The following is a 104,323-nucleotide window of genomic DNA, read 5'->3' on the forward strand; positions in this document are numbered from 1 at the left end:
GGCGGCGTGCGCGCGGCGGCCGAGATCCTCAACTTCATGTCCGGCGAGCAGGAAGGCTCGGTCATGGACAACATCAAGAACTACGACAACGACATGGCCCAGAAGATCATGGACGAAATGTTCGTGTTCGACAACCTGATCGATATCGACGACCGCGGCATCCAGCTGCTGTTGCGCGAGGTGCAGTCCGAAATGCTGATCATCGCCTTGAAGGGCGCGTCGCAGGAGCTGCGCGACAAGATCTTCAAGAACATGTCGGCCCGTGCGTCGGAAATGATGCGCGAAGACCTGGAATCGAAGGGTCCCGTGCGCCTGTCCGAAGTGGAAACCCAGCAGAAGCAGATTCTGCAGATCGTCCGCCGCCTGGCCGACGAAGGCCAGATCGTGCTTGGCGGTAAAGGTGAGGATTCCTTCGTCTAATGTCTCTGTTACCTAAAGAACAGCAGTCGGCGTTCCAGCGCTGGGAGATGACCTCGTTCGGCGACGAGCGCCCCAGCGTGATGGCGCTGCGCGAAGCCGAGCAGCGCGAGCGCGACGCCGAACAGGCGCGCCTGGACGCCGAGCAGCGCGTGCAGGAAGCGTTGATGGAGCAGCAGGAGGCGCTGGAAATGGGCCCGCCGCTGCCGCCGCCGATGGAATACCCCACCGTCGAGGAGCTCGAAGCGATCCGCGAGGAAGCCCGCAAGGACGGCTACGACGAAGGCCACGCGGCCGGCCACGCCGACGCCCTCGCGGCCGGCAAGCTGGTCACGGACCAGGAGCTGGAGCACGTGCGCGCCATCGCCGCCAACTTCAGCAACTCCCTGCACGATGCCGACCAGCTGATCGCCAACGACGTGCTGGAACTGGCGCTGCAGCTGGCCAAGGGCATGCTGAAGAACGCCTTCCAGGTCAAGCCCGAGCTGATCCTGCCCATCGTGCGCGAAGCCATCGAATACCTGCCGGTGCTGCAACAGCCGGCGCTGCTGGTGCTGCATCCCGACGACGCCGCCGTGGTGCGCGCCGGCATCGGCGAAGAGCTCGACAAGGGCGGCTGGCGCGTGGTCGAGGACCCGCAGGTCGGCCGCGGCGGCTGCAAGGTCGATACCGCCAGCAACCAGATCGACGCCACCGCCGCCGCGCGCTGGCAGCGCCTGAGCCACGCGCTCGGCAAAGAAGTGGACTGGCTGGCCTGACATGGACGCCGACGCTCCCATCGCTCCACCCGCCCCCGCCAGCCCGCACGCCGGCCGCTGGAAATCCTATCTGCACGACTGCGCCGCGCTGGTCGGCTTCGTCGAGCCGATGCAGGTGTCGGGCCGCGTCACCCGCGTGGCCGGACTGGTGATGGAGGCGGTCGGCCTGCGCCTGGCCGTGGGCGCCGCCTGCACCGTGCCGCTGCCGTCCGGCGGCAAGATCGAGGCCGAAGTGGTCGGCTTCGAGGGCGAAAAACTGTTCCTGATGCCGCAAAGCGATGTCGAGGGCGTGGTGCCCGGCACCCGCGTGTTCCCGGTCGAGCCGGCCATTCCCCGGCCCGGCACCGTCAACCATCCGCGCCGCCGCCCCAGCGACCGCGCGCGCCACCTGCCGGTCGGCCCCGAACTGCTGGGCCGTGTGCTGGACGGCGCCGGCCGCCCGCTCGACAACCTGGGCCCGCTGCACGCCAGCGACAGCGCCCCCATCAACACCCGCCCCGCCAACCCGCTGGGCCGCGCGCCGATCACCGAGACGCTGGACGTGGGCGTGCGCTCGATCAACGCCATGCTGACCGTCGGCCGTGGCCAGCGCATGGGCCTGTTCGCCGGCTCCGGCGTCGGCAAGTCGGTGCTGCTGGGGATGATGGCGCGCTACACCGAGGCCGACATCATCGTGGTCGGCCTGATCGGCGAGCGGGGCCGCGAGGTCAAGGAATTCATCGAGCAGATCCTGGGCGAGGAAGGCCTGGCCCGCTCCGTGGTCGTGGCGGCCCCGGCCGACACGCCGCCGCTGATGCGCCTGCAAGGCGCGGCCTACGCCACCGCGATCGCCGAGCACTTCCGCGACAAAGGCCAGAACGTGCTGCTGATCATGGATTCGCTGACCCGCTACGCGATGGCGCAACGCGAGATCGCGCTGGCCATCGGCGAGCCGCCGGCCACCAAGGGCTATCCGCCGTCGGTGTTCGCCAAGCTGCCGATCCTGGTCGAACGGGCCGGCAACGGCGAGATGGGCGGCGGCTCGATCACCGCCTTCTACACCGTGCTGACCGAGGGCGACGACCAGCAGGATCCGATCGCCGACTCCGCGCGCGCCATTCTCGACGGCCACATCGTGCTCAACCGCCGCCTGGCCGAGGCCGGCCACTACCCCGCCATCGACATCGAACAGTCGATCAGCCGGGCCATGCACTCGATCACCTCGCCCGAGCACCAGACCCGCTCGCGCCACCTGAAGCAGCTGTTCTCGCGCTATGAGCGCAGCCGCGACCTGATCAGCGTCGGCGCCTACGCGCCCGGCAGCGATCCGGTGCTCGACCAGGCCATCCAATTGCACGACCGGATAGAGAATTTCCTCCAGCAGCAAATCACCGAACGGGTGACCATGGGCGAGAGCTTGGCCCAACTTACCTCTCTATTCGACTGATTGACGCCGGCAACCGCCACCTATAATTGACGCATCATGGCTTCCAAAGCGCAACTTGAAACACTGATGGACCTGGCGCGCCGGGAAACCGACGACGCCGCCAAGCGGCTGGGCGCTTCGCTCAAGGCCGTGGACGAGGCCAAGCAAAAGCACCAGATGCTGGTCGGCTATCGCGAGGAGTATGCGAAACGCTTCGAGGCGGCGCAGCAGGCCGGCATCACGCCCATGGCCTACCGCAATTTCCAGGCTTTCATGGAGAAGCTGGACGTGGCGGTCAAGGGCCAGCAGGACATGATCAAGCATGCCGAGTACCGCAGCGAGCAGGAAAAGGCCGCCTGGCAGGCCAGCGAACGCAAGCGCATGTCCTACTCCACCCTGAACGACCGGGCGGACGCCGAGGCGCTCAAGCTGGAAAACAAGCGCGACCAGAAGCAGATGGACGAACACGCAGCACGGCAGGCGTATTACAAACGCTGACATTCAGACGCAACCAACCGATACGGCGCGATCATGCAAACCCAGAATCTCCAAATTCCCACTCTGAACGCCAATGCGGTGGCGGCGCCCAAGGTCAACCTGAATCTGAACGCCGGCGGCGGCGACAATTCCTTCCAGCGCGCCCTGTCGCGCGAGATGGACCAGCGCCAGGCCGGCAACGCCAGCAACGGCCCCGCCATCGTCGCCAAGGCGCCCGAGCGCCCCGCCGCCTCGCGCCCGTCCGCGTCCAAGCCGGCCGAGCAGGCCAAGCCCGCCCAATCCCAGAATCAGCAGGCCGACGCGGCAGACAACCAGGCCGTCGCCAAAAGTGACAGCCAGCCGGCCCCCGCCGCGCCCGCCACGGCCAAGAACAACAGCAAGGACAGCAACGCCAGCGCGGACGAGTCCGCAGCCAGCGCGGCCAGCGATGCGCAAGCCGCCGCCCAGGCCGATCCGGTGGCCGACATGCTGGCCCCTGGTGGCCGCCTTCAATCAACCGGCGGCGCCGGCCGCCGCACCGGTCGCCAGCGCCGCCGACGCCTTCGGCAGGCAGTGCGGCCGGCGCCGTGAGCGCCGCCGCCCTGGCCCGCCGAAGCCGCCGCTGCGGCAGCCGCGACAGCCGCCTCCGCAGCAGCAGCCGGCGCCGACGACACGGGCCACCACCGCCGTGGACACCAACGCCACCGCCGCCCTGCCCGCCGCCGCCACGCTGGATGCCGACACGCTGAAAACCGCCCAGGCCGGCGCGGATGCCAATGCCGCCACCGATTTCAAGGCCGCCCTGACAAAAGCCGGCTCGGCCGCGCAAACAGCCGCCGACGCGGCCGCAGCAGCAGCCAAGGCCGCAGCCAGCACCACGGCAGGCGCCACCGTCGCCGCTGCGGCCACTGCGGTCAAGTCCGCCGTCACCGACAACAAGCCGGTCAGCGCGGTGCCGGACGGCCCGATCGTCGACACCCTGTCCGACACCACAGACGCCGCGCCCGCCACGCCGGCCGAACCGGCCGCCCCGATCAAGGTCGGCCCCGGCATGGAAAAACCGGCCGACGTGGCCCACGCCACGCCGCGCCAGTCCGATCCGCTGCAGCCCGTGTTCAACGGCAAGAGCACCCAGCCGACCGAGGCGGCGCCGGTGCTGAAGGAAGCCGCCCCGGCAATCACCATCGCGCCGAGCGCGCAATCGGCGCTGGAGGCGGCCAAGGCGGCCGTCACCGCCGTGCCGACGGACAAGCTCAGCAGCCGCGTCGGCACCCAGGCCTGGGACCAGCAACTGGGTCAAAAAATCATCTTCATGGCGGCCGGCGGCGAGCAGAGCGCCACCATGGAATTGAATCCGCCCGACCTTGGCCCGCTGCAGGTCGTGCTGAGCGTGAACAAGGACCAGGCCACCGCCGCCTTCAGCTCGGCCACGCCGGAAGTGCGCCAGGCGCTCGAAGCGGCCATGCCCAAGCTGCGCGAGATGATGAGCGAGGCCGGCATCCAGCTGGGCAACGCCACCGTCTCGGCCGGCATGTCTGACCAAAACAACGGCTTCAACCAGCAGGCCGGCTCGGCGCAGCACAGCGGCGGCCACGGCGGCGGCGGCCGTTCCGGCGCCAGCTTCGGCGGCGACAGCGGCGGCAGCGTGGACGTGCCGCGCAGCGCCCCGCCGGCGCGCCGCGTGCCGGCCGGCGCGGTCGACACCTTCGCCTGATCCCCTGCGGCCGCGACAAAAACCGGGACCGGCCACCCAGCCTTCCCGGTTTTGTTGTTTGTTTCACTACGGAAACGTCAAGCAGCACCCGGATCGCCCCTCTTTTCGACGTATGCGATGCCGCAGTCCCGACCGATAATGACATAATGGCGTCATGTTCCACTTCCGCATCATGCAAGGGCAATTTTGAAAGCGAACCCAAAAATGAAAGCCGATCAGAAAGTTGAAGCAGCGCCCAGCGGCGGCGGCAGCAAAAAACTGATCATCATCATCCTGGCGGTGGTCCTGGTGTTGGGCGCGGCCGGCGGTGGTGCGGCCTGGTTCTTCCTGCATGACAAGGGCGACGCGGCCGAGGAAGAGGCGCCGGCCAAGAACAAGCACAAGAACGCCAAGAAGGCCAAGGCCGGTCCGCCGGAATATGTGCCGGTCGAGCCGTTCACGGTCAACCTGCAGCCGGGCGACAACGGCGCCGACCAGTACCTGCAGATCGCCTTCACGCTGGAAGTGGGCGGGCTGGAAGAGAAGGAAAACGTCAAGAACAACATGGCCAAGGTGCGCAGCCGCATGCTGTTGCTGCTGTCGAGCAAGCGCGCCGTGGACATCAACACGCCGGATGGCAAAGTCCAGCTGGCCAAGGAAATCATCGCCCAGCTCAAGGAACCCTTCGAGGACCGCGGCGCGCCGCAGGAAATCGAGGATGTGCTGTTCACCTCGTTTATCATTCAGTAAGTAGAAAGTCATGGCTGATAATTTTCTCTCCCAGGAAGAAGTCGATGCCCTTCTGAAGGGCGTCAACGGCGACCAGGACGACGTCCAGGCGCAGGAAGACGTCGCGGGAGTACGAACGTATAACCTGGCCACCCAGGAACGTATCGTCCGTGGGCGCATGCCGACGCTGGAGATTATCAACGAGCGCTTCGCCCGCCTGTTGCGGGTCGGCCTGTTCAACTTCCTGCGCCGCAGCGCCGAGGTGTCGGTGGGCTCGGTGCGGGTCTCCAAGTATTCCGAGTTCATCCGCAACCTGGTGGTGCCGACCAACCTCAACCTGGTGCACATGAAGCCGCTGCGCGGCACCGCGCTGATGGTGTTCGATCCGGGCCTGGTGTTCCTGCTGGTGGACAACCTGTTCGGCGGCGACGGCCGCTTCCACACCCGCGTCGAGGGCCGCGACTTCACCCAGACCGAGCAGCGCATCATCCTGCGCATCCTGGACATCGTGTTCGAGGCCTACACCAAGTCGTGGGAGCCGGTCTATCCGGTCGAGTTCGAGTACATCCGCTCGGAGATGAACACGCAGTTCGCCAACATCGCCACGCCGAACGAGGTGGTGGTGGCGTCGACCTTCACAGTGGAGCTGGGATCGGTGTCCGGCCAGATCCACTTCTGCATGCCCTACTCGATGATCGAGCCGATCCGCGATTCGCTGACCTCCAGCCTGCAGGGCGAGGCGCTGGAGGTGGACAAGCGCTGGATCCGCCTGATGACGCAGCAGATCCAGATCGCCGAGGTCGAGATCGTCGCCTCGCTGGGCACGGCCAAGGTCAATTTCGACGAGATCCTCAACATGCGCGTGGGCGACATCATCCCGCTGCACATCCCGGAAATGATCTCGGCCACGGTCGACGGCGTGCCGGTCATGGATTGCAGCTACGGCGTGATGAACGGACAATACGCGCTGAAGGTGGAGAAATTGCTCGCCAATGCCGATAACATCAAATAATGCCGGCGCAACCGCCGCCGGTGACCGCAATACAGGAGAGAAGCATGTCGGATAATCAAGACGATACGATGGACGACGACCCATGGGGCGCGGCCATCGCCGAGCAGGCGCAGGCCGAGGCGGCCGCGCTGGAGAAGCAGCAGGCCCAGACGGCCAGCGCCGCCGTGTTCACGGACTTTTCCAGCACGCCGAGCAAGACCGAGACCCACAACGATATCGACTTCATCCTCGATATCCCGGTGCAGCTCACGGTCGAGCTGGGCCGCACCAAGATCGCCATCAAGAACCTGCTGCAACTGGCGCAGGGCTCGGTGGTGGAGCTGGACGGCCTGGCCGGCGAGCCGATGGACGTGCTGGTCAACGGCTGCCTGATCGCCCAGGGCGAGGTGGTGGTGGTCAACGACAAGTTCGGTATCCGCCTGACCGACATCATCACGCCGTCCGAACGTATCCGAAAACTGAATAAATGAAGCACGGACTGACCTCAACCCTGATCCTCGCGGCGGCCCTGGCCGCCGCGCCCGCAATGGCCCAGCGCAGCGTGTCGGGCACCATCGGCGGCCAGCACGCGGCCAGCGCACCGGCCGTGGCCGCGCCGCCGGCCGTCGCCGCAGCCGCGCCCGCCGCCACCGCCGCCCCTACTCCTGCCGCTGCTCCCGCCGACGCGCCCGCCGTGGCGGTTGTCGCCGCCACGGCAGCCGGTGCGGCGTCCGCGCCGGCCCAAGGCGCCCCGGCCGATGCGCCCGCCTCCGCTGGAGCCGCATCCGCGCCTGGCCCAACGGCCACAACGGCCCCCACCGGCCCGCTGTCGATGACCATCCCCACGCCGCAGGCGGCGCCCGCCTCCCCCGGCGGCGGCCTGCTGCAAACCACTTTCGCGCTGATGTTCGTGCTGGCCTTGATGATCGGCGCGGCCTGGTTCCTGAAGCGCTTCGGCCCCAAGAACTTCGGCGGCGGCAACAGCAACGTCAAGCTGGTCGGCGCGCTCAGCGTGGGCGCGCGCGAGCGCATCCTGGTGGTGGAAGTGGGCGAACAATGGATCGTGGTCGGTGCCTCGCCCGGCCGCATGAACGCGCTGGCCACCATGCCGCGCCAGGAAAGCAGCGAACCGGCCGCCACGGCCGCGCTGCCGACCGCCAACTTCGCCGAATGGTTCAAACAAACGATCGAAAAGCGCAATGGCAAATAAGCAGGCCGGCATCCCCCTGGCTACGGCCGTCAAATCCCTGTTGATGCTGGCCGCGCTGGCCCTGCCGATCGCGGCCGGCGCCGATTCGAGCATCGGCATCCCGGCCTTCAACGCCACCCCGGCGCCGGGCGGCGGCACCAGCTACACGCTGCCGATCCAGACCATGCTGCTGATGACGGCGCTGACCTTCATCCCGGCCGCGCTGCTGTTGATGACCAGCTTCACCCGCATCATCATCGTGCTGTCGCTGCTGCGCCAGGCGCTGGGCACGCAGTCGGCCCCGCCCAACCAGGTGATGGTCGGGCTGGCGCTGTTCCTGACGCTGTTCGTCATGGGCCCCACCTTCGACAAGATCTACACCGAGGCCTATCTGCCGCTGCAGGAAAACAAGATCAACATGAGCGTGGCCATGGACAAGGGCGCGGCGCCGTTAAAAACTTTCATGATGAAGCAAACCCGGCAGGCCGACCTGGCCTTGTTCGTGAAACTGTCGCGCAGTCCCGCGCTGCAGGGGCCGGAAGACGTGCCGCTGCGCATCCTGGTGCCGGCCTTCGTCACCAGCGAACTCAAAACCGCGTTCCAGATCGGCTTCGCCATCTTCATTCCATTTCTGATTATCGACATGGTGGTCGCCTCTGTACTTATGTCGATGGGGATGATGATGATGTCGCCGGCCGTGATCTCGCTGCCGTTCAAGCTGATGCTGTTCGTGCTGGTGGACGGCTGGCAACTGCTGCTGGGCTCGCTGGCCCAGAGCTTTTACTAGGAGCGCGCCATGACACCCGAAAGCGTGATGACGATGGGCCGCCACGCCATGGAGGTGACCCTGATGATCGCCGCCCCCATGCTGCTGGTGGCGCTGATCATCGGCCTGGTGGTCAGCATCTTCCAGGCCGCCACCCAGATCAACGAGGCGACCTTGTCCTTCATCCCCAAGCTGGTCGGCATCTTCGTGGCGCTGGTGGTGGCCGGCCCGTGGATGCTGGCGGTCATGCTCGACTACATGCGCGAGATCTTCGGCGGCATCCCCGGCCTGGTCGGCTAGACATTTTGCCAATATGTAACAATTTACGATTCAACAAGAAGTTGATTTAAAATAAGAAGGTAGATGCTCGGTGGAAATAAATAGGGAAAACGCCTCATGATTTCGTTCTCCACTGCCGATATCAACCTGTGGATCGCTGGATTGCTGTGGCCGCTGACCCGCATCCTGGGCTTGCTGGCGGCGTCCCCGCTGTTCGGCAACTCCAGCGTGCCGGCCAGCGTCAAGATCAGCCTGGGCGTGTTGCTGGCCATGGTGGTGGCGCCGGCCGTGCCGCCGCTGCCGGCCGCCGACCCGACCTCGCTGGCCGGCCTGCTGATCGTGCTGCAGGAAATGCTGGTCGGGCTGGCGATGGGCTTCAGCATCCGCATCGTGTTCGCTGCGGTGGAGATGGCGGGAGAAATCTCCAGTTTGACCATGGGCCTAGGGTTCGCGACGTTTTTCGACCCCAACACCCAGGGCCGCTCGTCGGCGATCAGCCAGTTCCTGGCGCTGGTGGCGACCATGATGTTTTTGGCGGTCAACGCCCACCTGGTGCTGCTGTCGGCGCTGGTGGAGAGCTTTTACACGCTGCCGGTGTCGGCCTCGCCGGTGTACGGCGGCGGCTTCAAGCAGCTGGCCGACTGGGGCGGCAGGATTTTCAGCACCGGTGTGCAGCTGTCGCTGCCCATCGTGGCCGCTTTACTGATTACCAACGTCGCGCTGGGCATCCTGACACGCGCGGCGCCGCAACTGAATTTGTTTGGGATCGGATTTCCGATCACCTTAGGTGTAGGTTTGCTGGTCATCGCCACGACACTCCCGTACTTGGCGACGCCCGTGCAAAACCTGTTTTTGGATGGCATAGAACGCGCGCGGCTGATGCCGCGGACGTGGTCGCAGCGCCCCCCGACGGCTCCGCCGGCAAGCTTGCCGGTTAGACCTCCCGGGCCGCGGCCATAGCGAAATTCAATAGCCAGCCAGTGATTTTTGGTTTCCATGAGGCAATTATGCGCGTATCATGGAGGCTCCCCGGGAGAACAACGCAATGACTTCGATCGTTACCAGTTTCACAACCGACCAGATCATCAGTCTCACGACTGCGCAGATCGGCCTGTTCACGACCGAAGACATGCAGGCGCTCAGTTCCGACCAGGTCGGCGTGATGAGCTCGGCCCAGGTGCGCGCCATCAGCACGCTGCAACTGAACTTCCTGAGCACCGACGGCCTGGTCGGCCTGTCCACCGACAACGTCCCCACCCTGACCCAGCAGCAGGTCGGCGCGCTCAACAGCGACCTGATCGCCGCCCTCAGCACCAGCCAGATGGTGGCGCTCAGCACCCGCGAGATGCAGGCGCTGAACAGCCGTCAGCTCAACCTGCTGAACTCCGACCAGGTCGCCGCGCTGGAAACGGTGGACCTGCGCGCGCTGTCGACCCTCCAGCTGGGCGCGCTCGGCTCGGACCAGGTCGCCAGCCTGACCACCGCCCAGCTCGGTTCGCTGGCCACCCAGCAGCTGCGCGCCCTCAGCACCAGCGCCGTGCAGGCGATCGGCACCGACCAGGTGCTGTCGCTGGCCACCGCCCTGCTGGGGCAGCTGACCACCAGCCAGCTCAACGCCCTGACGCAAGGCCAGCTGGCCGCCATCACCACCGACCAGATCGCCGGCCTGAGCTCGCTGCAGGTGAGCCTGCTGGCGACCGCCTCGCTGGCCAGCCTCGGCAGCGACCAGGTGGGCGCGCTGGAGACCCGCGACTTGATCGGCCTGAGCAGCGGCCAGGTGGCCGCCCTGGGCGCGCTGCAACTGGCCGGCCTGAACAGCGACCAGCTGCACGCGCTGCGCAGCAACGAGATCGCCGCCCTCACCACCGACCAGCTGCCGCTGCTGGGCACGGCCCAGCTCAATGCGCTGAGCTCGCTGGCACCGCTCAATTCCGCCCAGGTCGGCGCGCTCACCACCGAACAGGTCAACGCGCTGACCACCCGCACCATCGCCGCGCTCGGCAGCGCCCAGCTGGCCGCGCTCAACGCCGGCCAGGTGCAGGCGCTGGGCAGCGACCAGCTCATCGCGCTGTCGACCGCCCAGGTGGCGGCCCTGAGCAGCGCCGTGCTGGCCGCGCTGACCACCGACCAGATGCCGTTCATCGAAACGCGCGACATCGGCGCGCTGACCCCGGCGCAGATCCGCGCCCTCGGCAGCGACCAGCTGGCGGCGCTCACCACCGACCAGGTCGCCGCGCTGAGCACGGCCGCCGAGGCCGCCCTGCTGCCCGAGCAGCTGGCCGCGCTGGGCACCGGCCAGCTCAACGCGCTGCGCAGCGTGGCCCCGCTGAGCACGCTGCAAATCCAGGCGCTCGGCACCGACCAGATCGCCGGCCTGGACAGCAAGGCCATCGTCAACCTCAGCAGCGTGCAACTGGCCGCGCTGACCGCCGCCCAGGTGCAGGCGCTGGGCAGCGACCAGATCATCGAGATGACGGCGCTCCAGTACAGCAACCTGAGCAGCAACATGCTCAACGCCCTCACCAGCATCCAGATCGGCCTGATCGAGACGCGCGACATCGCCGCGCTGCGCGCCGCGCAGATCGCCCACCTGGCGACCGACCAGCTGGTGGTGCTGCTGAGCGACCAGTTCGTCGCGCTCAGCAGCAGCGCCATCGGCGCCCTCAGCACCGACCAGATCAGCGTGCTGACCACCGAGCAGCTGAACGCGCTGTCGACGCTGGCCGGCCTGTCGGGCAACCAGATCGCCTCCTTCACCACCGCGCAGCTGAGCTCGCTGTCGCTGCACAACCTGGGCACGCTGGCCAGCGGCCAGCTGCGGGTGCTGACCTCGGACCAGATCCAGTCGCTGACCACCGACCAGATCATCGCGCTGAGCGCGGCCCAGTTCCGCGGCCTGAGCACGGCCGCCATCGCGGCGCTGAGCACCGAGCAGGTGGCCGCCATCGAGACCGCCGACCTGGCCGGCCTCAACACCCAGCAGGTCAACAAGCTGGGCACGGCCCAGATCGCCGCGCTGAGCACCGACCAGATGTTCGCGCTGACCTCGGCCGAGACGGCCGCGCTGGGCACCGACCAGGTGCGGGCCCTGGACAGCGCCCAGATCGACGCGCTGCGCTTCCTGACCGCGCTGACCACGCGCCAGATCCGCGCGCTCACCACCGACCAGATCGGCAACATCACCACCATCGACCTGGCCAGCCTGACCACCCGCCAGTTCACCGGCTTCACCAGCGACCAGCTGCAGGCCTTGACCAGCGACCAGATCGTCGCGCTGAACTCGGCCCAGCTGGTGGCGCTGAGCACCGGCGCCATGGCCGTGCTGTCGACCGCCGCCATCGCCGCCATCGAGACGCGCGACATCCGCGCGCTGCGCACCGCCCAGATCGCCCAGCTGAGCACCGACCAGATCATGGCGCTGACCACCGGCCAACTGGCCGCGTTCACCACCGGCGAGATCCGCGCGCTGACGTCCGACCAGCTGTCCGTGCTCACCAGCGACCAGATCGTCGCGCTGTCGACGCTGGGCCCGCTGGTCACCAAGCAGATCGCCGGCCTGACCAGCGACCAGATCATGCAGCTGACCACGGACGACTTCGCGGCGCTGCAGACCAACCAGCTGGCCGCCTTCAACACCGACCAGGCCGCCGCGATCAGCAGCGACCAGGTGGTGGCGATGTCGACCGCGCAGGTGCGCTCGCTCAGCGCGGCCGCCATCGCCGCGCTCGGCACCGACCGCATCGCCGCGCTGCGCAACGCCGACCTGGTCGCGCTGAGCACGCGCCAGGTGGCCGCGCTCACCCCCGCCCAACTGGCCGCGCTGAGCACGCAGCAGCTGCGGGTGCTCACCACCGCCGAGATCGCCGCGCTGACGCTGGGCCAGATCGCCGGCCTGAGCAACGGCCAGATCGACGCCCTGGCCACGCTGGCCGCGCTGACCACCGCGCAACTGGCCGGCTTCAGCACCAACCAGCTGGCCGCGCTGAACCTGCCCGACCTGCGCTCGCTGAGCTCGAAACAAATCCACGCCCTCGGCACCGACCAGCTGGTGGCGCTGACGGTCGGCCAGATCGCCGGCATGACCACGGCCCAGCTGCGCGGCATCGCCGCCGGCGACATCGGCGCGCTCACCACCGGCCAGATCGCCGCGCTGACCAACACCGAGCTGGCCTCGCTGAGCACCAAGCAGCTGGCCGGCCTGGGCACCGACCAGATCGTCGTGCTCAGCACGCTCCAGATCGCCGCGCTGACCACCCAGGAGATCGCCGCCCTCAGCACCGACCAGAAGGCCGTGCTGAGCAGCGACCAGATCGCCGCGCTGAGCTCGCTGGCCAGCTTCACGCCGGCCGCCATCGCCGCCCTCACGACCACCCAGATCGCCTCGCTGCCGCCGGCCGTCCTGGCCGGCCTGACCACGCGCCAGATCACCGCGCTGACCTCCGACCAGATCGCCGTGCTGACCACCGACGAACTGGCGGCGCTGTCGACCGCCCAGTTCCGCGCCCTCACCACCGACCAGATCGCCGCGCTGACGACCGGCCAGGTGCCGGCCATTCCGCTGGCCGACGTGCGCGCGCTGTCGACCCGCCAGGTGGCGGCGCTGACCACCGACCAGCTGAGCATGCTGACGCCGTCGCAGTTCGGCGCCCTGAGCACCGTCGACATCGCCAACCTCAGCACGCAGCAGATCGCCGCGCTGTCGCTGGCCCAGGTGGCCAGCTTCGCCTCGCTGGCGCCGCTGACCAGCAAGCAGATCGCCGCCCTCACGACCACCCAGATCGCCAGCCTGGCGCTGGCCAAGATCGCCACGCTCAAGACCAGCCAGATCGCCGGCCTGACCAGCGTCCAGGTGGGCGCGCTCACCACCGACGAGATCGTCGCGCTGAGCACCGCCCAGGTGCGCAGCCTGAACGCCGCCACCCTGGCCGCGCTGTCGCCGGCGCAGGTGGCCGCGATCGAGGTGGTGGACATCGCCGCGCTGGGCACCAACCAGGTCACCGCGCTGTCGAGCGACCAGATGGCCGCGCTGACCGCCGGCCAGTTCGCCGCGCTCAGCACCCGCACCCTGGCCAGCCTGACCACCGACCAGGTGGCCGGCCTGCTGCTGGCCCAGATCGACAGCCTGGCCTCGCTGGCGCCGCTGACCACCAACCAGGTCGGCGCGCTCACCACCGACCAGATCGTCAGCCTCGGCCTGGCCCAGATCGCCACGCTGGGCAGCCGCCAGCTCAACGCGCTGGCCAGCGCCCAGCTGCAGGCGCTCACCGCCGCCCAGATCGTCGCGCTGGAGACCGCGCAAATCCGCGGCCTGAGCGCGGCCACGCTGAACACGCTCTCCACCGACCAGATCGTCGCGATCGAACTGGTCGACATCGCCGCGCTGCGCACCGCCCAGGTGGCCGGGCTGAACACCACCCAGGTGGCCGCGCTCACGCTGGCCCAGCTCGGCGCCTTCACCTCGCAGGAGATCGCCGCGCTGACCACCGTCCAGCTGGGCGCGCTCACCACCGACCAGTTCGCCGCGCTGGGCAGCCTCGCCGGCCTCAACACGCGCCAGATCAGCGGCCTGTCGAGCGACCAGATCATCGCGCTGACGCCGGCCCAGGTGGCCGCGCTCAAGACCTCGCAGATCGCCGCCCTCAGCAGCACCCAGATCCGCTACCTCACCAGCGACCAGATCCCCGTGCTCAGCACGGCCCAGGTGCGGGCGCTGTCGGCCGCCGTCATCGCCGCGCTGACCACCGACCAGATCATGGACCTGAGCGGGCCCGACCTGGCCGCGCTCAAGACCAGCCAGCTGATGGCGCTGACCAGCGACCAGCTGGGCGCGCTGTCGCTGACCCAGTACGGCGCCCTGATCAGCAGCGAGGTGGCCGCGCTGACCACCAGCCAGCTGAGCGTCCTGACCAGCGACCAGATCGCCGCGCTGGCCAACCTGGCGGTGCTGACCACCAACCAGATCGGCAGCCTGACCACCGCCCAGCTGGCCACGCTGTCGGTGCCGCGCTTCGTCTCGCTGACCACGCGCCAGCTGGGCGCGCTGGGCAGCCGCCAGGTGGGCGGCATCAACACCGACCAGATCATGGCGCTGTCGACCGCGCAGATCCGCGCCCTCAACACCAGCCTGCTGACCGCTCTCAGCAGCGACCAGCTGGAGGCCATCCAGGCGCCGGACTTCGGCGCCCTGACCACCAGCCAGCTGCGCGCGCTGACCACGGCGCAGATGCAGGCGCTGCTGACCGACCAGCTGCACGCGCTGAGCTCGGCCGGCATCGCCGCCTTCACCCAGTCCCAGCTGGCCGCGCTCAGCAACGCCCAGGCCGCCGCGCTGGGCAACCTGGCCGACTACTCGACGCTGCAGATCGCCGCCATGTCGACCAGCCGCATCGCCGGCCTGTCGCTGCTGGACATCGACCTGCTGAGCACGCGCCAGATCGGCGCCCTGTCGTCGACCCAGGTGTCGGTGCTGAGCAGCGACCAGATCATCGAACTGAGCGGCGCCCAGGTGGGCGCGCTCAGCGCCGCCGCGCTGGCCGGCCTGAGCACCGATCAGATCACCTACATCGAGGCGGGCGACATCGCCGCGCTCAAGTCGGCCCAGCTGCAGGCGCTCTCCAGCGCCCAGCTGCAGGCGCTCACCAGCGACCAGATCGGCGCGCTGACCACGCGCGAGGTGGCCGCGCTCAAGGCCAGCCAGATCCCCCTGCTGACCGCCAGCCAGCTGGCCAACCTGGCCGGCATCGCCGGCCTGACCTCGGCGCAGATCCGCGCGCTGGGCTCCGAGCAGATCGCCGCGCTGCTGCCGGACCAGATCGCCGCGCTGCGCACCGCCCAGATCGCCGCGCTGAGCAACACCCAGATCGTCAACCTGAACAGCGACCAGATCATCGCGCTGACCACCGCCGACATGCTGGCGCTGAACACGCGCAGCCTGGCCGCGCTGACCCCGGCCCAGATCGTCGCGATCGAGCTGGCCGACGTCGCCGCGCTGCGCTCGGCCCAGCTGTCGTCGCTGACCACCGACCAGCTGGCCGCGCTGACCACCGACCAGGTCGCCGTGCTGGGCAGCAACGCCATCAACGGCCTGACCGTCAACCAGGTGCGCGCGCTGACCACCGACCAGATCGTCAACCTGACGGCCGGGCAGGTGGCCGCCCTGTCGACCCGGGCCATCGCCACGCTCAATTCCGACCAGTTCGCCGCGATCGAAGTGGGCGACCTGGCCGCGCTGCGCACCCAGCAGATCCGCGCGCTGACCTCCAGCGAACTGATCAACATGACCACCAACCAGCTGACCGCGCTCAGCACCGCGCAGATCGCCGCGCTGAGCACCGCCCAGCTGAACTACCTGACGCCGGACCAGTTCCTGCTGCTCGGCTCGCTCGGCTCGCTCAACACCAACCAGGTGTCGACGCTGACCACCGACCGCATCCAGGCCCTGACCGACGACCAGCTCGGCGCGCTGAGCACCGCCCAGCTGACCGCGCTGACCAGCCGCCAGCTGCAAGCGTTCAACACCCACCAGATCCAGCAACTGACGGTGGCGCAGTGGCGCGCGCTGAGCACCTCGGCGCTGCGCGGCCTGTACAGCGACCAGATCACCGCGATCGAGGTGGAGGACCTGTCGGGCCTGAAGACCAGCCAGATCGCCTCGCTGAGCACGCTGCAAATCTCGCAGCTCACCCTCGACCAGTTCGGCGCGCTCACCACGGCCGAGGTGGCCTCGCTGACCGCGGCCCAGGCCAAGGCCCTGACCACCGACCAGCTCAACGGCCTGGCCACGCTGGCCGGCCTGACCACGCTGCAGGTCGGCGCGTTGACCACCGACCAGCTGGTCGCCCTCAACGGCGACCACATGGCGACGCTGCGCACCGCGCAGATCGCCGCGCTGACCAAGAACCAGCTGCAAGCCTTCACCACCGACCAGGTGGTCAACCTGAGCACCGCGCAGGTGCGCGCGCTGAGCGTGGCCGCGCTGGCCGGCCTGAGCACCGACCAGATCCAGCTCATCTCGCTCGACGACATCCCGGCGCTCAGCAGCATGCAGTTGAACGCGCTGACCAAGGCCCAGTTCACGGCCCTGACGCTGGGCCAGATCGCCAGCCTGGCGACGCTGCAGATCGCCTCGCTGAGCCCGGCCGACATCACCGCCCTGAGCACCCAGCAGATCAACACGCTGAGCACGCTGGGCGTGCTCAACGCCGGCCAGGTGGCGGCGCTGACCTCCGACCAGCTGGGCGGCATCGACGTCGACCACTTCGCCACCTTGCGCTCGGCGCAGATCGCCGCGTTCACGCTGCGGCAGATGGCGCTGCTGACCACCGACCAGCTGGGCGCGCTGAGCACCCAGCAGGCGCGCGGCCTGAACATGACCATCCTGGGCACCGACCAGATCGCCGCGCTGAACGTCGACGCGGTGGCCGCGCTGACCACGGCGCAGCTGCAAACGCTCAAGACCAGCCAGATCGGCGCCCTCACCGGCCCCCAGTTCGCCGCGCTGTCGACCCGTTCGCTGGCCTCGCTGGCGGTCACGCAGATCCGCGGCCTGAGCACCGACCAGCTGACCGCGCTCGGTTCGCTGAGCGCCTTCACCGCCAACCAGATCACCGGCTTCAGCTCCGACCAGATCGTCGGCCTGTCGGCCGACATGATCAACAGCCTGCGCACCGCGCAGATCGCCGCGTTCGGCTCGACCCAGTCGCTGGGCCTGACCACCACGCAGATCTCCTCGCTCGCCCCGACGCTGGTGGCATCGCTGTCGGTGGCGGCGATCAACGCGCTGAGCGCCGACCAGATCCACGCGCTCGACGGCAACGACATCGTGGCGCTGAAGACCGCGCAGCTGTCGGGCCTGAGCTCGACCACCATCACCAACTTCTCGCTCGACCAGGTGGCCGCGTTCTCGACCGCGCAGATCCGTTCGCTCAAGGGCACCCAGATCAAGGCCTTCACGCTGGAGCAGATCGCCGCGCTGACGGTGGGCGAGATTTCCGCGCTGGCCTCGACCCAGGTGTGCGCGCTGACCGCCGAGCAGCGCGCCGCGCTGACCGCCGATCAGCTGGCGGTGCTGCCGGCCGGCAGCCCGGTGATCCTCGACCTGAACGGCGACGGCATCGCCACGCTGGGCATCGAAGCCGGCGTCAAGTTCGACCTGTACGCCGACGGCGAGCGCATCAACACAGGCTGGGTCGGCCGCGGCGACGGCCTGCTCGCGCTGGACCGCAACCACGACGGCCTGATCAACGACGGCAGCGAGCTGTTCGGCACCGCCACCAATCTGGCCGCCGGCGGCAAGGCCAGCGACGGCTTCGCCGCGCTGGGCGACCTGGACAGCAACCACGACGGCGTGGTCGACAGCAAGGACGCGCAGTTCGGCGACCTGCGGGTGTGGATCGACGCCAACGCGGACGGCGTCAGCCAGGAAGGCGAGCTCAAGACATTGAACGCGCTGGGCATCGCCAGCCTGACGGTCCAGGCCGACAAGGTAAGCGAGCTCGACAACAACAACTGGATCGGCCGGCGCTCCAGCTACACCGGCACCGACGGCGTGGCGCACCAGGCGGCCGACGTCTGGTTCCTGGCCAGCCGGGCCGCGCAGACCAGCGCGCTGACGCAGGCGATCGCCGGCTACGGCCAGCAAGCCGTCGCGGGCGACAGCGGCGGAGGTGGACAGCTGACGCAACCGGCCGCGCCCGGCCTGGCCGGCAATGTCGCCGCGCTCACGGAGCAGCTCAAGCAATACGACGCCACCACCGGCCTGAGCGGCAGCGCCACGGCCGGCGAGCAAGACTGGTTCCGCAAGCCCACCACCGCCACCGGCCTGCTCGCCGCCAAATAAAATGGGGGCAAGTCCGACATTCGGACACTAAAATTGGGGTCAAGTCTGACATTCGGACACGAACTCAGCTGTAGCACGGCGCTACTGCTGAGTTCGTGTCAACAATCGACAACAAACGGTTGGGGCGCAATGCTACGGTAAAGCTCGTGTCCGAATGTCAGACTTGACCCCAAAGTTGCTTCCTGGATTGGCCACAAAAAAGCCCCGAGCGCGCAAGCGTCGGGGCTTTTTTCATGGCGGCGCCGTAGGCGCCGGGATCAGGTGATGTAGTTGAACAGCGATAGCCCAGCCAGGCTCTTGAACGATTTCTGCGCCGCGTCCAGCGTGGTCTGCTGCTGCGTGAACAGCGAGATCGCCTTCACCGTGTCGACGTCCTGCAAGTCCGACAGCGTGGTGGCGTACTGCAGATTCAAATCGTCGCCGGAACTGTCCAGGTAGTCCAGCTCCTTCAGCCGCGATCCCACCTCCGACTGGATCGACAGCAGATTGTCGGTGGCGTTGTCGATGTTCATGTGCGCCTGGTTCAGCTTGTTGTTCAGGCTGGCCTGCCCCGCCGCGCCGTCGCCCGGCGCGCGCAAGGCGGCGATCAGGTCGGTCACCGTGGTGAAGATCGATTGCTTGGTGCTCGGCTGCACCGTGAAGTTGTCGAGGTCGGCCGGGTCGCCCTTGACGTCGAACTGCACGCCGTCGAAGGTGATGTTCTGCCCGCTGACGTAGGGCTGCGGCACGGCCGGCACCGGCGCCGGCGGCACCGGCTGGTTCAGCGTCAGGTCGGTGACGGTGTAGGTGGTCACCTTGGGCGTGCCCGGCGTGGCCGGCACCACCTGGAAATCCACCTGGTACTTGTGGCCGGTCAGCTGGGTCGCGTCCTTGACCGAGCCGGCGCTGATGATGCCCGAACCGCCGCGCGTGAAGTTGGCCGGATCGGCGCCGGTGACGAAGGTGCCGTTGCCGGTCGCGTTGTTCTCGAACACCGACTCGCCGGAATCGCTGATCGGCAGCTTGCGGGTCGAGCCCACCTGCAGCTCGCGCTGCCCCTGGTCGCCCTGGTAGGCGGCGCCGGTGGCGGTCTGCGTGAACGGCAGGGTGGTCGACTTGTAGCCGGAGAACACATAGCCGCCCGTGCCGTCGGCGGTGTTGGCCTGGCCCAGCAGGTCGGCCAGACGCCCCTCCAGTTCGGTCGCCAGCGACTCGCGGTCCTTCTGCGTCATGCCGCCGTTGCCGGCGTTGACGGTCAGCGTCTTGATGTCCTGCAGGATCGAGGTCGAGCTGGCCAGCGCCACCGTCTCCAGCGACAGCGTGCCCTTGGCGTTGGAACGGTTGGTCACCAGCTGAGTGTTGATCGACTGCGACTGCGTCACTTCCAGCGCGCGCGCGGTGGCGATCGGATCGTCGGCCGCGGTCAGGTTCTTGCGGTTGGTCGCCAGTTGCTGCTGGGTGCGGGCCAGCGCGGTCTGCAGCGTGCCGATCTGGCCGACACCGACGTCGTAGATCGTCTTGGAACTGATACGCATGGTCATGATAATTACCTAATGTTGAGCAGGACATCAAACAACGTGCTGGCGACCTGCATCACTTTGCCGCTGGCCTGGTACGCCTGTTGATAGCGTAACAGATTTGCCGCCTCCTCATCCAGGTTCACACCGGAGACGCTCTGCTGCTGCGTGGTGGCCTGGGCCACGGCGGCGTCGGCGGCCGAGCCGCTGATCTGCGCCTCGCGCGCCTTGTTGCCGACGAAGTTGACCATCTGCGCGTAGGTGGTCTGGTAGGTGGCGTTGCCGTTGTCGAGGATGTTCTTGGTCTGCAGCCCGGCCAGCAGGGCGCCGTTGCGGCTGTCGCCCACGCCGCTGACGTTGGGCCCGACGGTGAACGTGTCGAGGTCGGCCGGCGTGCCGCTGATGTTGAAGTTGACCCCGCCGAAGCTGATCGCCGCACCCGGGGTGTAGGGCACGCTCGGCGTGCCGGCCGGGTACACGGTGGCCACGCCGTTGACCGTCACCGTCACGTCCTGCGCCGGCGGGAAACCCGACAGCGAACCGCTGGCCTTGTCGTAGGTCAGCGTGACCGGCGCCGCCAGCGCGTTGCCCGGCGTCAGGTAAGCGGGATCGACCGTGCCGGCGCTGATCTTGGCGTTGCCGGCGTTGGTGGTCGGCGCGGCGGTGGCGATCGGCGCCGCCAGCGCGATCTTGGTGCGGTCGGTGATGGCGACCTTGAAGTCGTTCGCCGCGTTGTAGGTCGGCCGCACCAGGAAATTGTCCTTGGCCTGCGGCGCCCCGGTGATCGTGTAGTCGACGCCGTCGATGGTTTGCGGCACCGTCTGCGGGAAGGGGTTGATCTGCGTGATCTGGCCGTCGCTGAGGCGGGTGACGTTGAAATTGGTGCCGTCGAAATCCACGCTGTAGTCGCTGGCGGTGAGCTTGCTGGCGTCGGTGACCACCGCGCTGACGCTGGCCGTGCTGGCCTGCGAGTTGTGGCTGTTGACGCCGACATAGGCGTTGATCGGCCCGAAGAACGGCGTGCCCAGCGCGCCGTTCTGGTCCTGCCCCAGCACGTGCTGGGCGTTGAAGCTGACCGCCAGCCCGGCCGCGATCTGGCCCAGCGAGTTTTGCGCGCGGTCCATGGTGCCGTCGCGGAACGTGATCAGGCCGCCCAGCTGGCCACCGGTCAACACGCTGTCCGGCAAGGCGCTGAAGGCGCCGCTGGGCGACTGGTAGCCCACCGTCACGCGGCTGGCGTCGGTCGGCGAGGTCGAGGTCGCCAGCTGGAAGGCGGTGTTGCCCACCACCAGCGGCTGGCCGGTGCCGAACTCCACCGTCAGCGTGTTGTTGTCGCCGGGGATGACGGTGGTCTTGACCAGCTTGTTGAGCTCGGTCAGCATCTGGTCGCGGTGGTCCAGCAGGTCGTTGGGCGCCTTGCCGTCCACGCTCAGGCCGGCGATGGTGTTGTTCAGGGCGGCGATCTCCTTGGCGAAGGAGTTGATCTCGCCGACGTTGGACGTGATCTGGCCGTTGACGCCGGAGGCGATCTCGGTCAGCCGCGCGCTCAAGCCCTGGAAGCGCCCGGCCAGCGAACTGGCGCTCGACAGCATCGCCTGGCGCGACGCGGCCGAGGCTGGATTCGACGTGGCGTCCTGCACGCCGTTGAAGAAGTCCTGCAGCGCCGGCGACAGGCCGGCGGTGGGATCGGCCAGCAGGTTGTCGACCTGGCTGATCTGCTTGGTGTAGGCGTCCAGCGAGGCCTGGCTGGACTCGGCGTTGCGCAGCTGCACCGCGAGGAAGTTGTCGTAGTAGCGGCGCACGGCCGACACCTCGGTGCCGCTGCCGACGAAGCCGAAGCCCTGGTCCTGGGTCGCGGTGTCGGACTGGATGGCGGCCTGGCGGCTGTATCCCGCAACACCAGCGTTGGTGATGTTGTTGCCGGTGGTCGACAGACCTACCTGGGCCGCCAACAAACCGCTTTTGCCGATGCTGAGAAGTGACATGATGTTTTTACTCTATCTGTAAGGTGGTAACGGCAGGCCGCCGCCAAACTTGACTAGCCGGCCAGCGAGCGCTTGATGATGCTGGTCAGCTTGTTCGCGTAATTCGGGTCGGTGGCGTAGCCCGCCTTCTGCAAGCCGTGCGCGAAGCTGCTGGCGTCGCCCGCGCTGGCCAGCACCTTCTCGTAGCGCGGATTGCTGGCCAACAGCTTGGCGTAGTCCTTGAAGCTGTCGCTGTAGCTGTCGTAGGCGCGGAAGCGCTCGACCTTGGTCTGCGCCTTGCCGTTGACATATTCGGTGGTGGTGGCCTCGACCACCTTGCCCTTCCAGTCGCCGCCGGCCTTGATGCCGAACAGGTTGTGGCTGTTGCTGCCGTCGCGGCCCTTGATCTCGCGCTTGCCCCAGCCGCTCTCCAGCGCCGCCTGGCCCAGCATGAACTTGGCCGGGATGCCGGTGGCGCGGCTGGCCTCCTCGGCGTCCGCCCCGAGCTTTTGCTGGAAGCTGCGCACGTGCGCCGCCTGGCTGCCCTTGACCGTGGCCGGCACCGCGCTGTTGTCGTCCACCGAGCCGGCCGCCCCCACCGCGCCGGCGCCGCCGGCCGCCGCGATGGCGCGCTGCAGCTTGGCGTCCATCAGGCTGGCCAGGCCGCCGAAGCTGCCGCCGTTGGCGCCGCTGCCGGTGTCGCCGGCCTCGTTGCCGATCGCCAGCGCCTGCTTGTCGGCGGTCTTGGACAATTGACGGATCAGCATGTCCGACAGGCCGATGCCCTTCTTGGCGATGTTCTGGCTGGTCTGCTGGTCCAGCATGGTGGTGAACATCTTGGTCTGCTGGCTGTCCATCATGCCGTCCTGCGGCGTGGCCTCGCGCATGCTCTTCATCATCATGTTGACGAACATGGCTTCGAACTGCGTGGCGGCCGTCTTCAACGCCTCCGGGCTGCCGGCCTTGGCCGACTGCCGCAGGCTGCCCATGTCTTTGACGTCGAGGGCGAACTTGCTGCTGAGGTCGTTGGAGGTGTTTGGACTGGTCATGATGCGCCCCGCTTAAATGATTTCCAGCTCGGCGCGCAGCGATCCGGCCGCTTTCATCGCCTGCAAAATGGCCAGCAGATCCTGCGGCGTGGCGCCGATGGCGTTGAGCGCCTTGACCACGTCGGCCAGCGAAGCGCCGCCCTTGACCAGCATGACCTTGCCGCTGTCGGCCTTGATGCCCACCTGCTGGTTGGGCGCGACCACGGTGCGCCCGCCCGACAGCGGATTGGGCTGGCTGATCTGCGGATCGGCCGTCACCGAGATCGACAGGTTGCCGTGCGAGATGGCGCAGGTGTCGAGCGTGACGGCGCGGTTCATCACCACCGAGCCGGTGCGCGCGTTCATGATCACCTTGGCCGGCTGCTCGGCCGGGTTGACCTGCATGTCCTGCAGGGTGCCGATGAAGCTCACGCGCTGGTCGCTGCTGCTGGGCGACTGCACGCGGATCACGCGGCTGTCCAGCGCGTACGCGATGCCGGGACCGTATTTGTCGTTGATCACCTCGACCACGCGGCTGGCGGTGGCGAAGTCGGCGGTGTTCAACTCCAGCTTGATGAAGTTGCCCTCGCCCAGGCTGGAGGCCACCGCGCGCTCGACCGTGGCGCCGCCGGAGATCTTGCCCACGCTCAGGTGGTTGACGGTCAGCGAGCTGCCGCCCGCGCCGCCGGCCGCCACGCCCACGCCGCCCACCAGCACATTGCCCTGGGCCATGCCGTAGACCTGGCCGTCGGCGCCCTTGAGCGGCGTCATCAAGAGCGTGCCGCCGCGCAGGCTCTTGGCGTTGCCCATCGACGAGACGGTGATGTCGAGCGTCTGGCCCGGCTGCGCGAACGGTGGCAGCGAGGCCGTCACCATCACGGCGGCGACGTTCTTCAATTGCAGCGAGGTGCCCTGCGGCAGGTTCACGCCCAGCTGCTGCAGCATGGAGACCACGCTCTGCACGGTGAACGGGGTCTGCGTGGTCTGGTCGCCGCTGCCGTCGAGGCCGACGACCAGGCCGTAACCGATCAGCTGATTCTGCCGCACGCCGGCGATGCTGGCCAGGTCGCGCAGACGCTCGGCCTGTGCCGGCTGCGCCAGCAACGAGACCGCCACCAGCGACAGCGCCGCCAGCCTGCGCGCGCCCTGCATGATTGATTGAGTGCTGTCCATGGTCGCCATCAGAAAGGTAACAGGCTTTGGAAGAAGCGCGACGCCATCGACGCCATCTCGGCGCGGTCGATCTGGCTGTTGGTGCGGTACTCGACCTTGGCGTCGGCCACGGCGGTCGACTGCACCGTGTTGCCGGTGGCGATATTGTCGGGATTGATCATGCCGGAGAAGCGGATGAACTCCACGCCCTTGTTCATCGCCACCTGCTTCTCGCCTGCCACGATGAGGTTGCCGTTGGCCAGCACCTCGACCACGGTCACGCCCATGGTGCCGGTGAAGGTGTTGCTGGCCGACTGGTTGTCGCCGTCGGCGTACTTGCTGGCGTTGTTGGCGCTGAGCGTGGCGCCGAAGGTCGATTGCAGCGGATGCGGCACGCTGGCGCTGACGCTGCCGGACTTGTTGCCCGAGCTGGCGCCGGCTTTCACGGCCGAGGTTTTCTCGGTGATGACCAACGTCAGCACATCGCCCACGTGGCGCGCGCGGCGGTCCTCGAAGATGGGACGGAAGGCGGCGTTCTGGTAGATCGCGCCGTTGGAGGGCGCCGTCTGCAGCTGCTCGCTGGTCAGCGGACGCGCCGTCATCGGCATCTGCACGATGGAGGTCGGGGTGGTCATGCAGCCGCTCAGGCCGATGGCGGCGGCGACGATGGTGATGGCGTATTTCATGCTCTGCTCCTTACATCTGCGACAGCTTGGCCAGCATCTGGTCGGAGGTCGTGATGGCCTTCGAATTGATCTCGTAGGCGCGCTGGGTCTGGATCATATTGACCATCTCCTCGACCACGTTGACGTTCGAGGTTTCCACATAGCCCTGCATGATGACGCCGGTGCCGTTGGTGCCCGGGGTGTTGGTCTGCGGATTGCCGGAGGCGCCGGTCTCGACGTACAGGTTCTCGCCCTTCGATTCCAGCCCGGTCGGGTTGATGAAGGTCGACAGCTGGATGCTGCCGATCTGCTGCGGCGCCACCTGGCCCGGCAGCGTGACCGAGACGGTGCCGTCGCGGCCCACGGTGATCGATTGCGCGGTGATCGGGATGGTGATGGCCGGCTGCAGCACGAAGCCGCTGGAGGTGACCATCTGGCCGTTGTTGTCGCGCTGGAAGGAGCCGTCGCGGGTGTAGGCGGTGGTGCCGTCCGGCAGCAGCACGTTGAAAAAGCCGTTGCCGTTGACCATCAGGTCCTTGTCGTTGCCGGTCGACTGGGGATTGCCCTGGGTGTGGACCCGTTCGATCGCCACCGGCCGCACGCCGGTACCCAGCTGCATGCCCGACGGCAGATTGGTCTGCTGCGACGACTGCCCGCCCGGCTGGCGGATGTTCTGGTACAGCAGATCCTCGAACACCGCGCGCGACTTCTTGAAGCCGTTGGTGCTGACGTTGGCCAGGTTGTTGGACGTGACATCGAGCGCGGTCTGTTGCGCTTCCATGCCGGTCTTGGCGATCCACAGTGAACGTATCATGATGCTTCTCCCGTTGCTCGGACGGGAGCCGTCAAAAGCGACAGCTACTCATCCCACGCAACCATTATGCGGGAGAGGGCATCAACTCAAAGCGAGGATCTGGGTGGCTTTTGCGGCGTTATTCTCGGCGTTCTTCATCAGGCTCATTTGCATTTCAAACTGCCTTGCCAGGCTGATCATGTTGACCATGGAATCGACCGGATTGACGTTGCTGCCCTCGAGCGCGCCGTCGACCACGCGCACCGCCGGGTCGTTCTCGGCCGGCGTGCCGCTGACCTGCCGGAATAGGCCGTCGTCGCCGCGCACCAGGCCCTTGGGATCCGGGTTGACCAGCTTGATCCGCCCCAGCACATTGGCCGGGCCGGGCTTGAAATCGGTCGAGATGGTGCTGACCGTGCCGTCGCCGGCCACCGACACCGTGGTGTCGGGCGGGATGGCGATCGGGCCGCCGTCGCCCACCAGCGTCTGGCCGCTGGTCGTTTGCAGCAGGCCGTTCTCGCTGACCTTCAGGCTGCCGTTGCGGGTGTAGGCTTCCGAACCATCGGCCGACTGCACCGCGATCCAGCCCTGGTCGCGCACCGCGATGTCCAGCGCGCGCCCGGTGGTCTGGATCGGGCCGGCGCGCATGTCGGCGCCCACCGTGGAATCGACCACGAAGGCGCGCGTCTGCAAGCCCTCCGACACCACCGGCACGGCCCGGAACGTGTCGAGCTGGGCGCGGAAGCCGGTGGTGGTGGCGTTGGACAGGTTGTTGGCGACGGTGGCCTGCTGCTCCATCACGTGCCGCGCCCCTGTCATCGCGGTATAAACCAGGCGGTCCATGGCTTACCCGATTACCGGAGGTTGACCAGGGTTTGCAGCACCGAATCCTCGGTCTTGATGGTCTGCGCATTGGCCTGGTAGACGCGCTGCGCGGTGATCATGTTGACCAGTTCGGCCGTCAGGTCGACGTTCGACACTTCGACCGAGCTGGCGCGCAGCGAACCCATCGAGCCGGCGTTCGGCACCCCGACCTGCGGCGTGCCCGAGGCCGAGCTTTCCGCCCAGGCGTTGTTGCCCAGCGGGGTCAGGCCGTCGACGCTGGCGAAGTTGGCCATGGCGATCTGCCCCATCGGACGCGACTTGCCGTTGCTGTACTGGCCCAGGATCACGCCGTTGGCGTCGATGGCGTAACGCTGCCACGAGCCGGCCGAGTAGCCGTTCTGCACCGAGCCCAGGTCGTTGGTGACGCTGCCGTACTGGGTGGTCTTGTCGAACGTGGTGGCGACCACCATCGGCTGCTGGGAGCCGGTATCGGGGAAGATCGGCAGGCTGATGTTGAACGGCAGCGTTTGCGGCGTCGGTTGCATCAAGGCCATCGCCTCGGGGTCCAGCACGCCGGTCTTGGTGAACAGCAGCGTACCGGCCTTGACGGCGGGCACCGTGATGGCGGCGGCCAGCTTGGCGTTGATCTGGTCCGGCGTCATGCCGGTGATCGAATTGCTGCCGGTCGGATCAAGCGCGGTCATGGCGGCATCCAGCGCGTCCAGCTGCGCCTGGGACGCGGCGGCTGGCGGCACCTGGGCCGCCGTCTTCATCGAATCATGAGCCGCTTGCGCATAGGTGAACGCGGCGGCGGCGATCGCGGCCGGGTCCGGCGGGGTCGCGCGCACCGCGTCGTTGTACGCGCTGCGGGCGGCCTTCACGGTGGCATCAAGATTGATCGCCGCGGCCACGCCGCCGGAAACGATTTCCTTGTTGTCGGCCGCCGCGTACACGTCCCAGGTGTTGGCGTCGGTCTTGACGTAGTAGGTCGTCATGATGTGCGAAGTGCCCAGGCTGTCGAACACGTTCAGCACGGTCTGCTTGTTGTAGCTGGTCGGATCACCGGCGTCGAACGGGATCGTGGCCGGCACCTTCTCCGCCGAGCTCAGGTTCAGCTGGAAGTTGGCGGTGGTGGTTTGCACCGGCGTCAGGTCGGACTTGTCCAGCGTCAGCGGGGTCGGCGCGCCCAGCTGGATCACACCGGCCGCGTTCGACAGGTAGCCGGTCAGCACCGCGCCCTGCGCGTTGACCAGCGTGTGGGTGTTATCTTCATGGAACTGGCCGTTGCGCGAGTACTGCACCGCGCCGTTCACCACTTCGCGGAAGAAGCCGCCGCCGTTGATCGAGATGTCCAGCGGATTGTTGCTGGTCTCGATATTCCCCTGCGTGAATTGCTGGGCCAGCTTGGCGGTCGTCACACCGATGCCCGGGTTGTTGCCCGACACGCCGTTCAGCGAGTTGGCGTACAGGTCGGCGAACTGCGCCTGCGAGCCCTTGAAGCCAACGGTGCTGGCGTTGGCGATGTTGTTGCCGATGACGTCCAGCGATTTGGATGCTGCGTTCAGGCCGCTAAGTCCTTGTTGGAACATGGTATTCCCCTATGCTAGGTGTGACGTGTGAACTGCGTTACAAAACTTCTTTGATATCGGACATCGCGAACTGTCCGAGCGAGGTATTCAATTTGACGCCGCCGCTGCCGGTCGACACGCTGGCCACCGCCGCCAGCTGCAGCGGCGTGGCGTCGGTCAGGGTCTTGCCGGCGCTGACCGCCTTCACCGTGAAGGTGTAGCTGCCGGCCGGCGCGGTGGTCTTGGCGTCGGTGGTGCCGTCCCAGGTGATCGGGTAGGTGCCGACGTCGGTGCTCTTCATGCTCATGGTACGCACCACGGCGCCGCTCTTGTCCTGGATCGAGATCGTCACGCTCTCGGCCGGCGAGGCCAGGTCGATGCCGAACACGCTGGTGCTGGTGGTCGTGCCGGCGCTGTCGGTGCTGGTCGTCAGGTCGACGCCCTTGCCCGCCACCAGCACGCCCTTGCCGATCAGGTTGGTCGCGGTCAGCGATTGCGAGGCGGCCTGGTCGGTGCGCAGCGATTCCAGCGTGGCGTTGACCTTGTTGATGCCGGTCACCGTCGACAGCTGGGCCAGCTGGCTGGTCATGGCCGCGTTGTCCATCGGGTTCAGCGGGTCCTGGTTCTTCAGCTGCGTCACCAGCAGCTTCATGAACTTGTCCTGGTCCGCGCCGACGTCGTCGGTGGACTTGGTGGTGCTGCCGGTGTTGGTGGTGTTGATCGGCGCCGCTACGGGCGTGTCGATCACTGCGCTGATGGTCATGATGTCCTCTTATGAATTACTGGCCGATGGTCAGGGTTTTAAGCAGCAGCGTCTTGGCCGCGTTCATCGTCTCGACGTTGGTCTGGTAGGAGCGCGAGGCCGACAGCATGTTGACCATCTCGTCGACCACGTTCACGTTGGGCATGGTCACATAGCCCTTGTCGTCGGCCATCGGATGCTTGGGGTCGTACATCTGCTTCATCGGCGACTGGTCTTCCACCACCTGCTTGACCCGCACCCCGGTCGAGGCCCCGCCGTCGGTCGGCGTGGTGGCCTCGAACACCACCTGGCGCGCGCGGTAGGCCTCGCCGCTGGCGCTGGTGGCGCTGTCGGCGTTGGCCAGGTTGGACGCCACCACGTTGAGCCGTTGCGCCTGGGCGCTCATGGCCGAACCTGAAACATTGAAAATATTAAACAGCGACATGATCAGCTACCTCCCTGTATCGCCGCCATCATGGTTTTGATCTGGGCGTTGATTGCGGTGATGCCAGCCTCGTAGCGGATGGCGTTGTCGGCGAACTGGTTGCGTTCCACATCCATGTCGACCGTGTTGCCGTCGACCGCGCCCTGCACCACGCCGCGGTACAGCAGCGGCGTGCCGTCCGCCATCGTCGTACCGTCTTGCAGGGGGTTGGGGTAATGCTTGCTGGCGGTGGTCTTCAAGGTGGCGTTGGCGCTGGGGCTGGCCTTGTCCAGCGCGGCCTGCATGGCGCTGGAAAAATCGATGTCGCGGGCCTTGTAGTTGGGCGTGTCGCCGTTGGCGATGTTCGAGGCGAGCACGCTCTGCCGCTGAGAGCGCAGGCTCAGCGCGGCTTCGTTAAAGCGCAGGTAATCGTCGAGTTTCCCAACCATGGCAGCTCCCAATGGACGCACTTGTTATGACAGGATCGATGATACGGAGTTGCCGGCGGTAACGATCCGGCGATAAGCCACTGCTTTTCGGTCCTATTCAAGGCTTCAAGTCCAGGCTGCCAGACTATGATGGCAATATTGAAGGGGACTCACACGCCATGAAACGACTGCTCATCACCGCCGCCCTGCTGGCCCTGTTGCCGGCGGCCCACGCCCAGCAAGCGCCGCTGCGCCAGGACGCCGCCGCGCTCAAGCGCAGCGTCGAACAATTCCTGCAGGTGCAAAGCGGCGGCCTGCCCGGCCAGGTGACGGTCGCCGTGGGCGCCATCGACCCGCGCATGAACCTGGCCGCCTGCCCCGATCCGCAGGCCTTCTTCATGCCCGGCGCGCGCGCCTGGGGCAAGACCACGGTCGGCGTGCGCTGTGCGACACCAACGGCCTGGACGGTATATATTCAAGCCACGGTCACCGTGGTCGGCGAGTACATCGCCAGCGCCGCCCCGCTGGCCCAGGGCCAGGCCATCGAGGCCAGCCAGCTGGTGACCTTGAAGGGCGACCTGACCGCGCTGCCGGCCGGCATCGCCACCGACATGGGCCAGGTGATCGGCCGCAGCACCAATATTTCACTGCCGCCGGGCACCCCGCTGCGCCTCGATACGCTGCGCAGCAAGCCGGTGGTGCAATCCGGGCAACTGGTGCGGCTGGTTTCCAGCGGCAACGGCTTCAGCGTCTCGGCCGAAGCCCGCGCCATGAGCACGGCCGGCGACGGCCAGGTGGTCCAGGTAAAAACTTCCGGTGGGCAGCAAATCACCGGGATCGCCAAGGCGGGCGGACTGGTGGAGGTGGCGTTTTGACGGAACGCCGGGGATCTTGCGGTAAAGCAACGCTAAAGTTTTGCGCGCGGCCGCCGTTATAGAGTCAGATCCCGGAGTTTCGTACTCCTACCAGAGAAGGATAATGCTGTGAAAATCAACGATACATTGAAGAGCACGACCGGCTTGCCGTCGTCGACCCCGGCTTCCACCTCGACCGCGCGCGGCGCGGACAAGGCGGCCGCCCCGGCGACACCCGCAACGTCCGACAACGTGCGCCTGTCGCCGCAAGGCCAGGCATTGGCGGCCAGTGCGGCCGGCGGCGCCAACGCTGTGTTCGATACCAAAAAGGTCGAGCGCATCAAGCTGGCGATTGCCGACGGTCAGTTCCAGGTCAACTCGGAAAAAGTGGCGGATGGCTTGCTGGATACAGTCAAGGATCTGCTGCACTCTCGCAAACGATAGGTCTTACCATGTCAACCGCTACCCCGCTGAACAGCCTGCGCGAAGAAGAACAGATCATGACGACCCTGCTGGGCGTCCTGAAGCAGGAACAGCAACACCTGGTGGCGGCGGAAATCGACGGCCTGACGGCGGTCACCACGAAGAAATCGGCACTGGTCACGCAGATGACCCTGTTGTCGGCCCAGCGCCACCGCGCCCTGGGCAAGGCCGGCTACCCGGCCGAGGAAGCCGGCATGGATGCCTGGGTCGCCGCCAGCGGCGCCGACGCCGCCGAAGCCACCGCCCTGTGGCAGGCGCTGCAGCACCACGCGCGCGAAGCCAAGGAACTGAACCGCATCAACGGCATGCTGATCAACAAGCAGATGGGCCACACGCAAGGCGCGCTGCAGGCGCTGCGTCCGCAATCGGCCGGCGCCAACAATTTCTACGGCCCTGGCGGCCTGTCCACCACCCTGCCCCGCAGCCGCGGATTCCTGGCCGGCTGATCCAATTTTATCTATTGCTGGGCCGGCGCCTGCGTCGGCACTTCCGTCACCGTATCCGGAATACCGGACAAGATCGTGACCGCCACGCGGCGATTGCGCGCGCGGCCGATCGGATTGTCGTTCGACGCCACCGGCACGTTCGAGCTGAAGCCCACCGCCGTCAACCGTCCCGGCGCCACGCCGGCGTCGATGAACAGCCGCACCACGCTGCTGGCGCGCACCGCCGACAGCTCCCAGTTGGACGGGAACAGCGCGTTGCGGATCGGCTGGTTGTCGGTGTGGCCCTCCACCTGCACATTGTGGTCGTCGTTCTTGAGCAGGCCGGCCACGGCGCGCAGCGCCTCGGTCGATTCGCTGGTCAGGCGCGCGTCTCCCGGATCGAACAGCACCGAGGCGTTGATCTCGACGCTGACGCCGCGGCTGTTCTGCGTGACGCGCACCTTGCCCTCCTTGACCAGCGGCGCCAGCGTGGACAACAAGTCCTGCGCCAGCTTGGTCATCTGGGTTTTTTCCTTGCGCAGCAGTTCGGCGTGGCGGCGCAGGTTGGGATTGGGGATGGGCAGGTTGGGCACCTCGGTGGTGACCGGCTTGGCCGAGCCGGCGCCGCCGAAGGCGTCCCCCAGCGCGACCGACAGCACCTTGTAGCGGCCGATGTTGACCACCGAGATCGCGTACATGACGACGAAGAAGGCGAACAGCAGCGTGATGAAGTCGGCGTAGGAAATCAGCCAGCGCTCGTGGTTCTCCGGCTCGTCGTCGAACTTCCTGCGCGCGCGGCGGTTCTGCATGTCAGTGTTCCCGCATCAGCGTGGCGATGCGCTCGTCGATGACGCGCGTGTGGTCGCCGGTGGCGATGTCGTAGAACACGGCGGCGGCGATCTCCTGCTGGTGCACCGCCTGCGTGACGATGGCCTTGAGCTTGTTGGCGATCGGGTAGAAGAACAGGTTGGCCAGGCCGACCCCGTAGATGGTCGACACGAAGGCCACCGCGATGCCCGAGCCCAGCTTGCTCGGATCGGTGAGGTTCTCCATCACGTGGATCAGGCCCAGCACCGCGCCCAGGATGCCGATGGTGGGCGAATAGCCGGCCGCCGATTCCCAGATCCGCACCGCCTGGCGCTCCTCGGTCTCGTAGGCGGTGATCTCGGTGTCGAGGATCTGGCGCAGCTTGTCGGGATTGATGCCGTCGACGATCAGGCGCAGGCCCTTGGTGTTGAACTGGTCCTTGGACGAGAGCATGTAGCGCTCCAGCGACAGCAGGCCGTCGCGGCGCGCCGCCAGGTTCCAGGCGTTGATGTCGCGCGCCAGCACGGCGCGGGTGTCGGCCGGCGGCGCGAACACCAGCCGCAGCATGCGCACGCCGCGCAGGAAGGTCTTGAAGCGGGTCTGCAGCATCACCGCGCCGAAGGTGCCGATGACCACGATCGCGAACGCGGCCGGCTGCAGCAGCGAGCCGAGCTTGCCGCCCTCGAGCGACTGGCCGACGACGATGCCGGCCAGCGCCAGCAGCACCCCGGCTACGCTGGCCCAGTCCAAGACCGCTCCCGGAGTGAGGCGCGCAAGCGCGCCACGGCCTGCGTATGCAGCTGCGATACGCGCGATTCCGATACGCCCATCACGGCGCCGATTTCTTTCAAGTTGAGCTCCTCTTCGTAGTACAGCCCCATCAGGATCTTCTCGCGCGGCGGCAGCGCGTCGATGGCGTCGATCACTGCCTGGCGGAAGTCGCCGTCCAGCAGCGAGCGCAACGGATCGCTCTCCTCATCCGAGCAGTAGCGGTCGAGGAAGCTGTCGTTGCCGTCGTCGTCGTGAAAATCCTCGTAGTACACCAGCTGGTGGCCGCCGCCGTCGGACAGCATTTCCTGATAATCGGCCAGCGACAGCTTGAGCATCTTGGCCACCTCCGACTCGGTCGGCGGATGGCCGAGGCGCTGCTGCAGCGTGCTCATCGCGGTCTCGATCTTGCGCATGTTCTGGCGCATCGAGCGCGGCAGCCAGTCGCTGTTGCGCAGCTCGTCGAGCATGGCGCCGCGGATGCGCAGCACGGCGTAGGTTTCGAACTGGGCGCCATGCGTGTCTTCGTAACGGCTGATGGCGTCGAGCAGGCCGATCATCCCGGCTTGCACCAGATCGTCGACTTCGACGCTGGGCGGCAGTTTCGCCTTCATGTGATGGGCCAGGCGTTTGACCAACGGCATATGCTCCGTCAGCAAAGAATCCTTGTCCACTTTCCCTTTGACCGTGTACATAGCCTGTTTATTATTGATTAAGCGCTAAAATTGTCATGCTCCCTTAACGGAAAGATGGCGAGCCGGCCAGCGCGAAGCGGCCCGCCAGTTGACGGAACGCGACCGAAGCCCCGGCCAGCGGAAACGCATCGACCACCGCACGCCCCAAGCGTGCGGCGCGCTGCAGATATTCGTCCGCCGGCACCGATCCCATCGAAACGAGGTTCACCGCGAGGTATCGGCTGGCCGCCTGTGCCATGTTATCGTATACCACCTTTGCTTCCGATTCGGAAGCCCCGGTGACCACAATTCCGAACGGCCGCCGTCCCAGCTCCTGGTTCAGGCGCTTGATCATACTGTACGCGGCCTTGATCGAGGTAGCGCTATTCGACACCTGCACCACGATTTCCGAGCTGGCCATGACCGGCACCGGGAAGGCCACGCCGTCGAACTCGCCGTCGACGATGACGATGCCGGTCTGCTTGGCCAGCACGTCGAAGGCCTTGGCCAGGCGGCGCGTCTCGTCCGGACCGCTGCGCGGCACGCCGCGTGTCATCGACGCCACAGAGAACCCTTGCGGCACCTGGTGGATCACCTGGTTGAGCGCGCACTCCTGGCGCGCCACGTTGAGCAGGCTGGCGCCGCCGTCCACGCCCAGGCGCGAAGCCACGCCGTGGGCGCTGGCGCAGGCGTCCACCAGCAGCACGTCGTTGCCGGCGCGCGCCAGCGAGGCGCCCAGGTTGACCAGCATGGCGCCCTTGTCGTCCTGCGGCGTGGCCGACAGGAAGGTGACGATGCGGGGCTGCGGCCCCGCCAGCATGCGGCGCAGGCCCTCCGCCTGGTCGAAATCGAAATTAGCCAAGGTGCACCTCGCGCAGCGCTTGCTCGTTCTGGCCGTTGCTCATCAGCAGAGGCAGTTCGGCGTCCAGGTACTGGGTGTTGACGACGTCGCGTTTCAACTTGAAAGCGCGGTCGATCAGGTAGGCCGGATCGGCCAGGTGCAGGTCTTCCGGCACGCGCTGGCCGTTCGACACGTAGAACAGATTGAGCTTCTGGCGGATCACCACGTCGAGCACGTTGCCGATGGCGGCCGCCTCGTCGAGCTTGGTCATGATGCAGCCGGCCAGGCCGCTGCCTTGATAGGCACGCACCACTTCGTTCAGCGTTTCCTGGGTGGCCGTCGCGTTCAGGCACAGCAGGCGCTTGACGTCGGAGCCGGCGCCTTGCAGCATCGATACCTGCTCGGTCACCATCTGGTCGCGCTGGCTGACGCCGACCGTGTCGATCAGTACCGTGTGCTTGTTCTTCAGTTCCTTCAGGGCGATGCGCAGGTCGGCCTCGTCCTTCACCGAGTGCACCATCACGCCGAGGATCTTGCCGTAGATGCGCAGCTGCTCGTGGGCGCCGATACGATAGGCGTCGGTGGTGATCAGGGCCAGCTTGTCCGGGCCGTGGCGCATCACGCAGCGCGCGGCCAGCTTGGCGGTGCTGGTGGTCTTGCCGACGCCGGTCGGGCCGACCAGCGCGAACACGCCGCCCTGCTCGATCAGCGCGTCTTCGTTGGCCATGGTTTGCAGGTTGCGGGTCAGGACATTCTTGATCCAGCGCAGGCTGTCGGCGGCGTCGCGGTTGGCCGGCAGTTTTTCGATCAGGTAGCGCGCCAGGCTGGCCGAGAAACCGGCCGCCAGCATCTCGCGCAGCACGGCGGCCTTCTGCGGCTCGCGCGCCTGGGTGGTGCCCCAGGAGATCTCGGCCAGCTGGGTTTCCATCATGCCGCGCATGGCGCGGATTTCGCTCATCATGCCCTGCATCTCGGCGGCGGCGTTCTGCTTGGCGCTGGCGACGGCGGCGCTCACCAAGGCGGCGATCTGCTCGGCGTCGATCGTGGCCCTGGCCGGCGCCGGTGCCGGCACTGCGGCTGCGGCTGCGGCCTTGGTGGCGCTGGCGAACGACGAAGCGGAAGCCACCACGCGGCGCACCGGTTGCGCTGGCAGGGCGGCTGGCGCCGGGGTTACGGTAGGCGATTCGAAACGCGGCTCCATGCGCTGTTCCAGGCGCGGCTCCTGGCGCTGGTCGGCGCGGCCATACGGCACGGCGGTGGTCAGGTCGAGCGACGGCGCCGGATCGGCCATCGGCGAGTGCGGCGCCGGCATGGCCAGCGAGGCGGCATCGTCGTTGGCCAGCGCGAGGATTTCAACGCCGCCATCGGCCTGGCGATTGGACAGGATCACGGCATCGGGGCCGAGCGATTCGCGGACTTTGCGCAGCGCCTCGCGGGAAGTCGGTGCAGTAAATTTTTTGACGTTCATGGCCGGCTCTCAGGAGTCTAAGTCGAGCAGTGCGTCTTCCGGATGAGACGCCTTTACTCTGACAGTGCCATTATTGACGATGCACTCTGGAAACGATCCGAGGAACAGGGGGGCAAATGGGCCGCATTTCGCCATTGCGGCCGAGGCGGCTTAACTGCTGCGGAAAACCTCGTCCAGCGAGGTGGCGTCGACAAAGTTGCGCGCCCAGGCGGACAGCTGCGGCACATCCGCCTCGGCGATGCGCAACCGCACCTGCGCATCCAGCGGGCCGAAGCGTTGAGTCAGCAGCTCGGTGAGCACCTCGACCCAGCCTTCTTGCCTGCCCTCTTGCCTGCCTTCTTTCCTGCCAATTTCCATTCCGATACGTTCGATAGAAGACAAATAAGTCATGGCCTTCCTCCTTTCAATCTGCAACATCCCGGATCGCAAGCGCGCCTCCAGTCCCTCGGGCAGGCGCATGATCCAGTCGATCACCCGGTACAAATTGATGATACGCTGCTTGTCCCAATCACGCTGATACAGAAGTTTGGTAAGCCGCCATTTGGCGATACGCCGCCGATGCGCGTTCCCCTTGGTTTGCCGCGCCTGAAGGTGCGCCATCGTCACCAGCGCAAAGGGATTCAGATGCGCCCGCAATTCGTCCATGCGGCCGGCGAAATCCCGCAGCTTCACGACCGGAAATTCGATCCGCATCTCGCAACCCAGCAGCCGATAGCCAAACGATCCGGGCCGCCAGCGCGCACCGCCGTCGGTCAGCAGCGCCAGGCTGGCTACCGGCCGCTGGTAGCGATCGTAGACCCGATAATTGTAGACAAACATACGCTCGGCAAACCGCGCATCGCGCCAGCCCTGCACCTCCAGATGCACCAGCACCCACTGCTCGCTGCCGTCATGCAGATACACGCTGACCAGCTTGTCGAGCAGGCGTTTGCCCAGCTCGGCATCGCGCGTCAACGTGCCGAATTCCTGGTCCAGAAAAATATGCGGCCGCGACCAGTCGATCGCGGCATGCGCAAAGGGAAAGTAGAACGCCATGAACTCCGGAAAGTGGTGCATGACCACTTCCTTCCACGGCGTATCGAAATCGTCGGCATCCATGCGAGCAGTCTAGGCCGCCCGCACGGACGCATCCGCGATCCGCTCAAACTTACGCCGGCTGCTGGCCCACCAGCGCGGTCACGCGGATCGTCTTGCTCTCCGGGATCTCCGCATGCGACAGCACCTTCAACTGCGGCAACGCGCGGCGCAGGAAGCGCGACAGCAAGGCCCGCAGCGGCCCCGGCACCAACAACACCGGCGTCAAGCCCAGCGCCTCCTGCTGCTGCGCCGCCTGCTGCGCCTGCTGCGCGATGGTGTCGGCCAGGCCAGGCTCGATGCCCGCGCCGTCCGGCCCGCTGGCCGCCAGCGCCTGCATCAGCAAGCGTTCCAGGCGGTTATCCAGCGTCATCACCGACAACTCGCTGGCGCCGGGGAACAGCTGCTGCACAATGGCGCGGCCCAGCGAGATCCGCACCAGCGCGGTCAGGTCGTTCGGATCCTGCGTGTGCACGGCATGCTCTGCCAGCGTCTCGATGATGGAGCGCATGTCGCGAATGTGCACGCCTTCCGCCAGCAGATTCTGCAGCACCTTCTGCAAGGTCGACAGCGACACCATCTTCGGCACCAGGTCCTCCACCAGCTTGGGCGCATCCTTGCCCAGATGGTCCAGCAGCGACTGCACCTCGGCGCGGCCCAGCAGCTCGGACGCATGCGTCGTGATCAGGTGATTCAAATGCGTCGCCACCACCGTGCCGGCGTCGACCACCGTGTAGCCCATGCCCTGCGCCTGGTCGCGCAGATTGGCGTCGATCCAGGTGGCAGGCAGGCCGAAAGCCGGATCGGTGGTCACCAGCCCCGGCAAGGTGCCGCTGGCCATGCCCGGATTGATCGCCAGGAACTGGCCGTTGAAGGCCTCGCCCGTGCCCACCTCCACGCCCTTGAGCGTGATGCGGTAGGCCGAGGGCTTGAGCTCCAGGTTGTCGCGGATGTGCACCGGCGGCGCCAGGAAACCCACCTCCTGCGCGAACTTCTTGCGGATGCCCTTGATGCGCTTGAGCAGCTCGCCGCCCTGCGTCTTGTCCACCAGCGGGATCAGGCGGTAGCCCACCTCCAGGCCCAGCGTATCGACCGGCATGATGTCCTGCCAGCTGGCCTCCTCCTGCTCCGGCGCCGCGGCCGGCGACGCCGCCGCCGCTTCCGCCGCCGCCACCTCGGCGGTCTTGCCGGCCTCGACCTTGCGCGTCATCAGGTAGGCCGAACCGGCCAGCACGCCGGCCAGCAACAGGAACACCAGGTTGGGCATGCCGGGAATCAGCCCCATGCCGCCGATGATGGCGGCGGTGATGTACAGCACCTGCGGCTTGGCGAACAACTGCCCCACCACCTGGGTGCCGATGTCCTGCTCGCTGGCCACGCGCGACACCACGATACCGGCCGCGGTGGAAATCACCAGCGAAGGAATCTGCGCCACCAGGCCGTCACCGATGGCCAGCAAGGTGTAGTTCTTCAGCGCGTCGGCGAAGCTCAGGTCGTGCTGCAGCAGGCCGACCAGCAGGCCGCCGACCACGTTAATCACCGTCACCAGGATACCGGCCACGGCATCGCCGCGCACGTACTTGCTGGCACCGTCCATGGCGCCGTAGAACTCCGCTTCCTGCGCCACTTCGCTGCGGCGCTTGCGGGCGTCGGCCTCGCCGATCAGACCGGCGTTGAGGTCGGCGTCGATCGCCATCTGCTTGCCCGGCATCGCATCCAGGGCGAAACGCGCGCCCACCTCGGCGATACGGCCCGCACCCTTGGTCACCACGGTGAAGTTAATGATCGTCAAAATAATGAACACCACGATACCGACCGTGTAGTTACCTCCGATCAGGAAGTGACCGAACGCTTCGATCACCTTGCCGGCCGCGTCGGCGCCGGTGTGGCCCTCGGTCAGCACCACGCGGGTCGACGCCACGTTCAGCGACAGGCGCAGCATGGTCGACACCAGCAGGATGGTCGGGAAAGCCATGAAGTCCAGCGGCTTGACCGTGTACAGGCTGGTCAGCAACACGATCACCGCCAGCGCGATATTGAAACTGAAGAAAATGTCGAGCACGAAGGCCGGCAACGGCAGCACCATCATCGCCAGCAGCATGATGATCAGGATAGGCGCGGCCAGGCTGCTCTTGTTGCGGCTGTTGGCCAGGCCTTGCAGCCAGGGCGGCAGTTTCAGGTTGCTCAGGGCGTTCATGCGGGTGCTCCGTTATTCAAGTCGGGTTTCTTCTTTTGCGATGCGGGGTTGAGCGGGTCGAGCTCAGGCGGCACATCGAGTGTCTTCGGTATATCCGGCCGGTTGCCGCCGCCCTTGCTGAACAGGCGCAGCTGGAACACATAGGCCAGCACCTCGGCCACCGCCGAGTACAGCGCTTCCGGAATCTCGTCGCCGATCTCGGTGTGCTTGTGCAGCGCGCGCGCCAGCGCCGGCGCTTCCAGCATCGTCACCTTGTTCTCCCTGGCGATCTCGCGGATCTTGGCCGCCACTTCGTCGGTGCCCTTGGCCACCACCTTCGGCGCGCCGCGCATGCCGTCGCTGTACTTGAGCGCGACCGCGTAGTGGGTCGGGTTGGTCACCACCACGTCGGCGGTCGGCACGTCGGCCATCATGCGGCGCTTGGCCATCTCGCGCTGCAGCTGGCGGATCTTGGCCTTGATCTGAGGATTGCCGTCCGACTCCTTGGATTCCTGGATCAGCTCCTGGCGGGTCATCTTCAGCTTGTTCGCGTAATGCCACATCTGGTACGGGCCGTCGATGGCGGCGATCAGGCCCAGCGCGCCGACGATGAACAGGAAGCTGCTGCCCAGCATGTTCAGCAGATGCACCGTGCCCAGCTTGAGCGGCTCGACCGCCAGTCCGATCACGGCGTCCTTCTGCTTCATCACCACCAGCCAGGCCACCAGGCCCACCACCAGCGCCTTGGCCACGGCCTTGAACAGCTCGACCAGCGAGTTGGACGAGAACATATTGCCCAGACCGTTGGCGGGATTGAGTTTGTTGAAGTTGGGCGCGACCGCCTTACCGCTGAACAGCCAGCCGCCCACCAGCAGCGGCGACGCCAGCGCCACCAGCATCACCGCGATGCCCAGCGGCAGGCAGGCGAGCATCACCCGCACCACGTCCACGCCTATGCGGTTGAGCAGGATATCGGCGTCGAAGATCTGCTCCTGGTTCAGCGTCAGGCCGGACACCAGGGCGGAATGCAGCTGGCCGACCAGGCCGTCGCCGGTCATCCACAGGCCGGCGCCCGCCGCCATCAGCACGGTAAACGTCGCCACTTCCCGCGATCGGGGAACATCGCCTTCCTCACGCGCCTGCTCGAGGCGCTTCGGTGACGCGGGTTCGGTCTTTTCTGCGTCGCTGTCTTCTGCCATGGAAATCTGCCTGCTGCGGGGTTTATCTCGACCGTGCCATTATCGGCCGCGGCGGGACCAGCCCATCGCTGGAATACGGCGGTATTTCCGGGCCTGCTCGTAGATTCCTTACGGCAATTTCGCCGCACCCGCCTGCTGCACGCGCTGCTCGATGGCGCCGAACACGGATTTGCCGTCGGCGCCCAGCATTTCGATGCGGATGGTGTCGCCGAAGGCCATGAATGGCGTGACCGGTGCGCCGCCGGCGATCGTCTCCAGGCAGCGCTGCTCGGCGATGCAGGAATAGCCACGCTTGGCATCCTTGTTGGACACCGTGCCCGAGCCGATGATGCTGCCGGCCCGCACATTGCGCGACTTGGCCAGGTGGGCGATCAGCTGCGGGAAGTTGAACACCATGTCCACGCCCGCCTGCGGCTTGCCGACCAGCTTGCCGTTCCAGGTCGACAGCAGCGGCAGGTGGACCTTGCCGCCCTTCCAGGCGTCGTCCAGCTCGTCCGGCGTGACCGCCACCGGCGAAAAGCTGGTGGCCGGCTTGGACTGGACGAAGCCGAAGCCCTTGGCCAGCTCGTCCGGGATCAGGTTGCGCAGCGACACATCGTTGACCAGCATCAGCAGGCGGATGCGCTGGTGAGCCTGGTCGGGCGTGGCGCCCATGGGCACATCGTCGGTGATCACGGCCACTTCGGCTTCGAAATCGATGCCCCACTCCTCGCGGAACAATTCGATGTCGTCGGTCGGGCCAAGGAAATCGTCGCTGCCGCCCTGGTACATCAGCGGATCCTCCCAGAACGACGGCGGCAGCTCGGCGCCGCGCGCCTTGCGCACCAGCTCGACGTGGTTGACGTAGGCCGAACCGTCGGCCCACTGGAAGGCGCGCGGCAGCGGCGCCATGCAGTTTGCCGGCTCGAAATCGAAGCTGCGGCGGGCGCGTCCCTGGTTCAGATCCTGGTAGATCGCCTCCAGTTGCGGCGCGATGAAGGTCCAATCGTCCAAGGCGCGCTGCAGGGTGCGGGCCACGCCGTCGGCCAGCTGCGCCGTCTTCAGGTCGCGCGACACCACCATCAGCTGGCCGTCGCGGGTGCCGTCCCCCAGCGTCGCCAGTTTCATGCGGACGGCGCCAGCAAGGCCAATTGCTCCGGCGTCAGATAGCACCATTCGCCTTCGGCGATGCCCAGCGACTCCAGCGTCAGCGTGCCGATGGCGGAGCGATGCAGCGCGCTGCAATGGTTGCCGGCGGCCGCCAGCATGCGCTTGACCTGGTGATACTTGCCCTGCTCCAGCACGATTTCCAGCTGATGCTCGCCGCGCTTGATGCAGGTCTGCGCCGCCAGCGGCGCCGGCTCGTCGTGCAACTGCACGCCCGACAGCAATTGCGCCACCAGTTCGTCGGTGACCGGCTCCTGCGTGGTGGCCTGGTAAATCTTCGGCACGTGCCGCTTCGGCGACGATTGTGCATGGATAAACGGGCCATCGTCCGACATCAGCAGCATGCCGGTGGTGTCATGGTCGAGCCGGCCGACGGGCTGCACTTCGCGCCAGCTGAACTGCTCCGGCAGCAAGGTCAATACGCCCGGATGGTGGCTGGGCTTGCGCGAGCATTCGAAATTGGCCGGCTTGTTGAGCGCGATGTACAGGTGTTCGCGGTACACCCACTCCTCATCGAAAATGGTCAGCACCAGGCCATCGGTCTCGATGCTGGCTTTGTAATTGTCGTGCACGACGCCGCCGATGCTCACTTCACCGTCTTCGATCAGGGATCGGCAATACTTACGGGTGCCGTAACCCTGCGATTGCAGGATGCGGTCTAGGGATAATTTACTCATGGCCGGATTTTACAGGATGCCGATGTCAGCGGGAAGGCGCCGCCTGCTGCGCCGCAGCAAATGTCCTGGACAGCCATTCCTTGATGCATATCAAGTCCTATAGTGATTCCATTGATAGACTGAAAACCACGTTAGGAATCCGCCTAATGCATTAGGAATGCTCAGCAGGACCCACCATGACTACCCTACTCACCGTGACGACAGCGGCACAAGAACAGGCCGCCATGCATAGAACCGAGCTGTTGCTGGCGCGCTGCCGCAGCCACATCTCCATCGACGAGGCGCCTTGCTGCCCGCGCGACCAGTGGCATGCCAACCGGCAGGCCCACTTCCTCGCCTGGCTGGACGCCGGCGGTTTCGCACAAAACGAGGCCACAATTGAAAACAGCGGCATTGCGCCGCTGTTTTCAGTCCCATCACAGGACTCATTACGAGGAATCGAAATTCTCTCTACTCCGCATCCATGATGCAGCTGAGTAGTTCCATCAAAACTGAACAAGATCGTGCTGACAACAAGATAAACTGTTTATATCGGCCCCCCTTGGAAAGAACTACAACACCACTATAGTCCACCAAGTCAGATATGCAAGCAGGAATAAGGCTGGATTGTTAATGTTAATCGCTAGTCCAGTGATGCTATCACTGCGGCTAACGGCCAGCCCGCCCGCCTGACCGCCGCCTGCCCGACTAACGCAGGCTGGGCTTGACGTTGTCCACCGCGGATTTCACCGCGCCCGCGCCCATCGCCGCGCCGAATTTCTTCAGCACCCGCTCCGGCAAGCCTTCATGCTGGGTGTAGTCGATGATGTCTTCGGCCTTGACCACGTCGCGCGCGACGCTGTCGACCGTACCGAAGGCGTCTGCCAGGCCCATGTCGATGGACTTGGCGCCGGTCCAGAACAGACCGGAGAACATGTCCGGCGTTTCCTTCAGGCGCTTGCCGCGGCCGTTGCGCACCACCTGGATGAACTGCTGGTGGATCTCGTTGAGCATGGTTTGCGCGTGCTGCTTGTGCTTTTCCGTCAGCGGGCTGAACGGGTCCATGAAACCCTTGTTCTCGCCGGCGGTCAGCAGGCGGCGCTCGACGCCCACCTTTTCCATGATGCCGGTGAAGCCGAAGCCGTCCATCAGCACGCCGATCGAGCCGATGATGCTGGCCTTGTTGACATAGATGCGGTCGGCGCCGGCGGCGATGTAGTAGCAGCCGGAGGCGCAGATCTCGTCCACCACCACGTACAGCGGCTTGGTCGGATAACCCTTGCGCAGGCGCACCATCTCGTCGACGATCATGCCGGCTTGCACCGGGCTGCCGCCGGGACTATTGATATGCATCACGACCGCCACCGAGCCGCTGTCGGAAAACGCCTTGTTCAGGGCCGGGATCACCACCGAGGCCGCGCCGCTGCCTTCGGACTCGATCGCGCCGTCGATCTCGATCAATGCCGTGTGGCGGCCCAGGGTTTCCTCGGTGCCGGTCCAGCTGATGTCCAGGTAGGCGCTCAACCCGACCACGACGACCAGCAGCGTCACGGCCTTGAAGAAGATGCCCCAGCGGCGCGCCGCCTTTTGCTCCTTCAGCGTGGCGAACACCAGCTTTTCCAGCACTTCGCGTTCCCAGCTGGAAGCCGCGACCGTGGCCTTAGGAGGCACAGGAGATACCGGTTTTTCGGCGCCGTTGCCGCCATTTTCGCTAGTGTTATCGCTCATAGTTCTCGTCTTGTTACAGGTCAGGCGCGCGCGGGGCGCACGTAGTCATCCGGTTGCCAGAAAATCTGTTGATCGCGCTCCACCACGCTGATCGGGCGCAAGCGTCCGCCCTTGCAGGGTCCGCCGGCGCAAAAGCCGCTTTCCGGCGCGTAAATCGCACCGTGGGTCGAACACATCAGGTACAGGCCGCTGGACTCGAAAAACTCGCCTTCGGCCCAGTCCAGTTCGATCGGCACGTGGGCGCAGCGGTTCAGGTAACCGTACACCTTGCCGCCGTAACGCACCACGAAGCCGGTGCCGTCGTCGCCGCCGGCGGTCACCAGGAAGCGCACACCCTTGCCGCCTTCCAGCACCGCGTCGGCGGCGCAGACCAGGATATCCTCGTCGGCCATTATGCGTTCTCGCTCAGCCATTGGTGCAGCTCGGCCACGGTAGCTGCCGAGTACAACGGATTGCAGGCGGCCAATTGGTCGGCCGGATGCGCGCCGTACTGGACCGCGATGGCGGACGCGCCGGCATTGTTCGCCATCAGCAGATCGTGCGAAGTATCGCCGATCATCACCGTACGGCGCATATCTTGGCCCAACTCCCGCGTCAGCTCCTGCAGCATGGCGGGATGCGGCTTGGAGAAGGTTTCGTCTGCGCAACGGGTGGCATCAAACATGGACAACAGTTTGACGTCGTTCATGGCGCGGTTCAGGCCGACCCGGCTCTTGCCGGTGGCCACCGCCAGGAAATAGCCGTTCTGCGACAACTCCGTCAGCATGTCGTGCACGCCCGGGAACAGCGTCAGCTCGTGGTCGCGCGACAGGAAATGATAGCGGTAACGCTCCACCATGCGTGGATAGTAGGATGGATCGATCTCCGGCAACACCGCCTGCATGGCTTCATGCAGGCCGAGGCCGATCACGTGGGCGGCCACGTCGTCGCGCGGGATCGGCAGGGACAGGTCCCTGGCCGACGCCTGGATGCACTTGACGATCGTTGACGTTGAATCCATCAACGTTCCATCCCAATCGAAGACGATTAAGTCGAATTGCTTTCTTGCCATGTCTTCCGGTCTGCAACCGCAGGCCGGCTCCTTCAATAAATATTTACGATTAGTTAAGAGGTTTCCCCAAGCTTAGCAAGAATCGCTCACATTCGGTGGCTAAAGGCGCGTTCAGCGTCATGATTTTGCCGGAATCCGGATGGGTAAACGTGATCTGATGCGCGTGCAAGAACATGCGCTTGAGCGCGCCGCGCGTGGCGTCGGCTTTGAGCAAGGCGCGGTTCAGGGCAAAATCGCCGTATTTATCATCACCTACGATGGCAAAGCCGGAAGATGACAGGTGCACGCGGATCTGGTGGGTACGGCCGGTCTTCAGTTCGGCCTCCAGCAGGGCGAAGTCCTTGAATTTCTTCAATAGCGTGAACACGGTATGCGACGGCATGCCGTCGGCCTGCACGGCCACGCGGCGTTCGCCGTCGGCGGTGGTGTACTTGTGCAGCGGCAGCTTGACATGCTGGCGCGCGTTTTTCCAGTCGCCCGCCACCATCGTCAGGTAGCGTTTGTCGGTGTGGCCGTCGCGCATCTGCTCGTGCAGGCTGGTCAGCGCCGAGCGCTTCTTCGCCAGCAACAGCAAACCCGAGGTGTCGCGGTCCAGCCGGTGCACCAGCTCCAGGAACTTGGCGTCCGGACGGGACGCGCGCAACTGCTCGATCACGCCGAACGATACGCCTGAACCGCCGTGCACGGCCACGCCGGCCGGCTTGTCGATCACCAGCAGGTGGGCATCCTCGAAAATCACCTTGAATTCGGCAGCCGGCACGTGGGTGGTGTCGGCCTTCTCCGCGATGCGGACCGGTGGAATACGGACGATATCACCTTGTACCAGACGGTACATCTGGTCGATACGCCCCTTGTTGACCCGCACCTCGCCCGAGCGCAGGATACGATAGACGTGACTTTTCGGCACGCCTTTGCAAACGCGCAACAGGTAGTTATCGATGCGCTGACCGGCTTCTTCTTCAGTAATTGTGACGAATTGTGCTTGCAGCGGAACGGGGGTTGAAGGGGGAACAACATCATTTTGCATCTTCATTTGCTCTGTCTTCCCAGAAATCTCTCTAAGTCCTTCATTTTGAATATATAATTGTTTCGCTGCGGTTCAATCTGCGGCAAGTGTAAGAATAAAAGCACATTTTACACAGGGGCGTCTCCACTGGCCTCGCCAAATTGCAAATTCAGAGGAAAAAATGTATACGCACCATCCCTGACGGAATCAAGGTTGCACCGTTGTTGTAATCGGATGCCGGCAAGGATGCTGAATTAATATGGTTGGATTGTAAGGATAAAGTCCGGCCAGCTTGGTCTAGAGTCGAGCTGGCCGGTTGATGAAGTTGATAACGCTTGCCGTTTTCGCCGGACCCCATGCTTTGCTGCAAGCTCGACGGAAGGCTGAAACAAGCCTGGTTACCGAAGTTGCAATACTTGTAGTACGTAAGCCTGGATAGGATTTGGCTCTCAACGACGTTGCTCACCGCCTGCATTTCTCTGCCGTCCGTCAGGGGCCGCATGGATGAATTGCAGGTGATGCGAGCACTCGGCATGTCGATCGACCTCATGCGCCCAGTTGCGGCCGCGACGCGGACGGTTTCGTTCGCGTCTCTGCGCCGCACAGGATGGGCATACCCACCGCAATCACATTAATTCTCGCGTATATCCCTGTACCTCGCCGCCTCGGTCGTAAGAAACCGAGCGGCACAGAGATGACCTACGGGTCGCGGAGTTTATAAAAATGAAACGCATGTTGTTTAATGCTACGCAGCAAGAAGAACTGCGCGTAGCGATCGTCGACGGTCAGAAACTGATCGATATCGACATCGAAACCGCCGGCCGCGAACAGCGCAAATCCAACATCTACAAAGGCGTGATCACCCGCATCGAGCCGTCGCTGGAAGCTTGCTTCGTCAGCTACGGCGAAGATCGCCACGGTTTCCTGCCATTCAAGGAAGTAGCACGCACTTACTTCCGCGAAGGCGTGGATGTACGCAACGCCTCCGTCAAGGAAGCGCTGCGCGAAGGCCAGGAAATCATGGTCCAGGTGGAAAAGGAAGAGCGCGGCAACAAGGGCGCCGCCCTGACCTCCTTCGTCTCGCTGGCCGGCCGCTACCTGGTGCTGATGCCGAACAACCCGCGCGGTGGTGGTGTTTCCCGCCGTGTCGAAGGTGAGGAGCGCCAGGAACTGCGCGAAACCATGGACAAGCTGGACCTGCCGCCAGGCATGTCGGTGATTGCCCGCACCGCCGGCATCGGCCGCAACGTCGACGAGCTGCAGTGGGACTTGAACTACCTGATGCAACTGTGGCGCGCGATCGAAGGCGCCGGCAAGTCGGCCTCGGGCGCGTTCCTGATCTACCAGGAATCGTCGCTGGTCATCCGCGCCATCCGCGACTACTTCCAGCCGGACATCGGCGAAATCCTGATCGACACCGACGACATCTACGAGCAGGCTCATCAGTTCATGAGCCACGTGATGCCGGACATGGTCCACCGCGTCAAGCGCTACAGCGACGACGTGCCGCTGTTCTCCCGCTTCCAGATCGAACACCAGATCGAAACCGCCTACAGCCGCACCGTGCCGCTGCCATCGGGCGGCGCCATCGTGATCGACCACACCGAAGCGCTGGTCTCGGTCGACGTCAACTCGGCCCGCGCCACCCGCGGCTCGGACATCGAAACCACCGCCTTCAACACCAACTGCGAAGCGGCCGAGGAAGTGGCCCGCCAGCTGCGCCTGCGCGACCTGGGCGGCCTGATCGTGATCGACTTCATCGACATGGAAGTGGCCAAGAACCAGCGCGAAGTCGAACAGCGCCTGAAGGACGCGCTGCACCACGACCGCGCCCGCGTCCAGATGGGCAAGATCTCCCGCTTCGGCCTGATGGAACTGTCGCGCCAGCGCCTGCGTCCGTCGCTGTCCGAAGGTTCGCACGTGACCTGCCCGCGCTGCTCCGGCACCGGCCACATCCGCGACACCGAATCGTCGGCCCTGCAAGTCCTGCGCATCATCCAGGAAGAGGCGATGAAGGAAAACTCGGCCACCATCCACGTGCAGGTTCCCGTGGACGTGGCGGCCTTCCTGCTGAACGAAAAGCGCGGCGAAGTGCTCAAGATCGAGACCCGCCACCGCATCAGCATCATCCTGGTGCCGAACAAGCACCTGGAAACCCCGCACTACAAGCTCGAGCGCATCAAGCACGACGATCCGCGTCTGGAAGACAGCCAGGCGAGCTACTCGCTGGCCGAGCAAGCCGAAACCGACATGGCCTACAGCAAGCGCCAGAAGGAAGAAGCCAAGCCGCGCCAGGAAGCCATGGTCAAGACCATCACCCCGGACCAGCCCGCACCGCTGGTCGAGCGCAAGCCGACCGAAACCGTCATCAAGCCAGCGCCGGCCCCGGTGCCAGCGCCAGCCGAGCAAGGTTTCTTCGCCAAGCTGTTCAGCTTCCTGAGCCCGAAACCGGCGCCGACGGCCCTGCCGCAGCAGCCGACCATCGTGGTCAAGGCGCCGTCCGGCGACCGTGGCGAGCGCAACCCACGTGGCCCACGCGGCCGCAACCGTAACGGCAAGGGCCCGGGCCGCGGCGAGCGCGAAGAGCGCGAACCAGGCGCAGCCCGTCCGGCGGCGGACGAAGCGAAGGCAGCGGACGCCAACGGCCGTCCGGCACGCCCACCGCGTCCACCGCGCGAGCCACGCGAGCCGCGTGAAAACCAGGCAGCGGAAGGCCAGGCGCCACGCGAACGCGCGGAACGTCCGGAACGCGCCGAGCGCACTCCGCGTCCTCCACGCGAACCACGCGCAGACAAAGCGCCAGTCGAAGCCAAGGTTGAGGAATTGGCGCTGAACGTCGGCGTGCCGTCGACCGGCCCGGTGACCGAAGCGGCCACCAGCATCCTGAAAACCGCGCCGAGCACCGGCCCGGAAGGCGAGGAAAACGACGCAGCGGTGGACGGTGAAGAGCCGCGTCGTCGTCGTCGTCGTGGCGGCCGCAACCGCAATCGCCGCGACCGTGACGGCGCCGAAGGTGTCGAAGGCGCGGAAGGCCAGGAATCGGCGGCGGGTGAAGCCGGCGAGCAAGGCGAGCAGATCGCCCTGAGCTTCAGCGCACCAGCAACCGCAGCAACCGAGGCCGCAGTCACCCCGGCCGCAGTGGAAGCAGCCATCGCAGTGGCAGCACCGGCAGTGGAAGCGCCAGTCGCCGCCGCGCCGGTAGCCGCCGAAGCACCGGCCGCCGAGCCAGTCGTCGCAGCCGTGGTGGCGCCGGAACCGGCCCCAGTGGTCGAAGCGCCAGCCGTAGTCGCAGCGCCTGTGGTGGAAGTCGCACCGGTCGTCGTCGAGCCAGTAGCCACCGTGGTGGAAGCACCCGCAGCACCGGTCGAAGCGTCGGTCGTGGTGGAAGCCCCGGCCGTGGTGGCTGAAGTTGCCGCCCCTGTCGTGGTGGAAGCCGCGCCAGTCGCACCAACGCCAGCCCCGGCGCCAGTCGTCGCAGCGCCAGTGGCAGCCGAACCGGTGGCCGCAGCGCCAGCACCAACGCCAGCGCCTGCACCGGTAGCGCCATCGGCCCCGATCGACCTGCAAGCTGTGCTCGGCTCCGCCGGCCTGACGCTGGCAGCCACCGATCCAGCCAAGCTGCGCGCCGCCCAGGAAGCAGCCGCGAAAGCAGTCGCACCGGTGCGCGTTCCCCGCGAACGCAAGCCGCTGCCGCCGCAAAATGACGAGCCGCTGGTCCAGGTGGACACCCGCCGCTAATCGCAGCGGACAGCAACACCAAAAAGCCCCGCCGGCACCGGACGCGCTCTTGAGCGCGTTCAGGCCGGCGGGGCTTTTTTAATGGAGCCCCGCCCCACCGAGTTGGCGGCGGCGTGCTATCGTAGCTTCTTGTAGTTGTCCAACTGTTGCCCCGCATTTCAAAAACAACAAGATTGTAGAGCCATGGCAGAGAAAATAATCATGATGGCCAGCCAGCGCCCCGCGCCGCCCGCCATCCCCGCGATCCTGGAAGCGCCGACCGGCCTGCTGAGCGACCAGCTCGCGCGCCCGCTGCACGACCTGCGCATCTCCGTCACCGACCGCTGCAACTTCCGCTGCGTCTACTGCATGCCCAAGGCGGTGTTCGACAACGACTACCAATACCTGCCGCACACCTCGCTGCTGACGTTCGAGGAAATCACCCGCCTGGCGAAAACCTTCATCGCCCACGGCGTCGAAAAAATCCGCCTGACCGGCGGCGAACCGCTGCTGCGCAAAAACCTCGAACGGCTGGTCGCCATGCTGGCCGAACTCAAGACCATCCACGGCAAGCCGCTCGACCTGACGCTGACCACCAACGCCTCGCTGCTGGCGCGCAAAGCCCAATCGCTCAAGGACGCCGGCCTGCAGCGCATCACCGTCTCGCTCGACGCGCTCGACAACGCCACCTTCCAGCGCATGAACGACGTCGACTTCTCGGTCGACGATGTGCTGCGCGGGATCGATGCGGCACATCAAGTGGGACTGGGCCCGATCAAGATCAACATGGTGGTCAAGGCCGGCATGAACGACCAGGAAATCCTGCCGATGGCCCGCCATTTCAGGCACACGCCCTACATCCTGCGCTTCATCGAGTACATGGACGTGGGCGCCTCCAATGGCTGGAAGATGGACGAGGTGATACCATCGTCCGAAGTCGTGCGCCGCATCCACGCCGAGATGCCGCTGGCGCCGCTGGACGCCAACTACACCGGCGAAACCGCCGCGCGCTGGCGCTACGCCGACGGCGGCGGCGAGATCGGCCTGATCTCCAGCGTCACCCAGGCCTTCTGCAGCGACTGCAGCCGCGCACGCCTGTCGACCGAGGGCAAGCTGTACACCTGCCTGTTCGCCAGCAGCGGCCACGATCTGCGCGCCCTGCTGCGCGACGGCCGCAGCGACGAGGAAATCAGCACCGTGCTGGCGCACCTGTGGCGCGCGCGCGGCGACCGCTACTCGGAACTGCGCACCAACAATACCGACGGCCTGCAACGCAGCGCCAACAAGGTGGAAATGTCTTACATCGGAGGGTAGTTTGTCTTTGAAGAGCAAAGTCACAGGGCTGATCCTGGCGGGCGGACGCGGCACGCGCATGGGCCGCGTCGACAAGGGCCTGCAGCCGTTCCGCGGCACGACGCTGGTCGAACACGTGATGCGCCGCCTGGCGCCGCAGGCCGCTGGCATCGTCATCAACGCCAACCGCAACCTGCCGCAGTACCAGGCGGTGGCGGGCGAGGCGCCGGTGCTGCCGGACTACCTGGACGGCTTCGAAGGCCCGCTGGCCGGCCTGCAGATCGGCCTGCAGTACTGCCCCACCGAACTGCTGCTGACAGCTCCCTGCGATTCCCCCTTCCTGCCGGCCGACCTGGCCGAACGCCTGCACACCGCCATGCTGGCGCAGGATGCCGACGTCGCCCTGGCAGTGACCATGGAATCCGAAGACGGCGGCGAGCCGCAGCGGCAACTGCATCCGGTGTTCGCGCTGCTCAAGGCCAGCCTGCTGCCGCAACTGGACGCCTACCTGGCCACCGGCGCGCGCCGCATGGAGAGCTGGTACAAATCGCTGCGCGTGGCCGAAGTGATGTTCGACGACGCCGACGCCTTCCGCAACATCAACACGCTGGCCGAGCTGCAGCAGCACGAGCGCGCACCCGCGCCGGCCGCCGCTACCACCACCGCCGCCCCGGCCGGCGAGCCCGATGCCATGCCGGTCGCCGAAGCGCAGCGCATCATCTGCGAGCGCATGACGCCCATCGCCGCCACCGAAACGCTGCCCCTGCGCGCCGCCCTCGACCGCGTGCTGGCCGAGGACATCGTCTCGCCGATCAACGTGCCGGCCTACGACAACTCGGCGATGGACGGCTACGCGCTGCGCGGCGCCGACCTGCCCGCAGCCGGCGCGCCCGACGTCACCTTCAAAGTGATCGGCATCGCCTACGCCGGCCGCCCTTGCACGCAAACGCCGCAGGCCGGCGAGTGCATCCGCATCATGACCGGCGCCGCCATTCCGCCCGGCTGCGACAGCGTGCTGCCGCAGGAGCTGGCCGCCCACATCGGCGCCGACACCGTCACCATTGCGCACGGCGCCATCCGCACCGGCGCCAACCGCCGCTTCGCCGGCGAAGACCTGAAGGCCGGCGGCATCGCCCGGGCCAAGGGAAAAATCCTGCGCCCGGCCGACCTGGGCCTGGTGGCCTCGCTCGGCATCGGCGAAGTGGCCGTGCAGCGCAAGCTGCGCGTGGCCTTCTTCTCCACCGGCGACGAACTGCGCTCGCTTGGCGACAGCCTGGATGAAGGCTGCGTCTACGACAGCAACCGCTACACCCTGTTCGGCATGCTCACCCGGCTCGGCTGCGAAATCATCGACATGGGCATCGTGCGCGACGACCCGGCCGCACTGGAAGCCGCACTGCGCGAAGCGAGCGCGCAGGCCGACGCCATCATCACCTCCGGCGGAGTCTCCGAAGGCGCAGCCGACTACACGCGCGACATCCTCGCCCGCATCGGCGACGTCGCCTTCTGGAAGCTGGCGATGCGTCCCGGCCGCCCGCTCGCCTTCGGCCAGATCCGAACGGAGGCAGGCAGCGCCTGGCTGTTTGGACTGCCCGGCAATCCAGTGGCGGTGATGGTGTCGTTCTACCTGTTCGCCCGTCCCGCGCTGCTGCGCATGATGGGCGCGCAATCGTCGCTGCCCATGATGCAGGCCCGCTGCACCGAAGCGATCCGCAAGCGCCCCGGCCGCACCGAATACCAGCGCGGCATCGTCAGCGCCGGCGCCGGCGGCGAACCGCAAGTGCGCCTCACCGGCGCGCAAGGCTCGGGCATCCTGCGCTCGATGACCGAGGCGAACTGCATCGTCGTGCTGCGCGAGGCGCAAGCCAGCGTCGCCGCCGGCGAGATGGTCGACGTGCTGCTGTTCGACGGCCTGGTCTGAGCCGATGCTCCAACCCAGCGTGAACCCGCGCCTGCGCATCCGCAACCTGCAATCGCCGCTGGCCGGCCCGTTCTCGTTCGATCTCGAAGCGGGCCAATGCCTGACTATCTCCGGCCCGTCCGGCGCCGGCAAAAGCCTGCTGCTGCGGATGTTGTGCGACCTCGATCCCAACACCGGCGAGGCGCTGCTGAACGGCCAGCCCCGCGCCGGCATGAGCGCCCCCGCGTGGCGCGCCGCAGTAGTCTACCAGCCGGCCGAAGCGGCATGGTGGCTGCCGACCGCCGGCCAGCATTTCAAGCCCGAACAGATGGAACGCGTACGCGAGCTGCTGCCGCAACTGAACCTGTCGCCGGCGCTGCTGGAGAGCGATATCGGCCGCCTCTCCACCGGCGAGCGCCAGCGCATGGCGCTGATACGTTCGTTGGCCTGCAAGCCGCAGGTGCTGCTGCTCGACGAACCCACCGCCGCGCTGGACCCGGCCGCCGTCGCCGCCACCGAACAGCTGCTGAAAAAGGAACTGGCGGCGGGACTGTCCATTGTGCTGGTCACGCACTCCGAATCGCAGGCGCAAACGCTGGGCCACCGCGCCATGACGATGCGCGACCGCCGCCTCACCGACAACGGAGCCGCATCATGAGCGCCGACATGACGCCGATCCAGCCGGGCGCCGTCGACCTGGCGATCGCCTCCTCGCTGGTGCTGCTCAACGCCGGCATCTCCGCGTATTTGGGCTTGCGCATGCAGGGCAAGATGCTGTGGTCCGCCACGCGCATGGTGGTGCAGCTGCTGCTGGTCGGACTGGTGTTGCGCTGGGTGTTCGCGCTCGCCTCCCCCGCCGCCACGCTGGCCGTGGCGCTGCTGATGATCATGGCCGCCGCGCGCGAAGTGGCCATGCGGCCCGCGCACGGCCTGCGCGGCTGGCCCGGCGTGTGGCTGTCCACCGCCAGCGTCGGCCTGTCCAGCATCGCCACCGTGGTGCTGGCGCTGCTGACCGTGCTGCATCCCACGCCCTGGTACGAGCCGCAATACGCGGTTCCGCTGATCGGCATCGTGCTGGGCAACGTGCTCAATTCCGCCAGCCTGGGACTGGACACCTTCTACGGCGGCGTGGTCAACTCGCGCACCGCCATCGAAGCGCAGCTGGTGCTGGGCGCCACCCGCAACGAGGCGCTGGCGCCGCTGATACGCGAATCGGTGCGCAAGGGACTGATCCCGCTGATCAACCAGATGTCGGCCGCCGGCATCATCACGCTGCCCGGCATCATGACCGGCCAGATCCTCGCCGGCATGGACCCGATGGACGCTGTGCGCTACCAGATCCTGTTGATGTTCCTGCTGGCCGGCGGCAGCGGCATATCGGTCACGCTGGCGGTGTATCTGGCGGCGCGCAGCGTCACCGACGAGCGCCACCGCCTGCGGCTCGAGCGCCTCAGCAGCCGCTAGCCGGAGCTGCGCGCGGAAGCCACACCCATGCCGGCGCTGGCCGCAACCAGCAGCATGCCGCAGGCGAGTCCCGCGAACGCCAGCTGCAATCCGAATGCGTGCGCGACGAAACCTATCAATCCCGGCCCGGCCAGTATGCCCGCATAGCCAATGGTGGTGATGGCGCTGATCGCCAAGCTGGCCGGCATGTCCTTCTGTTTGCCGGCGGCGCTGAACAACACCGGCACGATGTTCGACGCGCCTGTGCCGATCAATGCGAAACCGGCCAGCGCGATCCACGGCGACGGCGCCAACACCACGCTCAGGAACCCCAGCGCAGCACACAAGCCGCCCAGCAGCAGCAAGCGCCCGCCGCCCCAGCGATGCACCAGCTTATCGCCATTGAGCCGGCCCACCGTCATCGCCACCGCGAAGGCCGCGTAACCGAGGCCGCCCTGCCCCGCCGTGAAGCCGCCGCCGCTGGTCAGGAAGACGGCGCTCCAGTCCAGCACCGCGCCTTCGGCCAGGAACACCAGCGAGCATAAGGCGCCGATCAATATCACCGCGCCGCGCGGCACGACGAACAAGGGCGCGTCGCGCTCCGACGGCACCGGGTCGCGCAGCAGGTGCGGACCGGCGAAGGCCACCACCAGCGCGACGACCAGCGCCAGCACCAGCGATGCGGCGACCAAGTCAAGCCCCGCCCACAGCATCAGCGTCATGCCGCCGGCGCCGACGATGCCGCCCACGCTGAACAGGCCATGAAAGCCCGACATCAGCGCGCCGCCGTATTCCTTCTCGACGATCACGGCCTGGATATTCATCGCCACATCCAGCGTGCCTATCGCCGCGCCGAACAGGAACAGCGCCAGTGCCAGCGACCACGCCGCCGGCGCAATCGCCAGCAAGGGGAACACCAGGCAGCATCCAAATCCGGATGCCAGGATGATGCGGCGGCAGCCGAAGCGTGCGGCCATCACGCCGGTCACCGGCATCGCCAGCAGCGAGCCTATGCCCAGGCAAAGCAGCAGCAGGCCAAGCTGGCCAGGCTCCACGCCGGTGCGCGCCTGCGCGAACGGCACCAGCGGCGCCCAGGCGGACATCGCCATGCCGGCGGCCAAGAAGGCCAGGCGGGTTGAAACGCGTCGTTGCAATCCAGTGGTCATCGGGGCGGCCTTCATCATTCGGCGCGCAGCAGGCGCGCGCCTGCTGCGGAATAGGCATCCATCAATCGCGCGTCGGTATCCCGCTCGACCACCAGATGCGTCAACTGGGCGATCGGCAGCACCAGGAAGGACGCGACCGCGCCCAGTTTCCCGGCGGTGGCGACGACGGCGGTGGCCTTGCTGTGCGCAGCCAGGCGGCGCTTGAATTCGGCCTCCTCGAAATCGACGGCGGTGATGCCCGCCTCTGGATCGACGCCGCAGGCGCCGACGAAATACAGGTCGGGCCGCAGCAGTTCCACCTCGCGCAGCGCGGTCGCGCCCACGCTGCCGCCCAGGCCCTGCTTGATGCGCCCACCGATCATGATCAGTTCCACCTGAGGCTTGTCCAGCAGCCGCGCCGCGATGGACGGCGCGTTGGTCAGCACCGTCAACGGCGCGTTCGGTAAGGCGTCGGCGATGGCCAGGTTGCTGGAGCCGGCATCGAGGAAGATCACGCTGCCCGGCTTCACCAGCGTGGCGGCGGCCGTGGCCAGGCGCGATTTGCCGGACTGCTCGCGGCCAAGGCGCTGGGTCAGCGTGCCGCTTTCCGGCGCGGCGGCGATGCGTATGGCGCCGCCATACACCTTCTGGCACAAGCCGGCGGCGGCCAGGTCGCGCAGGTCGCGCCGTATCGTGTCTTCGGTGACGTTCAGGTTCTGCGCCAGCACGGAAGCAATCACGCGGCCGTCGGCCTGCAATTGCTTCAATATCAGGTCGTGGCGCTCTTGCAGCAGGAGGTTTTCACGTTTCATGCGTAAAAGTGTACATGCGAGCGCGCAGAATGTAAACAAACACACACAAACAAGTACAAATACGCACTCAAGGTTCCTGCAAACGCAGCAGCGCCTCGGCGGAGTTGGCGAACAGCGCGGCGTCCTTCTCGATGCGGCGGAACGCGCGTCCCAGGCTGGCGCGCATGAAGGTGCTGTGCGCGTAGCGCGTCACCTTGCTGTAATAGCGCTCCGCCAGCTGGTTCACCGATTCCACGTATTGGTCCATCAGCTCCGGCGCGATTGAGAAGTTGTCGTAGTTGATCACCGCCGGCACCTTGCGGCCCAACGGCGCCAGGCGCTCCGCCACCAGCGCGCAGATCTCGGCGATGGTCTCGGTGTCGCTCACTTCGAAGCCTTCGAAGTTGACGAAGAAAAGCTCCTGCTGCGCGTCGTACACCAACCGCTGCTCCAGCGGCAGCGCCAGGAAATCGGTGCGCCAGTTCATCGCCAGCGGCGCGAAGATGCGCGCGTCCATCACCTTCAGCTGCGCGCTGATGAGCGGCTTGAAATCCATGTGCGCCAGGATGTCGCGCTCCACGTCGACGCCGGGCGCGATCTCGATCAGCTCCAGCGCCGACATGCCGCCATCCAGCACCAGCCGCATCACGCAGCGCTCGGTGATGAACAGCGCCTCCTGTCCGCGCCGCGCCGCATACTCGCCGCTGTAGGTGCGGTGCTCCACCTCGTCGACGAACTTGCGCGTGGCGCCCTTGTCCGCCGTGAAGGTGCCGACAAACACCACCTTGCGCGCGTTCTGGCTGATGTTGATGAAGCCTCCCGCGCCGGCCAGCTTGCTGCCGAATTTGCTGACGTTCAGATTGCCGTGGCGGTCGGCCTGCGCCAGCCCGAGCACCGCCACGTCCAGCCCGCCGCCGTCGTAGAAGTCGAACTGGTAGGGCTGGTCGATGACCGCGTCGGCGTTGGTGGCCGCGCCGAAGTTCAAGCCGCCGGCCGGCATGCCGCCGATCACGCCCGGCTCCGCCGTCAGTGTGACCAGGTCGAGCAGCTTCTCCTCCGCCGCCACCGCCGCCACGCCTTCCGGCATGCCGATGCCGAGGTTGACCACATTGTTAGGGCGCAGCTCCATCAGCGCGCGGCGGGCGATGATCTTCCGCTCCGTCAAAGGCATAGGCGCCACCGCCGATAGCGGCACGCGCAGCTCGCCCGAGTACGCGGGGTTGTACGGCTCGGCGAAAGTCTGCATGTGGTACTCGGGCTTTTCCGCCACCACCACGCAATCGACCAGGATGCCGGGAATCTTTACCTGGCGCGGATGCAGCGTGCCGCGCTCCGCGATACGCTCGACCTGTACGATGACGATGCCGCCAGAATTATGCGCGGCCATCGCGATCGCCAGCGCCTCCAGCGTCAGCGCCTCGCGCTCCATGGTGATGTTGCCGACGGCGTCCGCCGTGGTGCCGCGGATGATCCCCACGTGCACCGGCTGCGATTTGTAGAACAGGTATTCCTTGCCGCCCAGCGTGAGCAGCTCCACCAGCTCCTCGGTGGTGCGGGCGTTGATCTTGCCGCCGCCGTGGCGCGGATCGACGAAGGTTCCCAGGCCTACGTGCGTGAGCAAGCCAGGCTTGCCGGCGGCGGTATCGCGGAACAATTGGCTGATCACGCCCTGCGGCAGGTTGTAGGCTTCGATCTTGCCGCTCATGGCCAGCTGCTGCAGCTTGGGCACCAGGCTCCAATGTCCGCCGACCACGCGCCTGAGCAGGCCCTCGTGGCCGAAGTGATTCAGGCCGCGCTCCTTGCCGTCGCCCTGGCCGGCGGCGTACACCAGCGTCAGGTCGCGCGGATGGCCGCCGCTGTCGGCCGACAGGAAGCGCCGCTCCAGCGCCACCGCGATGTTCTCCGCGAAGCCGACGCCGACAAAGCCGCCGGTGGCGATGGTGTCGCCGTCGCGTATCAGGCCGACCGCATCGGCCGCGCTGACGATCTTGTTACGCAGGACGGCTGGTTTGCCGATCGTGGAAAAATCGAGAGTGCGACCATGCATGGCGGGCTCCGTTCTAGTCTATGTCGAGATCATTCTTGTCGATTTCAGGTCCCAGCAGCAGCTGCGCCGCCTCGCTCGGCAGCGCCTCCACCGTCTTGAGCTTGCGCGCCATCTGGCGGCTGCGCGTCTCGGCCGATTCGATGTTCTTGGCGGCCCGCTCCAGCGCCAGCTTGGTGGCCGACAGCACGTCGCCGAACTTGCCGAACTCCGTCTTCACCGCGCCCAGCACCTGCCACACCTCCGACGAGCGCTTCTCCAGCGCCAGCGTGCGGAAACCCATCTGCAGGCTGTTGAGCAGCGCCGACAAGGTCGACGGCCCGGCGATGCTGATGCGGTTCACGCGCTGCAGCTCGTCGGCCAGGCCGGGACGGCGCATTACTTCCGCGTACAGGCCTTCGGTCGGCAGGAACAGGATGGCGAAATCGGTGGTGTGCGGCGGCGACACGTACTTCTCCGAGATGGTCTTGGCCTCGCCGCGCACCGCGCGTTCCAGCTCGCGGCCGGCCAGCGCCACGCCTTCCGCGTCGGCGCGGTCGGCGGCGTCGAGCAGGCGCTCGTACTGCTCCTTCGGGAACTTGGCGTCGATCGGCATCCACACCGGCGCCCCGCCCTCCACCTGGCCCGGCAGCTTGAGCGCGAACTCCACCCGCGCGCCGCTGCCGGCGATGGTCTCGACGTTCTTCGCGTATTGATCCGGCGTGAGCACCTGCTCCAGCAGCATCTCCAGCTGCACCTCGCCCCAGGTGCCGCGCGTCTTCACGTTGGTCAGCACCCGTTTCAGGTCGCCCACGCCCAGCGCCAGCTGCTGCATCTCGCCCAGTCCCTGGTGCACGCGCTCCAGCCGCTCGGACACCTGCTGGAACGAGGCGCTCAGGCGCGCCTCCAGCGTCGCGTGCAGTTTCTCGTCGACGGTCTTGCGCATCTCCTCCAGCCGCGCGCCGTTGTCCGCCTGCAGATCCTTGATCTTGGCCTCCAGCGTGGCGCGCACCTCCTGCATGCGCGCGGCGTTCGACTCGGTCAGGCGCGCCAGGTTCTGGTTCATGCTGTCGGCGAACTGCTTCAGGCTGCGGCCCTGTTCATCGCGGCCGACCAGGCCCTGCGCCTCCAGCTGCCGGCGCATGGCCTCGAACTGCTGCACGCTGGCCGCGTGCGTGGCCTGCGCCGTGGTCTGCAACTGCAGGCGCACCTCGCGCTCGACGCGCTCGATGCGCTCGGCCAGGCCATCGCCGCCGGCCGGGCCGCGCGCGCGCAGCAGCGACAGCGCCTGCAGGACCAGGACGGCCGCGATCGCGGCCAGCAATACGTAGAATTCGGTCTGGGTCATGGCGTCAATCGGGCTTGTTGCGCATCCAGTCGGCGGTTTGATAGAAGGACTCCATCAACCGCAACCGCAGCGCCTCGTCGATGCCGACGTCCTCCATCGCCCACGCCATCGCGCGCAGCCACTGGTCGCGCTCCTGGGTGCCGATGGCGAACGGCATGTGCCGCATGCGCAGGCGCGGATGGCCGTGCGCTTCGATGTACAGGTCCGGCCCGCCCATCCAGCCGCTCAGGAACATGAACAGGCGCTCGCGCGCGTTGTCCAGCGTGGGCGGATGGGCGGCGCGCAGCAGCGCGAACTCCGGCTCCAGTTCCATCAGGTCATAAAAACGGTCGACCATCTCGCGCACGCGCGATTCGCCGCCGATTACTTCATAGAGAGTTCGGGATTCAGTCATACCCTCCATGATAGCGCACCGGCGGCGAAACGCGGCCTCACACCAGGGCAAGCCGGCGCAGGCGCCGCGTCGACGACCAGTTCTCCAGGTCGGCCTCCTGGCGGACGTCGTCGCAGGCCTGGATGATGCGCGACAGCTGCGCCGCATCCAGGCCGGAGTTGAGCGTCAGCCGCACCAGCGAGCGGTTCTTCGGCGTGGCCGGCGCGCAGAACATGGCGCCGTAGATGCCGTGCCGCTCCAGCAGCTTGCGCAGCGCCAGCGTCTTGGGCTCGGGGCCGGGCTCCAGCGCGATGATCTGCTCGCTGCCGTCGCTGACGTTGTAGCCCAGCGCGCTCAATTCCTCGCGCACCTCCAGCGCGTTGGCGCGCAGCGCGGCGCGGCGGTCGTCGGCCGCCGCGACGAAGTCGATGGCGGCGTCGAACCACGCCAGCTCGTGGCCCAGCAGGCAGGAGCTGAAGATGGCCGGACGCGACTCCGACAGGAAGTAGCCCTTGAACTTGCTGGAACAGGTGATGAAGCCGGCGCGTCCGGCGAACGCCTTGGCCAGCGAGGCGGTGCGGAAGTGCACCCGCTCGCACAGGCCCAGCTCCGCCACCAGCCCGGCGCCGCGCGGGCCGTGCGTGCCCAGCGAGTGCGATTCGTCGACGATCAGCAGGCAGCCGTGGCGCTCGGCGATCTCCACCAGCTCGGACAGCGGCGCCACGCTGCCGTTGGTGCTGTACAGCGCGTCCACCACGATCAGGCCGCGCCCGTGGCGCGCCAGCTGCTTCCGCAGGTGCTCCATGTCGTTGTGCAGGAAGGGCACCGGCGCCGCCCCGGCCGACTGCACGCCCTCCCACAGCGAGGCGTGGGCCTGCATGTCGAGGTAGACCGGGATGCCGGGCGCGGCCAGCGTCTGCACCAGGCCGACGTTCGCCGCCCAGCCGGACTGCGCCAGGATGCCATCCTGCGCCCCCATCAGGCCGGCGAACTTGCGCTCCAGCCGGTGCTGGGCGCTGCCCTCCTGCAGGTACACGGCCGACATCAGCAGCTCGCCCTGGCTGCGGGCCAGCGCCGCCATTTGCGCCCCCATCAGCGCCGGCTCGCCGGCCAGGCACAGGTAGTCGTTCCCGGCCAGGAACACCGCCCCGGCCGGCGTGGGCTGCCAGGCGTGCGGATGCTCGCCTCCCAACAGCTGCTCGATGCGGGTGATGTAGTGTTCATCCATGCGCCGGGTCACGAAATCCGGCATCTGCTGTTCAGCCGGGATGGCAAAACCAGCGGTACGGATATGATCTTGAGCAATCGCGTTGGACATGTTCAGGTTCCTTTCGTAGTTTTGGAAATGGTTGTTTTTTTATGCGTCCGACTCCAACCTTGAGGCCAAAAAAACCAGCGGGGATTGATACTGATCAATTAATGTTTTGATATGCAGAAGTGCGTTGCAAATTCAGGCGATCATGGGACCTTGATAAATGTCAATTTCGCCATGACGCAATCCCTGCAAGAACGCTGGAAACGCTGGCAGCACGGTTTGGTCCAGTCGCTGCTGCATTACCATGGCCGCGAGGATCATGCGACCGTGCGCGTTCTGCTGCTGGCGAGCATCGGCACGGTGGGCATGCCGCTGTACTACGTGATCTGGCAAAGCTTCTTCCCGCAGGAATACGAATCGCTGTCGCTGCGCCTGCTGGGCATCCTGCTGTGCGCGCTGGGCCTGTTCGCCCGCCAGTTCAACCGGCGCGTGCTGCACCTGTACCTGCTGGTCACGCTCAGCTACATCTTCCCGTTCTTCTTCACCTTCATGTTCCTGATGAACCACGCCTCGGGCGTCTGGAGCGAGTCCCTGCTGATCGGGCTGGTGGTGCTGTTCCACTTCGACACCGGCCTGGCGCTGACGGCCTACCTGACCGGCACCACCGTGGCCTGCGCGGCGGCCGTCATGCTGGGCGAAAGCGAAACGCTGCTGAGCAGCCAGGTGCTGCAGCAGTTGCCGATCCACCTGTTCACCATCGCGGTGCTGTCGGTGGCCAAGATCAGCCGCCAAGTGCTGGCGCAGGAAAAGCTGGCCGGGCTGGGCGCCGGCCTGGCCACCGTCGCGCACGAGCTGCGCACGCCGCTCACCAGCGTCGACGCCAATGTGCGCGGCCTGCTGCGCGTGTACGCCGAGGCCGGCAGCCGCACGCAGGAGGACCGGCTCGGCGCCATCGACGCGCTGGCGCGCATCCAGTTCGAGGTGCGCCACATGAACCACATGATCGACCTCTTCCTGCTCAGCGCCACGGCGGTGCGGCAGAACCTGCGGCCGGTCGAAAAGGTGACGATGGAGGGCGTGGTGGAGGCGGCGCTCAAGCGCTACCCCTTCCCCAACGCCACCCAGCAGAAACTGGTGACGCTGGAAGTGCGCCGCAACTTCATCTTCGCCGGCCAGACCGAGTTGTCGGTGGTGATCCTGCTTAACCTGCTGCGCAACGCGCTCAAGGCCGTGCAGCGCGCCGGCAAGGGGCGCGTGCGGATCGTGGTCGACGGCGCGCACGCGCCGCCGCGGCTCCTGTTCATCGACACCGCCTGCGGCATCCCGGCACAGCAGATGCCGATGATTTTCCGGCGCTTCTACTCCCATCCCCCGCACAACGGCGCAGGCATCGGCCTGGCCCTGTGCGAGGAGATCATGCACGCGTGGAACGCCACCATCCGTTGCGTATCGCGCGAAGGTGCCTACGCCATTTTCATCCTTGAATTTCCCCAGCAGCAGTCCATCCCGAGGTGACACATGCATTTGCCCGTTTATTCCCATCCCACCCTGACCGTCCTGGTCGACGACAGCGACTCGTTCCTGCGCAGCCTGTCGTTCCAGCTCGACCCCATGCTGGCCAGCCAGACCTTCCACGACACCACCACCGCGCTGCAATGGCTGCGCAGGGAACCGCAATCGGGCTGCGTTCCGCTGCACGTCAACTTCGACATGCACAACCTGCCGGCCGACCAATGCAACGTGGCGCTGGACCTGGAGCGCATCTACCGCATCGGCCAGCAGCGCCACCGCTTCGAGACGCCGTCGGTGCTGGTGGTCGACTACTCGATGCCCCAGATGAACGGACTACAGTTCTGCGAAGCGGTGGCGCACCTGCCGTGCAAGAAGATCCTGTTCACCGGCGCGGCCGACGAGAAGATCGCCGTCAGCGCCTTCAACCGCGGCCTGATCGACCGCTACATCAAGAAGAGCGACGACCATGCGCTCGACCTGCTGGAAATCGAGATCGCCTCGCTGCAGCGCGACTACTTCGACGCCCAGTCCGAAACGCTGCGCGAGCTGGTGCTGCTGCATAACTACCACTTCCTGGGCGACCCGGCGCTGGCGCGGCTGGTGCGGGAGCTGAGCGCCAGCATGGGCTTCGTCGAGCACTACATCTTCCCGAATCCGACCGGCATCCTGTTCCTCGACAAATTCGGCAAGGCCAGCCTGATGATGATAGAAACCGAACAGGGGATGTACGCGCAGTACGAGATCGCGCGCGACAGCGACGCGCCGCCGTCGTTGATGGACGCCTTGCTGGAGCGGCGCGTGCTGCCGTTCTTCTCCGACCCGGACGGCGACGGCATGTACTCGCGCCGCGTGGGCGACAACTGGCACCGCTATTGCGCGGCGCCGCGCGTGTGCCAGGGCCGCGAGACCTACTACTGGGCGCTGTTCGACCTGCCGCCGCACTACTTCGACAAGCAGCCGTATTCCTACGCCGACTTCCTCAGGGAGCGGGCGGCGCTGGAGACCATCGCGGCCTAGGCTTCGCGCAGCGTCTGCAACGGCGGCTGGCGCAGCACGTTGCGCAGTCCCAGCCAGCCGCCGGCGATGGCGCACAGCGCGCCCGCCACCAGGCCCACCAGCCACACTGCGGGGCTGAAGCTCCAGGCGAACTTGAACTGGTAGGTGGCCAGGGCCCAGCCCATGGCCGCCGCGCCGGTCGCCGCCAACAGGCCGGACAAGGCGCCCACCAGCGAGAACTCGATCAGCTGCGCCTGCGACAGCTGCCTACGGGTCGCGCCCAGCGCGCGCAGCAGGCCCGATTCGCGGGTGCGCTCGTCCTGCGATCCCATCAGCGCCGCGTACAGCACCAATACGCCGGAGGCCAGCGTGAACACGAACAGGAATTCCACCGCCGTCACCACCTGGTCCAGCACCGCCTGCACCTGCCGCAGCAGGCCGCCGACGTCGACGATGGTCAGGTTGGGATAGTCGCGCGTGAGGGCGTTCATCAGCGCGCCCTGCCCTTGCGGCAGATGGAAGGCGGTGATCCAGCTCTGCGACACTTCCGTCATCGCCGCCGGGTTGATGATGACGAAGAAGTTGACCCGCATCGAGCCCCACTCCAGCTTGCGCAGGCTGGTGATGGTGGCGTCCACCGGCGTGCCGGCGATATCGAAGCGCAGCTTGTCGCCCAGCTTCCACTTGAGCGTCTTGGCGATGCCCTCCTCCACCGACGCCTCCGGCGCACCCGGCTTGTCGGCGAACCACTGGCCGGCGCTGATCTTGTTCTCGGCCTGCATCGCCGCCATCGTCGACAGGTTGAATTCGCGGTCGGCCAGGCCCTTGGCGCGGTCGTCGGTGTAGGTCTCGGCGGTGACGGGCTTGCCGTTCACGGCGGTCAGGCGGCCGCGTATCATTGGATATTGCGGCGCGTAGCTCACGCCCGCCGCCCGCAGGCGCTTGCCGATGTCGGCCGCCTGCTCCGGCTGGATGTTGATGATGAAGCGGTTCGGCGCGTCCGGCGGCGTGGCGTTGCGCCAGGCCGTCATCAGGTCGCCGCGCACCACGGTCAGCACCAGCAACGCCATCATGCCCAGCGCCAGCGAGACGATCTGCACCACGGTCGCACCGGGACGCCGCTGCAGCGAGGTGATGGCGAAGCGCCAGCTCTGATGATCGATCGCGCGCCGCAGCGGCTTGAGCGCGGCCAGCGCGCCCCAGCCCACCAGGCCGAACACGGCGAAGGCGCCGAGGAAGCCGAGCGCCGTGTACAGCGCCAGTTGCACATCGCCCGCCTGCCACAGAAGCAGCACGACGAAGCCGGCCAGGCCCAGGCCGTAGGTGGCCAGCGCCGCCACCTGCGGCGGCTCCTGCTCGCGGCGGATCACGCGGTTGTGCGGCACTTTGCGCAGTTGCAGGATAGGCGGCAGCGCGAACGCGGCCAGCAGCAGCATGCCGGTGGCCACGCCCTGCAGCGCAGGGTAGATGGTAGGCGCCGGCAGGCTGGCCGAGACCAGCTTGCCCAGCACCTCCAGCAGCACGTAGTGGCCGCCGAAACCCACCGCCACGCCCATCAGGCTGCCGGCCAGGCCGACCATCAGGAATTCGGTCAGGTACATCAGCGTGACTTCGTTCTGCGTCAGGCCCAGGCAGCGCAGCATGGCGCAGGCGTCCAGGTGGCGCTGCATGAAGCGGCGCGCGGCCATCGCCACGGCCACCGCCGCCAGCATCGCCGACAGCAGGCCGACCAGCGACAGGAAACGGTCGGCGCGGTCCAGCGTGGCGCGCATTTCGGGCCGGCCGTTTTCCAGCGACTCGACGCGCACGCCCTTGATATTGTTTTGCCTGATCTGCGCCTGCAGCCATTGCTCGTAGGCGCTGGCCACGGCCGCGCCGTTTTGCAGCGACGGCGGCGCCGCCACCAGCAGGCGGTAGGACACGCGCGAGCCGGGCTGGATCAGATTGGTGTCGGCCAGGTCGTCCAGCGCGAACATCACGCGCGGCGCGAACGCCAGGAAGTTGGCGCCGCGGTCCGGCTCGGAGGCGATCAGCTGCGCCACCGTGAAGCTTTTGTCGCCCAGCTTGATCGTGCCGCCGACCGTGGTCTTCAGGCCGCCCAGCAGGCCGGCGTCCAGCCACACGGTGCCGGGCGCCGGCACACCGTTGGCTGGCGCGCCGTAGCTTTGCTCGGCCTGTTCGGGATCGGTGGTGATCTTCAGCTGGCCGCGCAGCGGATAGCCGGGGCCGACCGCCTTCAACGCCGCCAGCAGCGAGTTCGATTGCTCGCCCTCGCCCGCCTGCGCCATGCTGGGGAAGCTGATGGTGTCGGTCATCAGCAAGCCGCGCCGGGCGGCCTCCGCGCGCCAGGCCGGATTGACCGGCAGGTCGGCGTTGATGACGACGTCGGCGCCCAGCAACTGGTGGGCGTCGCGATCGAGGCCGCTGCGCAGGCGGTCGATGAAGAAGCCGGTGGCGGACAAGGCAGCCACCGCCACCGTCAGCGCGATCAGCAGGAAGCGCAACTGGCCGGCGCGCCAGTCGCGCGCCGTCATCTTCAGGGCGAGTTTGAGCATGGGGGTTTTCTACAGTGCGGCGAAATACGCGTCGACTTCATCGAGGAACTTCTGCTTCTGCTGCGCCGGCAGGAAGGCCGCCGAGAAGCTGTTGCGCGCCAGGCGCTGCGCGTGGGACAGGCCCAATGGCAAAGCCTCGAAGGTGGCGATGAAGTTGGCGTTCATGTAGCCGCCGAAGTAGGCCGGGTCGTCCGAATTCACGGTGGCGACGATACCCGCGTCCAGCAGCTGCAGCAGGTTGTGCTGCTCCATGCGATCGAACACGCACAGCTTGACGTTCGACAGCGGGCACACCGTCAATGCGATCTGCTCGCGCGCCAGGCGCTGCGTCAACGCCGCGTCCTCCAGGCAGCGCACGCCGTGGTCGATGCGTTCGACCTTGAGCACGTCGAGCGCGGTTTCGATATACGCCGGCGGGCCTTCCTCGCCCGCGTGCGCCACCAGGTGGAAGCCCAGCTCGCGGCACTTGGCGAACACGCGCGCGAACTTCTCCGGCGGATTGCCGACCTCCGACGAATCGAGCCCGATGCCCATGTACTTGTCGCGGTAAGGCAGCGCCTCCTCCAGCGTGGCGAAGGCGTCCTCCTCCGACAGATGGCGCAGGAAGCTGAGGATCAGCGTGGCGCTGACCGGGCTGTCCTGGCAGGCGCGGTGGATGCCGTCGATCACGGTCTTGATCGGCACGCCGCGCGCGGTGTGCGTCTGCGGATCGAAGAAGATTTCGGTGTGGCGCACATTGTCCTGCTCGGCGCGCTTGAGGTAGGCGGCGGTCATGTCGTAGAAGTCCTGCTCCTGCAACAGCACGCTGGCGCCGGCGTAGTAGATGTCGAGGAAGGACTGCAGGTCGGTGAACGCGTACGCGGCGCGCAGCTCCTCCACCGAGCCGTAGGCCAGCTTGACGTTGTTGCGCTGGGCCAGCGCGAAAATCAGTTCCGGCTCAAGCGAGCCTTCGATGTGGATGTGCAGTTCGGCTTTCGGCATTTGCTGCACCACGGTGCGCAATTGTTCGTTCAACATTATTCTTTTTCCTCTGACGGTAAGCTGGATCAACGCATCTTAGCGCATGCCGCGAGAGTGCGACAGCGGCGGCCAAGTTGCGGCAAAATTTATCTGTTTGAGGTGCGATCAGCACGGCGCGTGCAAGCGTGATACTGTGGCATAAACGTGGGTAAAAAAAACCTTGAAAAGCCATAAAAAGGACACAAAATTATCCAAAAATAATCTTAATAATCAATGATTTACGAAAGAGTATTAACCATATTACGACATATCTTTTGACTTCCGGCACCAATAGCGCAATAATCAATTTCATAGACGTAAGATGCGTTACGGCCAACACATAAAAGCCGCCAACCGGCGATGAAGCCAGCTCACCGGCGCGGGCAATCCGCGCCATCAAAAAGAAGCTGGTCATAAGAAAAATAAAACGAAAGGGTATGCACGAACCAGGGCCAGGGCAGTCGAACTGCCGGTGACCCGTGACACGCAGGTTTACATTAAAGGACATCCAAATGACCATTTTTGACAACTACGCCGCACGGTACGAACGGACCAAAGAAGAAGAGATGTCCATGAAGGAATATCTCGAACTTTGCAAAAAAGATCGACTCACCTACGCCAGCGCTCCGGAGCGCATGCTGGCCGCCATCGGCGAACCGACGTTGGTCGACACCCGCAACGACACCCGGCTGTCTCGCATCTTCGCGAACAAGGTCATCAAGATATATCCGGCTTTCCGCGAGTTCTACGGCACCGAGGAAGTGATCGAACAAGTGGTGTCCTACTTCCGCCACGCCGCGCAGGGACTGGAGGAACGCAAGCAGATCCTGTATCTGCTCGGTCCCGTCGGCGGCGGCAAATCGTCGATCGCCGAGAAGCTCAAGTCGCTGATGGAGCATGTGCCCTTCTACTGCCTGAAAGGCTCGCCGGTGAACGAATCGCCGCTCGGCCTGTTCAACGAGGAAGAGGACGGCGTGATCCTGGAAGAAGACTACGGCATCCCGCGCCGCTACCTGCGCAACATCCCGAGCCCGTGGGCCGTCAAGCGCCTGCACGAATTCAACGGCGACATCAACCAGTTCCGCGTGGTCAGGCGCTACCCGTCGGTGCTCAAGCAGGTCGCCATCTCCAAGACCGAGCCGGGCGACGAGAACAACCAGGACATCTCCTCGCTGGTCGGCAAGGTCGACATCCGCAAGCTGGAGGATTATTCGCAGGACGATCCCGACGCCTACAGCTACTCGGGCGGCCTGTGCCTGGCCAACCAGGGCCTGATGGAATTCGTCGAGATGTTCAAGGCGCCGATCAAGGTGCTGCACCCGCTGCTGACCGCCACGCAGGAAGGCAACTACAAGGGCACGGAAGGCTTCGGCGCGATCCCGTTCGACGGCATCATCCTGGCGCACTCGAACGAGTCGGAATGGAAGACCTTCAAGAACAACCGCAACAACGAGGCTTTCCTTGACCGTATCTACATCGTCAAGGTGCCGTACTGCCTGCGCGTGACCGACGAGATCAAGATCTACGACAAGCTGATCGCCAACTCCTCGCTGTACCAGGCGCCATGCGCGCCCGGCACCCTGCGCATGATGGCGCAGTTCGCCATCCTGTCGCGCCTGAAGGATCCGGAGAACTCCAGCATCTTCAGCAAGATGCTGGTGTACGACGGCGAGAACCTCAAGGACACCGACCCGAAAGCCAAGTCCATGCACGAGTACGTGGACTACGCCGGCGTCGACGAGGGCATGAACGGCCTGTCCACCCGCTTCGCGTTCAAGATCCTGTCCAAGGTCTTCAACTTCGACAACACCGAGGTGGCGGCCAATCCGGTGCACCTGCTGTACGTGCTGGAGCAGCAGGTCGAGCGCGAGCAGTTCCCGCCCGAGACCGAGCAGAAGTACTTCTCGTACATCAAGGAGCACCTGGCGCAGAAGTACGTGGAGTTCATCGGCAAGGAAATCCAGACCGCCTACCTGGAATCGTATTCCGAATACGGCCAGAACATCTTCGACCGCTACGTCACCTTCGCCGACTTCTGGATCCAGGACCAGGAATACCGCGATCCCGACACCGGCGAGAGCTTCGACCGCGAGTCGCTGAACAACGAGCTGGAGAAGATCGAGAAGCCGGCCGGGATTTCCAATCCCAAGGACTTCCGCAACGAGATCGTCAACTTCGGCCTGCGCGCGCGCGCCAACAACGGCGGCAAGAATCCGGCCTGGACCAGCTACGAGAAGTTCCGCACCGTGATCGAGAAGAAGATGTTCTCCAACACCGAGGAACTGCTGCCGGTGATTTCGTTCAACGCCAAGGCCAGCGCCGAAGACGCCAACAAGCACGCCGACTTCGTCGCCCGCATGGTGGAGAAAGGCTATACCGCCAAGCAGGTGCGCTTGCTGTGCGAATGGTATTTGCGTGTGAGGAAGTCGTCCTAAGTAGCATTGCGCGCCGCCCCGCATGAGGCGGTGGCGGCGCGGCGCCGACCAATAGCAGCAGGAGGCATCTTTTGACTTACCTCATCGACCGACGTTTGCAGGGCAAGAACAAGTCTGCGGTCAACCGCGAGCGCTTCTTGCGGCGCTACAAGGCCCAGATCAAGGACGCGGTGGGACGTGCCATCAAGGGCCGCTCCATCACCGACATTGAGAATGGCGAAAAAGTCTCCATCCCGGTCAAGGACGTGGGCGAGCCCTCGTTCGGCCACGCCCATGGCGGCGTGTGGGAAACCATCAACCCCGGCAACCAGGAATACCTCAAGGGCGACCTGATCAACCGGCCCAAGGGCGGCGGCGGCGCCGGCCGCGGCAAGGCCGGCAACAGCGACCAGCTGACCGAGGACGATTTCATCTTCGAGCTGTCGCGCGAAGAGTTCATGAACTACTTCTTCGAAGACCTGGAGCTGCCCAACCTGGTCAAGACCCAGCTGACCGCCACCACTGAATTCAAGAACCAGCGCGCCGGCTACAACATGTCGGGCACGCCGTCCAACATCCACGTGCTGCGTTCGCTGCGCGGCGCGCTGGGACGGCGCATCGCGGTCGGCGGCAGCTCGCGCAAGCGCGTGATCGAGGCCGAGCGCGAGCTGGAGGAGCTGCTGCTGGAAGGCGCGCCGCTGGACGCGCCGCGCGTGGTGGAGCTGAAAAAGCTGATCCACCACCTGCACACGCGGCTGCTGGCCATCCCCTTCATCGACCCGTTCGACCTGCGCTACAGCAACCGCGTCAAGGTGCCCAAGCCGATGACGCAGGCGGTGATGTTCTGCATCATGGACGTCTCCGGCTCGATGGACGAAACCCGCAAGGACACCGCCAAGCGCTTCTTCATCCTGCTGTACCTGTTCCTCAAGCGCGCCTACGACAAGATCGACGTGGTCTTCATCCGCCACCACACGGCCGCAGCCGAGGTGAACGAGGAGGAGTTCTTCCACTCGCGCGAGTCGGGCGGCACGGTGGTGTCGTCGGCGCTGCACCTGCTCGACAAGATCATCGAGGAGCGCTACGGCGGCGGCAGCTGGAACAGCTACGTGGCCCAGGCCTCCGACGGCGACAACTGGGACAACGATTCCGTGCTGTGCCGCCAGCTGCTGGTCAACACCATCATGCCCAAGGTGCAGTACTACACCTATGTCGAGATCACCGACGGTCCGCCGCAGAACCTGTGGGAGCAGTACTCGCAGATTCCCGACCACCATCCGCATTTCGCCATGCAGAAAATAGTCACGCCGGCCGACATCTATCCGGTGTTCCGTGAACTGTTCAAGAAACAGCCTAAATAGGCAGCCGAGCCATGAACGACATGACACCCAAGCCGCGCCATCCGCGCGCCCTGCCCGAACAGTCGGAGTGGACGTTTGAACTGATCGAGCAGGCCCACCAGGAAATCCGCCGCGTCGCCGAAGGATTCGGGCTGGACACCTATCCCAACCAGCTGGAGATCATCACCGCCGAGCAGATGATGGACGCCTACACCTCGGTCGGCATGCCGGTGTCGTACAACCACTGGTCGTTCGGCAAGCACTTCCTGTCGACCGAAAAGGGCTACAAGCGCGGGCAGATGGGCCTGGCCTACGAGATCGTCATCAACTCCAACCCCTGCATCGCCTACCTGATGGAGGAGAACAGCCTGACCATGCAGGCGCTGGTGATCGCGCACGCGGCCTACGGCCACAACTCCTTCTTCAAGGGGAACTACCTGTTCCGCACCTGGACCGACGCCGACGCCATCGTCGACTACATGGTGTTCGCCAAGAACTACATCGCCGAGTGCGAGCAGCGCCACGGCATCGACGCGGTCGAGCTGCTGCTCGATTCCTGCCACGCGATCCAGAACTACGGCGTCGACCGCTACAAGCGGCCGGCCAAGCTGTCGATGGCGCAGGAGCGCGCGCGCCAGAAGGAGCGCGAGGCCTACGCGCAGTCGCAGATCAACGAGCTGTGGCGCACCCTGCCCCGGCGCGAGGAAGAGGAAGAGGAAAAGGCCACGCCGCGCTTCCCGCCCGAGCCCGAGGAAAACCTGCTGTACTTCATCGAGAAGTACGCGCCGCTGCTGGAACCGTGGCAGCGCGAGATGGTACGCATCGTGCGCAAGATTTCGCAGTACTTCTACCCGCAGCGCCAGACCCAGGTGATGAACGAGGGCTGGGCCACCTTCTGGCACTACACCATCCTCAACCAGTTGTACGACGAGGGCGTGGTGGGCGACGGCTTCATGATGGAGTTCCTGAAGAGCCATACCAACGTGGTCTACCAGCCGCCGGTCAACAGCCCCTACTACAGCGGCATCAACCCGTACGCGCTGGGCTTCGCCATGATGACCGACATCCGCCGCATCTGCGAGCACCCGACGCCCGAGGACCGCGAATGGTTCCCGGACATCGCCGGCAGCGACTGGCGCAAGACGCTCGATTTCGCCATGCGCAATTTCAAGGACGAGAGCTTCATCGCCCAGTACCTGTCGCCCAAGCTGATCCGCGATTTTCATTTCTTTGCCGTACTGGACGACGACAACAACGAAAAACTGGCAATCTCCGCCATACACGACGACCTGGGCTACCGCTACGTCCGCCAGCAGCTGGCCGAGCAGTACAACCTGGGCAACCGCGAGCCGAATATCCAGGTGTGGTCGGTCAACACGCGGGACGACCGCGCGCTGACGCTGCGCCATACGCAGTTCCAGCGGCGGCCGCTGAACCAGCAGGCCGGCGAGGTGCTCAAGCACGTGGCGCGGCTGTGGGGCTTCGACGTGCACCTGGAAACCGTGTCGCCGAGCGGCGAGATCGTCAGTTCGCTGGAGGTCAAACGGGAGAAGCGCGCGCGCGGAAGCTGAGCAACATATATATAGGGCTTCGCCGCGGTCAGGCATGGCTCTTGCAAGGGATGAATCGGGGTCAGAGAAGTCGCTCTGACCCCGGTTTTTTTAGCAAAGGCATGGTGCAGTGCAAAAGTCAATAATTTTTTACGATAATTTGTACGGCCTTGCCCGCAAGAATTTCATCAAGGAAACATTTACGACCAAATTATCAATTGTTCGTAGTAAAATTACGTGCATAATATTCCGTTTTTGGGCTTAAGGGAAAACTAAGTAATGTCGTGGTGCGTCTCGCCCCAAAATTGCGCCGGAGAGTCTTGCATATTGAGCTAGAACGGTGCAAAGAGAGCGCTATCACATAGGAAAACCCTATGAAATTTAACCGGTTTTAGGGATGAAAATTCTATGTAAAATCAAGAATTCGTATGTATAATTCGCCGACGTCCCGGATGCGGCTGTTGTTTTGTGTCGCCATTTTGGGGTTTAAGTAGCAACAAAAAAGAGTTGGTATTGGAGAAAGCAGGCATGAATTTCACGCACAACGAGAAAAGCACCGGGAAGAACTTTACAGGCATTACCATTGTCGTTTTGTTGCACCTCCTGGTTGCTTATGGGATCGTGACGGGCTTGGGTAAACGTCTGGTGAGCAAGATGATCGCACCAGTGGAGACCAAGATCATTGAGGAGGTCAAACCTCCTCCACCGAAAGAACTCCCACCGCCACCACCTCCGCCAGAGATGAAAGCGCCCCCACCGCCATTCATCCCGCCAGTTGAGGTGAACGTGCAGCAGCCTCCGCCGCCGCAAAACACGATCGCGAACGCGACCAACGTGAAGCCTGCGACGAACGAACTGCAAAAAGCGCCGCCAGCACCACCGGCAGCGCCACCAGGACCAGCCAAATCGGTGAACGTAGCTGCTGTGGCCGACTTCAGCACTTGCGCGAAACCGGAGTGGCCAAAATCCTCCCTGCGTAACGAAGAAACCGGTACGGTCACGTTATCGTTCTTGATTGGAACCGACGGCCATGTCGCCGATTCCAAGATCGTCAAATCCAGTGGCTTTAGGGACTTGGACAAGGCCGCGGTTAACGGCATCAGCAAATGCCGATTCAAACCGGGTCTGACCGACGGGAAACCGACGGAAGCGTGGATGCAGATGCAATACGTCTGGACGCTGGAGTAAAACCGAGGCGGCAGCATCGTCTCACTTAGTAATTTTCGTTGTCATTACGTTCAGCGATCTGATTATTTTATCAATTTGGAGGAAGCATGTTTAAGAATACCCGTTTGTCCGCTGTACTGGCCGCTGTGCTGTTTTCCGTGACCGCAGCCACCGCCCTGGTAAGCGCCCCAGCCTTCGCTGACGCGCCAGCCTCGGCCGCCGCTTCGGCACCAGCAGCCGCTCCAGCAGCGGATGCGGCAGCCGCACCAGCACCAGCAGCAGAAGCTCCAGCTGCCAAGGGCGGCAAAGAAGAAGTGGACAATCCATACGGCTTCGAAGCTGTCTGGAACGGTGGTTTCGTATCGCGCGGCACCCTGATCATCCTGTCGCTGATGTCGATGGGTTCGTGGTACATCATCATCACCAAGCTGATCGACCAGATGAAGATCTTCAAACAGTCGAAAGAAACCTCGGCCAAGTTCTGGAAAGCCTCGTCGATCGCCGCTGGTTCGGCAGCCCTGAAAGACGGCTCGCCATTCCGCTTCATCGCTGAAACCGGCACCAAGGCCACCGTGCACCACGACGGCGCCCTGCTGGAACAAATCGACCTGTCGACCTGGGTGACCATGTCGATCCAGCGCGCTGTTGACAAAGTTCAATCGCGTCTGCAAGACGGCCTGTCGTTCCTGGCAACCGTTGGTTCGACCGCACCGTTCATCGGTCTGTTCGGTACCGTTTGGGGTATTTACAATGCACTGATCGCCATCGGCATGTCGGGTAACGCATCGATCGACAAAGTTGCAGGTCCAGTGGGTGAAGCGCTGATCATGACCGCTTTCGGTCTGTTCGTGGCGGTTCCTGCCGTTCTGGGTTACAACTGGCTGGTGCGTCGTAACAAGTCGGCAATGGAAGACGTGCGTTCGTTCTCGGCCGACGTGCACTCGGTACTGATCTCGGGCGCGATGTCCACCAGCGAAGCTGGCCGTGCCGCCGGCGCTAAAAAGATTGGATAATTAATCATGTCGATGTCCGTAGGCTCCGATAGCGGAGACGAAGATCAAGTCATGTCAGAAATCAACACGACGCCCCTGGTGGACATCATGTTGGTTCTGCTGATTATCTTCCTGATCACGAGCCCGGTTGTTCTGAAGCTGATCAAAATCAAGCTGCCAGAAGAAGCCAACCAGGTTATTCAGACCAAGCCGGAAGATGTCAACATCGTTGTAAGCAAGGATGGCGACATCTACTGGAACCAGAAGAGGATGCGCGACGCGAATGACTTGTTCGACCATCTGAAGGTGGAAGCGGTCAAATTGCCTCAGCCGGAAGTGCACGTTCGTGGTGACCAAGAAACGCGCTACGAAGCAATCGGCAAGGTTATTTACACTACCCAGCGTGCTGGTATTCAGAAGGTCGGCTTCATCACCGAACCGCCTGACAAGGGTTAATCCCCTCTAGTGCATCGCAGGCCCGCAGTCGGGGCCTGCCCTTCTTAAAAGGAAACACCATGAGTATGAATGTCGGCTCCCCAGCCAGCGGTGGCGCGGACCCGGAACCAATGATGGAAATGAACATGACGCCCCTCATCGACGTGATGCTGGTGCTGATTATCATGATGATCATTACGATTCCAAAGGCCAACCATTCGGTCAACCTGAACATGCCGGTCGGCACCCCGCCGCCGCCAGTCAGGGAACCAGTGGTCATCACGATTGACGTCGACTTCGACGGTACGATTCTGTGGGATAACGCTGTCGTTCCCGACCGCGGCACCCTGGAAGCGAAACTGACCGACGTCGCGGCGCAACCAGACCAGCCGGAAGTGCATCTGCGTCCGAACAAGCTGGTCTCGTACAAAGTCGTGGCAGGCGTGATGGCTGCGGCCCAGCGTCTGGGCGTGACCAAGATTGGCCTGGTCGGCAACGAACAGTTCCAATAATCAGTTCTATGTTCAACGATAGGCAGGACCATTCCTGCCTATTTCGCATTTTGATGAAAGAAAACTTACCCATGACCAAGTTTCGTCTCGCTCATCTCGGCCTGGTAATGGCCGCTATTGGTTTTACTGCAGCAGCTCCTTTGGCAGGTTTTTCCTCGGTTGCCTACGCGGCCGACGCGGTGCGCGCTGAAATCGGCAAACCATTGCAAGAAGCACAGAAACTGGCTGCGGCAGGCAAGAATAAAGAAGCACTGGCTAAACTCAAGGAAGCCGATGCTGTCGGTGGCAAATCGCCCAACGAATCGTATCTGATCGAACGCACCCGCGCTTCGGCCGCTGTGGCCGCAGGCGACAACGACACGGCCGCAAGGGCCTTCGAAGCGGTCATCAACTCCGGCAAGCTGTCCGCTGCCGAACAACCAAAATTCACCCAGGCCCTGGCCGGTATCTACTACCGCGCCAAGGACTATCCAAAGGCCATCACCTGGATCCAGCGCTCGTTGAAGGACAATCCCAACGACGGCCAGATGCACGACCTGCTGATCCAGACCTACTACATCAGCGGCAAGCTCAACGAAGCTGCCAAGGAACTGCAATCGTCGAAGGCCGGTTCGGAATCGTCGCTGCAGATGCTGGCCAACATCCAGCTCAAGCAGAACGACAAGGAAGGCTATGTCCAGACCCTGGAAAAACTGGCCGGTTCCTATCCGAAGACCAGCTACTGGGCCGACCTGCTGAACCGCGTGTCGGGCAAGCCAGGCTTCTCGTCGACGCTGTCGCTGGACGTGCTGCGCCTGCGCCTGGCCAACGGCTTGCTGGCCAAGCCGGGCGAGTACATGGAAATGTCCCAGCTGGCACTGCAAGCGGGTAATCCTGCCGAAGCGATCAAGATCATCGACCAGGGCTACAAGAAAGGCGCGCTGGGCACCGGCTCCGACGCCGCCCGCCACCAGCGTCTGAAAGACCTGGCCGCCAAGACCCAGACCGAGTTCGACACCAAGCAGCCCGCGCTGGAAGCCGAAGCCGTCAAGGCCAAGGACGCCGACGCGCTGGCCAACATGGGCTACGCCCTGGTTTCCGCAGGCAAGGCCGACAAGGGCCTGGCGCTGCTGGACCAGGCTGTGAAGCTGGGCACCGCGAAGAATCCTGAAGCGGTCAAGCTGCACCAGGGTATCGCCCAGTTCATCGCCGGCAAGAAGCCTGCCGCGCTGGCCACCCTGAAAACGGTCAAAGGCAAGGACGGCACCGCCGACCTGGCCCGCTACTGGACCCTGAACATCAACCACCCGATGTAATCCGGCGGTTTCGATGCGCAAAAGCGCTGTCCGGCTCCGCGCCGGCCAGCGCTTTTTTTATGCCCTGGCCCCGCATTTCCCTCCGCATTTCCCGCTATAACTGTCGGCTACGGCAAACAAACCGTATAATCCTTCATTTAGCGACAGTTTCCACCAGATTCCCATGAAGGTATTTCGCGGTCTACCCAATGCAGCGGCGCGCGCGCCGTGCGCGCTCACGATCGGCAATTTCGACGGCGTCCACCTCGGCCACCAGGCCTTGCTGGGCCGCGTGCGCGCAGCCGCCACCAGCCTCGGGCTGGAAGGCGCCGTGATGACCTTCGAGCCGCATCCGCGCGAATTCTTCGCCCAGAAGGCCGGCGACCTGTCCAAAGCCCCGCCCCGCATCGCCAACCTGCGCGACAAGCTGCAATCGCTGTCCGACAACGGCATCGACCGCGTCATCGTCGAGCACTTCTCAGCCCATTTCGCCGCGCTCACGCCGCAGGAATTCACCGAAAAGGTGCTGGTCGAAGGCCTGCACGTCAAATGGCTGATGGTCGGCGACGACTTCTGCTACGGCGCCCGCCGCGCCGGCAACGTGCAGATGCTGCAGGAAGCGGGCAAGCACTACGGCTTCCACGTCGAGACCCTGCCCACCGTGATGAACGGCAGCACCCGCATCTCCTCCTCCGCCGTGCGCGCCGCGCTGGCCGAGGGCGACTTCGCGCATGCCGAGGCGCTGCTGGGCCATCCCTACGCCATCTCCGGCCACGTGATCCACGGCCAGAAGCTGGGCCGCACGCTGGGCTTCCCCACGCTGAACCTGCGCGTGCCGCACCGCCCCGCGCTGGCCGGCATCTTCATCGTGCAGGTGCACGGCTTGGCCGAGCGCCCGCTGCCGGCCGTGGCCAGCCTGGGCGTGCGCCCCACCGTCGACGACAGCGGCCGCGTGCTGCTGGAGGTGCACGTGTTCGACTTCGCCCAAAGCTGCTACGGCAAACAGGTGCGCGTCGAATTCCTTCACAAGATCCGCGACGAGGAAAAATACGTCGACCTGCCGACGCTGACCGCCGCCATCCACCGCGATGCCGACATCGCCCGCGAGTATTTTGCACAATGCGTCAAGGAACGCGAAGGCGCCATCACGGCCACCGACCGAATTTAACCGCGCGACCAGCTACGCGCGCCGGCTACATAGAACACCCCGAATAAAATCACTGAAGATAACCATGTCCGATAACAAATCCGCAAAGAAGCCTGAAAGTAAATACCCGGTCAACATGACCGAAACCCCGTTCCCGATGCGCGGCGATATGGCCAAGCGCGAACCCAACTGGGTCAAGGAATGGCAGGACAAGAAAATCTACGAGCGCGTGCGCAAGGCCGCCGCCGGCCGTCCTAAATTCATCCTGCACGACGGCCCGCCGTACGCCAACGGCGACATCCACATCGGCCACGCCGTCAACAAGATCCTCAAGGACATGGTGGTCAAGGCCCGCGGCATGGCCGGCTACGACGCGCCCTACGTGCCGGGCTGGGATTGCCACGGCATGCCGATCGAGATCCAGATCGAAAAACTGTACGGCAAAAACCTGCCGACCGCCGAAGTGCTGACCAAGGCCCGCGCCTACGCCTACGAGCAGGTCGACCGCCAGCGCAAGGACTTCATCCGCCTGGGCGTGCTGGGCGAATGGCAGAACCCCTACCTGACCATGAACTACTCGAACGAGGCCGACGAACTGCGCGCCCTCGGCCAGCTGCTGGAGAAGGGCTACGTCTACCGCGGCCTGAAGCCGGTCAACTGGTGCTTCGACTGCCAGTCCGCCCTGGCCGAAGCCGAAGTGGAATACCAGGACAAGCGCGACCCGGCCATCGACGTCGGCTTCAAGTTCGCCGAATTCGACAAGCTGGCCACGGCCTTCGGCATGGACAAGCTGCCGACCGAGAACGGCTTCATCGTCATCTGGACCACCACCCCGTGGACCATCCCGTCCAACCAGGCGCTGAACGTCAACGCCGAAGTGATCTACTCGCTGGTGCAGACCGAGCGTGACGGCCAGCCCTTGCTGCTGATCCTGGCGCAGGACCTGGTCGAAGCCTGCCTGGCGCGCTACAAGCTCGAAGGCACCACCATCGCCACCTGCCACGGCGCGGCGCTGGGCGGCATCAGCTTCCGCCACCCGCTGCATGCCTCGGACGCCTTCTTCGACCGCCTGTCGCCGATGTACCTGGCCGAATACGTGACCACCGAAAGCGGCACCGGCGTGGTGCACTCGGCACCAGCGTATGGCCTGGACGACTTCATCTCCTGCCGCGCGCACGGCATGAAGGACGAGAACATCCTGACCCCGGTCATGGGCGACGGCAAATTCGCCGCCTCGCTGCCGCTGTTCGGCGGCATGACGATCTGGGAAGCGTCCAAGCCGATCTGCGCCGCCCTGAAGGAAGCGGGCGCGCTGTTCGAAGTGAAGATGTTCGACCACAGCTACATGCACTGCTGGCGCCACAAGACGCCGATCATCTACCGCGCCACCTCGCAGTGGTTCGCCGGCATGGATGTGAAGCCGAAGGACGGCGGCCACACGCTGCGCGAAACCGCGCTCAAAGGCATCGACGAAACCAAGTTCTTCCCGGACTGGGGCAAGGCGCGCCTGCACGGCATGATCGCCAACCGTCCCGACTGGACCCTGTCGCGCCAGCGCCAGTGGGGCGTGCCGATGGCCTTCGTGGTCCACAAGGAGACCGGCGCGCTGCATCCGCGCACCCCGGAACTGCTGGAGCAAGTCGCAAAGCTGATCGAAAAGAGCGGCATCGACGCCTGGCTGGCGTTGGACCTGAAGGACCTGATCGGCGACGAGGCGTCGGCCTACGAAAAGAACAAGGACACGCTGGACGTCTGGTTCGATTCCGGCTCGACCCACCAGACCGTGCTGCGCGGCTCTCATAAGGAGCAATCGGCCTTCCCGGCCGACCTGTACCTGGAAGGTTCGGACCAGCACCGCGGCTGGTTCCACTCCTCGCTGCTGACGTCCTCGATGCTGAACGGCGCCCCGCCGTACAAGGCGCTGCTGACCCACGGCTTCGTGGTCGACGGCGAAGGCAAGAAGATGTCCAAGTCGATCGGCAACACCATCGCGCCGCAGGACGTGTGGAACAAGCTGGGCGCCGACATGCTGCGCCTGTGGGTCGCCACCACCGACTACACCGGCGAGCTGTCGATCTCCGACGAGATCCTCAAGCGCGTCACCGAAGCGTATCGCCGTATTCGCAACACGCTGCGCTTCCTGCTGGCCAACCTGTCGGACTTCGACGCCGCCAGGGACGCGGTGGCGATCGACGACATGCTGGAGATCGACCGCTACGCCGTCGCCAACATGGCCGCGCTGCAGGCGGAAATCGCCGAGCACTACATGCAGTATGAATTCCAGCCGGTGTACTCCAAGCTGCAGAACTTCTGCTCGGAAGACCTGGGCGGCTTCTACCTGGACGTGCTCAAGGACCGCCTGTACACCACGGCCGTCACCTCGCACGCGCGCCGCTCGGCGCAGACCGCGCTATGGCACATCACGCAAAGCCTGCTGCGCGTGATGGCGCCGGCGCTGTCGTTCACGGCGGAAGAGGCATGGGCGATCTTCGCCGGCGAAGAGGCCTACAAGGCCAGCGACGAAACCATCTTCACGCAGACCTGGTGGAAGCTGCCGGAAGCGTCCGACGCCGCCGCGCTGCTGGCCAAGTACACGGCCCTGCGCGCGGTCCGCAACGACGTCACCAAGCAGCTCGAAGACGTACGCACCTCGGGCGCGATCGGCTCCTCGCTGCAGGCGGAACTGACCATCAAGGCCGCCGGCGACAAGTACCAGCTGCTGGCCAGCCTGGACGACGACCTGAAGTTCGTCTTCATCACCTCTGCCGCCAAGGCGGTGCAGGTGGCGAGCGAGGCGGAGGAAGCGGTCGAAGTGGCCGCATCCACGGCCGAGAAGTGCGAACGCTGCTGGCACTACCGCGCCGATGTCGGCTCGCATGCAGACCATCCGACCCTGTGCGGCCGTTGCCACAGCAATCTGTTCGGTGCGGGCGAAAAACGCAAGTTCGCTTAATATGAGGGCCGCCGTTCCCCACCGGGAGCGGCGGCGCCGTCGCCACGAACCACTCTGAAATTTTATGGCCACCAAAAAAATCTTTCCGACCAAATCCTCGGGCAGCCTCACGCCCTGGCTGGGCATTGCCGCCATCGTCGTCCTGTTCGACCAGCTGTCCAAGATCACCATCACCAAGACCTTCCAGCTCGGCGAAGAGAAAGTCATCACCTCCTTCTTCAACCTGGTGCTGGCCTATAACAAGGGCGCGGCGTTCAGCTTCCTGCAGAACAGCGGCGGGTGGCAGCGCTACTTCTTCACCGCCATCGCCCTGTGCGCCGCGGCGTGGATCATCGTGCTGCTGAAAAAGCACGGCAGCCAGCGCATGTTCTCGTGGGCGCTGTCGCTGATCCTGGGCGGCGCCATCGGCAACGTCATCGACCGCATCCTGTACGGCCACGTGGTCGACTTCCTCGATTTCCACTGGAACGGATTGGGCCACTTCCCGGCGTTCAACGTCGCCGATTCGGCCATCTGCATCGGCGCGGCGCTGTTCATCCTCGATGAGCTGCGCCGGGTGAACCGCTAACTGGGACAGCACATCATGATGGAATTGACCGGCAAGAAAATCGTCCTCGGCCTGTCCGGCGGCGTGGCCTGCTACAAGGCGGCGGAACTGTGCCGCGCGCTGACCAAGGCCGGCGCCTCGGTGCAGGTGGTGATGACCGACGCCGCCACCCACTTCATCACCGCCGTCACCATGCAGGCGCTGTCCGGCAACAAGGTGTTCAGCAGCCAGTGGGATCCGCGCGTCGACAACAACATGGCCCACATCGACGTCACCCGCGACGCCGACGCCATCCTGGTCGCGCCCTGCTCGGCGGACTTCATGTACAAGCTGGCGCACGGCGTCTGCGACGACCTGCTGTCGACCATGTGCCTGGCGCGTCCGCGCCTGGTGCCGCTGCTGGTGGCGCCGGCCATGAACGTCGAGATGTGGCAGAACCCCGCCACCCAGCGCAACGCACAGCAGCTGCGCGACGACGGCATCGTGCTGTTCGGCCCCGCCTCCGGCGACCAGGCCTGCGGCGAAGTGGGCATGGGCCGCATGCTGGAACCGGCGCAGCTGCTCGAAGAGCTGATCGCGTCGTTCCAGCCCAAGGTCCTGGCGGGCAAGCGCATCCTGATCACCGCCGGCCCGACCTTCGAGCCGATCGACCCGGTGCGCGGCATCACCAATCTGTCCTCGGGCAAGATGGGCTACGCCGTGGCGCGCGCCGCGCGCGAAGCCGGCGCCGAGGTGGTGCTGGTGTCCGGCCCGACCGCGCTGCCGGCGCCGTTCGGCGTCCAGCGCATCAACGTGCAAAGCGCGCTGCAGATGCACGACGCGGTCATGGCCAATGTCGACCACCAGCACATCTTCATCGCCGTGGCGGCGGTGGCCGACTGGCGCGTCTCCAACTCCAGCGAGCAGAAACTGAAGAAGAACCCGGACGGCTCGGTGCCGGACCTGAAGTTCGAACAGAACCCGGACATCCTAGCCAGCGTCGCCGCCCGCACCACGCTGGCCGGCTATCCGTACTGCGTGGGCTTCGCCGCCGAATCGGAGAACCTGATCCAGTTCGGCGCCGACAAGCGCGAGAAAAAAGGCATCCCCCTGCTAGTGGGGAATATCGGCCACCACACCTTCGGCCAGGACGACAACACCATCATCCTGTTCGATGAAAACGGCCACACCATTTTGCCGCGCGCCGACAAGCTCACGCTGGCGCGCCAACTGATTTCCGAGATCTCGAAACGGATCTCCCAGCACTCCTTATTTGCCAAGTAAATGAAAAACATCGACGTCAAAATCCTCGACCCGCGCATGAAAGACCAGATGCCGGCCTACGCCACGCCAGGTTCCGCCGGCCTCGATCTGCGCGCCTGCATCGACGCGCCCATGGTCATCGAAGCCGGACAGACCGTGCTGATTCCAACCGGCCTGGCGATCCACGTCGCCGATCCGGGCTACGCCGCCATGATCCTGCCGCGCAGCGGCATGGGCCACAAAAACGGCATCGTGCTGGGGAATCTGGTAGGCTTGATCGACTCCGACTACCAGGGCCAGTTGATGATCTCGACCTGGAACCGCGGCCACAGCGCCTTCACGCTGAACCCGATGGAACGCCTGGCGCAGCTGATCATCGTGCCGGTGCTGCAGGTGGGCTTCAACGTGGTCGAGGAATTCGGCGACAGCGAGCGCGGTGAAGGCGGTTTTGGCAGCACCGGCAAACACTAACAAAAACAGACGGAGACACCGGATGGTCCAGCAGACGAACAAGATCAACAAACTCGCCGCATTGTCCCTGCTGGCGGCGGCCGCGCTGCTGCCGGCCTGCTCGTCCTTCAAGTCCAAGCCGGCGCCCGCCCCCGCCGAACCGGTGGTGGCGCGCGTCATCAACGAGGAACCGCCGGTGGTCACCGCCAAGATGGCCGCCGCGCGCGAGGCCCTGAGCCAGATGGTGGCGCTGCAGGACCGCCTGTACCGCATCGCCGGCCCGCTGTTGATCAACAACGCGGACCTGTGCCGCACGCAGGCGCGCAACCTGCTCGGCTTCACCGCCAAGAACAAATACTCCTACACCGGCGAATTCGTCGACGCCGCGCAGGCGGTGCTGAACTACGGCGACCGCCTGGAAGTGGCCAGCGTGCTGGCCGGCAGCGGCGCCGCGCGCGCCGGCCTGCGCCAGGGCGACGGCCTGGTCGCCGCCGAGGGCAAGACCCTGCCCACCGGCCAAAACGCCGAGACGGCGGCCGCCGGCATTCTCGGCCCGCTGGTCTCCGGCCACCAGTCGCTCAACCTGATCGTCGCGCGCGACGGCCGCAACCAGGCGCTCAATGTGCCGGTCACGCGCGCCTGCGCCTTCAAGATCGACATCGGCAATTCGGACAACATCAACGCCTACTCCGACGGCCAGCGCGTGCTGATCACGCGCGGCATGGTCAACTTCGCGCAGAGCGACGAAGCCATCGCCTACGTGCTGGCCAAGGACATCGCCCACAATGTGCTGGGCCACGCGGCCACCACCCGCTCGGCCTACACGGTCGGCGGCATCATCGACAACCTGGTGTCGGTGCGTCCCGACCTGACCATGCTGATCACCACCGGCGGCGTCAAGCCCATGCCGCAGGAGCTCGACGCGGCGGCCGACTACCTGTCGCTGTACATGGTGGCGCGCGCCGGCTATAGCCTGGACCACGCCCACGCCTTCTGGCAGCGCCTGGCCGGCCAATATCCGGCCACGGTGCTGAACGGGTATACTGCCATCCACCCCGCCGTCCACTATCGCCTGTCGGTGATCGACAAGACCATCGCCGAAATCAAAGGCAAGCAGGCGGCCAAGAAACCGCTGGTGCCATAACCCTGAGAGACCGCCATGAACAAACCGGGCCTGTTAGCAATCATCTTGATACTGATGTGTAGCTGGGCCCAGGCGGCGAAGTGGGCCCGGGTGAAGGGCGATGGCGCCGGCGTCTTCTACATCGACAAGGCCAGCATCATCAAGGCCGACAAGACGCGCAAGGCCTGGTCCATGCGCAGCTTCGGCAAGGCGCAAACCACGCCCGAGGGCCGGCCCTACCGCTCGGTCAAGGCGCTGCACCTGTACTCCTGCGAAGACCGCACCACCGTGCTGCTGTCGCAGGTGTTCTACCCCGAGGCCATGGGCAAGGGCGAGCCGGTCGAAAACTACAAATACGAGAAGTTCAACCCGGAAGACATCGTGCCGGACAGCCCGTTCGACAACGCGCTGTCGGCGATCTGCAAGTAGCTAGTTCGGGAAGTTGGGGAACACGTTCCCCATCAGCCAGGTCAGGCCCGCGCATGCCAGCACGGCGAGTATCAGCACGATCAACAGGCGGCCGAATTTGGGCGAGCCGTCGTCTTCCTTGGGAGTGGTCATGGCAGTTCCTGCAAGCTTTAGAGAGCCGTAGTATATTCCATCCATGGACAGCATCGATCTCGAAGTACTCAAAACCAGCGCAGCGTGGATCGCCGCCGGGCGCCGCTGCGAACTGATCACCGTCATCAAGACCTGGGGCTCCAGTCCCCGCCCGGTGGGCGCCACGCTGGCCATCTGCGAGGACGGCACGGTGATCGGCTCCGTCTCCGGCGGCTGCATCGAGGACGACCTGATCGCCCGCGTGCGCGACGAGGGCATACGCCGCACCACGCCGGAAATCGTCAGCTACGGCATCACCGCCGACGAGGCCCACCGCTTCGGCCTGCCCTGCGGCGGCACCATCGAGCTGGCGATCGAGCCGCTGTCGGCGCGCAGCCGCGTCGCCGAGCTGCTGGAACGGCTGGAGGCGCACGAACTGGTGCAGCGCCGGCTGGACCTGCGCTCCGGCGAGGTCGAACTGTCCAAGGCCCCGCCGGGCGCGCAGATGCAGGTCAGCGAGCGCGCCATGGTCAGCCTGCACGGCCCGCGCTGGCGGCTGCTGATCATCGGCGCCGGCCAGCTGTCGCGCTTCCTGGCGCAGATCGCCACCGCCATGGACTACCACGTCATCGTCTGCGACCCGCGCGAGGAATACCGCGCCGGCTGGCAGGTCGACGGCGTGCAGCTGGTGCACGAGATGCCGGACGATGTCGTGCTGGCGCTGAAGCTGGACCGCCGCAGCGCCGTCGTCGCGCTGACCCACGACCCCAAGCTGGACGACCTGGCGCTGATGGAGGCCTTGAAGTCGGACGCGTTCTACGTCGGCGCCATCGGCTCGCGCCTGAACAACGGCAAGCGCCGCGAGCGGCTGCTGGAGTTCGACCTGACGCGCGAGCAACTGGCGCGCTTGCACGGGCCGATCGGCCTGTACATCGGCAGCAAGACGCCGTCCGAAATCGCCATCTCGATCCTGGCCGAGATGACCGCGATTAAGAACGGCGTGCCGGCCGCGATGCTGGTTCCGCACGCGGCCACGCCGACCGCGCCCGGCGAGAGCGCGTGCGCGGTGGACCTGGGCGCCGCGTAAAGAAGCGCAAGAACGGACAATTCAAAAGCAAGAACCGGCTAGCCCACCGCCCCCGGGTACGGGACAATAGCGCACCATCCAACCACTGGACTCCGCATGAGCACCGCCAACCTGTTCCGCCTGATACTCCTCGCCGCCATCTGGGGCGGCTCCTTCCTGTTCATGCGCATCGCCGCGCCGGTGCTGGGCGCGGCCGTGCTGATCGAATACCGCGTGCTGTTCGCCTCACTGTTCCTGGCGGCGATGGCGCTGGCGCTAAAAAAGCCGCTGAACCTGCGCCAGCACTGGAAGCACTACCTGATCCTCGGCCTGTTCAACTCCGCGCTGCCGTTCCTGATGTTCGCCTTCGCCGCGCGCACGCTGTCGGCCTCCCTGCTGGCCGTGCTGAACGCCACCACGCCGCTGTGGGGCACCTTGATCGGCGCCGTCTGGACCCGCCACATGGTCGGCGCCAAGGTGATGCTCGGCCTGCTGCTGGGCGCCTGCGGCGTGGCGCTGCTGGTCGGCTTCGACCACGTCAGCACCAAGCCCGGCGCCGGCATCGCCATCGCGGCCGTGCTGTTCGCCTCCTTCAACTACGGCATCGCCAGCAACTACGCCAAGCAGGCCAGGACGGTCGAGCCGTTCGCCAACGCGCACGGCTCGATGTGGGCGGCCACGCTGCTGGTGCTGCCCGCGCTGCCCTTCTTCCCGGCGCCGGGCGAGCCGACCATCGGCATCATGGGCGCGGTGCTGGCCCTGGGCGTGTTGTGCAGCGGCGTGGCCTACCTGATCTACTTCCGTTTGATCCAGGATGTCGGCCCGTCGTCGGCGCTGACGGTGACCTTCCTCAGTCCCCTGTTCGGCATCCTGTGGGGAGTGATGTTCCTTCAGGAGAGCGTGGGCTGGTACACCTTCGCCGGCGCCGCCATCGTCATCACCGGCACCGCGCTGGTGACGGGCTTCCGTCCGAGCTTCGGATTCCTGAGCAAGGCCAAGGCGGCATGAAGCCTTTCACGCTGCCGCTGCCATCCAGCTACCGGCTGCACGACGTGCTGGCCTTCCACAGCCGAGATCCCGAAGGCGTGGCCGAGGAAGTGGGCCCGGAGCGCCTGCGCAAGGGCATGCTGATCGACGACGTGCCTTTGGTGCTGGAGATCGTGCCCGACCCCCCCGCCGCGCCCACCAACGCCAGCTGCGCCGTGCATGCCGACGGCAAGCTGTCCGCCGCCGCGCAGGCGCGGGTGCGCGAGGCGGCGCTGAGCATCCTCGGCCTGCGCATCGATCCCGAACCGTTCAGCAAATTCGCCGCCAAGGACAAGCTGTTCGGCCCCCTGACGCGCGCCCAGCCCGGCCTGCGCATCGTGCAATCGGCCACGGTGTTCGAGGCGCTGACGTGGGCCATCATCGGCCAGCAGATCAACCTGTCGTTCGCGATCTCGCTGCGGCGCACCTTCATCCTGCAGGCGGGCCGCCAACACAGCAGCGGCTTGTGGTGCTACCCCACCGCCGCCGACGCGGCCAGGCTGGAACTGGACGACCTGACCAGCCGCAAATTCTCGCGCGCGAAGGCCGAGACGCTGCTGCGCCTGGCCGGCCTGGTGGCCAGCGGCGAACTGGCGTTGGAACTGTCGCCGTCCAACAGCATCGAGCAGGTGTCGGCGGCGCTGCTGGCCGTCAAGGGCATCGGTCCGTGGACCGTCAACTACGGCCTGCTGCGCGGCTACGGCCACGCCGACTGCTCACTGCACGGCGACGTCGCGGTGCGCGCCGCGCTCCAGCACCTGCTGGGCGAAGAGGCCAAGCCGGACATGGCACGCACCGAGCAGATCCTGGCCCGCTACAGTCCCCACCGCACCATGGCCGCCGCCCACCTGTGGGCCAGCCTGCATCCGCGCGCCGCGCAAGCCTAGGCCACGCGGCGCTCCTCCCGCTCCAGGACGAACGCCTCGAACTGCTCGGCGGTCAACGGCCGGCTGTAATAGAAGCCCTGTATCTCGTCGCAGCCATGCTCCCGCAGGTACTCCAGCTGCGCCGGGTGCTCGACGCCCTCGGCGATGGTGCGCAGGCCCAGGCCGCGCGCCAGGTTGACGATGGCCGCCACGATGGCGCGGTCCTCCGGGTCGGTGCCGATGTCGCGCACAAAGGACTGGTCGATCTTCAGCTTGTAGATCTTGAACTTCTTCAGATAGCTCAGCGACGAGTAGGCGATGCCGAAATCGTCGATCGCCATGCGCACGCCGCGCTCGTGCAGCTGGTCCATCACGGCGATGGCGGCCGGTGGATCGTGCATGGCCGCGCCCTCGGTCAACTCCAGCTCCAGGAATTCCGGCGCCAGCTGCTCCTGCATCAGGATGCTGCCGACCAGCTGCGGCAGGTCGGGATGGCGGAACTGCGCGGCCGACAGGTTCACCGCCATCACGAACGGCTCCATGCCCTGGTCCAGCCAGGTCTTCATCTGCCGCACCGCCTGGCGCAGCACCCATTCGCCGATCGGCAGCATTAAGCCGCTCTCCTCGGCGGCCGGGATGAACTCGGCCGGCGACACCGCGCCCAGCACCGGATGCTGCCAGCGCAGCAGCGCCTCGGCGCCGATGATGGCGCCGTCGCGCGCGTCGAACTGCGGCTGGTAGTGGACGCTCAGTTCATGGTTCTCCAGCGCATGCCGCAGCGCGTTGATGATCTGCAGCCGCCGCACCGCCTCGTCCTCCAGGTCGCTGGTGAAGAAGCTGTAGCCGTTGCGGCCGTTCTGCTTGGCCCGGTACATGGCGACGTCGGCGCAGCGCACCAGCGCCTCCAGGTCCTTGCCGTCCTGCGGATAAAGCGCCACGCCGATCGAACCGCTGACCGCCAGCTCATGCTGGTCGATGGCGAACGGCTCGGCCACCATGTCGAGGATTTTCTGCGCCACGCGCGGCAGGGCGGCCGCGTCGTCGCCGTGCAGCAGGAAGATGAATTCGTCGCCGCCCAGCCGCGCCACCACGTCGTCGGCCCGCAGCGTCAGGCGCAGGCGGCGCGCCAGCATGACCAGCAGCGCGTCGCCGATGCTGTGCCCGAGGCTGTCGTTGATGTCCTTGAAGCGGTCCAGGTCCAGGAACATCACCGCCAGCTTGTGGCTGCCGCATTGCGCCTGCAGGATCGCCTGGCGCGCGCGCTCGTCCAGGTGCGCCCGGTTGGGCAGGCCGGTCAGCACGTCGTAGTGCGCCAGGCGTTCGATGCGTTCCTCGGCCTGCTTGCGCTCGGTGACGTCGCGTGAAATGCCGAAGATGCCGGACGCGCGGCCGGCCCGGTCCAGCAGCGGCCCCTTGGTGGACTGGAACAGCGCCTCGCGGCCATCGGGCAGCATGACGTGTTCCTCGCTGGTCTGGGCGCGGCCAGTCCGCATCACCGACTGGTCGTGCTGCCGTATCCTGGCGGCCGACTGCGCGGAGAACAGCTGCTCGTCGGTGCGGCCCAGGATCTGGTCGGCAGGCCGGTCCAGAAAAGCCACCGTCGCCGGGTTGACCAGCAGGTAGCGGCCCTGCAGGTCCTTGACGTACACCGCGTCCGAGGTGCCGCCGACGATGCCGCTCAACAGCTTGCGGTCGGACTCGCCCTTGCGCAGGGCGCTGCGCATGAATTCGCTCAGCATGCTGGCCACCACGCCGTTGACGATCAACAGCAGCCACTGCATCAGGTCGTAGTGGTCGCTGAAGTCCAGGCCGTGCAAGGGACGCAGCACCAGCCATTTGATGCCCACCGCCGCCGTCGCCGTCGCCAGCAAGCCCGGCCCCAGGCCGCCCACCAGCGCGCTGATCATAATCGGCAGCATGAACATGACCAGCAAGGGACGCGGCTCGCTGGCGTCGACCAGCAGCACGCGGATCATCAGCATCGCGCCGACCAGCACCAGCGCCAGCGGATAGTGGCACCAGCCATAGCGGCGGCCGACGCCGGGCATCAAGCCACGGGCCGCCACCTCGAACAACGGCTGGCGGCGGTCGGCGCCGGCCGACACCGCCCGCATCGCCAGCGCATAGCCGGCCGCGCTGCACGTCACGAAGAACACGCCCTTGGCGCCGGACAACCAGACCATGGTGTCGGTTTTAAGGGCGGACAATAGCTGGTCCGACAACAGCACCCAGGCCGTGCCGAGCACGACGTAGGTCGCTGTGACCAAAACGATAAATCGGGAATGATTGCTAGCCATGACAGGCACCGGAGTGGTAATAATTGCTTGAGAGTAGCATCGGCACTGGGGTATGCCCAGCAATGCCGCGCGCCGGCCGGCGGTAAATCGCACGTCCTTGACTTAAGTCAAATTTGACAAAGCCCGTTGTGTTAATCGGTGCACAATCGGGCCAGGAGGCCGTTAGCGCGTCGCCAACATTGTTTTCGCTTGAGCCTGACGCAGCGTCAGGCTTTACGATCTGCTGCATTGTCCTGAAGGAGTCCACATGCAGCCCAACATCCCCTCCCCGCTCGGCCAGCTGGCCGGCCCCAAGCCCAGCGCCTGGATGACCGCCACCCTGCGCGCCGCCCACCAGCTGTACGATGCGCCGCTGATCCTGCGCGATCCGGTCGCCGTGCCCCTCCTCGGCGCCGAGGGCGCAGCCCGGCTGCATGGCGACGGCGAGCGCCAGCGCCATCCGCTGGCGGCCGCGATGCGCGCCACGCTGGTGGTGCGCGCCCGCCTGGCCGAAGACAGCTGGCAGGCCGCGCATCGCGGCGGCGTGAACCAGTACGTGATCCTCGGCGCCGGCCTCGACACCTACGCCTATCGCGCCGACTGCCTGCCGTCCGCGCGGCTTTACGAGGTCGACCTGCCCGCCATGCAGCAATGGAAGCGCGCCTGCCTGCGCGCGGCCGGCATCGCCGCGCCGGCGTCGCTGGCCTATGTGGCCACCGACTTCGAACAAGCCTCGCTCAGCGCCGACCTGCAGCTGGCCGGCCTGGACGCCGACGCGCCGGCCTGCTGCTCCTGGCTGGGCGTGACGATGTACCTGCCGGCGGACGCCGTCATGCGGACCCTGCAGGACGTGGCCGGCTTCGCGCCGGGCAGCAGCATCGTGTTCGACTACTGCGTGCACGACAGCCATCTGGGCGAGACCGAACGCATGGGGCTGCAAGTGGTGGCCGCCGCGCTGGCGGCGCAGGGCGAGCACCTGCTGAGCACCTTCGATCCGCAGGCGCTGGAACACATGCTGCGCCGCTTCGGCTACAGCCGGGTCGAGCACTTCGGCGCGCCGGAACTGAGCGAGCGCTATCTGGGCGGGCGCGGCGACGGCCTGCGCCTGAGCGGCATCTTCCGCATGGTCCGGGCCACGGTTTGACGTACACTGCGGGCATGGAAAAAACCGTGTTGAAAATCGGCGAGCTGGCCGCGCGCGCCGGCCTGACGGTGCGCGCGCTGCACCACTACGACAGCATCGGCCTGCTGACGCCGTCGGCCCGCGCCGATTCCGGCTACCGCCTCTACAACCGCGACGACGTCGCGCGCCTGCACCACATCCAGACGCTGCGGCGCTTCGGCATGTCGCTGGCCGACATCGCCACCTTCCTGGCCAGTCCGGACGCGCCGTTCGCCGACATCGTCGCGCAGCAGATCGCCGCGCTGGGCAAGCAGATCGAACAGGCAACCATGCTGCGCGAACAGCTGACGCGGCTGCAACAGGTGCTGAGCAACGGCGGCAGTCCCGAGCTGTCCGACTGGCTGCAAACGCTGGAGAAGATGGACCTGTACGACAAGTACTTCACCCGCGAGGAATTGAAGCGCCTGCCCTTCTGGCAGCAGGACGCGCGCCGCAACGCCGCCTGGGCCGCGCTGGTGGCCGAGGTGGAAACGCTGATGGCGCAAGGCGTGCCGCCGGACGACGCACGCGCGGGCGAACTGTCGGAGCGCTGGATGCGGACGCTGCAGCACGACACCGCCGCCAATCCCGAGTTCGCGCGCCGCATCACCGTCATGCTGGACCGGGAGGTCAAGGCGCAGCAGCAGACCCGCATCACGCCGGCGCTCAAGGAATACGTGTCGGCGGCGATGGCCGCGCGCAAGCTGGGCATCTACGCGCGCTATCTGGACGCCGACGAGATGCACACCATGCGCGCCAACAGCGGCAAGAACCAGGACGAGTGGATGGCGCTGATCGCCGGCGTGCACCAGCATCTGGAAGACGGCGTCGCCCACGACGCGCCGTCGGCGCAGGCGCTGGCGAAGCGCTGGATGGACCTCTACATGTCGCAGATCGGCGGCGACCCGGCCACGCTGGCCAAGATCCGCGCCGCGCACGACCAGGAACCCGCGCTGCTCAGCGGCACCTGGATCACGCCCGCCATGCTCGACTACATCAGGATCTCCTACGCCACGCTGGCTTGATCAAGCGTAAGGCGAGCACCGGCATTGCGTCCTAAGATCGCGGAGGTGCCACCGTCCAGGAGACCAGCATGACCCGACTCGTAGCCCCGATGCTGTTGATGCTGACGCTGGGCGCCTGCCACGGCGCGCGCGACGCCGACAGCCTGATGGAACAGGCCCGGCAATACCGTGCGCGGGGCGAAACCAGATCGGCCATCATCGAACTGAAAAACGCCCTGCAAAAAGCGCCCGAAAACGCCCGCGCCCGCCTGCTGCTGGGCGAGGTGTACATCGAAGCCGGCGATGCCGCGTCGGCCGAAAAGGAACTGCGCAAGGCCAAGGCGCTGGGCATGGCGCCGGCGGAAATCCTGCCGCTCCTGGGCAAGGTGATGCTGATGCAGGGCCAGTTCCAGAAACTGCTCGACGACATCAAACCGGACCCGGCCAGCCCGCACCGGACGGCGCTGCTCGTCCTGCGCGCCAACGCGCATCTGGGCCTGGGCGACACTGAGCAAGCCCGGCAACTATTCGACGAAGTGCTGGCGAAAGAAGCGGACCTGGCCGACGCCCTGCTGGGCCAGGCGAAGATCGCCGCGCTGTCGCAGCGCCTGGACCTGGCCACCGAGCGCATCGAACGCGCCCTGGCCAAACATCCCGACAACATCGACTGCCTGCGTTTCAAGGGCGACCTGCTGCGCCTGCAGGGCAAGGAAGCGGAAGCCCTGCTGACGTACAAGAAAATCCTGACGCTGCAACCGAACAATACCCAGGCCCACATCGACAGCGCCAACCTCCTGATCCAGGGCAAGAAACTGGCCGAAGCCCGCGCCGAGATCGACGCCGCCCGCAAGAACGCGCCCGGCAGCCTGCAGGTGTTCTACACACAAGCCCTGCTCGATTTTCAGGAAGCGAAATACCCGGCGGCGCGCGACACCCTGCAGCAGATCTTGCGCGCGATGCCGGATCACATGCCCAGCGTCCTCCTGATGGGTTCGGTGCAGCTGGCGATGGGCTCGTATCTGGAGGCCGAGCTGTCCTTGCGCAAATTCCTCGACGCGTATCCGCACCAGGTCTACGCCAGCAAACGCCTGGCCGGACTGCTTTTGAGGAGCGGCAAGACCGACGATGCGCTCGCCGTGCTGGAACCGCTGCTGGAGGCCAACCGCAAAGACGTCGAATTGCTGGCCCTGGCCGGACAGGCGCAGATGCAGGCCCGGCATTTCGCCAAGGCGGCCGAGTACTTCCAGGCGGCCAGCGACCTGGCGCCGCAAACGGCCAGCCTGCACACCTCGCTGGGCTTGAGCCGCCTGGGCGCGGGCGAATCGGCGCGCGCGGTGGCCGAACTGGAACAGGCGACCACGCTGGACGACAAGAGCGGCCGCGCCGGCATCCTGCTGGCGATGACCTATTTGCGCAACCAGGAATACGACAAGGCCTTGTCGGCGATCACCGCGATGGAGCGGCACGACGGAAAAAATCCCCTAATACAAAACATGAAGGGCGGCATCCTCCTGTCCAAACACGACCTGGCTGGCGCGCGCGCCGGCTTCGAGCAGGCGCTGGCGCTGGACCCGTCCTACCTGCCGGCGCTGGAGAACCTGGCGCAAATGGATCTGGCGGAAAAGAAACCCGAACAGGCCCGCCAGCGTTACGAGGCGGCGCTGGCCAGGGACAAGCGGAACGTCGGCCTGATGACGGCGCTGGCCCGCCTGGCCCTGCGACGCAACAACGCCCCGGAAGCGATGCGCTGGCTGGAACGCGCCACCGCCGAACATCCCGACGCCCTGACGCCGGCCTTGCTGCTGGCGAATCTTTACCAGGGTGCCGGCGCAAAGGACAAAGCCCTGAAACTGGCCCAGTCGCTGCTGACCAGCCATCCGGCCGATCCCGACGCGCTGGCGCTGCTGGCGCAGATCCAGGTTGCCAACGGCAACTACGAGGCGGGGCTGGAAAACTATAGCAAGCTGGCCGCAATACAGCCGGCGTCGGCCGCTGTGCAGCTGCGCATTGCCTATGCCCAGGCCGCGCTCAAGGACCAGGCCGGCGCACTCGATTCGGCCAAGAAAGCTTTGCGCCTGAAGCCGGACTGGTTCGAAGCGCAAGTCCTCACCGCGACCTTGCTGGTGGAAAATAAAGACTACACCGACGCGCTGGCCCTCGCCCAGACCGTGCAGCGCCAGCGGCCCGACCTGCCGGCGGGGCTGACACTGGAGGGCGATATCTGGACGGAGCGGCAGAAACCGCAGGAGGCACTGCGCGCCTACGAGCAGGCGTTCAAGATGAGCAAGCTGCCGCCGCTGGCGATCAAGCTCCACCAGGCGCTGCTGAAGGCGGGCAAAGGCAAGGAGGCGAACCAGCACGCCGCCCAGTGGCTGCAGCAGCACCCGGCCGAGCTCAGCGTCCGGCTCTACCTGGCCGGCGCCGAGCTGTCGGCCGGGCGCTACCCGGCGGCGATCGGCTTGTTCGAGTCCATCGTCCGGCTCGACCCGAAAAACGCCGTGGCGCTCAACAACCTGGCCTGGGCTTACCAGCAGGAAAAGGACGAGCGCGCCCTGTCCACCGCCGAACAGGCTTACCGGCTGGCCGGCACCAGCCCCGCCGTCCTCGACACCCTGGGCTGGATACTGTCCGAGCAGGGCGATACCGGCCGCGCCCTGCCCTTGCTGCGCAAGGCCAACACGCTGGCGCCCGACACGCCCGACATCAGCTATCACCTCGGCCTGACCCTGATGAAGGCCGGCAATATCATCGCGGCGCGCCGCCAGTTCGAACAATTGCTGGCCTCCGGCAAGGACTTCCCGAAACGCGCCGAGGTGAAGGCGAGGCTCGATGCGCTGTAGTGTCGGTTATTTTTACAGCCTCTCCATGACGGATCGGAAGAATACAAAAATACGCTTTTAAAACAACTACTTAGACATTCCTTCAAACATGGCTTGGCATTTGCTAGGTAGAGGGTAGCCGACCGGTTTCAGATGGGTTGGCAAAGTTTCGAAGCCCCTTGCGTAGCGACTCTTCATTCATCAGGAAGGAAATAAAATGAAAAAATTAGGCACACTAAGCGCTCTGCTGGGAGCGCTGTTCTCGGCCGGCGCAGTCCACGCGACAACGCTGGACACCCGTAGCGCCGCCAACGTGCTGTTTGCAGGCAACCCCGGAGAACCGGCCGCTCCCTCCGCCCTGGGCGGCGACGGCATCCTCCAGAATTTCACCGGGATCGACTGGCATCAAAACGGCGCGGGCCTGGTTCAGGGGTTCACGCTGACCCCCGCCAACAACACCGGCGACTTCGCCGACTTCACCCTGACGTACCAGGCCTTCGCCGCAGCCATCGGCAGCACCTCGGCGACGCCGGATCTGCGCGTCGCGCCCCCGGGCCCCGCCGTGGGCACCTATGAGCTGACCACCACCGCCACCTTACACGAACGGGCTACCTGCCTCAACGCGGGCTGCTCCACGGTCGCGCTCACCTTCACCCCCTCCACCACCAGCACCTGGACGGTGTATTTCGATAACTCGCCCGATGCCGACCAAGCGACCGGACTGGGATTCACCGATGGCGTAGCCATGCTGTCGGGCACTTGGGATGCGGAACTGTCGACCTTTTTAGCGACCGGCACGTCCGGCACTCCCGGCGCCACCGGCGTCGGCTCGGCGACGTTGGCCGGCACCGTGCTGATGACGAACGCGACCTACGTCTCGCCGGCCTTGGCCGGCACCCGGTTCGACACCACGCTCAACTTCCCCGGCCCCGCCGCGCCCGGTTTCACGCGGCCGCTGCTGGTCAACGGCATCGCGACCGGTCCGAACACGGATTCGCAATTCGTGTTGAACATCGACGGCGCCCAGCAATTCACGCCCGTGCCCGAGCCGGCCACGCTGGCGCTGGTTGCGGCCGGCATCTTCGGCATGGGCTCGCTCGGCCGCCGCCGCGAAAAGCGGCAATAATCCCTGGCCGGGGTCTGCGATCGGTAATCGGTAGAGGCCGGCGCTTGGGGGCGCCGGCCTTTTTTGGTCTTATTTCAGGCGCCGCGCCGGGCTGCCTCCCCAGATCTCGCCGGACGCGATGCGCGTTCCCTTGGCCACCAGCGAATTGGCCGCCACGATGGCGTTGTCGCCTATCGTCACACCGGACAGCACCACCGCATGGGCGCCTATCGTGACATGGTCGCCTATCGTGATGAAATAGTGTCCCAAGGTATCGCCCTCGATCACATGAGGCACCAGCAAGGCCGTCTCGCCCACCACGCTGTTGGCGCCCATGGTCACGAACGAGGGATCGTAAATGATGCCCGAGCTGTAGGTGTTGGCGCCCAGGCGGGCACCCAGCCCGAGGTAGATCAGCCGCATGATCGGGATCGGAATGATGCCGCCGCGTATCAGCGAATTGAACAGGATCAGGTAGAACAGGACGTAGACCTGATAGATGAACTCCTGCCTGGAGCCGAATTCGATATTTCCATCATGCAGAGGCAGCGCCCACATGAAAATACGGAAGACCAGCATGCCGTACAGGTAGACCAGCACCACGGCCGCCGCAGTGACGGCCACGCCCCGGAAATCGCCCAGGCCGGGAATATTGCCCACGCCGCACCAGGCGCTCAGCACTGCCAGCAGCAACACCAGCGCCAGCATGGAAAGAAACACGACAATCGCGGAAGGTCTGATTTTTCGCATGAAAAAACTCCCCACAAGAAGGTCGATTATAGGGAAAGGTGGTTTTCCGGTCGCCGATTTGCCTTGATCCCGCTCAAACGTCGCGCAAATGAAAAAGCCGCTGATACCTGACGGCATCAACGGCTTTCGAATTTGGTTGCGGGGACAGGATTTGAACCTGTGACCTTCGGGTTATGAGCCCGACGAGCTGCCAGACTGCTCCACCCCGCGTCTGATGTAATCATTATAGGGCAAATCCTTACATTAGGCAATATTAATCCTGACATCGCTCGCGATAGTCCGAATAAATGCTGTTACCTATAGGCATAGGACATGCCGAACAGGCGACTATCGGTGTAAAGTAGTCAAAGTGAGCATATCCACCGACTTGAGTTATCCCCTATGAAATTTTGTTCCGAATGCGCCGCCCCCGTCAGCCTGGCGATCCCGGCCGGCGACAACCGCCCCCGCTACGTGTGCGGCAACTGCGCCACCATCCACTACCAGAACCCCAAGATGGTCCTGGGCACCATCCCCGTGTGGGAACGCGACGGCGAACTGAAGGTGTTGCTGTGCAAGCGCGCGATCGAGCCGCGCCACGGCTACTGGACCTTGCCGGCCGGCTTCATGGAGAACAACGAAACCACCGCCGAAGGGGCCATCCGCGAAACCCAGGAGGAAGCCGGCGCCAATATCGCGCTGGGCCAGATGTTCTCGCTGCTGAACGTGGCGCGCGTGCACCAGGTCCACATGTTCTACCTGGCCACGCTGCTGGACCTGGACTTCGCCCCCGGCGAGGAAAGCCTGGAAGTGCAACTGTTCAGCGAGGCGGAGATTCCGTGGGACGACCTGGCCTTCCCCACCATTCACGCCACGCTGGAACTGTTTTTCGCCGACCGCGTCAAAATCCGTGAGGGCGGCAGCTACGGCTTCCACACCCAGGACATAGTCCGCAGCATGCGTTCAGATAACTCGACAACGTGATTCCCTGGCTAGAAACCGACAGCCCCTTCCCCGACGTGGCGGAGGCGCTGACCACCGATGCGCCCGGCCTGCTGGCGGCCGGCGCCGACCTGTCGCCACAGCGTTTGCTGATGGCCTACCGGCACGGCATCTTCCCCTGGTTTTCCGAAGGCCAGCCCATCCTGTGGTGGAGCACCGATCCGCGCATGGTGCTGATGACCGACCAGTTCCGCATCTCGGACAGCCTGAAGAAAACCCTGCGCAAGGTCGAGCGCGAGATGGCCGCCGGTGGCCGCTGGCAGGTGCGCTTCGACAGCGCCTTCGAACAGGTGATGCGGGCCTGCGCCGCGCCGCGCAGGGACGGCCCCGGCACGTGGATCTCGGAAGACATCATCGCCGGCTACACCGGCCTGCACAAGCTGGGCTACGCCCACTCGGCCGAGCTGTGGCTGGACGGCCAGCTGGTCGGCGGCGCCTACGGCGTCTCGATCGGCCGCATGTTCTACGGCGAATCGATGTTCGCGCGCGTCACCGACGGCTCCAAGATCGCGCTGGCCTACCTGGTGCGCTTCCTGCGCCAACACGGCGTGAAAATGATCGATTGCCAGCAGGAGACCGGCCACCTGGCCTCGCTGGGCGCGGCGCCGATTCCGCGCGCGCAATTCCTGGCGCATCTGCGCAACACTATTGAATTGCCTCAGATCACTGTGTGGGAACCCATTGCACCGCTGGCTGCGGACAGTTAAGCTAAAGGTGACCAGCGCCTTCGGAAACTTGGCGCTATCATAGGCTTACACCACCGCTCTCGATAGGACGCGCATGACGCACCTGAACGATCTGCCTTTCGCGACGCTGCAGTTTTACACGACGGCGCCCTACCCCTGCAGCTATCTGGACGCGCGCCAGGCGCGCTCGCAGGTGGCCACGCCCTCGCACCTGATCAACGCCGACGTGTATTCCGAGCTGGTCAAGAACGGCTTCCGCCGCAGCGGCATCTTCACCTATCGCCCGTATTGCGACGGCTGCCAGGCCTGCATCCCGGTGCGGGTGGTGGCCGACCTGTTCGCGCCCAGCCGCGGCCAGCGGCGCGCGTGGGTCAAGCATGGCAACCTGGTCGCCGGCGTGGCCACGCTGTCGTTCTCGGACGAGCACTACGACCTCTACCTGCGCTACCAGAGCAAGCGCCACGCCGGCGGCGGCATGGACCAGGACAGCCGCGACCAGTACGCGCAATTCCTGCTGCAAAGCCGGGTCAACACGCGGCTGGTGGAGTTCCGCGAACCGGGCGGCACGCTGCGCATGGTCAGCATCATCGACGTGCTGTCCGACGGCCTGTCGTCGGTCTATACCTTCTTCGACCCGGATGTCGAGGGCGCTTCCTACGGCACCTTCAACGTGCTGTGGCAGATCGCCCAGGCGCGCGAACTCAAGCTGCCCTACGTCTACCTGGGCTACTGGATCAAGGAAAGCCCGAAGATGTCGTACAAAACCAACTTCAAGCCGCTGGAGGCGCGCATCCGCGGCGAGTGGAGCGTGCTGGACGCCTGATAAAATACGGGGAACACCAACAAGAGCTCCCCATGTCCGAAAAATTCCTGTACTCGCTGGCCCGTCCGCTGCTGTTTTCCATGGACGCCGAAGCCGCCCACCACTTCACCCTTCCCGCACTCAAGCGCGCCGCCGCCCTGGGCCTGACCAAGCTGGTCAAGCAGCCCAAGGCCGACCCGCGCACCGTGATGGGCATTACGTTTAAAAACCCGGTCGGCCTGGCCGCCGGCCTGGACAAGGACGGCGCCTACATCGACGCGCTGGCCGACCTGGGCTTCGGCTCGATCGAGGTGGGCACCGTCACGCCGCGCGCGCAGCCGGGCAACCCCAAGCCGCGCATGTTCCGCCTGCCGGAGGCGCACGCCATCATCAACCGCATGGGCTTCAACAACGGCGGCGTCGACGCCTTCGTCGCCAACGTGCAGTCGTCGCGCTTCTACCAGGACAAGGCCGGCGTGCTGGGCCTGAACATCGGCAAGAACGCCGACACGCCGATCGAGCGCGCCACCGACGACTACCTGCACTGCCTGGAGAAGGTCTATCCCTACGCCAGCTACGTGACGGTCAACATCTCGTCGCCGAACACCAAGAACCTGCGCCAGCTGCAAGGCGGCTCGGAACTGGACGGCCTGCTGGGCACGCTGAAGGACGCCCAGCTGCGCCTGGCCGACCAGCACAAGCGCTACGTGCCGCTGGCGCTGAAGATCGCGCCGGACATGGACGGCGACCAGGTCAAGAACATCGCCGACGCGCTGCTGCGCCACAAGATCGACGGCGTGATCGCCACCAACACCACGCTCAGCCGCGACGCCGTCACCGGCATGCTGCACGGCGCCGAGGCGGGCGGCTTGTCGGGCGCGCCGGTGTTCGAGCTGTCCAACACGGTGATCCGCCTGCTCAAGGCCGAGCTGGGCGATGCCGTGCCCATCATCGGCGTCGGCGGCATCCTGCGCGGCGCCGACGCCAAGGTGAAAATGGCGTGCGGCGCGCAGCTGGTGCAGCTGTACAGCGGACTGATCTACGCCGGTCCGGCGCTGGTGCGCGATTGCGCGGACGCGCTGCGCGGCAACTAAGGAACAACCAAGGAGACGGCATGCAGCAGACTCAACTCGGAACGAGCGACCTCAGCGTCAGCAAGATCTGCCTGGGCACGATGACCTTCGGCGAGCAGAACACCGAAGCCGACGCGCACAGCCAGCTGGATTACGCGCTCGAGCGCGGCATCAACTTCATCGACACGGCCGAGATGTACCCGGTGATGCCGCGCGCGGAAACGCAGGGCATGACCGAGCGCCACATCGGCAGCTGGCTGAAGAAGAGCGGCGCGCGCGGCAAGGTGGTGCTGGCCACCAAGGCGGCCGGGCCCAGCCCGCACATCAGCTGGGTGCGCGGCGGCCAGCAGAACTTCGACGCCGCCAACCTGCGCGCGGCGGTCGAGACCAGCCTGCAGCGGCTGCAGACCGACCATATCGATTTATACCAATTGCACTGGCCCAGCCGCAACGTGCCGGTGTTCGGCTCGAACGCCTTCAATCCCAAGCTGGAGCGTCCCTGCGTGGCGATCGATGAAACCCTGGCCGCGCTGGGCGACTTGATCAAGGAAGGCAAGATCGGCGCGATCGGCGTGTCCAACGAATCGTGCTGGGGCGTGAACGAGTTCATCAAGCAGTCCGAGATGGGTGGCCTGCCGCGCATCGCCACCATCCAGAACCTGTACAACCTGACCGCGCGCCACTTCGAGACCAGCCTGCTGGACGAGACCTGCTACCGCGAGAACGTCAGCCTGCTGGCCTACAGCCCGCTGGCGTTCGGCCAGCTGACCGCCAAGTACCACGACGACCCGAAAGCCAAGGGCCGGCTGACGCTGTTCCCGCCGACCTGGAGCCCGCGCTACCTGCGTCCGGCGGTGCTGTCCGCCGTGGCGCAATACGCCGAGCTGGCGCGCGCCAACGGCCTCACGCCAACGCAGCTGGCGCTGGCGTGGTGCTACTCGCGCTGGTTCGTGGCCTCGACCATCATCGGCGCCACCAACCTGGCGCAGCTGAAGGAAAACATCGACGCCTACAGCGTGCAACTGCCGCCAGAAGTGCTGGCCCAGGTCGACGCCATCCACGCCGCCATCCCCAACCCCGGCCAATAACCGGGCGCTTTTAAACAACACTCTTTTCGCCGATCTCGCGTGAAAAGAGTGTTGTTCCTGCACGTTATCCCAATCTTGCATATCATTAGACGTAACCATTCGTGGGCAGCAACTTTGCGCACTGGTAAGCTTTCCTCATCGTCAACGTAGAAAGACCGTCTCATGAGCACACGCCGCACCGTCCATCCCCTCGCCCGCCCTCTGCTGCTCAGCAGCCTGATCGCCACCACCGTCATTCCCGCCTTCGCCCAGCAAGCCGTCGCCGACGGTGAATTGCAGTCCGTGGTCGTGACCGGCACCTATGCCAAGAACCGCCGCACCATCGACTCCGAATCGCCGGTCGACGTGATCGGCGCGAAAGACCTGCAGGCCAGCGGCTCGAGCGAACTGGCCACCGTACTGGGCCGCCTGCTGCCGTCGATGAACTTCCCGCGCCCATCCGGCGCCGACGCCAGCGACGCGGTGCGCCCGGCCCAGCTGCGCGGCCTGTCGCCGGACCAGACGCTGGTGCTGGTCAACGGCAAGCGCCGCCACACCTCGGCGGTGGTCAACGTCAACGGCACCCAGGGCCGCGGCTCGGCGCCGGTGGACCTGAACGCGATCCCGCTGGCCGCCATCGACCACATCGAGGTGCTGCGCGACGGCGCGGCGGCCCAGTACGGCTCGGACGCGATCGCCGGCGTGATCAACATCATCCTGAAAAAAGGCGCGGCCGGCGGCGAGGCCGAAGTGGGCTGGGGCGAGTACCAGAAACGCGACGGCAAGGCGCTCACCGTGCGCGGCTCGACCGGCTTCAACCTGGGCGACCAGGGCTGGGTGCGCGTGGCGCTGGAAGCGTCCGACCGCGATCCGACCAACCGCGCCGGTCCCGACCTGCGCAATCCGGCGGAACCCCGCTACGGCAAGGTCAACCAGCGCTTCGGCGATCCCGAGACCCGTCCGCGCACCGTGTTCGTCAACAGCCAGTACCGCGTCAACGATGACATCGACTGGTACGCCTTCGCCAACTACGGCCAGCGCAACACCTCGGCCGCCGCCACCTGGCGCACCGCGCTGGTCGGCACGGCGCAACGCACGCCGCTGTATCCGGAAGGCTTCCTGCCGCTGGAGAACAGCGAGTCGACCGACCTGTCGCTGGTCACCGGCCTGCGCGGCGAGGCGGGCGGATGGCGCTGGGACGCCAGCCTGAACTATGGCAGCAACGAGTTCCAGCTGGACCTGGACCACACAGTCAACCAATCGCTGAACGCCGCCAGCCCGACCCACTTCTACGCGGGCAAGCTGAAGAACACGCAGCAGCTGTTCAACTTCGACATCGCCAAGGAGTATCCGGTGGCGGCCTTCAGCGGCCCGCTGACGGTGGCGCTGGGCGTCGAGGCGCGGCACGAGAAATATGAGATCGGCGCCGGCGACGAGGCGTCCTACATCGGCAGCGGCGCGCAAGGCTTCTCCGGCTTCCGCCCGATCAACGCCGGCAGCAACAGCCGCCACAACGAATCGGTCTACGCCAACCTGGAAGCGGAAATCACCAAGCAGTTCTCGGCCTCGGGCGCGCTGCGCCACGAGCGTTACAGCGATTTCGGCAGCACCACCTCGGCCAAGGGCTCGGCGCGCTACGCGTTCACGCCGGACTTCTCGCTGCGCGGCACGGCCTCGTCCGGCTTCCGCGCGCCATCGCTGGCGCAGCAGTTCTACACCATCACCACCACCAACTTCTCGGTGGTGAACGGGGTGAACACGCCGATCGAGACCGGCACCTTCGCGGTCGGCAGCGCCGCCGCGTCGGCGCTGGGCGCGACGCCGCTCAAGGCCGAGAAAGCCCGTAACTACAGCCTCGGCGTTCAGTTCTCGCCCACCCGCAACTGGAACACCACGGTCGACGCCTACCGCATCGACATCGACGACCGCATCGCGCTGTCGGCCAACATGACCTTGTCGCCGGCGCTGCAGGCGGCGCTGGCCAAGCAGTCCATCCTGGTCGGCGCCGGCCGCTACTTCACCAACGCCATCGACACCCGCACCACCGGCGTCGACGTGGTCAGCACCTACCGCTGGGACACCAAGGCCGCCGGCCGCTACGATTTCACCGCGGCCTACAACCACAACAAGAACTCGCTGGAGCACGTCAACGACAACCCGGCCATCCTGACCGCCAACGGCCTGACGCTGATCGACCGCCAGACCATCAACCGCATCACGGTCGGCTCGCCGAAGGACAAGTTCAGCCTGGCCACCGACTGGTCGCTGGGCGACTGGGGCGCGCGCGGCGTGGTGACCCGCTACGGCAGCTTCACCGTGCCGCAGAATAATCCTGCGCTGGATCAGGTCTACGATCCGCAATGGGTGCTGGACTTGTCGGGCAGCGTCAAGCTCAACAAGAACTGGCGCCTGAGCGCGGGCATCGACAACGTGACCAACCGTTATCCGGACCAGGTCACGTCGGCGGGCAACCTCAACAACAACGGCATCAATCCGTACAGCGGCTTCGCGCCGAACGGCTTCAACGGCCGCTACTACTACGCCAAGGCCGGCTACAGCTGGTAAGCGCGGCGCGCGGGGGCATCGCCCCCAGCGCCCGAGGTCAGGCCGGCGCCAACAGC

91 protein-coding genes and 1 tRNA gene (1 of these 92 only partly in view) are annotated in these 104,323 nt (G+C 65.7%); 53 read left to right on the forward strand and 39 right to left on the reverse strand.

Going from position 1 to position 104,323, the window contains the following annotated elements; genetic code table 11:
- From fliG to HUX88_RS25395, 14 genes are all read left to right on the forward strand, one after another.
- A protein-coding gene (fliG, locus tag HUX88_RS25335) for a flagellar motor switch protein FliG (RefSeq protein WP_008451337.1) crosses the window boundary here: on the forward strand, positions 1 to 420 show its final stretch. 579 nt of this gene lie to the left of the window's left edge; 420 of the gene's 999 nt are visible here — the last part of the coding sequence; its start codon lies off the left edge, out of view; it ends in the stop codon at positions 418 to 420.
- The gene (locus tag HUX88_RS25340; RefSeq protein WP_117011629.1) at positions 420 to 1,175 is read left to right on the forward strand and encodes a flagellar assembly protein FliH; all 756 of its coding nucleotides are present in this window, start codon (positions 420 to 422) and stop codon (positions 1,173 to 1,175) included. Before fliG ends, HUX88_RS25340 begins: the two co-directional genes overlap by 1 nt.
- Position 1,176: 1 nt before the next feature.
- Complete coding sequence (gene fliI / locus HUX88_RS25345) at positions 1,177 to 2,601, forward strand: flagellar protein export ATPase FliI (RefSeq protein ID WP_117011630.1); 1,425 nt, start codon at positions 1,177 to 1,179, stop codon at positions 2,599 to 2,601.
- Positions 2,602 to 2,637: 36 nt separating this feature from the next.
- On the forward strand, positions 2,638 to 3,078 hold the full coding sequence (gene fliJ, locus HUX88_RS25350; RefSeq protein ID WP_117011631.1) for a flagellar export protein FliJ: 441 nt from the start codon (positions 2,638 to 2,640) through the stop codon (positions 3,076 to 3,078).
- Between the two features lie 33 nt (positions 3,079 to 3,111).
- The gene (locus tag HUX88_RS31910; RefSeq protein WP_217916446.1) at positions 3,112 to 3,648 is read left to right on the forward strand and encodes a hypothetical protein; all 537 of its coding nucleotides are present in this window, start codon (positions 3,112 to 3,114) and stop codon (positions 3,646 to 3,648) included.
- On the forward strand, positions 3,557 to 4,771 hold the full coding sequence (locus HUX88_RS33375; protein WP_217916447.1) for a flagellar hook-length control protein FliK: 1,215 nt from the start codon (positions 3,557 to 3,559) through the stop codon (positions 4,769 to 4,771). Before HUX88_RS31910 ends, HUX88_RS33375 begins: the two co-directional genes overlap by 92 nt.
- Positions 4,772 to 4,975: 204 nt before the next feature.
- Positions 4,976 to 5,500 (forward strand): flagellar basal body-associated protein FliL, encoded by a 525-nt coding sequence (gene fliL / locus HUX88_RS25360; RefSeq protein WP_176363585.1) that lies wholly within the window; start codon positions 4,976 to 4,978, stop codon positions 5,498 to 5,500.
- Between the two features lie 10 nt (positions 5,501 to 5,510).
- Positions 5,511 to 6,491, forward strand: a complete 981-nt coding sequence (fliM, locus tag HUX88_RS25365) for a flagellar motor switch protein FliM (RefSeq protein ID WP_117011634.1) — start codon at positions 5,511 to 5,513, stop codon at positions 6,489 to 6,491.
- Between the two features lie 44 nt (positions 6,492 to 6,535).
- The gene (gene fliN, locus HUX88_RS25370) at positions 6,536 to 6,961 is read left to right on the forward strand and encodes a flagellar motor switch protein FliN (protein ID WP_008451351.1); all 426 of its coding nucleotides are present in this window, start codon (positions 6,536 to 6,538) and stop codon (positions 6,959 to 6,961) included.
- Positions 6,958 to 7,680 (forward strand): flagellar biosynthetic protein FliO, encoded by a 723-nt coding sequence (gene fliO / locus HUX88_RS25375; protein WP_229219546.1) that lies wholly within the window; start codon positions 6,958 to 6,960, stop codon positions 7,678 to 7,680. Before fliN ends, fliO begins: the two co-directional genes overlap by 4 nt.
- A complete protein-coding gene (gene fliP, locus HUX88_RS25380; protein ID WP_117011635.1) occupies positions 7,670 to 8,446 on the forward strand; it encodes a flagellar type III secretion system pore protein FliP in 777 nt (258 codons plus the stop codon). Before fliO ends, fliP begins: the two co-directional genes overlap by 11 nt.
- A 9-nt stretch (positions 8,447 to 8,455) precedes the next feature.
- Entirely contained in the window at positions 8,456 to 8,725 is a 270-nt protein-coding gene (fliQ, locus tag HUX88_RS25385) for a flagellar biosynthesis protein FliQ (protein WP_117011636.1), read from the forward strand.
- Between the two features lie 96 nt (positions 8,726 to 8,821).
- Positions 8,822 to 9,664, forward strand: a complete 843-nt coding sequence (fliR, locus tag HUX88_RS25390) for a flagellar biosynthetic protein FliR (protein ID WP_117011637.1) — start codon at positions 8,822 to 8,824, stop codon at positions 9,662 to 9,664.
- 85 nt (positions 9,665 to 9,749) lie between these two features.
- A complete protein-coding gene (locus HUX88_RS25395) occupies positions 9,750 to 18,542 on the forward strand; it encodes an S-layer family protein (protein ID WP_176363586.1) in 8,793 nt (2,930 codons plus the stop codon).
- A gap of 257 nt (positions 18,543 to 18,799) precedes the next feature.
- Here the strand turns inward: HUX88_RS25395 and flgL are convergent, their stop codons facing one another.
- From flgL to flgB, 11 genes are all read right to left on the reverse strand, one after another.
- Entirely contained in the window at positions 18,800 to 20,062 is a 1,263-nt protein-coding gene (gene flgL, locus HUX88_RS25400) for a flagellar hook-associated protein FlgL (RefSeq protein WP_117011639.1), read from the reverse strand.
- A gap of 5 nt (positions 20,063 to 20,067) precedes the next feature.
- Positions 20,068 to 22,023, reverse strand: a complete 1,956-nt coding sequence (flgK, locus tag HUX88_RS25405; protein ID WP_176363587.1) for a flagellar hook-associated protein FlgK — start codon at positions 22,021 to 22,023, stop codon at positions 20,068 to 20,070.
- Positions 22,024 to 22,076: 53 nt separating this feature from the next.
- Positions 22,077 to 23,051, reverse strand: coding sequence for a flagellar assembly peptidoglycan hydrolase FlgJ (gene flgJ, locus HUX88_RS25410; RefSeq protein ID WP_117011641.1), 975 nt, complete (start codon positions 23,049 to 23,051; stop codon positions 22,077 to 22,079).
- Between the two features lie 12 nt (positions 23,052 to 23,063).
- Positions 23,064 to 24,182 carry a flagellar basal body P-ring protein FlgI gene (locus HUX88_RS25415; protein ID WP_373886841.1) on the reverse strand — a complete coding sequence of 373 codons (1,119 nt, stop codon included), beginning with the start codon at positions 24,180 to 24,182 and terminating at the stop codon, positions 23,064 to 23,066.
- A gap of 29 nt (positions 24,183 to 24,211) precedes the next feature.
- Complete coding sequence (locus tag HUX88_RS25420; protein ID WP_117011643.1) at positions 24,212 to 24,868, reverse strand: flagellar basal body L-ring protein FlgH; 657 nt, start codon at positions 24,866 to 24,868, stop codon at positions 24,212 to 24,214.
- A gap of 10 nt (positions 24,869 to 24,878) precedes the next feature.
- Positions 24,879 to 25,661 carry a flagellar basal-body rod protein FlgG gene (gene flgG / locus HUX88_RS25425; protein WP_117011644.1) on the reverse strand — a complete coding sequence of 261 codons (783 nt, stop codon included), beginning with the start codon at positions 25,659 to 25,661 and terminating at the stop codon, positions 24,879 to 24,881.
- Positions 25,662 to 25,742: 81 nt separating this feature from the next.
- Positions 25,743 to 26,483, reverse strand: a complete 741-nt coding sequence (gene flgF / locus HUX88_RS25430; protein ID WP_117011645.1) for a flagellar basal-body rod protein FlgF — start codon at positions 26,481 to 26,483, stop codon at positions 25,743 to 25,745.
- Between the two features lie 11 nt (positions 26,484 to 26,494).
- The gene (locus tag HUX88_RS25435; RefSeq protein ID WP_117011646.1) at positions 26,495 to 28,054 is read right to left on the reverse strand and encodes a flagellar hook protein FlgE; all 1,560 of its coding nucleotides are present in this window, start codon (positions 28,052 to 28,054) and stop codon (positions 26,495 to 26,497) included.
- Positions 28,055 to 28,091: 37 nt separating this feature from the next.
- Positions 28,092 to 28,796 carry a flagellar hook assembly protein FlgD gene (locus HUX88_RS25440; protein WP_176363588.1) on the reverse strand — a complete coding sequence of 235 codons (705 nt, stop codon included), beginning with the start codon at positions 28,794 to 28,796 and terminating at the stop codon, positions 28,092 to 28,094.
- A 16-nt stretch (positions 28,797 to 28,812) separates the two neighbouring features.
- Entirely contained in the window at positions 28,813 to 29,220 is a 408-nt protein-coding gene (gene flgC, locus HUX88_RS25445) for a flagellar basal body rod protein FlgC (protein WP_117011648.1), read from the reverse strand.
- Positions 29,221 to 29,222: 2 nt separating this feature from the next.
- Positions 29,223 to 29,648: a flagellar basal body rod protein FlgB gene (gene flgB, locus HUX88_RS25450; RefSeq protein WP_161089410.1), complete on the reverse strand. Its 426-nt coding sequence runs from the start codon at positions 29,646 to 29,648 to the stop codon at positions 29,223 to 29,225.
- A 158-nt stretch (positions 29,649 to 29,806) separates the two neighbouring features.
- Between flgB and flgA the strand changes: the two genes are divergently transcribed.
- The 3 genes from flgA (at position 29,807) to HUX88_RS25465 (ending at position 31,410) form a co-directional block, all read left to right on the forward strand.
- Positions 29,807 to 30,502, forward strand: a complete 696-nt coding sequence (flgA, locus tag HUX88_RS25455) for a flagellar basal body P-ring formation chaperone FlgA (protein WP_117011650.1) — start codon at positions 29,807 to 29,809, stop codon at positions 30,500 to 30,502.
- 108 nt (positions 30,503 to 30,610) lie between these two features.
- Positions 30,611 to 30,925, forward strand: coding sequence for a flagellar biosynthesis anti-sigma factor FlgM (flgM, locus tag HUX88_RS25460; protein WP_116990410.1), 315 nt, complete (start codon positions 30,611 to 30,613; stop codon positions 30,923 to 30,925).
- Between the two features lie 8 nt (positions 30,926 to 30,933).
- A complete protein-coding gene (locus HUX88_RS25465) occupies positions 30,934 to 31,410 on the forward strand; it encodes a flagella synthesis protein FlgN (RefSeq protein WP_117011651.1) in 477 nt (158 codons plus the stop codon).
- Positions 31,411 to 31,421: 11 nt separating this feature from the next.
- Here the strand turns inward: HUX88_RS25465 and motD are convergent, their stop codons facing one another.
- The 10 genes from motD to HUX88_RS25515 all read right to left on the reverse strand — a co-directional run bounded on the left by motD (position 31,422) and on the right by HUX88_RS25515 (position 42,219).
- On the reverse strand, positions 31,422 to 32,198 hold the full coding sequence (motD, locus tag HUX88_RS25470; protein WP_117011652.1) for a flagellar motor protein MotD: 777 nt from the start codon (positions 32,196 to 32,198) through the stop codon (positions 31,422 to 31,424).
- A gap of 1 nt (position 32,199) precedes the next feature.
- Positions 32,200 to 32,946: a flagellar motor protein gene (locus HUX88_RS25475; protein ID WP_117011653.1), complete on the reverse strand. Its 747-nt coding sequence runs from the start codon at positions 32,944 to 32,946 to the stop codon at positions 32,200 to 32,202.
- Entirely contained in the window at positions 32,928 to 33,659 is a 732-nt protein-coding gene (locus HUX88_RS25480) for an RNA polymerase sigma factor FliA (RefSeq protein ID WP_116990414.1), read from the reverse strand. Before HUX88_RS25480 ends, HUX88_RS25475 begins: the two co-directional genes overlap by 19 nt.
- A 43-nt stretch (positions 33,660 to 33,702) precedes the next feature.
- Positions 33,703 to 34,500 carry an antiactivator of flagellar biosynthesis FleN protein gene (locus HUX88_RS25485; RefSeq protein WP_117011654.1) on the reverse strand — a complete coding sequence of 266 codons (798 nt, stop codon included), beginning with the start codon at positions 34,498 to 34,500 and terminating at the stop codon, positions 33,703 to 33,705.
- Positions 34,493 to 35,947, reverse strand: coding sequence for a flagellar biosynthesis protein FlhF (flhF, locus tag HUX88_RS25490; protein WP_176363589.1), 1,455 nt, complete (start codon positions 35,945 to 35,947; stop codon positions 34,493 to 34,495). Before flhF ends, HUX88_RS25485 begins: the two co-directional genes overlap by 8 nt.
- 150 nt (positions 35,948 to 36,097) lie before the next feature.
- Entirely contained in the window at positions 36,098 to 37,045 is a 948-nt protein-coding gene (locus HUX88_RS25495; protein ID WP_176363590.1) for a DUF4351 domain-containing protein, read from the reverse strand.
- 49 nt (positions 37,046 to 37,094) lie between these two features.
- The gene (gene flhA / locus HUX88_RS25500) at positions 37,095 to 39,218 is read right to left on the reverse strand and encodes a flagellar biosynthesis protein FlhA (protein ID WP_117011657.1); all 2,124 of its coding nucleotides are present in this window, start codon (positions 39,216 to 39,218) and stop codon (positions 37,095 to 37,097) included.
- Positions 39,215 to 40,396 carry a flagellar biosynthesis protein FlhB gene (gene flhB / locus HUX88_RS25505; RefSeq protein WP_176363591.1) on the reverse strand — a complete coding sequence of 394 codons (1,182 nt, stop codon included), beginning with the start codon at positions 40,394 to 40,396 and terminating at the stop codon, positions 39,215 to 39,217. Before flhB ends, flhA begins: the two co-directional genes overlap by 4 nt.
- Positions 40,397 to 40,504: 108 nt before the next feature.
- Positions 40,505 to 41,503 (reverse strand): fumarylacetoacetate hydrolase family protein, encoded by a 999-nt coding sequence (locus HUX88_RS25510; protein ID WP_176363592.1) that lies wholly within the window; start codon positions 41,501 to 41,503, stop codon positions 40,505 to 40,507.
- The gene (locus HUX88_RS25515) at positions 41,500 to 42,219 is read right to left on the reverse strand and encodes a pseudouridine synthase (protein ID WP_117011660.1); all 720 of its coding nucleotides are present in this window, start codon (positions 42,217 to 42,219) and stop codon (positions 41,500 to 41,502) included. The genes HUX88_RS25510 and HUX88_RS25515 overlap by 4 nt, the downstream gene beginning before the upstream one ends.
- A gap of 176 nt (positions 42,220 to 42,395) precedes the next feature.
- On the opposite strand from HUX88_RS25515, the gene HUX88_RS25520 reads away from it, so the two are divergent.
- Complete coding sequence (locus HUX88_RS25520) at positions 42,396 to 42,686, forward strand: hypothetical protein (protein ID WP_117011661.1); 291 nt, start codon at positions 42,396 to 42,398, stop codon at positions 42,684 to 42,686.
- 220 nt (positions 42,687 to 42,906) lie between these two features.
- Here HUX88_RS25520 and HUX88_RS25525 read toward each other — a convergent pair whose 3' ends face one another.
- The 5 genes from HUX88_RS25525 to HUX88_RS31915 form a co-directional block, all read right to left on the reverse strand.
- Complete coding sequence (locus tag HUX88_RS25525) at positions 42,907 to 43,926, reverse strand: S49 family peptidase (RefSeq protein ID WP_161082789.1); 1,020 nt, start codon at positions 43,924 to 43,926, stop codon at positions 42,907 to 42,909.
- A 20-nt stretch (positions 43,927 to 43,946) separates the two neighbouring features.
- On the reverse strand, positions 43,947 to 44,318 hold the full coding sequence (locus HUX88_RS25530; protein ID WP_117011662.1) for a Rieske 2Fe-2S domain-containing protein: 372 nt from the start codon (positions 44,316 to 44,318) through the stop codon (positions 43,947 to 43,949).
- Positions 44,318 to 44,977: an HAD-IIIA family hydrolase gene (locus HUX88_RS25535; protein WP_117011663.1), complete on the reverse strand. Its 660-nt coding sequence runs from the start codon at positions 44,975 to 44,977 to the stop codon at positions 44,318 to 44,320. The genes HUX88_RS25530 and HUX88_RS25535 overlap by 1 nt, the downstream gene beginning before the upstream one ends.
- Before the next feature lie 49 nt (positions 44,978 to 45,026).
- Positions 45,027 to 46,010: an RluA family pseudouridine synthase gene (locus HUX88_RS25540; protein ID WP_176363593.1), complete on the reverse strand. Its 984-nt coding sequence runs from the start codon at positions 46,008 to 46,010 to the stop codon at positions 45,027 to 45,029.
- Between the two features lie 142 nt (positions 46,011 to 46,152).
- Positions 46,153 to 46,533, reverse strand: coding sequence for a hypothetical protein (locus HUX88_RS31915; RefSeq protein ID WP_217916448.1), 381 nt, complete (start codon positions 46,531 to 46,533; stop codon positions 46,153 to 46,155).
- Positions 46,534 to 46,706: 173 nt separating this feature from the next.
- Here HUX88_RS31915 and HUX88_RS25545 point away from each other — a divergent pair, with 173 nt between their 5' ends.
- From HUX88_RS25545 to fetB, 5 genes are all read left to right on the forward strand, one after another.
- Positions 46,707 to 49,721: an Rne/Rng family ribonuclease gene (locus tag HUX88_RS25545; RefSeq protein ID WP_176363594.1), complete on the forward strand. Its 3,015-nt coding sequence runs from the start codon at positions 46,707 to 46,709 to the stop codon at positions 49,719 to 49,721.
- 183 nt (positions 49,722 to 49,904) lie between these two features.
- Complete coding sequence (gene moaA, locus HUX88_RS25550; RefSeq protein ID WP_176363595.1) at positions 49,905 to 51,014, forward strand: GTP 3',8-cyclase MoaA; 1,110 nt, start codon at positions 49,905 to 49,907, stop codon at positions 51,012 to 51,014.
- 7 nt (positions 51,015 to 51,021) lie between these two features.
- A complete protein-coding gene (gene glp / locus HUX88_RS25555; RefSeq protein ID WP_308937145.1) occupies positions 51,022 to 52,914 on the forward strand; it encodes a gephyrin-like molybdotransferase Glp in 1,893 nt (630 codons plus the stop codon).
- A gap of 4 nt (positions 52,915 to 52,918) precedes the next feature.
- Positions 52,919 to 53,551, forward strand: coding sequence for an ATP-binding cassette domain-containing protein (locus tag HUX88_RS25560; RefSeq protein WP_176363597.1), 633 nt, complete (start codon positions 52,919 to 52,921; stop codon positions 53,549 to 53,551).
- Positions 53,548 to 54,357: an iron export ABC transporter permease subunit FetB gene (fetB, locus tag HUX88_RS25565; RefSeq protein WP_217916449.1), complete on the forward strand. Its 810-nt coding sequence runs from the start codon at positions 53,548 to 53,550 to the stop codon at positions 54,355 to 54,357. The genes HUX88_RS25560 and fetB overlap by 4 nt, the downstream gene beginning before the upstream one ends.
- On the opposite strand, the gene HUX88_RS25570 is transcribed toward fetB, so the two are convergent.
- The 6 genes from HUX88_RS25570 to cqsA all read right to left on the reverse strand — a co-directional run bounded on the left by HUX88_RS25570 (position 54,354) and on the right by cqsA (position 61,334).
- The gene (locus tag HUX88_RS25570) at positions 54,354 to 55,502 is read right to left on the reverse strand and encodes an MFS transporter (protein ID WP_176363619.1); all 1,149 of its coding nucleotides are present in this window, start codon (positions 55,500 to 55,502) and stop codon (positions 54,354 to 54,356) included. The two genes, fetB and HUX88_RS25570, sit on opposite strands and share 4 nt — an antisense overlap.
- Before the next feature lie 14 nt (positions 55,503 to 55,516).
- The gene (locus HUX88_RS25575; RefSeq protein ID WP_176363598.1) at positions 55,517 to 56,293 is read right to left on the reverse strand and encodes a DeoR/GlpR family DNA-binding transcription regulator; all 777 of its coding nucleotides are present in this window, start codon (positions 56,291 to 56,293) and stop codon (positions 55,517 to 55,519) included.
- A 67-nt stretch (positions 56,294 to 56,360) separates the two neighbouring features.
- Complete coding sequence (locus HUX88_RS25580) at positions 56,361 to 58,319, reverse strand: acyl CoA:acetate/3-ketoacid CoA transferase (protein ID WP_176363599.1); 1,959 nt, start codon at positions 58,317 to 58,319, stop codon at positions 56,361 to 56,363.
- Between the two features lie 13 nt (positions 58,320 to 58,332).
- The gene (gene rmuC / locus HUX88_RS25585; protein ID WP_176363600.1) at positions 58,333 to 59,643 is read right to left on the reverse strand and encodes a DNA recombination protein RmuC; all 1,311 of its coding nucleotides are present in this window, start codon (positions 59,641 to 59,643) and stop codon (positions 58,333 to 58,335) included.
- Between the two features lie 4 nt (positions 59,644 to 59,647).
- On the reverse strand, positions 59,648 to 60,046 hold the full coding sequence (locus HUX88_RS25590; protein ID WP_117011672.1) for a group II truncated hemoglobin: 399 nt from the start codon (positions 60,044 to 60,046) through the stop codon (positions 59,648 to 59,650).
- Between the two features lie 28 nt (positions 60,047 to 60,074).
- Positions 60,075 to 61,334 carry an alpha-hydroxyketone-type quorum-sensing autoinducer synthase gene (gene cqsA, locus HUX88_RS25595; protein WP_176363601.1) on the reverse strand — a complete coding sequence of 420 codons (1,260 nt, stop codon included), beginning with the start codon at positions 61,332 to 61,334 and terminating at the stop codon, positions 60,075 to 60,077.
- A 171-nt stretch (positions 61,335 to 61,505) separates the two neighbouring features.
- On the opposite strand from cqsA, the gene HUX88_RS25600 reads away from it, so the two are divergent.
- Together HUX88_RS25600 and HUX88_RS25605 are read left to right on the forward strand one after the other, a co-directional pair.
- A complete protein-coding gene (locus HUX88_RS25600; protein WP_117012124.1) occupies positions 61,506 to 62,786 on the forward strand; it encodes a HAMP domain-containing sensor histidine kinase in 1,281 nt (426 codons plus the stop codon).
- 3 nt (positions 62,787 to 62,789) lie between these two features.
- Entirely contained in the window at positions 62,790 to 63,800 is a 1,011-nt protein-coding gene (locus HUX88_RS25605) for a response regulator (RefSeq protein ID WP_117011674.1), read from the forward strand.
- On the opposite strand, the gene HUX88_RS25610 is transcribed toward HUX88_RS25605, so the two are convergent.
- The 3 genes from HUX88_RS25610 to HUX88_RS25620 all read right to left on the reverse strand — a co-directional run bounded on the left by HUX88_RS25610 (position 63,797) and on the right by HUX88_RS25620 (position 67,841).
- A complete protein-coding gene (locus tag HUX88_RS25610; RefSeq protein WP_176363602.1) occupies positions 63,797 to 66,334 on the reverse strand; it encodes an ABC transporter permease in 2,538 nt (845 codons plus the stop codon). The genes HUX88_RS25605 and HUX88_RS25610 overlap by 4 nt on opposite strands.
- A gap of 9 nt (positions 66,335 to 66,343) precedes the next feature.
- The gene (locus tag HUX88_RS25615; RefSeq protein WP_176363603.1) at positions 66,344 to 67,351 is read right to left on the reverse strand and encodes an adenosine deaminase; all 1,008 of its coding nucleotides are present in this window, start codon (positions 67,349 to 67,351) and stop codon (positions 66,344 to 66,346) included.
- Between the two features lie 190 nt (positions 67,352 to 67,541).
- Positions 67,542 to 67,841, reverse strand: coding sequence for a hypothetical protein (locus HUX88_RS25620; protein WP_147330336.1), 300 nt, complete (start codon positions 67,839 to 67,841; stop codon positions 67,542 to 67,544).
- A gap of 4 nt (positions 67,842 to 67,845) precedes the next feature.
- Between HUX88_RS25620 and HUX88_RS25625 the strand changes: the two genes are divergently transcribed.
- The 15 genes from HUX88_RS25625 to HUX88_RS25695 all read left to right on the forward strand — a co-directional run bounded on the left by HUX88_RS25625 (position 67,846) and on the right by HUX88_RS25695 (position 84,908).
- Positions 67,846 to 69,768, forward strand: coding sequence for a PrkA family serine protein kinase (locus HUX88_RS25625; protein ID WP_117011677.1), 1,923 nt, complete (start codon positions 67,846 to 67,848; stop codon positions 69,766 to 69,768).
- A gap of 71 nt (positions 69,769 to 69,839) precedes the next feature.
- On the forward strand, positions 69,840 to 71,108 hold the full coding sequence (locus HUX88_RS25630; RefSeq protein ID WP_161095747.1) for a YeaH/YhbH family protein: 1,269 nt from the start codon (positions 69,840 to 69,842) through the stop codon (positions 71,106 to 71,108).
- An 11-nt stretch (positions 71,109 to 71,119) separates the two neighbouring features.
- The gene (locus tag HUX88_RS25635; RefSeq protein ID WP_161089381.1) at positions 71,120 to 72,658 is read left to right on the forward strand and encodes a SpoVR family protein; all 1,539 of its coding nucleotides are present in this window, start codon (positions 71,120 to 71,122) and stop codon (positions 72,656 to 72,658) included.
- Positions 72,659 to 73,165: 507 nt separating this feature from the next.
- Positions 73,166 to 73,825 (forward strand): energy transducer TonB, encoded by a 660-nt coding sequence (locus tag HUX88_RS25640; protein WP_117011680.1) that lies wholly within the window; start codon positions 73,166 to 73,168, stop codon positions 73,823 to 73,825.
- An 86-nt stretch (positions 73,826 to 73,911) separates the two neighbouring features.
- Complete coding sequence (locus HUX88_RS25645; protein ID WP_199538690.1) at positions 73,912 to 74,817, forward strand: MotA/TolQ/ExbB proton channel family protein; 906 nt, start codon at positions 73,912 to 73,914, stop codon at positions 74,815 to 74,817.
- A 6-nt stretch (positions 74,818 to 74,823) separates the two neighbouring features.
- Entirely contained in the window at positions 74,824 to 75,252 is a 429-nt protein-coding gene (locus HUX88_RS25650; protein ID WP_117011681.1) for a biopolymer transporter ExbD, read from the forward strand.
- Between the two features lie 59 nt (positions 75,253 to 75,311).
- Positions 75,312 to 75,743 carry a biopolymer transporter ExbD gene (locus HUX88_RS25655; RefSeq protein ID WP_217916450.1) on the forward strand — a complete coding sequence of 144 codons (432 nt, stop codon included), beginning with the start codon at positions 75,312 to 75,314 and terminating at the stop codon, positions 75,741 to 75,743.
- A 107-nt stretch (positions 75,744 to 75,850) separates the two neighbouring features.
- Positions 75,851 to 77,038, forward strand: a complete 1,188-nt coding sequence (locus tag HUX88_RS25660; RefSeq protein WP_117011683.1) for a tetratricopeptide repeat protein — start codon at positions 75,851 to 75,853, stop codon at positions 77,036 to 77,038.
- A gap of 163 nt (positions 77,039 to 77,201) precedes the next feature.
- Positions 77,202 to 78,185, forward strand: coding sequence for a bifunctional riboflavin kinase/FAD synthetase (locus HUX88_RS25665; RefSeq protein WP_176363604.1), 984 nt, complete (start codon positions 77,202 to 77,204; stop codon positions 78,183 to 78,185).
- A gap of 64 nt (positions 78,186 to 78,249) precedes the next feature.
- Entirely contained in the window at positions 78,250 to 81,117 is a 2,868-nt protein-coding gene (gene ileS / locus HUX88_RS25670) for an isoleucine--tRNA ligase (RefSeq protein ID WP_176363605.1), read from the forward strand.
- A gap of 64 nt (positions 81,118 to 81,181) precedes the next feature.
- On the forward strand, positions 81,182 to 81,685 hold the full coding sequence (lspA, locus tag HUX88_RS25675) for a signal peptidase II (RefSeq protein ID WP_117011686.1): 504 nt from the start codon (positions 81,182 to 81,184) through the stop codon (positions 81,683 to 81,685).
- A gap of 18 nt (positions 81,686 to 81,703) precedes the next feature.
- Positions 81,704 to 82,927: a bifunctional phosphopantothenoylcysteine decarboxylase/phosphopantothenate--cysteine ligase CoaBC gene (gene coaBC / locus HUX88_RS25680; protein WP_176363621.1), complete on the forward strand. Its 1,224-nt coding sequence runs from the start codon at positions 81,704 to 81,706 to the stop codon at positions 82,925 to 82,927.
- Positions 82,928 to 83,377, forward strand: a complete 450-nt coding sequence (dut, locus tag HUX88_RS25685) for a dUTP diphosphatase (RefSeq protein WP_008451445.1) — start codon at positions 82,928 to 82,930, stop codon at positions 83,375 to 83,377. It abuts the gene before it with no gap.
- A gap of 22 nt (positions 83,378 to 83,399) precedes the next feature.
- Entirely contained in the window at positions 83,400 to 84,500 is a 1,101-nt protein-coding gene (locus HUX88_RS25690; RefSeq protein WP_176363606.1) for a M48 family metallopeptidase, read from the forward strand.
- Between the two features lie 54 nt (positions 84,501 to 84,554).
- Positions 84,555 to 84,908 (forward strand): surface-adhesin E family protein, encoded by a 354-nt coding sequence (locus HUX88_RS25695; protein WP_229219548.1) that lies wholly within the window; start codon positions 84,555 to 84,557, stop codon positions 84,906 to 84,908.
- Here HUX88_RS25695 and HUX88_RS33030 read toward each other — a convergent pair whose 3' ends face one another.
- A complete protein-coding gene (locus tag HUX88_RS33030; protein WP_008451449.1) occupies positions 84,909 to 85,040 on the reverse strand; it encodes a hypothetical protein in 132 nt (43 codons plus the stop codon).
- A 43-nt stretch (positions 85,041 to 85,083) separates the two neighbouring features.
- Between HUX88_RS33030 and HUX88_RS25700 the strand changes: the two genes are divergently transcribed.
- The 3 genes from HUX88_RS25700 to HUX88_RS25710 all read left to right on the forward strand — a co-directional run bounded on the left by HUX88_RS25700 (position 85,084) and on the right by HUX88_RS25710 (position 87,998).
- Entirely contained in the window at positions 85,084 to 86,106 is a 1,023-nt protein-coding gene (locus tag HUX88_RS25700; protein ID WP_117011690.1) for an XdhC family protein, read from the forward strand.
- A 96-nt stretch (positions 86,107 to 86,202) separates the two neighbouring features.
- Positions 86,203 to 87,093 carry a DMT family transporter gene (locus tag HUX88_RS25705; protein WP_117011691.1) on the forward strand — a complete coding sequence of 297 codons (891 nt, stop codon included), beginning with the start codon at positions 86,203 to 86,205 and terminating at the stop codon, positions 87,091 to 87,093.
- A complete protein-coding gene (locus HUX88_RS25710) occupies positions 87,090 to 87,998 on the forward strand; it encodes a DNA-3-methyladenine glycosylase 2 (RefSeq protein ID WP_176363607.1) in 909 nt (302 codons plus the stop codon). The genes HUX88_RS25705 and HUX88_RS25710 overlap by 4 nt, the downstream gene beginning before the upstream one ends.
- Here HUX88_RS25710 and HUX88_RS25715 read toward each other — a convergent pair.
- Complete coding sequence (locus HUX88_RS25715) at positions 87,995 to 90,274, reverse strand: bifunctional diguanylate cyclase/phosphodiesterase (protein ID WP_176363608.1); 2,280 nt, start codon at positions 90,272 to 90,274, stop codon at positions 87,995 to 87,997. The two genes, HUX88_RS25710 and HUX88_RS25715, sit on opposite strands and share 4 nt — an antisense overlap.
- A 247-nt stretch (positions 90,275 to 90,521) precedes the next feature.
- Between HUX88_RS25715 and HUX88_RS25720 the strand changes: the two genes are divergently transcribed.
- The 4 genes from HUX88_RS25720 (at position 90,522) to pepA (ending at position 96,364) form a co-directional block, all read left to right on the forward strand.
- Entirely contained in the window at positions 90,522 to 91,397 is an 876-nt protein-coding gene (locus HUX88_RS25720) for a class I SAM-dependent methyltransferase (RefSeq protein WP_176363609.1), read from the forward strand.
- A 14-nt stretch (positions 91,398 to 91,411) separates the two neighbouring features.
- Positions 91,412 to 92,440 carry a MerR family transcriptional regulator gene (locus tag HUX88_RS25725; RefSeq protein ID WP_176363622.1) on the forward strand — a complete coding sequence of 343 codons (1,029 nt, stop codon included), beginning with the start codon at positions 91,412 to 91,414 and terminating at the stop codon, positions 92,438 to 92,440.
- Positions 92,441 to 92,508: 68 nt separating this feature from the next.
- Positions 92,509 to 95,259, forward strand: coding sequence for an XrtA/PEP-CTERM system TPR-repeat protein PrsT (gene prsT, locus HUX88_RS25730; RefSeq protein WP_176363610.1), 2,751 nt, complete (start codon positions 92,509 to 92,511; stop codon positions 95,257 to 95,259).
- A gap of 196 nt (positions 95,260 to 95,455) precedes the next feature.
- Complete coding sequence (pepA, locus tag HUX88_RS25735) at positions 95,456 to 96,364, forward strand: flocculation-associated PEP-CTERM protein PepA (RefSeq protein ID WP_176363611.1); 909 nt, start codon at positions 95,456 to 95,458, stop codon at positions 96,362 to 96,364.
- A gap of 69 nt (positions 96,365 to 96,433) precedes the next feature.
- Here the strand turns inward: pepA and HUX88_RS25740 are convergent, their stop codons facing one another.
- Together HUX88_RS25740 and HUX88_RS25745 are read right to left on the reverse strand one after the other, a co-directional pair.
- A complete protein-coding gene (locus HUX88_RS25740; RefSeq protein ID WP_176363612.1) occupies positions 96,434 to 97,093 on the reverse strand; it encodes a DapH/DapD/GlmU-related protein in 660 nt (219 codons plus the stop codon).
- 133 nt (positions 97,094 to 97,226) lie between these two features.
- Positions 97,227 to 97,303 (reverse strand) — tRNA-Met (locus tag HUX88_RS25745).
- Positions 97,304 to 97,474: 171 nt separating this feature from the next.
- On the opposite strand from HUX88_RS25745, the gene HUX88_RS25750 reads away from it, so the two are divergent.
- The 6 genes from HUX88_RS25750 (at position 97,475) to HUX88_RS25775 (ending at position 104,267) form a co-directional block, all read left to right on the forward strand.
- Positions 97,475 to 98,056 carry an NUDIX hydrolase gene (locus HUX88_RS25750; RefSeq protein WP_117011699.1) on the forward strand — a complete coding sequence of 194 codons (582 nt, stop codon included), beginning with the start codon at positions 97,475 to 97,477 and terminating at the stop codon, positions 98,054 to 98,056.
- The gene (gene aat / locus HUX88_RS25755; protein ID WP_176363613.1) at positions 98,053 to 98,781 is read left to right on the forward strand and encodes a leucyl/phenylalanyl-tRNA--protein transferase; all 729 of its coding nucleotides are present in this window, start codon (positions 98,053 to 98,055) and stop codon (positions 98,779 to 98,781) included. The genes HUX88_RS25750 and aat overlap by 4 nt, the downstream gene beginning before the upstream one ends.
- Before the next feature lie 73 nt (positions 98,782 to 98,854).
- Positions 98,855 to 99,583, forward strand: a complete 729-nt coding sequence (locus tag HUX88_RS25760) for an arginyltransferase (RefSeq protein WP_117011701.1) — start codon at positions 98,855 to 98,857, stop codon at positions 99,581 to 99,583.
- Between the two features lie 32 nt (positions 99,584 to 99,615).
- Positions 99,616 to 100,656, forward strand: coding sequence for a quinone-dependent dihydroorotate dehydrogenase (locus HUX88_RS25765; RefSeq protein ID WP_176363614.1), 1,041 nt, complete (start codon positions 99,616 to 99,618; stop codon positions 100,654 to 100,656).
- 20 nt (positions 100,657 to 100,676) lie between these two features.
- Positions 100,677 to 101,723, forward strand: coding sequence for an aldo/keto reductase (locus tag HUX88_RS25770; RefSeq protein WP_176363615.1), 1,047 nt, complete (start codon positions 100,677 to 100,679; stop codon positions 101,721 to 101,723).
- A 162-nt stretch (positions 101,724 to 101,885) separates the two neighbouring features.
- Positions 101,886 to 104,267, forward strand: coding sequence for a TonB-dependent siderophore receptor (locus tag HUX88_RS25775; RefSeq protein ID WP_117011704.1), 2,382 nt, complete (start codon positions 101,886 to 101,888; stop codon positions 104,265 to 104,267).
- The last annotated feature ends 56 nt before the right edge of the window (positions 104,268 to 104,323 follow it).

The organism is Duganella sp. BJB1802 (assembly GCF_013369445.1).
Classification (GTDB): Bacteria; Pseudomonadota; Gammaproteobacteria; order Burkholderiales; family Burkholderiaceae_D; genus Rugamonas; species Rugamonas vulcania_A.

What these genes read in the sequence shown, in the direction of transcription:
- HUX88_RS25340 (WP_117011629.1), top strand. Translation starts at nt 420, where the DNA reads ATGTCTCTGTTACCTAAAGAACAGCAGTCGGCGTTCCAGCGCTGGGAG.
- fliI (WP_117011630.1), top strand. Translation starts at nt 1,177, where the DNA reads ATGGACGCCGACGCTCCCATCGCTCCACCCGCCCCCGCCAGCCCGCAC.
- fliJ (WP_117011631.1), top strand. Translation starts at nt 2,638, where the DNA reads ATGGCTTCCAAAGCGCAACTTGAAACACTGATGGACCTGGCGCGCCGG.
- HUX88_RS31910 (WP_217916446.1), top strand. Translation starts at nt 3,112, where the DNA reads ATGCAAACCCAGAATCTCCAAATTCCCACTCTGAACGCCAATGCGGTG.
- fliL (WP_176363585.1), top strand. Translation starts at nt 4,976, where the DNA reads ATGAAAGCCGATCAGAAAGTTGAAGCAGCGCCCAGCGGCGGCGGCAGC.
- fliM (WP_117011634.1), top strand. Translation starts at nt 5,511, where the DNA reads ATGGCTGATAATTTTCTCTCCCAGGAAGAAGTCGATGCCCTTCTGAAG.
- fliN (WP_008451351.1), top strand. Translation starts at nt 6,536, where the DNA reads ATGTCGGATAATCAAGACGATACGATGGACGACGACCCATGGGGCGCG.
- fliO (WP_229219546.1), top strand. Translation starts at nt 6,958, where the DNA reads ATGAAGCACGGACTGACCTCAACCCTGATCCTCGCGGCGGCCCTGGCC.
- fliP (WP_117011635.1), top strand. Translation starts at nt 7,670, where the DNA reads ATGGCAAATAAGCAGGCCGGCATCCCCCTGGCTACGGCCGTCAAATCC.
- fliQ (WP_117011636.1), top strand. Translation starts at nt 8,456, where the DNA reads ATGACACCCGAAAGCGTGATGACGATGGGCCGCCACGCCATGGAGGTG.
- fliR (WP_117011637.1), top strand. Translation starts at nt 8,822, where the DNA reads ATGATTTCGTTCTCCACTGCCGATATCAACCTGTGGATCGCTGGATTG.
- HUX88_RS25395 (WP_176363586.1), top strand. Translation starts at nt 9,750, where the DNA reads ATGACTTCGATCGTTACCAGTTTCACAACCGACCAGATCATCAGTCTC.
- flgL (WP_117011639.1), bottom strand. Translation starts at nt 20,062, where the DNA reads ATGACCATGCGTATCAGTTCCAAGACGATCTACGACGTCGGTGTCGGC.
- flgK (WP_176363587.1), bottom strand. Translation starts at nt 22,023, where the DNA reads ATGTCACTTCTCAGCATCGGCAAAAGCGGTTTGTTGGCGGCCCAGGTA.
- flgJ (WP_117011641.1), bottom strand. Translation starts at nt 23,051, where the DNA reads ATGACCAGTCCAAACACCTCCAACGACCTCAGCAGCAAGTTCGCCCTC.
- HUX88_RS25415 (WP_373886841.1), bottom strand. Translation starts at nt 24,182, where the DNA reads ATGCAGGGCGCGCGCAGGCTGGCGGCGCTGTCGCTGGTGGCGGTCTCG.
- HUX88_RS25420 (WP_117011643.1), bottom strand. Translation starts at nt 24,868, where the DNA reads ATGAAATACGCCATCACCATCGTCGCCGCCGCCATCGGCCTGAGCGGC.
- flgG (WP_117011644.1), bottom strand. Translation starts at nt 25,661, where the DNA reads ATGATACGTTCACTGTGGATCGCCAAGACCGGCATGGAAGCGCAACAG.
- flgF (WP_117011645.1), bottom strand. Translation starts at nt 26,483, where the DNA reads ATGGACCGCCTGGTTTATACCGCGATGACAGGGGCGCGGCACGTGATG.
- HUX88_RS25435 (WP_117011646.1), bottom strand. Translation starts at nt 28,054, where the DNA reads ATGTTCCAACAAGGACTTAGCGGCCTGAACGCAGCATCCAAATCGCTG.
- HUX88_RS25440 (WP_176363588.1), bottom strand. Translation starts at nt 28,796, where the DNA reads ATGACCATCAGCGCAGTGATCGACACGCCCGTAGCGGCGCCGATCAAC.
- flgC (WP_117011648.1), bottom strand. Translation starts at nt 29,220, where the DNA reads ATGTCGCTGTTTAATATTTTCAATGTTTCAGGTTCGGCCATGAGCGCC.
- flgB (WP_161089410.1), bottom strand. Translation starts at nt 29,648, where the DNA reads ATGGTTGGGAAACTCGACGATTACCTGCGCTTTAACGAAGCCGCGCTG.
- flgA (WP_117011650.1), top strand. Translation starts at nt 29,807, where the DNA reads ATGAAACGACTGCTCATCACCGCCGCCCTGCTGGCCCTGTTGCCGGCG.
- HUX88_RS25465 (WP_117011651.1), top strand. Translation starts at nt 30,934, where the DNA reads ATGTCAACCGCTACCCCGCTGAACAGCCTGCGCGAAGAAGAACAGATC.
- motD (WP_117011652.1), bottom strand. Translation starts at nt 32,198, where the DNA reads ATGCAGAACCGCCGCGCGCGCAGGAAGTTCGACGACGAGCCGGAGAAC.
- HUX88_RS25480 (WP_116990414.1), bottom strand. Translation starts at nt 33,659, where the DNA reads ATGTACACGGTCAAAGGGAAAGTGGACAAGGATTCTTTGCTGACGGAG.
- flhF (WP_176363589.1), bottom strand. Translation starts at nt 35,947, where the DNA reads ATGAACGTCAAAAAATTTACTGCACCGACTTCCCGCGAGGCGCTGCGC.
- HUX88_RS25495 (WP_176363590.1), bottom strand. Translation starts at nt 37,045, where the DNA reads ATGGATGCCGACGATTTCGATACGCCGTGGAAGGAAGTGGTCATGCAC.
- flhA (WP_117011657.1), bottom strand. Translation starts at nt 39,218, where the DNA reads ATGAACGCCCTGAGCAACCTGAAACTGCCGCCCTGGCTGCAAGGCCTG.
- flhB (WP_176363591.1), bottom strand. Translation starts at nt 40,396, where the DNA reads ATGGCAGAAGACAGCGACGCAGAAAAGACCGAACCCGCGTCACCGAAG.
- HUX88_RS25510 (WP_176363592.1), bottom strand. Translation starts at nt 41,503, where the DNA reads ATGAAACTGGCGACGCTGGGGGACGGCACCCGCGACGGCCAGCTGATG.
- HUX88_RS25515 (WP_117011660.1), bottom strand. Translation starts at nt 42,219, where the DNA reads ATGAGTAAATTATCCCTAGACCGCATCCTGCAATCGCAGGGTTACGGC.
- HUX88_RS25520 (WP_117011661.1), top strand. Translation starts at nt 42,396, where the DNA reads ATGACTACCCTACTCACCGTGACGACAGCGGCACAAGAACAGGCCGCC.
- HUX88_RS25525 (WP_161082789.1), bottom strand. Translation starts at nt 43,926, where the DNA reads ATGAGCGATAACACTAGCGAAAATGGCGGCAACGGCGCCGAAAAACCG.
- HUX88_RS25530 (WP_117011662.1), bottom strand. Translation starts at nt 44,318, where the DNA reads ATGGCCGACGAGGATATCCTGGTCTGCGCCGCCGACGCGGTGCTGGAA.
- HUX88_RS25535 (WP_117011663.1), bottom strand. Translation starts at nt 44,977, where the DNA reads ATGGCAAGAAAGCAATTCGACTTAATCGTCTTCGATTGGGATGGAACG.
- HUX88_RS25540 (WP_176363593.1), bottom strand. Translation starts at nt 46,010, where the DNA reads ATGAAGATGCAAAATGATGTTGTTCCCCCTTCAACCCCCGTTCCGCTG.
- HUX88_RS31915 (WP_217916448.1), bottom strand. Translation starts at nt 46,533, where the DNA reads ATGAGGTCGATCGACATGCCGAGTGCTCGCATCACCTGCAATTCATCC.
- HUX88_RS25545 (WP_176363594.1), top strand. Translation starts at nt 46,707, where the DNA reads ATGAAACGCATGTTGTTTAATGCTACGCAGCAAGAAGAACTGCGCGTA.
- moaA (WP_176363595.1), top strand. Translation starts at nt 49,905, where the DNA reads ATGGCAGAGAAAATAATCATGATGGCCAGCCAGCGCCCCGCGCCGCCC.
- HUX88_RS25560 (WP_176363597.1), top strand. Translation starts at nt 52,919, where the DNA reads ATGCTCCAACCCAGCGTGAACCCGCGCCTGCGCATCCGCAACCTGCAA.
- fetB (WP_217916449.1), top strand. Translation starts at nt 53,548, where the DNA reads ATGAGCGCCGACATGACGCCGATCCAGCCGGGCGCCGTCGACCTGGCG.
- HUX88_RS25570 (WP_176363619.1), bottom strand. Translation starts at nt 55,502, where the DNA reads ATGACCACTGGATTGCAACGACGCGTTTCAACCCGCCTGGCCTTCTTG.
- HUX88_RS25575 (WP_176363598.1), bottom strand. Translation starts at nt 56,293, where the DNA reads ATGAAACGTGAAAACCTCCTGCTGCAAGAGCGCCACGACCTGATATTG.
- HUX88_RS25580 (WP_176363599.1), bottom strand. Translation starts at nt 58,319, where the DNA reads ATGCATGGTCGCACTCTCGATTTTTCCACGATCGGCAAACCAGCCGTC.
- rmuC (WP_176363600.1), bottom strand. Translation starts at nt 59,643, where the DNA reads ATGACCCAGACCGAATTCTACGTATTGCTGGCCGCGATCGCGGCCGTC.
- HUX88_RS25590 (WP_117011672.1), bottom strand. Translation starts at nt 60,046, where the DNA reads ATGGAGGGTATGACTGAATCCCGAACTCTCTATGAAGTAATCGGCGGC.
- cqsA (WP_176363601.1), bottom strand. Translation starts at nt 61,334, where the DNA reads ATGTCCAACGCGATTGCTCAAGATCATATCCGTACCGCTGGTTTTGCC.
- HUX88_RS25600 (WP_117012124.1), top strand. Translation starts at nt 61,506, where the DNA reads ATGACGCAATCCCTGCAAGAACGCTGGAAACGCTGGCAGCACGGTTTG.
- HUX88_RS25605 (WP_117011674.1), top strand. Translation starts at nt 62,790, where the DNA reads ATGCATTTGCCCGTTTATTCCCATCCCACCCTGACCGTCCTGGTCGAC.
- HUX88_RS25610 (WP_176363602.1), bottom strand. Translation starts at nt 66,334, where the DNA reads ATGCTCAAACTCGCCCTGAAGATGACGGCGCGCGACTGGCGCGCCGGC.
- HUX88_RS25615 (WP_176363603.1), bottom strand. Translation starts at nt 67,351, where the DNA reads ATGTTGAACGAACAATTGCGCACCGTGGTGCAGCAAATGCCGAAAGCC.
- HUX88_RS25620 (WP_147330336.1), bottom strand. Translation starts at nt 67,841, where the DNA reads ATGTCCTTTAATGTAAACCTGCGTGTCACGGGTCACCGGCAGTTCGAC.
- HUX88_RS25625 (WP_117011677.1), top strand. Translation starts at nt 67,846, where the DNA reads ATGACCATTTTTGACAACTACGCCGCACGGTACGAACGGACCAAAGAA.
- HUX88_RS25635 (WP_161089381.1), top strand. Translation starts at nt 71,120, where the DNA reads ATGAACGACATGACACCCAAGCCGCGCCATCCGCGCGCCCTGCCCGAA.
- HUX88_RS25640 (WP_117011680.1), top strand. Translation starts at nt 73,166, where the DNA reads ATGAATTTCACGCACAACGAGAAAAGCACCGGGAAGAACTTTACAGGC.
- HUX88_RS25645 (WP_199538690.1), top strand. Translation starts at nt 73,912, where the DNA reads ATGTTTAAGAATACCCGTTTGTCCGCTGTACTGGCCGCTGTGCTGTTT.
- HUX88_RS25650 (WP_117011681.1), top strand. Translation starts at nt 74,824, where the DNA reads ATGTCGATGTCCGTAGGCTCCGATAGCGGAGACGAAGATCAAGTCATG.
- HUX88_RS25655 (WP_217916450.1), top strand. Translation starts at nt 75,312, where the DNA reads ATGAGTATGAATGTCGGCTCCCCAGCCAGCGGTGGCGCGGACCCGGAA.
- HUX88_RS25660 (WP_117011683.1), top strand. Translation starts at nt 75,851, where the DNA reads ATGGCCGCTATTGGTTTTACTGCAGCAGCTCCTTTGGCAGGTTTTTCC.
- HUX88_RS25665 (WP_176363604.1), top strand. Translation starts at nt 77,202, where the DNA reads ATGAAGGTATTTCGCGGTCTACCCAATGCAGCGGCGCGCGCGCCGTGC.
- ileS (WP_176363605.1), top strand. Translation starts at nt 78,250, where the DNA reads ATGTCCGATAACAAATCCGCAAAGAAGCCTGAAAGTAAATACCCGGTC.
- lspA (WP_117011686.1), top strand. Translation starts at nt 81,182, where the DNA reads ATGGCCACCAAAAAAATCTTTCCGACCAAATCCTCGGGCAGCCTCACG.
- coaBC (WP_176363621.1), top strand. Translation starts at nt 81,704, where the DNA reads ATGGAATTGACCGGCAAGAAAATCGTCCTCGGCCTGTCCGGCGGCGTG.
- dut (WP_008451445.1), top strand. Translation starts at nt 82,928, where the DNA reads ATGAAAAACATCGACGTCAAAATCCTCGACCCGCGCATGAAAGACCAG.
- HUX88_RS25690 (WP_176363606.1), top strand. Translation starts at nt 83,400, where the DNA reads ATGGTCCAGCAGACGAACAAGATCAACAAACTCGCCGCATTGTCCCTG.
- HUX88_RS25695 (WP_229219548.1), top strand. Translation starts at nt 84,555, where the DNA reads ATGTGTAGCTGGGCCCAGGCGGCGAAGTGGGCCCGGGTGAAGGGCGAT.
- HUX88_RS33030 (WP_008451449.1), bottom strand. Translation starts at nt 85,040, where the DNA reads ATGACCACTCCCAAGGAAGACGACGGCTCGCCCAAATTCGGCCGCCTG.
- HUX88_RS25700 (WP_117011690.1), top strand. Translation starts at nt 85,084, where the DNA reads ATGGACAGCATCGATCTCGAAGTACTCAAAACCAGCGCAGCGTGGATC.
- HUX88_RS25705 (WP_117011691.1), top strand. Translation starts at nt 86,203, where the DNA reads ATGAGCACCGCCAACCTGTTCCGCCTGATACTCCTCGCCGCCATCTGG.
- HUX88_RS25710 (WP_176363607.1), top strand. Translation starts at nt 87,090, where the DNA reads ATGAAGCCTTTCACGCTGCCGCTGCCATCCAGCTACCGGCTGCACGAC.
- HUX88_RS25715 (WP_176363608.1), bottom strand. Translation starts at nt 90,274, where the DNA reads ATGGCTAGCAATCATTCCCGATTTATCGTTTTGGTCACAGCGACCTAC.
- HUX88_RS25720 (WP_176363609.1), top strand. Translation starts at nt 90,522, where the DNA reads ATGCAGCCCAACATCCCCTCCCCGCTCGGCCAGCTGGCCGGCCCCAAG.
- HUX88_RS25725 (WP_176363622.1), top strand. Translation starts at nt 91,412, where the DNA reads ATGGAAAAAACCGTGTTGAAAATCGGCGAGCTGGCCGCGCGCGCCGGC.
- prsT (WP_176363610.1), top strand. Translation starts at nt 92,509, where the DNA reads ATGACCCGACTCGTAGCCCCGATGCTGTTGATGCTGACGCTGGGCGCC.
- pepA (WP_176363611.1), top strand. Translation starts at nt 95,456, where the DNA reads ATGAAAAAATTAGGCACACTAAGCGCTCTGCTGGGAGCGCTGTTCTCG.
- HUX88_RS25740 (WP_176363612.1), bottom strand. Translation starts at nt 97,093, where the DNA reads ATGCGAAAAATCAGACCTTCCGCGATTGTCGTGTTTCTTTCCATGCTG.
- HUX88_RS25750 (WP_117011699.1), top strand. Translation starts at nt 97,475, where the DNA reads ATGAAATTTTGTTCCGAATGCGCCGCCCCCGTCAGCCTGGCGATCCCG.
- HUX88_RS25760 (WP_117011701.1), top strand. Translation starts at nt 98,855, where the DNA reads ATGACGCACCTGAACGATCTGCCTTTCGCGACGCTGCAGTTTTACACG.
- HUX88_RS25765 (WP_176363614.1), top strand. Translation starts at nt 99,616, where the DNA reads ATGTCCGAAAAATTCCTGTACTCGCTGGCCCGTCCGCTGCTGTTTTCC.
- HUX88_RS25770 (WP_176363615.1), top strand. Translation starts at nt 100,677, where the DNA reads ATGCAGCAGACTCAACTCGGAACGAGCGACCTCAGCGTCAGCAAGATC.
- HUX88_RS25775 (WP_117011704.1), top strand. Translation starts at nt 101,886, where the DNA reads ATGAGCACACGCCGCACCGTCCATCCCCTCGCCCGCCCTCTGCTGCTC.